Annotated in this window: 96 protein-coding genes, 2 tRNA genes, 2 pseudogenes, 1 riboswitch and 1 other annotated feature (1 of these 102 running past the window's edge); of the genes and pseudogenes, 35 read left to right on the top strand and 65 right to left on the bottom strand. The window is 39.4% G+C overall.

From position 1 onward, the window contains the following. From IEV91_RS08505 to IEV91_RS08495, 3 genes and pseudogenes are all read right to left on the bottom strand, one after another. A protein-coding gene (locus IEV91_RS08505; protein WP_188496996.1) for an ABC transporter permease crosses the window boundary here: on the bottom strand, window positions 1-483 show its 5' portion. 333 nt of this gene lie to the left of the window's left edge; 483 of the gene's 816 nt are visible here — the first part of the coding sequence; its start codon is at window positions 481-483; its stop codon lies beyond the left edge, outside the window. Next, window positions 483-1,505, bottom strand: a complete 1,023-nt coding sequence (locus IEV91_RS08500) for an ATP-binding cassette domain-containing protein (protein WP_188496995.1) — start codon at window positions 1,503-1,505, stop codon at window positions 483-485. The genes IEV91_RS08505 and IEV91_RS08500 overlap by 1 nt, the downstream gene beginning before the upstream one ends. A 316-nt stretch (window positions 1,506-1,821) precedes the next feature. Further along, window positions 1,822-2,023, bottom strand: a pseudogene (locus IEV91_RS08495) (hypothetical protein); the annotation flags it as partial. A 398-nt stretch (window positions 2,024-2,421) separates the two neighbouring features. Here IEV91_RS08495 and IEV91_RS08490 point away from each other — a divergent pair. The 4 genes from IEV91_RS08490 to nspC all read left to right on the top strand — a co-directional run bounded on the left by IEV91_RS08490 (window position 2,422) and on the right by nspC (window position 6,398). Next, window positions 2,422-2,892 carry a hypothetical protein gene (locus IEV91_RS08490; protein ID WP_188496994.1) on the top strand — a complete coding sequence of 157 codons (471 nt, stop codon included), beginning with the start codon at window positions 2,422-2,424 and terminating at the stop codon, window positions 2,890-2,892. An 88-nt stretch (window positions 2,893-2,980) separates the two neighbouring features. Continuing rightward, window positions 2,981-3,394 carry a hypothetical protein gene (locus tag IEV91_RS08485; RefSeq protein ID WP_188496993.1) on the top strand — a complete coding sequence of 138 codons (414 nt, stop codon included), beginning with the start codon at window positions 2,981-2,983 and terminating at the stop codon, window positions 3,392-3,394. Between the two features lie 637 nt (window positions 3,395-4,031). Beyond that, window positions 4,032-5,270: a saccharopine dehydrogenase family protein gene (locus IEV91_RS08480; RefSeq protein WP_188496992.1), complete on the top strand. Its 1,239-nt coding sequence runs from the start codon at window positions 4,032-4,034 to the stop codon at window positions 5,268-5,270. Beyond that, window positions 5,271-6,398, top strand: coding sequence for a carboxynorspermidine decarboxylase (gene nspC / locus IEV91_RS08475; protein WP_188496991.1), 1,128 nt, complete (start codon window positions 5,271-5,273; stop codon window positions 6,396-6,398). 274 nt (window positions 6,399-6,672) lie between these two features. On the opposite strand, the gene IEV91_RS08470 is transcribed toward nspC, so the two are convergent. Then, the gene (locus IEV91_RS08470) at window positions 6,673-8,337 is read right to left on the bottom strand and encodes an aryl-sulfate sulfotransferase (RefSeq protein WP_229745476.1); all 1,665 of its coding nucleotides are present in this window, start codon (window positions 8,335-8,337) and stop codon (window positions 6,673-6,675) included. A gap of 272 nt (window positions 8,338-8,609) precedes the next feature. Continuing rightward, window positions 8,610-9,863, bottom strand: coding sequence for a S1C family serine protease (locus IEV91_RS08465; RefSeq protein WP_188496989.1), 1,254 nt, complete (start codon window positions 9,861-9,863; stop codon window positions 8,610-8,612). Window positions 9,864-10,359: 496 nt separating this feature from the next. On the opposite strand from IEV91_RS08465, the gene IEV91_RS08460 reads away from it, so the two are divergent. The 3 genes from IEV91_RS08460 (at window position 10,360) to IEV91_RS08450 (ending at window position 13,824) form a co-directional block, all read left to right on the top strand. Continuing rightward, window positions 10,360-11,025, top strand: coding sequence for a VTT domain-containing protein (locus IEV91_RS08460; RefSeq protein ID WP_188496988.1), 666 nt, complete (start codon window positions 10,360-10,362; stop codon window positions 11,023-11,025). A gap of 372 nt (window positions 11,026-11,397) precedes the next feature. After that, the gene (locus IEV91_RS08455; RefSeq protein WP_229745475.1) at window positions 11,398-12,762 is read left to right on the top strand and encodes a sugar porter family MFS transporter; all 1,365 of its coding nucleotides are present in this window, start codon (window positions 11,398-11,400) and stop codon (window positions 12,760-12,762) included. Window positions 12,763-12,945: 183 nt separating this feature from the next. Continuing rightward, a complete protein-coding gene (locus tag IEV91_RS08450) occupies window positions 12,946-13,824 on the top strand; it encodes an AraC family transcriptional regulator (protein ID WP_188496986.1) in 879 nt (292 codons plus the stop codon). A gap of 196 nt (window positions 13,825-14,020) precedes the next feature. Here the strand turns inward: IEV91_RS08450 and IEV91_RS08445 are convergent, their stop codons facing one another. From IEV91_RS08445 to IEV91_RS08395, 11 genes are all read right to left on the bottom strand, one after another. Next, a complete protein-coding gene (locus IEV91_RS08445) occupies window positions 14,021-14,602 on the bottom strand; it encodes a hypothetical protein (protein WP_188496985.1) in 582 nt (193 codons plus the stop codon). A 15-nt stretch (window positions 14,603-14,617) separates the two neighbouring features. After that, window positions 14,618-15,787: a ParM/StbA family protein gene (locus tag IEV91_RS08440; RefSeq protein WP_188496984.1), complete on the bottom strand. Its 1,170-nt coding sequence runs from the start codon at window positions 15,785-15,787 to the stop codon at window positions 14,618-14,620. 496 nt (window positions 15,788-16,283) lie between these two features. Next, window positions 16,284-18,230, bottom strand: a complete 1,947-nt coding sequence (locus IEV91_RS08435; RefSeq protein WP_188496983.1) for an FUSC family protein — start codon at window positions 18,228-18,230, stop codon at window positions 16,284-16,286. A 201-nt stretch (window positions 18,231-18,431) separates the two neighbouring features. Next, entirely contained in the window at window positions 18,432-18,686 is a 255-nt protein-coding gene (locus IEV91_RS08430) for an N-6 DNA methylase (protein ID WP_188496982.1), read from the bottom strand. A 141-nt stretch (window positions 18,687-18,827) separates the two neighbouring features. Continuing rightward, complete coding sequence (locus IEV91_RS08425; protein WP_188496981.1) at window positions 18,828-20,642, bottom strand: FAD-dependent oxidoreductase; 1,815 nt, start codon at window positions 20,640-20,642, stop codon at window positions 18,828-18,830. An 88-nt stretch (window positions 20,643-20,730) separates the two neighbouring features. After that, the gene (locus IEV91_RS08420) at window positions 20,731-22,101 is read right to left on the bottom strand and encodes a hypothetical protein (protein WP_188496980.1); all 1,371 of its coding nucleotides are present in this window, start codon (window positions 22,099-22,101) and stop codon (window positions 20,731-20,733) included. Window positions 22,102-22,180: 79 nt separating this feature from the next. Next, the gene (locus IEV91_RS08415; RefSeq protein ID WP_188496979.1) at window positions 22,181-23,683 is read right to left on the bottom strand and encodes an extracellular solute-binding protein; all 1,503 of its coding nucleotides are present in this window, start codon (window positions 23,681-23,683) and stop codon (window positions 22,181-22,183) included. A 68-nt stretch (window positions 23,684-23,751) separates the two neighbouring features. After that, window positions 23,752-24,612, bottom strand: coding sequence for a carbohydrate ABC transporter permease (locus tag IEV91_RS08410; protein ID WP_373284411.1), 861 nt, complete (start codon window positions 24,610-24,612; stop codon window positions 23,752-23,754). Then, window positions 24,606-25,568 (bottom strand): ABC transporter permease, encoded by a 963-nt coding sequence (locus IEV91_RS08405; protein ID WP_188497006.1) that lies wholly within the window; start codon window positions 25,566-25,568, stop codon window positions 24,606-24,608. The genes IEV91_RS08410 and IEV91_RS08405 overlap by 7 nt, the downstream gene beginning before the upstream one ends. A gap of 333 nt (window positions 25,569-25,901) precedes the next feature. Further along, entirely contained in the window at window positions 25,902-27,665 is a 1,764-nt protein-coding gene (locus IEV91_RS08400) for a cache domain-containing sensor histidine kinase (RefSeq protein WP_188496977.1), read from the bottom strand. Beyond that, entirely contained in the window at window positions 27,662-29,209 is a 1,548-nt protein-coding gene (locus tag IEV91_RS08395) for a response regulator transcription factor (protein ID WP_229745481.1), read from the bottom strand. The genes IEV91_RS08400 and IEV91_RS08395 overlap by 4 nt, the downstream gene beginning before the upstream one ends. Before the next feature lie 757 nt (window positions 29,210-29,966). On the opposite strand from IEV91_RS08395, the gene IEV91_RS08390 reads away from it, so the two are divergent. Next, window positions 29,967-30,509: a GNAT family N-acetyltransferase gene (locus tag IEV91_RS08390; RefSeq protein ID WP_188496975.1), complete on the top strand. Its 543-nt coding sequence runs from the start codon at window positions 29,967-29,969 to the stop codon at window positions 30,507-30,509. Window positions 30,510-30,669: 160 nt separating this feature from the next. Here the strand turns inward: IEV91_RS08390 and IEV91_RS08385 are convergent. The 11 genes and pseudogenes from IEV91_RS08385 to IEV91_RS08335 all read right to left on the bottom strand — a co-directional run. After that, window positions 30,670-31,377: pseudogene (locus IEV91_RS08385) on the bottom strand (AraC family transcriptional regulator); the annotation flags it as partial. Between the two features lie 60 nt (window positions 31,378-31,437). Beyond that, window positions 31,438-31,890 carry a helix-turn-helix domain-containing protein gene (locus IEV91_RS08380; RefSeq protein ID WP_188496973.1) on the bottom strand — a complete coding sequence of 151 codons (453 nt, stop codon included), beginning with the start codon at window positions 31,888-31,890 and terminating at the stop codon, window positions 31,438-31,440. Window positions 31,891-32,113: 223 nt separating this feature from the next. Beyond that, window positions 32,114-33,994 (bottom strand): ABC transporter ATP-binding protein, encoded by a 1,881-nt coding sequence (locus IEV91_RS08375; protein ID WP_188496972.1) that lies wholly within the window; start codon window positions 33,992-33,994, stop codon window positions 32,114-32,116. Further along, window positions 33,995-35,722 (bottom strand): ABC transporter ATP-binding protein, encoded by a 1,728-nt coding sequence (locus IEV91_RS08370; protein WP_188496971.1) that lies wholly within the window; start codon window positions 35,720-35,722, stop codon window positions 33,995-33,997. Between the two features lie 354 nt (window positions 35,723-36,076). Next, window positions 36,077-36,514 carry a MarR family winged helix-turn-helix transcriptional regulator gene (locus tag IEV91_RS08365; protein WP_229745474.1) on the bottom strand — a complete coding sequence of 146 codons (438 nt, stop codon included), beginning with the start codon at window positions 36,512-36,514 and terminating at the stop codon, window positions 36,077-36,079. Between the two features lie 484 nt (window positions 36,515-36,998). After that, window positions 36,999-39,218, bottom strand: coding sequence for a catalase/peroxidase HPI (gene katG / locus IEV91_RS08360; RefSeq protein ID WP_188496970.1), 2,220 nt, complete (start codon window positions 39,216-39,218; stop codon window positions 36,999-37,001). Between the two features lie 451 nt (window positions 39,219-39,669). After that, on the bottom strand, window positions 39,670-40,809 hold the full coding sequence (locus IEV91_RS08355; RefSeq protein WP_229745473.1) for a winged helix DNA-binding domain-containing protein: 1,140 nt from the start codon (window positions 40,807-40,809) through the stop codon (window positions 39,670-39,672). A gap of 65 nt (window positions 40,810-40,874) precedes the next feature. Continuing rightward, entirely contained in the window at window positions 40,875-41,357 is a 483-nt protein-coding gene (locus tag IEV91_RS08350; RefSeq protein ID WP_188497003.1) for a DinB family protein, read from the bottom strand. Window positions 41,358-41,518: 161 nt separating this feature from the next. Then, entirely contained in the window at window positions 41,519-42,400 is an 882-nt protein-coding gene (locus tag IEV91_RS08345; RefSeq protein ID WP_188496969.1) for a nucleoside hydrolase, read from the bottom strand. Window positions 42,401-42,549: 149 nt separating this feature from the next. Beyond that, window positions 42,550-43,800: an ABC transporter permease gene (locus tag IEV91_RS08340; RefSeq protein ID WP_188496968.1), complete on the bottom strand. Its 1,251-nt coding sequence runs from the start codon at window positions 43,798-43,800 to the stop codon at window positions 42,550-42,552. After that, complete coding sequence (locus tag IEV91_RS08335; RefSeq protein ID WP_188496967.1) at window positions 43,793-44,695, bottom strand: ABC transporter ATP-binding protein; 903 nt, start codon at window positions 44,693-44,695, stop codon at window positions 43,793-43,795. Before IEV91_RS08335 ends, IEV91_RS08340 begins: the two co-directional genes overlap by 8 nt. A gap of 215 nt (window positions 44,696-44,910) precedes the next feature. Between IEV91_RS08335 and IEV91_RS08330 the strand changes: the two genes are divergently transcribed. The 3 genes from IEV91_RS08330 to IEV91_RS08320 all read left to right on the top strand — a co-directional run bounded on the left by IEV91_RS08330 (window position 44,911) and on the right by IEV91_RS08320 (window position 48,535). Next, window positions 44,911-45,351: a hypothetical protein gene (locus IEV91_RS08330; RefSeq protein WP_188496966.1), complete on the top strand. Its 441-nt coding sequence runs from the start codon at window positions 44,911-44,913 to the stop codon at window positions 45,349-45,351. Between the two features lie 156 nt (window positions 45,352-45,507). Then, a riboswitch (purine riboswitch) is annotated at window positions 45,508-45,606 on the top strand. Between the two features lie 64 nt (window positions 45,607-45,670). Beyond that, complete coding sequence (locus tag IEV91_RS08325) at window positions 45,671-46,882, top strand: MFS transporter (protein ID WP_188496965.1); 1,212 nt, start codon at window positions 45,671-45,673, stop codon at window positions 46,880-46,882. Between the two features lie 420 nt (window positions 46,883-47,302). Then, window positions 47,303-48,535, top strand: coding sequence for a DUF4153 domain-containing protein (locus IEV91_RS08320; RefSeq protein ID WP_373284413.1), 1,233 nt, complete (start codon window positions 47,303-47,305; stop codon window positions 48,533-48,535). A 478-nt stretch (window positions 48,536-49,013) separates the two neighbouring features. Here the strand turns inward: IEV91_RS08320 and IEV91_RS08315 are convergent, their stop codons facing one another. Both IEV91_RS08315 and IEV91_RS21655 read right to left on the bottom strand, forming a co-directional pair. Next, window positions 49,014-50,060 (bottom strand): 5-methylcytosine restriction system specificity protein McrC, encoded by a 1,047-nt coding sequence (locus IEV91_RS08315; protein ID WP_188496963.1) that lies wholly within the window; start codon window positions 50,058-50,060, stop codon window positions 49,014-49,016. After that, window positions 50,047-52,152 (bottom strand): DUF8426 domain-containing protein, encoded by a 2,106-nt coding sequence (locus IEV91_RS21655; protein WP_204871296.1) that lies wholly within the window; start codon window positions 52,150-52,152, stop codon window positions 50,047-50,049. The genes IEV91_RS08315 and IEV91_RS21655 overlap by 14 nt, the downstream gene beginning before the upstream one ends. A 424-nt stretch (window positions 52,153-52,576) precedes the next feature. Between IEV91_RS21655 and IEV91_RS08305 the strand changes: the two genes are divergently transcribed. From IEV91_RS08305 to IEV91_RS08295, 3 genes are all read left to right on the top strand, one after another. Beyond that, window positions 52,577-53,320 (top strand): dihydropteridine reductase, encoded by a 744-nt coding sequence (locus tag IEV91_RS08305; RefSeq protein WP_188496962.1) that lies wholly within the window; start codon window positions 52,577-52,579, stop codon window positions 53,318-53,320. Window positions 53,321-53,614: 294 nt separating this feature from the next. Next, a complete protein-coding gene (locus tag IEV91_RS08300) occupies window positions 53,615-54,181 on the top strand; it encodes a bifunctional transcriptional activator/DNA repair enzyme AdaA (protein WP_188496961.1) in 567 nt (188 codons plus the stop codon). A 90-nt stretch (window positions 54,182-54,271) separates the two neighbouring features. Next, window positions 54,272-54,898 carry a flavin reductase family protein gene (locus IEV91_RS08295; protein WP_188496960.1) on the top strand — a complete coding sequence of 209 codons (627 nt, stop codon included), beginning with the start codon at window positions 54,272-54,274 and terminating at the stop codon, window positions 54,896-54,898. 146 nt (window positions 54,899-55,044) lie between these two features. Here IEV91_RS08295 and IEV91_RS08290 read toward each other — a convergent pair whose 3' ends face one another. From IEV91_RS08290 to IEV91_RS08220, 15 genes are all read right to left on the bottom strand, one after another. Beyond that, window positions 55,045-56,283: an RNA polymerase sigma factor gene (locus IEV91_RS08290; protein ID WP_188496959.1), complete on the bottom strand. Its 1,239-nt coding sequence runs from the start codon at window positions 56,281-56,283 to the stop codon at window positions 55,045-55,047. Further along, window positions 56,273-56,638: a YciI family protein gene (locus IEV91_RS08285; protein WP_188496958.1), complete on the bottom strand. Its 366-nt coding sequence runs from the start codon at window positions 56,636-56,638 to the stop codon at window positions 56,273-56,275. The genes IEV91_RS08290 and IEV91_RS08285 overlap by 11 nt, the downstream gene beginning before the upstream one ends. Before the next feature lie 108 nt (window positions 56,639-56,746). Continuing rightward, the gene (gene rlmH, locus IEV91_RS08280; protein WP_188496957.1) at window positions 56,747-57,226 is read right to left on the bottom strand and encodes a 23S rRNA (pseudouridine(1915)-N(3))-methyltransferase RlmH; all 480 of its coding nucleotides are present in this window, start codon (window positions 57,224-57,226) and stop codon (window positions 56,747-56,749) included. Window positions 57,227-57,293: 67 nt separating this feature from the next. After that, the gene (locus IEV91_RS08275; RefSeq protein ID WP_188496956.1) at window positions 57,294-57,467 is read right to left on the bottom strand and encodes a CxxH/CxxC protein; all 174 of its coding nucleotides are present in this window, start codon (window positions 57,465-57,467) and stop codon (window positions 57,294-57,296) included. A gap of 144 nt (window positions 57,468-57,611) precedes the next feature. Next, on the bottom strand, window positions 57,612-58,853 hold the full coding sequence (locus tag IEV91_RS08270) for a S1C family serine protease (RefSeq protein WP_188496955.1): 1,242 nt from the start codon (window positions 58,851-58,853) through the stop codon (window positions 57,612-57,614). Window positions 58,854-59,572: 719 nt separating this feature from the next. Continuing rightward, window positions 59,573-60,367: an MBL fold metallo-hydrolase gene (locus IEV91_RS08265; protein ID WP_188496954.1), complete on the bottom strand. Its 795-nt coding sequence runs from the start codon at window positions 60,365-60,367 to the stop codon at window positions 59,573-59,575. Between the two features lie 3 nt (window positions 60,368-60,370). Then, window positions 60,371-61,240, bottom strand: a complete 870-nt coding sequence (gene yycI, locus IEV91_RS08260) for a two-component system regulatory protein YycI (RefSeq protein WP_188496953.1) — start codon at window positions 61,238-61,240, stop codon at window positions 60,371-60,373. Further along, window positions 61,237-62,604, bottom strand: a complete 1,368-nt coding sequence (locus IEV91_RS08255) for a YycH family regulatory protein (RefSeq protein ID WP_188496952.1) — start codon at window positions 62,602-62,604, stop codon at window positions 61,237-61,239. The genes yycI and IEV91_RS08255 overlap by 4 nt, the downstream gene beginning before the upstream one ends. Continuing rightward, on the bottom strand, window positions 62,597-64,420 hold the full coding sequence (gene walK, locus IEV91_RS08250) for a cell wall metabolism sensor histidine kinase WalK (protein WP_188496951.1): 1,824 nt from the start codon (window positions 64,418-64,420) through the stop codon (window positions 62,597-62,599). The genes IEV91_RS08255 and walK overlap by 8 nt, the downstream gene beginning before the upstream one ends. 6 nt (window positions 64,421-64,426) lie before the next feature. Next, the gene (gene yycF / locus IEV91_RS08245; protein ID WP_188496950.1) at window positions 64,427-65,128 is read right to left on the bottom strand and encodes a response regulator YycF; all 702 of its coding nucleotides are present in this window, start codon (window positions 65,126-65,128) and stop codon (window positions 64,427-64,429) included. Between the two features lie 566 nt (window positions 65,129-65,694). After that, window positions 65,695-66,981 (bottom strand): adenylosuccinate synthase, encoded by a 1,287-nt coding sequence (locus tag IEV91_RS08240; protein ID WP_188496949.1) that lies wholly within the window; start codon window positions 66,979-66,981, stop codon window positions 65,695-65,697. Window positions 66,982-67,446: 465 nt separating this feature from the next. After that, on the bottom strand, window positions 67,447-67,632 hold the full coding sequence (locus IEV91_RS08235) for a hypothetical protein (protein ID WP_188496948.1): 186 nt from the start codon (window positions 67,630-67,632) through the stop codon (window positions 67,447-67,449). An 85-nt stretch (window positions 67,633-67,717) separates the two neighbouring features. Next, window positions 67,718-69,088, bottom strand: a complete 1,371-nt coding sequence (gene dnaB, locus IEV91_RS08230; protein ID WP_188496947.1) for a replicative DNA helicase — start codon at window positions 69,086-69,088, stop codon at window positions 67,718-67,720. A gap of 93 nt (window positions 69,089-69,181) precedes the next feature. Then, window positions 69,182-69,625 (bottom strand): 50S ribosomal protein L9, encoded by a 444-nt coding sequence (rplI, locus tag IEV91_RS08225; protein WP_188496946.1) that lies wholly within the window; start codon window positions 69,623-69,625, stop codon window positions 69,182-69,184. After that, on the bottom strand, window positions 69,622-71,592 hold the full coding sequence (locus IEV91_RS08220) for a DHH family phosphoesterase (RefSeq protein WP_188496945.1): 1,971 nt from the start codon (window positions 71,590-71,592) through the stop codon (window positions 69,622-69,624). The genes rplI and IEV91_RS08220 overlap by 4 nt, the downstream gene beginning before the upstream one ends. Before the next feature lie 983 nt (window positions 71,593-72,575). On the opposite strand from IEV91_RS08220, the gene IEV91_RS08215 reads away from it, so the two are divergent. Beyond that, complete coding sequence (locus IEV91_RS08215; protein ID WP_188496944.1) at window positions 72,576-73,484, top strand: cation diffusion facilitator family transporter; 909 nt, start codon at window positions 72,576-72,578, stop codon at window positions 73,482-73,484. Between the two features lie 53 nt (window positions 73,485-73,537). Then, window positions 73,538-74,014 (top strand): chemotaxis protein CheW, encoded by a 477-nt coding sequence (locus tag IEV91_RS08210; RefSeq protein WP_188496943.1) that lies wholly within the window; start codon window positions 73,538-73,540, stop codon window positions 74,012-74,014. 278 nt (window positions 74,015-74,292) lie between these two features. Here IEV91_RS08210 and rpsR read toward each other — a convergent pair whose 3' ends face one another. From rpsR to IEV91_RS08175, 7 genes are all read right to left on the bottom strand, one after another. After that, window positions 74,293-74,520: a 30S ribosomal protein S18 gene (gene rpsR, locus IEV91_RS08205; protein ID WP_188496942.1), complete on the bottom strand. Its 228-nt coding sequence runs from the start codon at window positions 74,518-74,520 to the stop codon at window positions 74,293-74,295. Window positions 74,521-74,548: 28 nt separating this feature from the next. Continuing rightward, a complete protein-coding gene (ssb, locus tag IEV91_RS08200; RefSeq protein WP_188496941.1) occupies window positions 74,549-75,061 on the bottom strand; it encodes a single-stranded DNA-binding protein in 513 nt (170 codons plus the stop codon). Window positions 75,062-75,091: 30 nt separating this feature from the next. Further along, window positions 75,092-75,382, bottom strand: coding sequence for a 30S ribosomal protein S6 (gene rpsF, locus IEV91_RS08195; RefSeq protein ID WP_188496940.1), 291 nt, complete (start codon window positions 75,380-75,382; stop codon window positions 75,092-75,094). A gap of 326 nt (window positions 75,383-75,708) precedes the next feature. Next, window positions 75,709-76,809, bottom strand: coding sequence for a redox-regulated ATPase YchF (gene ychF / locus IEV91_RS08190; protein ID WP_188496939.1), 1,101 nt, complete (start codon window positions 76,807-76,809; stop codon window positions 75,709-75,711). A gap of 127 nt (window positions 76,810-76,936) precedes the next feature. Beyond that, window positions 76,937-77,140, bottom strand: a complete 204-nt coding sequence (locus IEV91_RS08185) for a DUF951 domain-containing protein (RefSeq protein WP_188496938.1) — start codon at window positions 77,138-77,140, stop codon at window positions 76,937-76,939. A 17-nt stretch (window positions 77,141-77,157) separates the two neighbouring features. Continuing rightward, window positions 77,158-78,540: a glycine--tRNA ligase gene (locus tag IEV91_RS08180; protein WP_188496937.1), complete on the bottom strand. Its 1,383-nt coding sequence runs from the start codon at window positions 78,538-78,540 to the stop codon at window positions 77,158-77,160. 428 nt (window positions 78,541-78,968) lie between these two features. Then, window positions 78,969-79,997: a YkvI family membrane protein gene (locus IEV91_RS08175; RefSeq protein ID WP_308420020.1), complete on the bottom strand. Its 1,029-nt coding sequence runs from the start codon at window positions 79,995-79,997 to the stop codon at window positions 78,969-78,971. 269 nt (window positions 79,998-80,266) lie between these two features. Here IEV91_RS08175 and yyaC point away from each other — a divergent pair, with 269 nt between their 5' ends. Then, entirely contained in the window at window positions 80,267-80,929 is a 663-nt protein-coding gene (gene yyaC, locus IEV91_RS08170; RefSeq protein ID WP_188496936.1) for a spore protease YyaC, read from the top strand. A gap of 1,306 nt (window positions 80,930-82,235) precedes the next feature. On the opposite strand, the gene IEV91_RS08165 is transcribed toward yyaC, so the two are convergent. From IEV91_RS08165 to rpmH, 11 genes are all read right to left on the bottom strand, one after another. Next, the gene (locus tag IEV91_RS08165) at window positions 82,236-83,087 is read right to left on the bottom strand and encodes a ParB/RepB/Spo0J family partition protein (protein ID WP_188496935.1); all 852 of its coding nucleotides are present in this window, start codon (window positions 83,085-83,087) and stop codon (window positions 82,236-82,238) included. Then, a complete protein-coding gene (locus IEV91_RS08160) occupies window positions 83,084-83,842 on the bottom strand; it encodes a ParA family protein (protein ID WP_188496934.1) in 759 nt (252 codons plus the stop codon). The genes IEV91_RS08165 and IEV91_RS08160 overlap by 4 nt, the downstream gene beginning before the upstream one ends. Before the next feature lie 368 nt (window positions 83,843-84,210). Continuing rightward, window positions 84,211-85,053 (bottom strand): nucleoid occlusion protein, encoded by an 843-nt coding sequence (noc, locus tag IEV91_RS08155; RefSeq protein ID WP_188496933.1) that lies wholly within the window; start codon window positions 85,051-85,053, stop codon window positions 84,211-84,213. Window positions 85,054-85,228: 175 nt separating this feature from the next. After that, complete coding sequence (gene rsmG, locus IEV91_RS08150) at window positions 85,229-85,936, bottom strand: 16S rRNA (guanine(527)-N(7))-methyltransferase RsmG (protein ID WP_188496932.1); 708 nt, start codon at window positions 85,934-85,936, stop codon at window positions 85,229-85,231. A 99-nt stretch (window positions 85,937-86,035) separates the two neighbouring features. Continuing rightward, window positions 86,036-87,922 carry a tRNA uridine-5-carboxymethylaminomethyl(34) synthesis enzyme MnmG gene (gene mnmG, locus IEV91_RS08145; RefSeq protein ID WP_188496931.1) on the bottom strand — a complete coding sequence of 629 codons (1,887 nt, stop codon included), beginning with the start codon at window positions 87,920-87,922 and terminating at the stop codon, window positions 86,036-86,038. Window positions 87,923-87,964: 42 nt separating this feature from the next. Further along, the gene (mnmE, locus tag IEV91_RS08140) at window positions 87,965-89,341 is read right to left on the bottom strand and encodes a tRNA uridine-5-carboxymethylaminomethyl(34) synthesis GTPase MnmE (RefSeq protein ID WP_188496930.1); all 1,377 of its coding nucleotides are present in this window, start codon (window positions 89,339-89,341) and stop codon (window positions 87,965-87,967) included. 738 nt (window positions 89,342-90,079) lie between these two features. Then, window positions 90,080-90,790 carry an RNA-binding cell elongation regulator Jag/EloR gene (gene jag / locus IEV91_RS08135; RefSeq protein ID WP_188496929.1) on the bottom strand — a complete coding sequence of 237 codons (711 nt, stop codon included), beginning with the start codon at window positions 90,788-90,790 and terminating at the stop codon, window positions 90,080-90,082. Next, window positions 90,787-91,566 carry a YidC family membrane integrase SpoIIIJ gene (spoIIIJ, locus tag IEV91_RS08130; RefSeq protein ID WP_188496928.1) on the bottom strand — a complete coding sequence of 260 codons (780 nt, stop codon included), beginning with the start codon at window positions 91,564-91,566 and terminating at the stop codon, window positions 90,787-90,789. Before spoIIIJ ends, jag begins: the two co-directional genes overlap by 4 nt. A 44-nt stretch (window positions 91,567-91,610) precedes the next feature. Next, window positions 91,611-91,850 carry a membrane protein insertion efficiency factor YidD gene (gene yidD, locus IEV91_RS08125; RefSeq protein ID WP_188496927.1) on the bottom strand — a complete coding sequence of 80 codons (240 nt, stop codon included), beginning with the start codon at window positions 91,848-91,850 and terminating at the stop codon, window positions 91,611-91,613. Continuing rightward, a complete protein-coding gene (gene rnpA, locus IEV91_RS08120) occupies window positions 91,847-92,206 on the bottom strand; it encodes a ribonuclease P protein component (RefSeq protein ID WP_188496926.1) in 360 nt (119 codons plus the stop codon). The genes yidD and rnpA overlap by 4 nt, the downstream gene beginning before the upstream one ends. Window positions 92,207-92,343: 137 nt before the next feature. Further along, window positions 92,344-92,478: a 50S ribosomal protein L34 gene (gene rpmH / locus IEV91_RS08115; protein ID WP_188496925.1), complete on the bottom strand. Its 135-nt coding sequence runs from the start codon at window positions 92,476-92,478 to the stop codon at window positions 92,344-92,346. Between the two features lie 717 nt (window positions 92,479-93,195). On the opposite strand from rpmH, the gene dnaA reads away from it, so the two are divergent. From dnaA to IEV91_RS08075, 8 genes are all read left to right on the top strand, one after another. Next, a complete protein-coding gene (gene dnaA, locus IEV91_RS08110; RefSeq protein WP_188496924.1) occupies window positions 93,196-94,560 on the top strand; it encodes a chromosomal replication initiator protein DnaA in 1,365 nt (454 codons plus the stop codon). A 175-nt stretch (window positions 94,561-94,735) separates the two neighbouring features. After that, on the top strand, window positions 94,736-95,923 hold the full coding sequence (gene dnaN, locus IEV91_RS08105; RefSeq protein ID WP_229745472.1) for a DNA polymerase III subunit beta: 1,188 nt from the start codon (window positions 94,736-94,738) through the stop codon (window positions 95,921-95,923). Window positions 95,924-96,116: 193 nt separating this feature from the next. Then, window positions 96,117-96,335 (top strand): S4 domain-containing protein YaaA, encoded by a 219-nt coding sequence (gene yaaA / locus IEV91_RS08100; RefSeq protein ID WP_373284410.1) that lies wholly within the window; start codon window positions 96,117-96,119, stop codon window positions 96,333-96,335. A gap of 21 nt (window positions 96,336-96,356) precedes the next feature. Beyond that, the gene (recF, locus tag IEV91_RS08095; protein WP_188496923.1) at window positions 96,357-97,478 is read left to right on the top strand and encodes a DNA replication/repair protein RecF; all 1,122 of its coding nucleotides are present in this window, start codon (window positions 96,357-96,359) and stop codon (window positions 97,476-97,478) included. 14 nt (window positions 97,479-97,492) lie between these two features. After that, window positions 97,493-97,744 carry an extracellular matrix regulator RemB gene (gene remB, locus IEV91_RS08090; protein WP_188496922.1) on the top strand — a complete coding sequence of 84 codons (252 nt, stop codon included), beginning with the start codon at window positions 97,493-97,495 and terminating at the stop codon, window positions 97,742-97,744. A gap of 50 nt (window positions 97,745-97,794) precedes the next feature. Then, window positions 97,795-99,714 carry a DNA topoisomerase (ATP-hydrolyzing) subunit B gene (gene gyrB / locus IEV91_RS08085; RefSeq protein ID WP_188496921.1) on the top strand — a complete coding sequence of 640 codons (1,920 nt, stop codon included), beginning with the start codon at window positions 97,795-97,797 and terminating at the stop codon, window positions 99,712-99,714. A gap of 76 nt (window positions 99,715-99,790) precedes the next feature. After that, the gene (gyrA, locus tag IEV91_RS08080) at window positions 99,791-102,292 is read left to right on the top strand and encodes a DNA gyrase subunit A (protein WP_188496920.1); all 2,502 of its coding nucleotides are present in this window, start codon (window positions 99,791-99,793) and stop codon (window positions 102,290-102,292) included. Window positions 102,293-102,474: 182 nt separating this feature from the next. Beyond that, window positions 102,475-103,572, top strand: a complete 1,098-nt coding sequence (locus tag IEV91_RS08075) for an HD-GYP domain-containing protein (protein ID WP_188496919.1) — start codon at window positions 102,475-102,477, stop codon at window positions 103,570-103,572. On the opposite strand, the gene IEV91_RS08070 is transcribed toward IEV91_RS08075, so the two are convergent. Further along, window positions 103,543-104,508: a YaaC family protein gene (locus tag IEV91_RS08070; RefSeq protein WP_188496918.1), complete on the bottom strand. Its 966-nt coding sequence runs from the start codon at window positions 104,506-104,508 to the stop codon at window positions 103,543-103,545. The genes IEV91_RS08075 and IEV91_RS08070 overlap by 30 nt on opposite strands. Window positions 104,509-104,683: 175 nt before the next feature. On the opposite strand from IEV91_RS08070, the gene guaB reads away from it, so the two are divergent. The 7 genes from guaB (at window position 104,684) to IEV91_RS08035 (ending at window position 111,918) form a co-directional block, all read left to right on the top strand. Then, window positions 104,684-106,141: an IMP dehydrogenase gene (gene guaB, locus IEV91_RS08065; protein WP_188496917.1), complete on the top strand. Its 1,458-nt coding sequence runs from the start codon at window positions 104,684-104,686 to the stop codon at window positions 106,139-106,141. A 175-nt stretch (window positions 106,142-106,316) separates the two neighbouring features. Next, the gene (locus IEV91_RS08060; RefSeq protein ID WP_229745471.1) at window positions 106,317-107,666 is read left to right on the top strand and encodes a serine hydrolase; all 1,350 of its coding nucleotides are present in this window, start codon (window positions 106,317-106,319) and stop codon (window positions 107,664-107,666) included. 83 nt (window positions 107,667-107,749) lie between these two features. Beyond that, a complete protein-coding gene (gene pdxS / locus IEV91_RS08055; protein ID WP_188496916.1) occupies window positions 107,750-108,634 on the top strand; it encodes a pyridoxal 5'-phosphate synthase lyase subunit PdxS in 885 nt (294 codons plus the stop codon). A 20-nt stretch (window positions 108,635-108,654) separates the two neighbouring features. Then, complete coding sequence (pdxT, locus tag IEV91_RS08050; RefSeq protein ID WP_308420022.1) at window positions 108,655-109,227, top strand: pyridoxal 5'-phosphate synthase glutaminase subunit PdxT; 573 nt, start codon at window positions 108,655-108,657, stop codon at window positions 109,225-109,227. A gap of 137 nt (window positions 109,228-109,364) precedes the next feature. Then, window positions 109,365-109,595 (top strand) — a binding site (T-box leader). A gap of 49 nt (window positions 109,596-109,644) precedes the next feature. After that, window positions 109,645-110,937 carry a serine--tRNA ligase gene (gene serS / locus IEV91_RS08045; RefSeq protein ID WP_188496914.1) on the top strand — a complete coding sequence of 431 codons (1,293 nt, stop codon included), beginning with the start codon at window positions 109,645-109,647 and terminating at the stop codon, window positions 110,935-110,937. 80 nt (window positions 110,938-111,017) lie between these two features. Then, the gene (locus IEV91_RS08040) at window positions 111,018-111,731 is read left to right on the top strand and encodes a nucleotidyltransferase domain-containing protein (protein ID WP_188496913.1); all 714 of its coding nucleotides are present in this window, start codon (window positions 111,018-111,020) and stop codon (window positions 111,729-111,731) included. A 94-nt stretch (window positions 111,732-111,825) separates the two neighbouring features. Continuing rightward, a tRNA-Ser gene (locus IEV91_RS08035) sits at window positions 111,826-111,918 on the top strand. 373 nt (window positions 111,919-112,291) lie between these two features. Here the strand turns inward: IEV91_RS08035 and IEV91_RS08030 are convergent. Next, a complete protein-coding gene (locus IEV91_RS08030; RefSeq protein WP_188496912.1) occupies window positions 112,292-112,945 on the bottom strand; it encodes a deoxynucleoside kinase in 654 nt (217 codons plus the stop codon). Further along, window positions 112,942-113,577 carry a deoxynucleoside kinase gene (locus IEV91_RS08025; RefSeq protein ID WP_239541256.1) on the bottom strand — a complete coding sequence of 212 codons (636 nt, stop codon included), beginning with the start codon at window positions 113,575-113,577 and terminating at the stop codon, window positions 112,942-112,944. The genes IEV91_RS08030 and IEV91_RS08025 overlap by 4 nt, the downstream gene beginning before the upstream one ends. Window positions 113,578-113,680: 103 nt before the next feature. Here IEV91_RS08025 and IEV91_RS08020 point away from each other — a divergent pair, with 103 nt between their 5' ends. The 3 genes from IEV91_RS08020 (at window position 113,681) to IEV91_RS08010 (ending at window position 114,841) form a co-directional block, all read left to right on the top strand. Continuing rightward, window positions 113,681-114,226, top strand: a complete 546-nt coding sequence (locus IEV91_RS08020) for an HD domain-containing protein (RefSeq protein WP_188496910.1) — start codon at window positions 113,681-113,683, stop codon at window positions 114,224-114,226. Window positions 114,227-114,440: 214 nt separating this feature from the next. Then, window positions 114,441-114,641 (top strand): cold-shock protein, encoded by a 201-nt coding sequence (locus IEV91_RS08015; protein WP_188496909.1) that lies wholly within the window; start codon window positions 114,441-114,443, stop codon window positions 114,639-114,641. A 124-nt stretch (window positions 114,642-114,765) separates the two neighbouring features. Then, window positions 114,766-114,841: transfer RNA gene (locus IEV91_RS08010), tRNA-Arg, on the top strand. The last annotated feature ends 502 nt before the right edge of the window (window positions 114,842-115,343 follow it).

The raw sequence follows: 115,343 nt of genomic DNA, 5'->3' as shown, positions 1-115,343 counted from the left end.
TCCTGCAATAACAACGTGACTGAGTCCGCCGTCGGGACGATAACCCATGATATACCCCATTGTAAAAGTCAGCAAGGTGGCAATGGTGTAGCGGATTGTATCTGCCAATAACGCACCTGCTAACGGTGCAATTCTGGCAATGGGTAGCGATTTAAAGCGATCGAACACACCCTTATCCATATCTTCACGAAGCTGGACCCCAGTGACAACCGAGGTGGTAATCACAGTTTGTACCAGGATACCTGGGATGACAACAGGCAAATAGCTTTTAACATCCCCAGAAATTGCCCCACCAAAGATGTAAGTAAACATCAGAGTGAAAATAATCGGCTGAAAGGTAACATCAAATAATTGTTCGGGTGTCCGACGAATCTTTAACAAACCACGATAGGCCATCGTTAATGAATGACGAACAGATTGGATAAAGCTTGTTTTGTTGCGCAATTGTCGTTCATGAGCGGGTTTAATTGATCCAGAATTCATTATCTTGCCTCCCCTTCCTTATGGGTTTGTTCAGGTGTCGCAGAAACATCCTCTTCTACCCCATGGCCCGTAATGGTCAAGAAGACCTCATCAAGAGTAGGCTTTTGCACACTCAATTCAGCAAGTTCAATGCCCGCCTCCCGTAGAGCAATAAGCAAATCAGTCACACGGTCAGCCTCAGCCATTGGAGCCGTCATTTTCCCTCCCTCTGCCGTGACACTTGATTGAACATTAAGTACTCGATCTACAATTTGACGAGCATTCACAATATCTTGTGAGTTTTTGATTCTTAAATGTAAGGATGAGCTCCCTACTGACATTTTCAACTCGTCAACAGTCCCCTCCGCTACCACTCGTCCTTGATCAATCACCGCGACGCGATCAGCCAGTTCATCTGCCTCTTGCAGATATTGAGTCGTAAGCAATACAGTGGACCCTGTCTTTACCAAACGTCGGATGGTCTCCCACATTTGGTTCCGTGTCCGTGGGTCTAATCCTGTCGTTGGTTCATCTAAAAAGATCAATGGTGGTTGGGCAATGAGACTAGCTGCCAAATCCAATCGTCGCCGCATGCCCCCCGAAAAGTTTTTCAAAGGTCTTTTCGCTGCTTCTGTTAATCCAAACTCCTCTAATAATTCCGCGGCCTTACGCCGAGCTTCTGACCGGCTCAAGCCTAGTAGTCTTGAGAAGATAACAAGATTCTCAGTAGCACTAAGCGCCTCGTCTACTGAAGCATATTGACCTGTCACTCCAATCAATTGTCGAACAACCTGAGATTCTTTTACGACATCATGTCCAAAAATCCGGGCAGAACCAGCATCTGGACGCAGTAACGTCGCTAACATTCTAATTGTGGTGGTCTTACCTGCGCCATTGGGACCCAGTACACCATATATAGTTCCAGCCTTCACATTAAGATCGACACCATCAACGGCATGATTATGACCAAAAGTCTTGACAAGCCCACGCGCTTCTACAGCCCACTCTCTAGATCCAGAGTGACCCTTTTGTTCAATACTCATTAAAAATCCCCCCTCTTTGTCATACTCTAAACGGTCTTGTTTATTTTTAAAATGAACCTACGTTGGAGAACCTCTCCGACTCAAAACGGATCCTTCTCATCTCATTCACAGTAAATCATCACTTTTACTCTCCTTTTAAGAGAGTAAACCCTATTTATGAACTGAATATGAACAAAGTGTCCTTCCTTTTTTGCATATGAAGAAGCAGGTATTCTAAACAGAGGCCACTAAAAGATCTTACGATTTTCTGGAAAACTCACTAGCTTTATAAAAAAGACGACTCTAAAATTCAAAAAATGAATTTCGAGTCGTTTTTTTAGAGAATTATTTGCCTATTGTTCTTCATTTTTATTTCATTAGTTTTTAGATTTCTTTTCAAATTCACTGCGAATATAGCCATGGCTCCTTGCATTTCCATACCTAATAGACCCGAGGACTTTGAAACAGTGTAGCCGTCTGTTTTTTAATTCGCTACTTTCAGCTTCTATTTTATACCGTTCTCTGGACTTTTCCTTCACCTTTGGGCACTGTAGAAGGACTTCTTCCTTTTCGATAACATCAATAAGATTTTGCAGGTAAGTCATTTCATCCTTCAATACGTCAGTCCTTGTCTTAGTGACTTTCATTATAAATTAAAGAACGCAGGAACAGGAGATTTGTAAGCCTAAAGACTTGAAAAAATAGACCATTCCCAAGTGAGCTGAGGCCGTGCGCGCGGAAAGCGAGCAACCTGTAGTGGAAATCAACCTCTCGACACCATCTTGTTTTAAAGGAGACTTTTTCAGTGGCCTCTCTAAACGTCTCCTGCTTTTATAAAAAACACTATGCAAACCGATCCAAAAGTCCTATAAAAATCTGCGGTTATGGAAAGACTAAACATCAACTATTCTACAAATTTAGGGAAGTTAGGTAAAAAATGATTACATTTTCTTTTGCTGTTTTGTTTTTCCTTTTACTCATCGGCTTTCTAAAAATGAACATCTTACACATAACTAAAATTATTCCTTTATGGTTGTTCATTATCTTTTTTTCAGGTATCATCATGAACGCTATTTTTACTAACCTGCAATATATCACAAACCCAAAAGCTCTAGATCCCTATTTCTCTTACTTGATTTTACAAGACTTATTGTTACCTCTTACTCTCCTTTACATAATAAATATATTTATTCGGCTCCACACAGCGTTGAAATGGAGTGCCCTCGTCTTGGGAAGCATCCTCTTAGTTATGGGTCAAAGAGTAGGTGATTCTCTTGGTGTTATTGACTTTCAACATTGGAATCTAGGATACGCCTTGCTTTTGGCGGTGGTCATTGTCTTTATTTCAATCATGTTTTACCTTTTTCTTGCTTCCGATGTCTTAAAGGGGGGCAGAGATCATCTTTAAGTTACCTGAACATTTTGATGCCAATGAATGGTTTGTTATTCTGACCTTAGTATTCTTAATCATTATTTTTATTAGTGTTCCCAAGATAATGCCTAGAAATATGATGCTATCCAGCCTATTATTATTCACGGATATTGGAATAACGACTGACTTTCTTATCGGGACTGATTATCCCGTTGACTTTTATACCGTCATGGATTCACCGAAGCTAGAACTCTTTGATGTCATTGTCTATTTGATTCACTATCCTCTTTATGGTTACTTTTTTACTTATATGATTTACCTGTGGGGCTTAAGGGGGGGTTACCTCTGCCTTTACGTTCTCTTATGGAGCGGGCTTACAACAGGTATCGATTGGATCTCTATCACATTTAATGTCTTCACCTATTTAAATGGATGGCGCATTGAATTTTCAGCCCTGGCTTATTTATTTGTGTTTTCACTTAGTGCTCTAATTGTAAAATTATTTATTCACTATTGGGGAAAAAACGATCCCGTCTAATGGCATAAGCCTTAATAGTCAAAACAAAAGTTGCCCTTATAAGGCGTCCTCAAAGTTATAAATTCTGTCGTTACAAAATAACTTTTTGTTTACCCCTTGCTATTTTGATTTCATGCTGATACTATATAGGGAGCTTGAAATTGGAAGGCTGATATTAAAGTATATCCCGAGTCTTTCCAAGCAGATAATTTTGACCACTTCCTTAAGGAGTTTAAGGCCATACGGACAGCCGGGTCAAATGCCGATTGGCAACTTTAGTTGCCTTATTGATTGAGTTAAAAGCTCAAATTTTATAAGTTGGTTACTTTACAACCAGTGCCTATGCACATCAACTTGTGAAACGGTCAATAAGAGTGGTAAAAGTAATTATTTGCTATATGACTCTGATCCCTATTTGAGATATATTTTAATATTAAAAGCTTCCTTACCATTGTCCTCTGGGCTATATCGGAAACCTATTCCTATGACATTGGTCATGGCTACATTATGCTTTTTTAATATTGATGATTATATCTAAAGCAAGTGTTGTGCGCTTAACAGGCGTCATGCACTTGCTTTTTGTGTTGTTAAACAAAGCTTAGAGGTTAGCATATGCCTCCATGCATGACATAATCTATAAAGTTAGGAGATAAGGAAAATGGGAAAAGCGCTTATTATCGGTTGTGGTGGCGTAGCATCTGTTGCCATCCATAAATGTTGTCAAAACAGTGATGTCTTTGAGGAAATTTGCATCGCCAGTCGCACGAAATCAAAATGCGATGACTTGAAAGCGAAATTAGACGGTGGAAAGACGAAAATAACAACGGCTCAAGTTGACGCCAATAACGTTGATGAACTGATTGCTTTAATTGAGGAAGTACAACCAGACATCGTGATGAACTTAGCATTACCTTATCAAGATTTAACGATTATGGATGCTTGTCTGGCAACAAAAACAAATTATTTAGATACCGCTAATTACGAGCCTGAAGATACAGCAAAATTCGAATATAAATGGCAATGGGAGTACCGTGAACGTTTTGAACAAGCTGGCATTACTGCTCTCCTTGGTAGTGGCTTCGATCCAGGTGTGACCAGTGTCTTCGCCGCTCATGCTCTCAAACATCATTTTGATGAGATTGAAACCATCGACATTTTGGATTGTAATGCTGGGGATCATGGCTATCCTTTTGCTACGAACTTCAATCCCGAAATTAATATCCGCGAGGTTTCTGCTAAAGGAAGCTATTGGGAAAATGGGGAATGGATTGAGACTGAGCCTATGGAAATCAAGCGTGTCTACAACTTCCCTGAAATTGGTGAGAAGGATATGTACTTACTCCACCATGAAGAAATTGAATCACTCGCTTTAAATATTCCTGGAGTCAAACGCATTCGCTTCTTTATGACTTTTGGTGAAAGCTATCTTACTCACTTAAAATGTCTTGAAAATGTTGGCATGACGTCGATTGAGCCTATCGAATTTGAAGGAAAACAAATTATTCCTCTTCAATTCTTGAAGGCTGTATTACCTGATCCCGCTTCCCTTGGTCCAAGAACCAAAGGGAAAACAAACATCGGTTGCATCTTTCAAGGAAAAAAGGACGGCAAAGACAAAACCTATTACGTTTACAATGTATGTGATCACGAAGAATGCTACAAAGAGGTCGGTTCCCAGGCGGTCTCTTACACAACAGGCGTCCCGGCAATGATCGGTGCAATGATGCTTATGACAGGGACATGGAATAAGCCAGGGGTATACAATATTGAAGAGTTTGATCCAGATCCGTTCATGGAAGCCTTGAACAAGTGGGGCCTCCCTTGGAAAGAAAGCTTTAATCCAGATCTTGTAGATGCAGAGTCTGAAAAAAGCTTAGAGCCGGAGCACATTGGTTAAATGAAGTTTGAAGAACTTCCTACACCTTGTTATGTTGTCGATGAAAGTCTTCTTGAAAGCAATCTAAGTATCCTAAAAGGCGTCATGACTCGAACAGGATGCAAAATTGTTCTGGCACAAAAAGCCTTTTCCATGTATACCCTGTATCCACTCATCGGAGAGTATTTAAGTGGTACCACGGCAAGCGGGTTATATGAAGCCCGTCTCGGTCACGAGGAAATGGGGAAAGAGAATCACATCTTTTCCCCAGCCTATCGTGACGATGAAATCGATGAAATTATTTCAATTTGTGATCACATCATTTTCAACTCCTTTTCACAGCTCGAAAGATTTAAAGATAAAGTCCTGCAGGCAGGGAAAAAAGTCGGCTTACGTATTAACCCTGAGTGTTCCACACAAGTGGGACATGCTATCTATGATCCTTGTTCACCAGGTTCCCGTTTCGGTGTGACCCAAGAACATTTTCGTCCCGATTTGTTAGAGGGTGTTTCCGGACTCCACTTTCACACGCTTTGCCAACAAAACGCTGATGACTTGGAAACAACCTTAAATGCCGTCGAGGAGAAATTTGGTCAATGGTTACCACAAATGGAATGGATCAACTTTGGTGGGGGCCATCATATCACACGAGAGGATTATGACATTCCTAGACTCGAGGCTTGTATTAAACGCATGCAAGATAATTATGGCTTAGAGGTTTATTTAGAACCAGGAGAAGCGGTGGCGCTTAACGCCGGGTATTTAGTCACAACAGTGCTTGATACCCTTCAAAACAGCATGGATATTGCTATTCTTGATACTTCCGCTTCCTGTCACATGCCTGATGTGCTAGAAATGCCTTACCGCCCGCCACTGCTTGGATCCGGTGAAGTCGGAGAAAAACCGTTTATGTATCGCTTGGGGGGACAAACCTGCCTTGCTGGTGATACGATTGGTGACTATTCCTTTGACCAACCATTAAAGAGCGGCGACCGTTTAGTCTTTGGGGATATGGCGATCTATACGATGGTTAAGAATACCACGTTTAATGGCATGCCACTGCCAGCCATCGCGGTTCAAGACAAACAGGGTGACTGTCATATTGTCCATCAATTTGGCTACCAGGATTTTAAGATGAGACTGGCATAAATAAAAAGACAGTCTAGTTTTCCAAGAACACTCTTGCCATTAATCCTATATAACTTAAAAGTCGCTAAGCTCACCCATTGGTGATTCTAGCGACTTTTTTTGTGTTTATAACACTGGTGAATCCTTTTCCACCACTCATGGCCCTCACCTGCTACAACAATAAGAATAACCAAGCATTCGACTCATAGTCTGCATAAATAGAGGCTCCAGCATCAAACTGAACCTCTATCTCATGCTATTTAATCACAAAGGCGTGACTCCCGCTCAACAGCAATTAATCATCTGAAACGGAAAATTGCCAAGCCTTCGGATAAAGAGACAGCCTTTCAGCCCGGTACACCCATTCTCCTTCACCAAAGTCAGAGATTGCAGCTTCAAATACGACATTAGCGTCTTTAGAATCATCCACTTCGACGATTCGACTATCTTTACCCGAATTTAACCACCCGAAATCAATTAAGCGATTCCCTGTATTTTGCATAAAGCGATCACTACCAATAATATTTGAAAACAATGACTTGCCTCGCTCTTTTCCATATGTCCAAACGAGTTCTGCCGTTTTTGTCTTTTCATTGATACGATATTGAGAGCCTGCGCTGTATTGTTTAGAGAGATCTGCATTCCCTCTTGTTACAACGACATTATTATCAAAAAGTAAAAGATCAACGGTATCATCATTATGATCAGTAGCGGACTCAGGCAAAATAATTGGTGCATGCTGCCCCGCTGTATATTTAAAGTTATCTCCTACTCCCTTTACGAGATATTTTTGGTATTCTTTGGGCCAACCTTTTGGATCAGATAGAATCCATTTAATTTTATTAGTTTTATAATCTAATTTCATGACCGTATCTTGATTTCGACTAGAAATGATAATGCTGTTATCACTGGAATCATAGACGATAGCATTTTGATGGAACCAGTCGACTTTTCCATCCTCTCTCTTCGGCCCATCAAAATCTTTATAAAAAGATTCAGGGAGTATATCCTTCATATTGATAGACTTGACAATCTCCCCTGTCTGTCGATCAATTTCAATCATGGTGTCCTCGATATATTTACTTGCGCCATCATTCACAGTAAGTAAGAGGTTTCCTGATGGCAGTTCAATAGCGTCATGATGAACAACCGTTTTTTCACCATCATCGCCTGTTTGACTTGCTGCAGTATTATCACTAATTTCATAGGCATTATAAATTTTTCCTGTAAAGTCCATTTCTAATAAGCGATTATAAGCACTTCCACTATTCTTGTCTTTACTAAGGAAAAGGAGATGTCCATTTTTTAGCACTTTAAAAACATGGCTATTATATCTAGAACTATACCAACGAATATCACCGTTTTCATCAAATCCTACTGCATATTTTGTACTAGGAACAGCAAATGTTAGACCATTATCCAAAGTCTCCATTTTACTCTTGTCTATCTTTTTTATAGAGATCGTCGGTGTGTAGTCAGGTAATTTCCCTGTTTTTATCTTGAGTGTTTTCGTTGTCTTCTTCCCATCCTTCGTCGTTGCAGTGACTTCTACTGTATTATCAGCATTTGCATATAAGCCAAGGATCGGTAATTCATGATGAGTACTATAATCCTCAATCGTCTTTTTAATATCCACACGACTTTCTTTTCCCTTAACGACAAAGCTGACTTGCGCAGGTTGCTTCGAATCAAAAATGACTAAGGCAGACAATGGTGCATTTCCAAACGGGTCCAACTTTACATAAGGAGTATGGATGGTACTACCTGAACTCGCCTTTTTTATCTCTGCTACCCTATCATTTTGGTTATTGATTAGTTCCGTATCAATAGCTGTTTTTATATTAATTTGATGATTTTTAGATTGTTCCCCATCATTCTTAGTGAATAAGGAATCTCTCCAATAATAACCTGCTCCAACAATTAACAATAAAATGATTATAATAAAAATCCTTTTTTTCATTACTCCTTCACTCATTCCTTCTCTATCAATATTTCCATTCCTAATGGCAAAGAAGTATTATTCCATAAACTTCTTAAGATCTCCTTAAAATTGAATTAAACTATCGTTTATAAACGACTACCTCAGACCCTCAAGACGGGTAAAATGAAAATGAATATAAAAAGGAGCACTCTCCTTATTTGGAAAATGCCCCTTTTTATACTATATCGTTCTTATTAAATTTTTTCCGTTATTCTTTTAAAATCCTCATCTTGCAAACCCCAAAAGGGATCTTATGAGAACGTCTTTCCAGCTAATGTGAGGTTGGTTGTCTTTTTATGTCCGTCTCTATAATACTCAACTTTAACCGTTTGACCGACTTGAAGCTTTGAATAGAGGTATGTCGTGAAGTCCGTATAGTCTTTGATGTTATAGCCATTAATCGCAGTAATAACATCGCCTTGTTGCAAGTCAGCTTTGCTACCAGGTGTGCCAGGACTTATTTGTGAAACAACTAGACCTGAGGTCACCTTATTAGGGATCTTAAGCTGTTGAACGGCACTCGCAGGTAATTCAGATAAGTCATAGAATCCGATTCCCATATAAGGACGCTCCACTTTCCCAGTGGTTTCAAGTTGTTTGATAATCGGCTCTGCTACATTGATCGGAATCGCAAATCCGATCCCTTCAACACCTGTATCAGCAATTTTTTCTGAGTTGATGCCAACAACCTGACCATCTGTATTGATCAAGGCACCCCCACTGTTCCCTGGGTTTATAGCTGCATCGGTTTGAATCACTTGAGCGTTGAATTGGACTTGGCCACCATCTGTATCAACAGATTGGGCAATGGTCCTTTCATTCGAACTGACAATGCCTTGGGTTACAGAACCCGAAAACCCTAATGGATTTCCGATAGCTACAACGGGTTCGCCACGCTTGAGCGAACTCGAATCACCAAGACTCGCCACTTTCGTTACTTTATCCCCAGGAATCCTAATCACTGCCAAGTCATACAAGGAGTCAGCCCCTAATAATTTTCCCGTCACTTTTGTATTATCATCCAACTGTACTTCCAATTTACTTGCCCCTGACACTACATGATTATTGGTGACAATGTAAGCATAATCTCCACTCTTTTTATAGATAATCCCTGAACCAATCCCTGTCTCTTGAAGTGCATTCTCCTGTAAGAAGCCACCGTTTGTGTTCTGCATATTAATAACAGCCACAACAGAAGAAGACACCTTATCAACCGCTGTTTCCACTGAATCAGTCACATTGAGACTGACATTCTTTGTATTCTGTGGTTGAGTCGTTGTTGATGTATTGGTGGTCTGGGTTCCACTTACAGACGTCGCATCATTGGAATGATTCGGCAACAACCCATGGTTCTGTAAATAAGGTGAGGCTATGAAGAAGATAAAAATACCAACAAAAGCGCCGAGTAAGCCGGAAAGAAACGTTTTCCCACGCCCATTTCGAGGGGGTTTGCTTCTTTGTTTCTCAGTTTCTTTATAATCGTTGTCATTATCATAATATCCCATTGCTTAACACCGCCTTATTTTCATTTTCTTTATCTTTTATTATAATGATAAATTCAGTAATACTCGGATTATGTGACAAATTCCAAATTGCATGGGTCAATCGTCCATCACTTTCGAAAATACCTCGATTCATTCGCATCTAAACCTATTTTTCTTCAATGAATTCCACCTCTTCATCGACCTCATACGAAGAAGTGTACACCACTTTTATTAAGATTTCTTTAACTTCAAGAAAAGAAACCAGCCACCCCTTCCCCATCACTATAGTTTCCATTGAGTTATTACGCCCATTTGTTATAATTTAGTTAAACCTGTTAGCCTTTTTTAAGTTGAAATTTCTGTGTTCACACCGTGATCGGTGCGGTTCTTTATAGATGGACTCTAAAGTAACCTCTTCACTTGATTCTAAAAATAATTTATTGACCCCTAAGTTCATAGGCTAATAGCGAATAATGGCCACCCGCCTAGGGGAATTTTTAATGGAGGTTACACTTCCTTGCATCATTTGTTTCACTTTATTAACTCAGTTAACGTTGAATTACCCCAATATATTACGCTTTTTGGGAAAAAAATCTATCTTATTTTATTCATCATTATTTTTGCAAAAACCGCCTACATCGTTCTCACCTTTTTACCTGGAGATGCCACATTATTTGCCAGTGGTACGATTGCCGCGAGTGGTCAGTTGCATTTTCAACTTCTATTGCTGCTTTTCTTTGTCGCTACGGTTGCTGGAGATGCGCAAAATTACTTGATCGGTAAAATTTTTTCTCTCTTTAATAAAAGCGATAGATTTTCAATATACAAATTGATTCCAAAGAAATCGATGGATAAAACCCACATATTTTTAAACAATTATGGTAAATGGGCCATCATGTTTTCACGTTTTATTCCTTTACTCAGTACGACCTTGCCCTTTATCGGCGGGCTAACCAGTTACTCTTTCAAACGATTCATTTCTTATAATGCTATCGGTGCAGCCATTTGGGCCATTATATGGGTAGGTGCAGGGGATTTAATTGGGAATATGTCATGGGTCGAACACCACATGTTTCTTTCCTTATTAGGCATTACACTTTTCAGCCTCCTCCCCCCAGTGATTGCCTTTATCATCGAATATACGAAAAAAATTGCGACTGCTTCCAAAGTAACAGATTCCTAACTTTGTAGCAGTCTTTTTTTTTTGCGAAAAAAAATTTTTTCATATGTCTCGTGGACATAAGGAAAGCGAGGACTCTGGAGTGAAAATCTACAACCATTCCGATGGCCAGAAATCCTATCCCTTCATCATTTTTTAAAAATTTTAATACTTAAGACTAATGTAACCGCTGTTGATTTCTTTTATTTGATCTGTTATGGTTGAGTTACAATAGATAGTTTATTTAGTAAACTAAGTCAAAATGATGGAAGAGACTCGAATTATTTTTTTACAGGTGTATGAATGCGTTTTAAAAATAAATGGAAACGCAATCAAGACATATCCCCTTAATCAGTACATTCTCTAACAACAATGGACAAACAGGGAGGATTTAAAATGAAAATGAATAATGCGGTCATCTACTTTTTTGGAGCATTAGGTGGTTTGTTATTCGGATATGATACCGGTGTCATTTCTGGAGCTATTCTCTATATTAAGAAAAGTTTGGGCCTAACGCCTATGACTGAAGGGATAGTCGTGAGCTCAATTTTAGTTGGTGCCATCATCGGCGCTGCAGGGAGTGGACGATTGTCCGATAAATATGGTCGACGCATCAATGTAATGATTGCTGCCGCTATTTTTTGTATTGGAGCCATTGGAACCGCTTTAGCCCCAAATACTGCGATCCTAATTCTCTTCAGAATTGTATTAGGGATTGCCGTTGGATGTGCTTCTGCTCTCGTCCCTTTATATCTCTCAGAAATGGCGCCTGCTAAAATTCGCGGTGCACTGTCAAGCCTTAATCAATTAATGATTGTCACTGGTATTTTAATCGCTTATATTGTGAACTATATTTTTGCTCCCATTGAGGGCTGGCGTTGGATGCTTGGTCTGGCTTTCATTCCAGGGGTCCTCTTGCTGATCGGCATGTTATTTTTACCCGAGAGTCCAAGATGGTTATTAAAGCAAAATCGCGAACAGGAAGCACGGAAGGTCTTACACCACTTACGTAAAGGCATTGGTGTTGAAAAAGAATTAGCGGATATTAAGAAGGCAGACGCAGAAGAGCATGGTGGTTGGAAGATGCTCAAAGAAAAATGGGTTCGCCCTGCTCTCATTGTTGGCATTGGGCTTGCTATTTTCCAACAAATTATTGGCTGTAACACAGTTATTTATTATGCCCCAACTACGATTACCAAGGTAGGCTTAGGAAACTCAGCGGCTCTGCTTGGAACGATTGGCATTGGTATTCTTAATGTTCTTGTCACTATTCTTGCCGTTTGGTTAATGGACAAGGTTGGCCGGAAGAAATTACTTTTGATCGGTAGCATTGGCATGGCCATTTGTCTCTTTGCCCTCGGATTATTAACGAAATTTGGAGGACAATCTGATGCTTCGGGATATATCACCCTTGTTTGTCTCGCCGCCTATATTGTATTCTTTGCTGCCACATGGGGGCCTGTCGTTTGGGTGATGTTAGGCGAAATTTTCCCTCTAAGAGTACGAGGCTTAGGCATAGGAATAAGTGGTGTTGCCAACTGGGCAGCGAACCTGCTCGTCTCTTTAACCTTTCCCTCTTTACTTGATCAATTTGGGAACATGCTTTTTATCGTTTATGGCGTTATGGGGATATTGGCTTTCATCTTCGTTTCTAAATATGTCACTGAAACAAAAGGGCGTAGCCTAGAAGAAATTGAGATGGATTTAAAAAGAAGATCAAACCTTTTACTTGATAAAGAGATAAACCAACATATTAGTTGAATATTCGCCTTTTATAATTGGAATGTTCGGATACCATTAGGTTAGCGTGGTATCCTTTTTTTAACGTCAATTTGTGATATCCCTAAAGTGATAAATAAACATCAACCCAACATAACGGTGCAGGGAATGTCGGATGATTATGATCCTTTTCTGTTATTCTGTTGTTGATAAGGAGGTCTACAGATGGATTCACTTAAAGAAATGAATGAGGCATTGAATTATATTGAGGGTCATTTGACTCAAAACATTGATTTCAAGAAGGTCGCCGAACTGGCTCACTGCTCAGAATATCATTTCAGTCGAATGTTTTCTTTCCTTGCAGGAATTACATTGTCTGAATATATTCGTCGCAGACGCTTGACGCTTGCAGCCTTCGAACTCAGAGACAGTCAAGTAAAAGTGATTGATGTTGCAATAAAACACGGCTACAACTCACCGGATTCGTTCACACGGGCTTTTCAGAATGTCCATGGCTTGACCCCCTCAGACGCCAGAAATACAGACCAAGTACTCAAAGCTTATCCACGTATGACCTTTCAATTATCCATTCAAGGAGGAGATGAAATGAATTACCGTATAGTAAAAAAAGAGGCTTTTAACATCGTTGGTATTATGGATCGAATCCCTATTGTATTCAACGGGGAAAATCCGGGGATCACTGCTATGGGAGAAAGACTAAATGCTCAGTTGATCAGTGAACTCAAAGAAATATCCAATGTTGAGCCTATCGGACTGCTTAGCGCCTCTACAAATTTCTCTGAGAGCCGGATGGAGGAAAAGGGAGAGCTTGATTACTATATTGGTGTAGCAACAACAAAAGAGGTCCCGAAACACTTGGCTAAACTTGAAGTCGCCCCTTCAACATGGGCCATATTCGAGGTTATTGGATCCTCATCTGACGCTCAAGAGATGTGGGGCCGTGTGTTTTCGGAATGGTTCCCCTCTTCTAACTATGAATTAGCAGAAGGACCCGAGTTATACTGGTATGAGGATAATAAAGGCACGCCATCACATTTTAAAAATCAAATTTGGATTCCTGTTGTGAATAAGGATAAATCATAATAAAGGATTCTCACCAAAACCATAAGGTGCCGATTAACCTCCTAAGATCTAAGAGCAACGGCCTTGATAAGACGTAAGCTTAGCAATATATCCAGCAGTCGTAAACCAACTCCGCGTTTGATTTTACAATCAAAAACATAGTCTCAAAACTAAAGTCTACCATTCTGATTAAAAAAGAAGGTAGACTTTAAAATTTTCACTTATTCATTTTAGAAAGAAAATCGCCTAAAAGGTTGTCCAAATCATCCTCTACCTCTTCATTTTCAGTGGCGTCGCTATGCTCTATGTCTTGCCAATCAAAATCATTAATATCATCCGAAGTGCCTTCATCGGCTATCGCTATCTCTTGAGTAGCCTCATGATGCTCTTCCTCTTCCATCAGATCCAGAGAGTTCGCTTCTTCCTGCTTGTCCTCTTGTAAATACAAAGCTTCATCAATATCTAAAGCGTTACTGTTGAGAGAAGCAAGTAAAGCCGTCGCTCGTACTGGATCCGTTAAAAGCTGATAAATAATACTGCCAAGGACAGCCTCAGAATGTTCATGCTTTAACCAATCGCGTTGGGACTTACTCAGCTTTTTAGGCAGGGGAATCGTAATCGTCTCCTGTTCCTTTTTAACAGATTGACTGACACCTCGCATAACATATTCAGCGATACAACTCGAAAAATTTCTTCTCTCTGTTTCTTTTAATTTTTGTAGCTGTTTTAATAGATGATCGGGTGTATCTGAGGGGACACGAAAGGAAATCGCTTGGCCCCTCTTTATTTCAGCTTTCATAGCCTCACCCTACCCTCACTTCTTAACCGTCTCTTTAGGCTTTGATTTCTCGGTCTTCTTCACAAAATCAGCAATCAACTTATAATAAGCATTTGCCATCATCCAAATACTTTCCTTTTCATCTTCAAAAAAATCAATATTGTATCCGTCTAAATTATTATTTAACGTCTTTATGTAATCCTTTAAAACATTGGCTCCGCCCCCGACAAAGTAGCAAATTTCGGTTTGTGAGTTTTTTTGCCAAACATTACGCAATAAACGGTATTCTTTCTTCGCGAGTTCAAGAAGAATCCGATCAGTAATATCATGGACACTGGTCCGACTGCCCTTAACCATAATATGATTGCGGTCTGTTTTTCTCGTAATGATATCGACCACATCTAAACGACTATCTAATTCCACTCCGTGCTTCGAGCGAATTTCTTCTCTTATCGCTTCTAGAGATTCCGAAACACCCAAATTAAATCCTTGAGCCTTGTCATCATCAACGGTTCGATTCTTAATAACGGCAATATCTGTTGACAACCCACCAATATCTTGAATGAGGATTCTTTTATTAATCAAATCTTTATTAATGATTTTCAAATCATTATCCATCACTAAATTAATGAATGCCGCAAAGCCTTCCGGATAAACCTTGATTTCATCAAATTTAATATTGACCTTTAAACCTTGGTACTTTGGTGTTACAAGGAACTCGACTTGATGGACAGAACCAATGAGCTTGGACCGATAGCCAGCATCTTTCCCTTCTTTTACTTCACGAAGTGGCAACCCCGTTCCCAAGGTATAATTGGCATCAATCACATTTTTTGTCCGTGGAAATTGCGATGTATTTTCCTCTCTAACCGCATCTAAAGCTAATGTGGCTAAAAGCATGATTAAAGTTTGATCTTCTTCTGATTTACTACTTCCGGGATCCAATTCTGTTGCATTATTCGCCTTCGTTGCCAGATGACCTACACGAAAAATCACATTGTTCTCCTTTAAAGCAGGGGAGTGGACCTTAATATGGATGCCATCAAGAGGATTCTTATGATCCAATTCCTCAATGCCGATCACCGGCCGATCTTCCGTGTCGATAGCCACAATATTAGGGATATTGACCTCATATTCCCTTTCCCCAAAAAGAGCCTTTATTGAATCATTTCCAACATCCACAGCAGCAATTCTAGATGTTGCCATATACCTCATTCCCTTCCAAATTGTTTGATAGATTTTTATGAGCTTAAACCTCAATTGTTTCTATTAACACTATTCGCCTCTTTTATAAGGCTTGTGGAAGGGAAACTAGAAACGTAAACACTTTGTAAACTAACTCTTTTTGTATACATTTATGAAAACTCTAGTAACAGATTTGTACACATCCCGTCACATCAATATGTAAACACTGTTGTTTTCTTGTAAACAAATCACCTCGAATGTAAAGGCGTCAGTGGAAGTGAGGCGGTTTTGTCAATAGGATCTGTCGTGTCCCAATGTCAACATGAATAGTTCATAGAAAAAAGGAACTGTAGTCAACGACCCACAGTTCCGGTGTGAAAATATTTTATATGTGATAACATGGCCCTAACAGCAGTCATTGTCATTAATTACAAGCCTAGCCTCATAGAATGGTGGCCTTTCGACTTTATTGATATCGACAGTCAAACGGATCTTTACAAGCTACGATTTCACCTATTTATGCCTCTGGTTTCTCCTTTTTCACAAGCTGAAAAGCCTTTTGCAATTCCAAAACCTCGGTACGCAGATGTGTGAATCCTTCTATATCCGGCACCTCTTTAACTGTGGGGATCTGATCATTGTCAACGGCCAGGGCCATCGTTTCAAAAACATATAACCACTGTGCAAGAGTCTCATCAGGGATTTTCCCGCTATTCCCGGTTTTTAAGCTTGTATCCAAATAGTGCTCTATTTGCTCAATGGAGAAAATCACTGGCCACAGTGAATCTATTCGCTCCTTATTACTAAATAACTCGCCTAGAGCCGTGTTATACAGCGTCATTAAATTTGTAAAATTAGTCTGCATTTTACTCCGTTCGCTAATCTTCGTATAGTGAGTCCTGTGACTATGTCTTGAGAACATCGCTAGAATTAATTGCCCCTGGCTCCGTATTGTTTTAGCAATTAAATGATTTAAAAGCTTAGAGGCCGACCGACTTCCTATTAAAAGAGCACCTGCAAGCCCAATAAGACTTCCAACAATAATATCCGTTGCCCTTACTGTAGCAAAGTAAGAGTAGTCAAAGACCTGTGTTGAATACTCTGCCATGATTAAAGCAGAGGGAGTAAAGAACAGTGCTGCCATCCCATAGTTCCTGACAATAAAAAGTTCTGTTACGAAGGTTAGACAGAGGATAACGAGAGCAATGATATACCCATTATGTACCGTGACAAGAATTAGACCGGCAATGAGTAGGCCAATAAGCGTTCCAAACATACGTTGCACCGCTCGATGAAAGGTAGCAATGATCGTATTTCCAGACATTACAGCCGCACAGGATAAAGGAACCCAATACGACCTTTCAAAAGGAAAGATATGAGCGATAAGTGCTGCAATTGTCAGAACAACTCCGTACTTAATTGAAGACAAGAAAATAATAGATTTTTTATCAAACGCACCTAAGAAAATGGTTTTTAAGGAAGGCCTATCGACTTGTACCTCCTGATCAATCTTGTCCACATTCTCATTTAGAATGGCATCTGCATCATAGATCTTTTCAAGGATTTCCCCGACTTCCTTATTCATGTGAACAGGCTGAAGGATCTTCCTATCATTTTTCTTTTTTGAGCCTATACTCTCTGATAAAGCTCGAACGGATGCCCCTAATTCCGGTGGAAAGGCGCTGTTTTTTCCGTTAGAATATGCGACGACATCTATATATATGGCATTTGCATATTCATTTAATAAGTAGAGTCTTTTCCAACCGTTCGCTTTGACCTTGGTAGAATATCCCGATAAAAGAACGGATTCCGTTTGATTCAAAGCTGAAATCATTCTGTTTTTAGCTGCATGAAGCTGACTTGTTCCTACCGCATCCATTAGACTCGCTAATTCCTTATATACTCTTTTTACAGCATTGATTTCAGGACCATGAGGATTCTTAAACCAACCTAACATAGAGATGACCCACGATAATGCCCCACCTAAGAGCACAAATCCCGCACGTAAAGGGGCAAGGGATGGATCACTAGGCATGCCGGTCGTCATCGCAAAACACAAGACAAAAAATATTGCGGAAGGACCAGTAATTTGTAATGCACCAAAAACAAAAATGGCAATCGCACCAATAACCCCCATCACAATATCCGCCCCTATAGGGTAAGGTGCAAGGAGAGTTCCCAAGAAGACCGAAAGAGTGATGCCTATCATGACAAAGAATATCTTTTTAGCTCTTTGTACATATGGGATGTCAAACACATATAAATAGGTGAAAGCGCCAATACAAGCGAGTAAGCCATAATCCAAGTGCCCCAATAACATCCCAATAAAAACAGGTAAAGAAGCTGCCAATCCTGCACGAAAGGCTTTTAACCAAGGAAAAGGGTTTTTGTTGACTTTAAAAGCCTGCTTAAAGACCGTTATTACCCTTCCCCAGAATAATTCCCTCGATTCAATATTTTCCATTCATAATTCCCCTTTTCAAGCACAAACCTGGGTAGTTTTTTCCATATTAGATTTACATCTATATGTCTACCCATCCTTTATTTTAACATGTCCACAATCGGAAAATAAAAAACCTTAATTACACCCCCTGGCCGGTTCACCACGATTTAAATAAAGAGAGGCTAAGTACCCCTCTCTGATTTCCTTTTTTTATTTTTTTGATTACTTCCAGAAAAGTTCCTCCCACTTTTCATGACTTACTTTGATCTGATTACAAAAAATTTGGAATCCATATTTTGACCACACATCATTATGAAATGCATCTGCGCGGTTTTTACCAATATTTCCCTCAAGTCCACGAATAGCAAGATTCATTTTACAAGGTTTCCAAGTGGTAGATATAAGCTCTCTTCCAAAAATCGACAAATGTTCTCCTTCGCCTTGATGACGTAATACAAACTTTTCACTTTGAACCATTGTTTTAACACACTTTACGATCGGTAGAATTCATCGCCTCTTTGCTTTCACACTTGCAAGTATGCCTAAATAGTATTCATAAAAAAGCGAGGTAAGACCTTTATTATCAAAAGGTTTTACCTCGCTTCGTATTATAAGTGTTTATTCACATCTCACTTCGATGACTCTTGCATGATCCAACCCATTTGTGCTGAATACCTCAAGTCGCAACTCGGACAGCTTTTTCAGATCCACTTTGAAATGAACTTGACCATGATAATTATTTTTAACATGTGCAATATCAGTTTCGCCTTCCGCATGCCTTGCAACTAATTTAAATTCTTTTAATGTTTCGGGTTGCGCCTGCCCCCATACCATTTTTTCTTGGAGACCATCAGAATGAGATAAACTAAGAAAACGATGTAGTCCTGTATCTAAAACAAGTGTTATCTTAGAAACCTCAACAGGCTCTTCCCATTTTAATTCTAACCACGGACTTGCGTCATACGGATCAGACATCCAGCGATGAGTTCCAGGACGAGTTAAATCAGGTCGAACCCCTTTTTCACCATGAACAGATCTAGTAAAACCATCCACAACATTTTCAGCCTTTCCTAATTCCTGCTCAGAAGATGCTCGAATATTTGCCAACCGTGCCAAATTCCCTTCAAAAAATTTACCAGGAAGAAATGCGCCTTGGCGGATCAACTGCTGTTGGGCTTCCTTAATAAGATTCTCATCTCGCCAAGCCTCTTTCAAAGGCTTTTTATAATGAACTGTAAGTGCTGCAAAGGTTCCTAATCCTTCTCCCATCACCGCACAAGTTGCCATCACACGTGTACTTGAAAACGCAATGTGAGTTGCAGATAGATTTCTGCCCGCAAACATAAGATTGCTAACATTCTTACTAATCATAGATCGCAAGGGAATCCCGTAAATATAAGGAGTGTAAGGTTGATCCGCTGGCTCCGTTTCCTTCGCATCGATTCCTGCTGGAGGATGCCGGTCCATCGACCATCCTCCATAAGCAATAACATCATCAAAATGAACTGCCTGCTCTAAATCATTTTGAGTTAAAACATGTTGACCAATAAATCGACGTGATTCTCTTTTCCCTGGTAGAAATCCAAACCAATCTAATGCCCAATTTGCAGATTCAGGATGATTTCCACTATTCTTGATGTGATCCCAAACACCAAGCATTATAGCTAGCAATTCATCACGGATGATTTCATTGTCTTTAATAGTATCCATGGTCCCGCCGTACTCGACCCACCAAAACCCATATTCCCATGATTCATGGTTCCTGAATTTCAGATCTTCCTCTGTAAATTTTCTAGCCCATTCAGGAGGTGTAAATACCACTGGTCTCCCCATATCTCTAGCAGTAAATAAAAGTGATGATCCTAACCGATGGGCATCGCGGTTTCTACTTGCGCCAGACTCGTTGAACTCATCGGTTGCCTCTCGTCCTGTTGTATAAAGGGCTTCAGCCTCATAACCTAATCTTCCATCCCCAGTACAATCTACAAAAATATCAGCAGCAATTTCAAAGTAATCTTCCGTACTCTCTCTTGATGCATAGGCAGCAATGATCTGATCACCATCCTTCTTTACACCATTAACTGTTGTATTTAACATCAGCGTTAGATTGGGCTCTGCCCGACACTTTTCATAAAAAACGAGGTCCAACATACTTGCACTTCTCTGTGGGTTGCGCACCGCACACTCAAGCATGATTTCTTCTATAATCCCCGTTTCTCTAGCTTCAGTTTCTAACTCCTTCCCTCTTGGAGAAGCACCCATGATATGCATACGAACTTCAGAAGAACTATTTCCACCTAAAACAGGGCGATCCTGACAAAGAATGACTTTTGCACCGTTACGGGCCGCTGCTAAGGCAGCAGGAACCCCCGTTGGGCCGCCTCCAACAATTAATATTTCTGTTGATAACTGTATTCGATTTTGTTTACTCACCCTTCAACCTCCTTACTCACAAAGTAATCTGCAATCTATATAAAGCGCTTACGAAAATAAAGTTACAAAAGAATTTTTTGATTGAGACCTAGCTATATATAAAATGTGCACTTGCTTTACAAGTCTTTCGAGGGATAATCCTTACCCAATGTGCACTAAATCCTGAAGGAAACTCATGATGAGAATACCCATGTGATTCAACCTTTATCTCCTTATATTTGTTCCAACTTCCGTTACCCAAAAAATCAATCTCAACATCAAATGTTACTTCTACATCAGAATCATGGGACAAATGTAAAACCTTATGGTCAAAACCCGTCATTAAATATGGATCAGAAGGAAATCCGGCCTGGACCTCTTGTTCCCACCAAGGCCCCCCCCACCCTTTTGGCTTCCCAAACTTCCAAAGATCATCTGTCTTACCAAACCATAAGTTAGATTGTGGCTCTCCAGCCAACTTATTAGAATCAGAAATTGGGGTAACTTGGTTCCCTGCCAGTACTAGAAGACCTCTCCACGAACAAAAGTCTGGAACCATGCGTAAATGAGTGCTAATTGGGCGAATCCCCCATATCTTCTCATCATACGCTGTATGTGACAGTTCATAAAACATTCCATGGAAATCCATAAGTAATCGTTCAGTCTCAACTTCACGAATTCTTGGCCACTCCGTAAACCACATATGATCCATTGCTTGTGTTGCTTTAGGTAGACGATACGTTGACCACTGACCATTAATTAATACTCGGAGAATTGCAGAAGCCTTATCAAATCCCGTTGCGAATAAAGGACTCATTCCTGATGAGGTAACTTCACAAAATGGACGTCTCTCCAAAATGGACCATTCTTTCCCATCCCATTCCGCCAATCTCCCATCACTTTTATCCCCTAAATATTCTCTTTCATCATAGGTATTATTGGCAACAATGATTCGCCCATCCTTCGTCCACCCTCCTTTAAAATGTGGGTAACAATCCTCAGAGACTCCAAGTTCTTCTAATAAATTAAATAGTCTTGTAACCTTTAGAGAATATACATTAACTTCGAATAAAAGTCCTTCCATTGTCAAAACATAAACCATATTCTGGGAATCTGTTAAATGCGGCATACAGGCAGTCAAACGATGATCAATCAATTCAGTAATTGTTCGCACATTTCCCTTTGTATTAATAAGATGGGGTCCAATCATCAATTGACTTGATTCTGAGTGTATCATCCGATTAGCATACGTTCCAACAACACTTTCAGGATGCTTCCTGATCTCAAAATGTTCGTTGACCTCAAACAAACCAGTTCCATTACCAGATGAAGATGTGTGGGCCACATAAGTAATAAACCAAAGCTTTTTTGCCCATGGCATCACTGCACCAATCCCTGTTTCTGTTCGCGGCCCTTCAATATCCGCCACAGCGGTCAAGTGTGGCACAACGCCACCAATATTATAAACTTCTTTGCTCATGTTAACCTCCTTAAAAATTAATGAATGCTCTGTTAAAAGAGTCCCACTTTAATAGACTCAGACAAGACTTATTAACTTTCTACTTGATTAAATCAAGATCTTTCAATTGTTTCTTTGCGCTATCTAAGTATGACTGGTATTTAAATGTTGTTTTCAACTTTTTAAGAAATTGATCATATTCATCAAGTGATCTTTTTCCGTATATAAACTTAGTAATTTCTTGTTGTGCAAACGCATCAGCATCCGCTGGGTTATACCCGTCTGGAATATTGACATAACTATTAAGTGCTTGGATCTGAGGCTGATTATCGGCAAAGGTTATATATTTCTGTTGTTTCGGGAATTTTGTCTTTAAATATTCTTTTTCTGGACGTCTCGTAAATTGATATAACCAAAAGTAACCACCCTCTTCATCCAATTTAGGCTTCGTCACAACTTTTCCATCCTTTAAATCGTAGTCTCTGCCTTCAACACCGAATTGAACCAATCTATTGCCTTCCTTCGAGGAAACATAATTTAATAGTTCAAAAACTTTATCTAGCTTCTTCGGATCATTCTTCAGACCTTTAGGAATCGCAAAGATCGCTGGTGTCGCACCTGTATCCCAACTTCCATTATACTGACCTCCAGGACCCTTTGGAGCTGCAATTTGAACCCATTTTGCTTTAGGATTAGCCTCTTTGATCTGTTTGACAAACTGATCCTTGGTAATATTCGGCCAATCGAGCCAAACGATGCCTACCTTCCCTTGAAAGGCTTTATCTTGATGCTGCAGACCAGTATTAGCCATTAAATCAGGATCAACCACGCCTTGACTCACTAAATCCTTGATAAAGGACAGTGCGGGTTTCATGTCAGGGTCAAAGTAGGCATTAACTAATTTTCCGTCTTTTACATAGAAATCCCCAGGCATACCAACACCAAAAGCACCAAATATAGGAGCAAAGGCATTAAGTTGACCTCCAGAAATACCATAAGTATCTTTCTTTCCATTACCATCAGGATCATCATTAGTAAATGCCTCTGCAACTTTCATCAAATCATTAATAGTTTTAGGTTCTTTAAGACCTAATTTATCAAGCCAATCTTTTCGAACCCAATAGGTGTTATAATTAATGGTTGGTCGAGCAGCAATCGCATAAAGTTTACCATCAATCGTTCCTTTTTTAAGACTTTCCTCACCTATGAAATCTATTGTGGTTTTTAATTTGTCTTTATAGGCTGATAAATCTAGAAGAAGTCCTTTCTCCGCATACTGTTGAAGGGTCTGGTGATCGATGACTGAAAATAAATCTGGGTAGTCTCCTCCAGCTAAGCGTGTATTTATATTATTCTTATAATCATCACCTGAAGCTGTAACAGAAAGATCAATATTAACCCCGAGCTTTTCACTAAGCTTTTTATTAATGATATCCTCATCCTTTGGAGGTAAATGGTCCCCAGTCTCTATTATTTGTAAGCTATTGACCTTTTTTGAAGCTCCAGAGTCCGTTTTTTCTGAGGAACAGCCAGCTAACACCATGCTCAGGATTAAAAATATAATCACAAATAAAAACACATGTTGTTTGAATCTACTTCTCATTTTTTAGCTCACCTCATGCAATTTTTAGTTATCATTAACTCTTCTACAAAATAAAAACTTTGGAGAAATCATCCTTTAATAGACCCTAATAACATTCCTTTCATAAAATATTTTTGAACGAAAGGATAAACCAAAATGATAGGTAAACTTGCAACAATGACTGAAGCCATTTGAATGGTAACTGTCGGAATAGATACATCTGGATTGTTTAACTGGTCCTGAGTTTGCATGATAATATCTCGAATGACAACTTGCAAAGGAAATAAACTACTATCGGTTATATATAAAAGGGGCTGCATGAATTCATTCCAGTGACCAGCAGCATAAAATAAACCGATAGTCATCATAACTGGTATAGAAAGTGGTAATACGATTTTATAGAGAATATAGAACTCATTTGCCCCATCCATTCGAGCAGCTTCAAAAAGTTCCTCTGGTAGGGTTTCAAAAAAACTCTTCATAATTAATAGATTAAAAGCTGCGATGGCATTAGGCACAATCATTGACCATATCGTATTAGTTAGTCCTGTTGCATGAACAACGATATAAGTTGGGATTATCCCACCATTAACCAATAAAGTTAGAACCACTAAAAATAAAATAAAGGTTCTCCCTGGAATGTTCTTCCTGCTTAGTGGGAAGGCCATTAACAATGACAGGATCAAATTTATAAAAGTTCCCACGATTGTTACAAATACAGTGACTCCAAATGCATGGATAACTTTGGATTGCCCTAGTATTTCGTTATAAGCTGCAAGTGTAAATTTCTTTGGTAATAAAATGAAGCCACCGTTCTTTAGGACTTCAGAGTATGGAGTTAACGATGCTGACAACACGTACAATAATGGGAAAACGGCAGTGGCGGCAATGAGTAAAAGCAACACTATAATGATAAAGTCAAAGGAATGCTTCTTAACCTTATTCACCAAATTCCACCCCCCCATCTTTTGGCTAATCGATTTACGCCTAAGACAAGAATTAGGCCGATAACTGATTTAAATAACCCTACTGCTGTCGCTAAACTAAAGTTAAGTTGCTGCAATCCTGTACGATATACCCATGTGTCAATAATATCCGCTACTGGATAGACCTGAATATTATAAAGAATGTAAACTTCTTCAAACCCAGCATCCAATATATGACCAATTCTGAGGATAAAGAGTAAAATAATGATATTTCTTATCCCAGGTAAAGTAATATGCCAAATCATCCGCATTCGATTGGCTCCATCAATCTTTGCAGCCTCATATAATGAAGGATTGATTCCTGTTATTGCAGCAAGGTAGATAATTGATCCCCATCCAATTTCCTTCCAAACATCTGAACTGACCAGTATGGATCGAAACCAATGTGTTGATGTTAAAAATGAAATCGTATTTCCTCCAGACTCAACAATCCAATGATTAATTAGTCCTGTACTTTGTGATAGAAACGCAACTAAAATTCCATAAACAATGACCCAGGAAAAAAAATGGGGAATATAACTTAGGGTCTGTACCCACCTCTTCATCCAAGAGATTCGACATTCATTTAGCAATAAAGCCAATATAATAGGGGGAGCAAACCCAAAGATTAGTCGGTAAAAACTGATAAGAAAGGTATTTGAGAGTAGTTCAGTAAAATAAGGTGAATTAAAAAAGGTTTGAAAGTACTTGTACCACGGGTGAGCCCAAGGACTAGCTATCATTCCATCAACTAAACTGTAATTCTTAAAAGCGACTATTACTCCATAAAGTGGCACGTATTTGTAAATGATAAACCAGATAAGCCCAGGTAAGAGCATTAAATACATCGCTTTATATTTCCAAATATCTCTCCATTTTCTCCTTATTTTAGAAGAATAACTTACAGGTGTCTTAATTTCCTTCTCTTTTTGTAAGTCCATCATAGTATCGACGACCTTTCTCCTAGATTCCTTCTTTATATCCCTCCAAATCTTAAATATCTGCATATTAAATTAGACTATTTGAACTTTAGACATTCACCTTTGGCTAAAATTAGAAAATGTCAATACGCTTTCATGAAAATCTCTTTAATTCAGTAAAGTAACCCCTTACAAAAAGTCGTTTTTTAATTACCGTCACAAATTTATATATTCCAACCTCTCTTCGTCCCACATCCCTTCTTGAAATTTCTCTCCAACAACCCATTCCGTACTTATAATTATAGACAAGAAGTACGTTTGCTTATATGCATAAAATTTGCAAAAACGTATAAATTATTGTTCTTCTGAATTATAAATAAATTCAGCTGGCATTTTTATTCGTACTAGAGTACCAACCTTCTGGCGGCTTACCACTCTTAAACCATATGTTTGGCCAAAACTCATTTGTATACGCTCATGAACGTTAACAAGGCCAATCCCATTAAATTTTTTTGAGTTACTTTCATTCTTATGATTAAATAATTGTGCTTGTTGCTGTTTGTCCATTCCTAAGCCATTATCACGGATATATAGCTTCAAATCATTTTCCGAAATAACACCATTGATTGAAATAATGCCATACCTTTTCCCTGGAATAATACCGTGGAAAATTGCGTTTTCAATAATTGGTTGTAAAGTGAATTTGGGGATAAGGCAATCTAATGCTTCCCCGTCAACATTAATCTCCAAATGAAACTTTTTACCATAACGAACCTGTTGAATTTGCTCGTACAATCGAATTTTCTCCAATTCTTCCTTTAAAGTAACTTTTCGTGAAACATTATCTAAAACATAGGAAATGAGCCCTACCAACGACCGGACCGTTTCACGTATTTCTTCCATCTTTTTTTGCTTGGCTAAGCTACCAATACAAGCAAGAGTATTGTATAAAAAATGAGGCCCTATTTGGCTTTGAAGCATTTTTAATTCATAATCCCTTTTCCGTTCCTCCATGACTTTGATTCCAACAACAAGTTCCTTAATTCTCATTAACATCGCGTTATAACTTTTCTCCAGGTTCCCAATTTCATCTTTGCGGTTTATAGGCAAACTAGATATATTTTCAATTTTTTCTACTGCATTCATGTGCGCAGCTAATTTTCGTACAGGGTGTGTGAAAGAGCGGCTGATGACTAAAGAAGCTAAAAGCATGATTACAATCCATATAAAAGCGACATTTTGATATATTTTGTACAAGTTTTTGATACCTTTATTAAATGAGCCTTGATCACTGAGCTTGACAAGATACCATCCAAAACGGTTTGTTTGATTTATCACAGCAACAAGAGACTGATCTTTCACCTTTAGGTATTGAACTCCCGTAGGTAATTGACTTAGCTTTTTAATAAACTTCGAATCAATCTTTGGAGGATACCCTCTTTCATAGGGTATAATTGGCTTTTGGCTTTGGGTATCTATCACATTTCCTTTTGCCGTCATCACTAAAAAGGTTTGATTTTTGTATTGATAAGATGAGGTTAGTTTTTTTGTCAGTTTATTAAGATCAAGTTCGGCTATAATGGCTGCAAGCGGCTTATTTTTATTGTTTTTAAGGAGAAAAACTGCAGCAGCAGTATTCCCAGAAAGATGGGAGTAATAAGGTTCACTAATACTCATTCCACCTTCGTGCTTTTTAGCAAATTGATATAACCGTTGCAGATGATCATTACCAATTATTTCAAAAAATAATTGCCGGTTTGAATATACTGTACCATTCTCCTTTACAATATATAGGGATTTTACTATTGTATCGTGTGAACTCGTATACTGATTTAAAGATTTACTGACAATTTGCTTGTTATTATTTAATAATCTTTCTTGATCGGAAGACAAATACAACATCATATCTTGCACATCCTCTAGATATTTGGACAATAATTGACTATCCCTCTCTCCTATTTTTTGTGAATAGTCTGTCAAATTATGACTTAATAACTTTTTTGTTTTCTCTAAATTATAGGAAACCATTGCTGAGAATAAAGTTAACGTGACAAGAGATAAACAAACAAATTGTTTTGTGGCAATACCTAGTCGTTGAAAGCGTTGAATTAACCTCATTTGTTATTCACCCCCTTCCTAAATGCACTTGGTGTTAGCCCCGTTTCCTTCCGGAAGAGACTAACAAAATAACGATAGTTAGGAATTCCAACTTTGTCTGCAATTTCATATACTTTTAAATCAGAATTCTGTAAGAACTCTATTGCTTTCTCAATACGTACATTTTTGACAAACTTATTAAATGACTCTCCTACTTCTTTATGAAAAAGACGGCTCAAATAATAGGGACTTAAATTGACCCAATCCGCAACCATTTGCAGACTAAGGGTTTCTCCAAACTTTTCACGAATAAATTTTTTGGCAAATCGTATTTCCTTACGACATTTCTCTCCACCCCCATTCTCTAAATCAGATTTAAGGAGTTCAACCATTTGAGAAAGTGTTGTTACATCTTTTAATCTCTTTATTTCTCCAGTATAGTCTTCATTAAAGTTCCAATTTTGTTGCCACTCTTTTCTCCACCTTGTGACCAATCGCTTGAGATCTTCAGGAAAAATACGATAATTATTTGCCCAGATAACAAAATCCTCACTTAAAAATGTGATGAGACCCTGTCGATCCCAACCCACCTTATACATTTTCTCGTCAATTTCCTTTTGCTTAGGCTGATCCAAATAAGTAAAAGATGGAGGCTGTCCAACAAATACGAGTGTTTTCTCGTCATAAAACCCCACATCTGCCCAAAGATCCGTTTGCCTCACAGTATCAGCAAAATCCTCTTCTTCAACTATGCTGTTGCTAACAACGCCATATATCCTGCAATCCCCATATATATAAGGTAATTGCCTCTCCAAGGTGCTATTAATTTCTGAAACCACGATATGTAATCGTTTGCAAATCAATTTAACATCATCAGGTTCATCAAAAAATAACAAACAGTAATCACAAATTTGATAAGGGAACCATAAGAAGGATATGGAAGTGTCTTTCTCTAACTTTATTAGACTTCGTTGTATTTCTTGGCTAATTAGCAACTTACCCCTCGATTGAGCTTGAACAAATATCCTTACAAGTCTAAATGGAAAAGTTAATTGATGGCCTTCAATAGATAGTTGTTTGTAGAAAGCTGACCATTGATTTGAATGTAACTTCACAGCCTGGTAAAAAAGCCTTGATCTTTGTAATCGTCGTTGTTCTGCCTCAGCAATTTGATAAGATTGTTCACATTCAATTTCATATTTTGCCTTTTCTAATGACTCAGATAACTCATCATCATCAAGAGTAACTTTCATCAGATAATCAAGTGCACCAAGTCGTAATGCTTCTTTTGCATAATTAAAGTCACTATAGCAGGTCAATATAATAAACTGAATTTGCGGATATACTTTTCGGATATTATCTATAAGTTCAATCCCTCCCATTACTGGCATGACAATATCGGTAATAATGACATTTGGAGTATACTCCTTACAAAATTGCAGTGCCTCTTCACCATTCTCAGCTTCTCCAATAAGTTTTGCTCCATTGTTTTCCCAGTCAAATAATCTTAATTCCTCTCTAATAGGTAGCTCATCATCAACAATCAAAACACTTATAACATCCATCTCCAATGTTAATCGCCTCTTTCTATTTAGAATGTCTTATTTTGTAATCACTAAAACAAACATAATGAAGGCATTACAATGAGTGAAGAATAATAGATTAGGTGGTTTATAGATCATTAAATGAATGTTTGCACGTATTGTAATTAATCCCTCTAGTGGGGTTATATGGGATAAATAAGATTGTTTAAATTTTGGCGTTTTTCTAATAATTATCGATAAATAGTTATTTTTTTATTAAAGGTAAAACAGTGAAGGAATGGAGGGTTGGGTAAATAATTTTTATTTTTTTGATTTACCTATTGTTTGTGAAGAATATTCACGGAAGGATTTCTAATTTGCCTTTATCAAAGTATTGTCCACCTGGGAAGTTAATAATTTTTCTTAAAGCAAAGAAAAATACATCTCAAAAAATAAATTAATGCAATAATGCCTTCTCTGAATAAGATGTGATTTAATATAAAGCTGAGAATTATATTTTTAGACAGGTTGCAATATTAATATTTGTAAGTGGATTGACAGCAAGAAATTTTAGTCAATGAATAATGAATGATCGCCTCCCTTTTAATCTAATATAATATCACCTTTACTGACCAGTAGCATCATTTCTCTTAACTAAATTGCTAATCTGATAAAACAATATAGAGATACACCATTATACTATCTTAGGATAGGATAAGTTTACATAGATAGACACGAGTTCATTCTTACGCAATAATAAATTTATAGAGATGATTTATACATAGGAGGGAAATTTTATATGGTCCTTAAAGGCAACAAAATTTACATTCGATTTTTTGAAGATAAAGATGCAGAGTCTTTACTTGATTTACACGTGAGGAACCGTGAATTGTTTCAAAGATATTCGCCCACATTCAATGACGACTATTACACACTTGATTCTAAACGCAAATTTATAAAAGGTTCTATCAATCAAAGAGAACAAGATAAAGGCTATTCTTTTGGTATCTTTTTAAGGGAAAACGATAAATTAATCGGTGACGTCTCTCTGTTTAATATCCTTCGAGGTGCGCTTCAGAAATGTTTAATTGGGTATTCGTTGGACGGGCAATACAATGGTAGAGGGTATACGACGGAAGCCGTTTCTTTAGCAGTCAATTTTGCGTTTAATGAATTAAAACTCCATCGTATAGAAGCAGGGGTTATGTTAAACAACATCGGTTCAATGCGCGTATTAGAAAAGGTCGGTTTTCATAAAGAGGGGATTGAACAAAAAGGAGTAAAAATTAATGGCCAATGGGAAGACCATCAAATATTGGCTATTATTTCAGATGAACACTAGACTTTATTGAATGAAGAATGCCCTCTCACTGTTCGTCATTTCATGCTTAAAAGAAAACCCTCTGCTAAAGGTGTTTTAAAGCGAAGGGTTTTTATTATTGTTCATTCTCTTATCCCGGTTATATCAAAAAACGAAAGATTGTTGATCTCAAAAATACCTTTCACTTTATTTTGTTAATCAACGCCATATATTGTGAGTCTCCATATCCAACCGTTGGGAAAACCTTGAATAATCGTTTAAGCAATTCAGAGGTGGATAAATGTTTATATTTTAAAATATAGTTTACGACGGGATTATTCATTGTCTGCATGTCTAAAAATATGTCTATAGCCTGGGACATGACTGGAAGGAGCTCATGTGTCGGTTTCCTATGATGGATTAATACGTCTTCATAGACAGAATAATAATGTCCTAAAGGAAGCTCCATTTGACTTACCTTAAATTCATCCTCTTTAAAGCAATTAAAAAAGACTTTCCCTTTATACTGAGAGTGTTCAAGATAAGCAAGGAGCGTTAAAAGATTCATCTGACAAAACATGTCTTCCCCAAACCATAAAACGATATAGTCATAGCTTTTCTTAAACAGTTTATTTAAAGGCTTTATGACCTTGTTTCTATAATTCTCTTCAGACTCATGATGTCCGGCAGCTCTCATTTGAATAAAAGCCTTACCAAAAATAGGGGTCGTTGTGGTATTGACGCACATCGCTTCATTAAATGGTGTATAATCGGCATCTCCCATAACCCGTTTGTCTTTAAATTCATCATACATGGCTTGACCGTTTAATATATGCAGTGCATTTTGATCAAATAATGCTCTCTTCCTTGCTTTTATTTGTTCAACCTCAATTTCTCTAGATAGGTTCATTTAACACTCTCCCTCCCTTATGAATAAGTAAGCTTTGATTATACAAAATGAACTAAGACGCTACTCCTCTTTATATTTGTCTTTAACCACACCAGAACCAATACCCGAACCAATCATGACAATCAAGGGGCCAAAGTTCCAAAAAAATGACCCTCCGTATAAGGTCATATCTAACGATGTGAACTTATTCAAAATAATAATGACTATTTTTACGATCAGAAGCACAAGACCTATTAAAAATAAAACATCAAATAATGCTTTTAGCTTTGGATGTGCTAATTGCTTACTATCTTTAATCACTTTCTCTGTCAATTCCTGATCACTCCTTAATAATTCATCAATGGTCACATTAAACAAGTCACTTAATTTAATCAGGATTTCAATACTAGGATAGTTTTGGCCATTTTCCCACTTGGACACTGATTGTCTACTCACAAAAAGTTTTTCCGCTAATTCATCTTGAGACCACCCTTTATCCTTTCTCTCCTTCTTAAGCTTTTCAGCAAAAATCATTTCATCCGTCACCTTTCAATAATCTATAATCCATTATTATTAAATTTGGGTCTTAAAGTAAAGATCGCTATCGTTGCAAAATAGCGCAACCTAAGGTTGACGTGAGCCAAACCCCCTGCAGTATCAGCATTTCAAGGCAAAAAAATAAAGTGACCTTTTTGTAAGGTCACCTTACTTAAAATATTATAATTAAACTGATTTAGATTCAGTTTATCTCGTTATATTAATCCAACGCTCTTTCGACATTTTTAAATTGGTTATAAAACATGTTATAGTATCGGCCTTGATGATTAATTAAGTCTTCATGGCTGCCTTTTTCAATAATTTCCCCCTGATCAATGACCATAATGGTGTCCGCATCACGAATGGTATTGAGCCGATGGGCAATGATAAAACTGGTGCGATCCTTCATAATCGAAAGCAAAGCATCCTGAATATGAAGTTCTGTCCGCGTATCAATACTGCTTGTAGCCTCATCCAATATAAGTAAGGCAGGTTTTGCTAGGAATACCCTCGCAATCGCGAGGAGCTGGCGCTGTCCCTGACTAAGATTTCCGCCATTTTCTGACAGTAGTGTATCATACCTGTCTGGCATCCGGTTAATAAAAACATCGGCATGGGCCATACGCGCCGCCTCTTCGACTTCTTCATCTGTTGCATCAGGATTTCCGTATTTTATATTTTCTTTGATGGTCCCGGAAAATAAATACGTATCCTGAAGAACAAAACCAAAGCTTCTTCTTAGGCTATCTCTCGTAAACTCTCGAATATCCACACCATCAATTAAAATTCGGCCTTCGGTGACATCGTAAAATCGTGTCAGCAGATTAACGATCGTCGTTTTCCCCGCTCCGGTTGGCCCCACCAAAGCTGTGCTTGTTCCTGGTTGCGATTCAAAGCTGACATTTTTTAAAATCGGTTGATCGGGCCGATATCCAAAGCTGACGTTTTCAAAAACAACATGGCCCCTTGGATTCGTAAGTGTCACCGCATTCTTCGCATCACGCGGCTCTTCTTTTTCATCAATGATTTCAAACACACGCTCTGCTCCAGCCACTCCCGATTGAAGGACATTAAAAATATTTGCCAAGTTATTAAGGGGTTGCACAAACTGGCGTGAATATGTTATAAAACTTGCGATTACGCCGACAGTGATCATACTCTTCACAGCGAGAATCCCCCCGACAACCGCGACCATGGTAAAGCCAAAATTGTTAATCACGTTCATTATCGGCATAAGAAATCCTGACCAGATTTGCGCCTTAAGACCCACTTTAAGTAAAGACTGATTCACTTCTTCAAACTCTGCAATCGCCTTTTCCTCATGGTTAAAGGCCTTTACAACCTGAATGCCGGAAATGGTTTCTTCAATATGCCCATTCAACCGACCAAGTTCCATCTGATTATTTTTAAATAACACCGATGTTCTGCGCGCAATGGTCCGGGTCAATAAAAACACCAACGGCACTGTGATCAAACTGGCTACTGTTAAAATAGGGCTTAATATGATCATCATGACAAGAGAGCCAGTAATGGCTATAAGTCCTGTCATTAATTGTGTCGTTGATTGCGAAATCGTATTGCTGACGTTGTCAATATCATTTGACAGGCGACTCATGAGTTCACCGTGCGTTCTAGAGTCAAAAAAGGCAACAGGGAGCTTTTGTAGCTTTTTAAACAGGTGACTTCGCAAGCTCTTTACAATGCGCTGAGAGACACCAGCCATCAGCCAGCCCTGCAAAAACGTTAAGCCAGCATCGGTGATATAAGCCCCCGCAAGAATGATAATCATGATTTCAAGAAGCGTAAAGTTGACCTGACTGCCTAATGACATAGCGTCAACGCCCCTCCCTATTAAATAGGGAACGGACAGCGTCACAATGGCATCTATTAAAATGAACAAAAGTATGATGGTCAATAGCTTTCTTTCTCGGCCAAAATAGCTCCATAGTCGTTTTAATGTGCCTTTAAAATTCTTTGGTTTAACGACAGGTCCTCTGAATCGTGATGCACCGCCTCCACCTGGGCGACCCATTGGAGAAAATTGTGGCGCGCGAGTCTGATTTCCGCTATTCCCACTCGTTTGTACAGATTGGTCTGCCATTTACAACACTTCCTTGCCCATTTGCGATTGGTAAATTTCTTGATAGACACGACAGGTCCTTAAAAGCTCAGCATGCGTTCCCAAGCCGACCACTTCGCCTTGATCCATCACGATAATTTTATCTGTGTCCATCACAGAGGTAATCCGTTGCGCAATAAGGAGGCACGTAAGCCCTTTAGCATATTTCTTCAAGGCTTCCTTTATCCGAATTTCGGTCGCAACATCGACCGCGCTAGTACTATCATCAAGAATTAGAATTTCCGGTTTTCTGACCAAAGCCCTAGCAATAGACAGACGCTGTTTCTGACCGCCGGAAAAGTTGACGCCCCCCTGGCCTATTCTTGTCTCATAGCCCTCAGGTGTTGCCTGAATGAAGTCATGGGCCTCCGCTAACTTTGCCGCTTGTTCTATCTCATCCATCTCGGCCAGATCATTTCCCCACCGGATATTCTCAATCACACTTCCAGTAAAGAGAATATTTTTCTGCGGGACAATCGCAATTTTTTCGCGCAAATCATGAGGATTAAACTGCTGAACATCCACACCGTCCACTTTGATGCTCCCACTCGTGGCATCATAAAATCGAGGAATGAGATTTACGAGCGTGCTTTTTCCTGATCCCGTTGATCCGATAATCCCAACAGTTTCTCCTGGGTAAATACTAAAATGGATATTTTTCAAAACCGCATCTTCTTCTTTCTCAGAATAGGAAAACATGACATCATCAAAGTCAATTCGTCCCTTTATATCTGTCTTTTCTGGACTACGGTCATTCCAGGTGATCTTATCTTGAGTAGCAAATACTTCACCAATACGAGAGGTCGAAGCCCTTGCCCGGACAAACATATTAAACACCATGGAGATCATCATAAGCGAGGTCGAAATCTGTGTCATATAATTAATAAAAGCAATAATATGCCCCACGTGCATGGTGCCATTATTTACGCCGAAGCCGCCCATCCACAAAATAACGACGATGCCAAAGTTGACCACAAGTAAAATGGCGGGACCAAAGATAGACATTATCCTAATGGAGGAAGTGGAGCGTTGCTGCAGATTGTCATTTGAAGCACTAAACTTTTCGACTTCAAATTTTGACCTGTTAAAAGCCTTCACCACACGAACTCCAGATAAGTATTCCCTCATGATACCGTTTACGCGATCGAGGGCTTTTTGAACCTTCATAAAAAGTGGAAATCCCAATCTCATGTTTAAAATAATTAAAATAATGACAATCGGTACGACTACGGCCAATACAACTGAAAGCTGGGGATCGAGCCTGACAGCCATAATCAATGCCCCAAGAGCCAGAAGTGGCGCCTTAACAAACATTCTCATTAAACCATTGATAAAATTTTGCACCTGAGTCACATCGTTGGTAAGTCTCGTAATAAGTGAAGCCCTGTCGAATTTATCAATACTTTTAAACGAAAGCTTCTGGATTTTTTGAAATAAATCTGAACGTAATTCTGCAGCGAAGTTCTGCGACACAATGCTGGCTAAAGTGCTTCTTAATGAAGCCGCAATGGCCCCGCATACCGTCATCAATAGCATGAAGCTCCCTAGTTTTAACACGTAATCCAGGTTCTTTGACGCCACACCAACATCAATGATCTTAGACATGATCGTTGGCTGCATTAAATCACTGAGAGCTTCGCACATTAAAAAGAACACAGCCGTAAAAAACAGCTTCCAATACTTTTTTGCATATTTTCTTAAAAAATGCATCCATCATTCCACCTTTAGACTTTCGGTAGATCGTCCTTTTTCGTTTTGTCATTTAAAAAACTTGGCTTTACTTCGCTGCTTCGCTAAGCACAGCCTGATGTTGGGGCATATGCCTTCATACCATTAAAGTTGCCGTCAAGCAAGCCCTTAACGGAAGATGCGAGAGGCCTTCAGGAAAAGCACTCGCTCAAGGAATGTGAGCAGCTGGAGTGGAGATCCGCACCTATGACCAAAATTTATATGGCCACATTCTATTAAAACAAACCCATCATTCGGGTCTTCATTACATTCTCGCTAAATAAAGAAAGGGGTTATTGTTGATTCTATTATTTTTTTCTACTCTTGTTGGTGATCTTAATCTGATCCTTCTCTTAAATTTTCAGACAATTGTTGAAGAAGGTGAATGAAGGTCTCCTGCTCGTCTTCCGAAAACTGACTTAATCCATTAGTTAACTGATGGAGATAAGAGGCCCTTCCTTCTTGGATCATTTTTACTCCCTTTTCTGTAAGAGACACAATTTTCACTCGGGCATCATGAACTGAAGCCCCACGCTCAACATATCCCCACTTCTCCAGCCGATCAATCATCTGTGAGACCGTACTCATGCTTACATTAAAATGTTCAGCAATACTTCCCATTGTGCAATTTTCTGACCTTCCTACATGCCGTAACAATGTCCATTGTAGGCGGGTAATGTTCTTATCGCCATGTGTCAACCGACCTTCGCGAAGATGCCGGTTAATAAACCGCCAATGGGTCAAAAACTGATCCACTTTTCTATCTTCAATCATAAAAGTCCTCCCGTAATTTATTTTATTTAGTTTACTAAACTATTTTGATGTTGTAAATAAAAAAGAGTTTAAAAGAAATAACCCCCTAACAGAAGTGCCCTAACCGAAAATTCCTGAGCATTTGCTAAGAAGCTTTAGAGGATATTAAAACATGTAACAAAAGAAAGCTACAACTCACAAGTCGCGTACGAAACAAGAGGATAACTCACAAAAGAGACATACGCGCACATAAATTTGTGACCACATTTTTGAGGAACCAGATGGTGCGTCGAATACCGAACCAACCTACAAAAAAAATCGTAAATATACACTTTCTCTGCGAGGATGATTCTCCTAGAAGCTTTCGTTAATCCTGCTGGATATGGGGAAAGCGAGCAACCTGGAGTGGACATCAACCAAAATTTAGATTTCCAGATGTTATAAAAAATACCCCTGCAGAGTGGCTACTTAAAGTAACGCCTCTACAAGGGTATTAGTTTAGTTATTATTTAAGATCGAAACGATCGGCATTCATGACTTTAACCCATGCCGCGATAAAGTCTTTGACGAATTTTTCTTTGTTATCGTCTTGAGCATAAACTTCAGCTAATGCACGGAGCTGTGAGTTTGAACCAAATACAAGGTCAACTCGAGTGGCAGTGTGCACGACTTCACCTGTACCACGATCACGTAATTCATAAACGCCACCTTCGACAGGCTTCCACTCTAAACTCATATCAAGCAAGTTTACAAAGAAGTCATTCGTTAGGGTGCCTACACGATCAGTGAAAACGCCGTGTTGTGTGCCTCCAAAGTTTGTACCTAGCACACGCATACCACCGATAAGTACAGTCATTTCTGGTGCAGTTAGGCCAAGAAGTTGTGCCTTGTCTAAAAGAAGCTCTTCTGGTCCTACGCTATATTCCTTCTTCTGATAGTTACGGAAGCCATCAGCATAAGGCTCAAGTACAGCAAAGCTTTCAACATCCGTTTGCTCTTCCGTCGCATCTCCACGACCAGGAGCAAATGGAACAGTCACATCGAAGCCTGCATCTTTAGCAGCTTTTTCAACGGCAACACTACCGCCTAAGACAATCAAGTCAGCAAGGCTAATTTTTTTATCAAGGTGATTTTGGATTTCTTCTAGTACATTCAAAACTTTTTCAAGCTGTTCTGGTTGGTTCACTTCCCAATCCTTTTGAGGCGCAAGACGGATGCGCGCACCGTTAGCACCACCGCGCTTATCTGAACCACGGAACGTACTTGCTGAAGCCCAAGCTGTTGTTACAAGCTCACTAATTGTAAGTCCGGAGTCTAAGATCAATACCTTAATCTTTTCGATTTCCTCGTCTGTCAATTCATAATCGACTGTTGGAACTGGATCCTGCCAAACAAGCTCTTCTTCTGGAACTTCTGGTCCGAGATATCTTGAACGAGGACCCATATCACGGTGTAAAAGTTTGAACCACGCACGGGCAAAAGCATCATGAAACTCCTCTGGATTTTCATGGAAACGACGAGCAATCTTTTCATAGATTGGGTCATGACGTAATGCTAAATCAGAGGTAAACATGATCGTTTGAACCTTTTTAGAAGCATCTGCAGCATCTGGTGCAAGATCTTTTTCATCAGGATCTACAGCCATCCATTGATAGGCCCCTGCAGGACTCTTAGTGAGCCACCAGTCATACCCAAATAACAAATCAAAGTAACCATTATCCCACTGTGTTGGATTAGCTGTCCAAGCGCCTTCAAGACCACTTATAATCGTGTCGCCGCCTTTTCCGCTGCCGTGGGTACTTAACCAACCTAGACCTTGCGCTTCAATAGGAGCAGCTTCTGGCTCTGGGCCAACATGAGCAGCATCCCCTGCGCCGTGTGCTTTACCGAAGGTGTGCCCACCTGCTATTAGGGCCACTGTTTCTTCATCGTTCATTCCCATACGCCCAAAGGTTTCGCGAATATCACGTGCACTCACCTTAGGATCTGGTTTACCATCTGGACCTTCCGGATTGACATAGATAAGTCCCATTTGGACGGCTGCAAGTGGGTTTTCAAGCTCACGATCGCCAGAGTAACGATTATTCCCTAGCATTTCAGTTTCCGTTCCCCAGTAGACATCTTCTTCAGGATGCCAAATGTCAGGACGACCTGCACCAAAACCAAACGTTTTAACTCCCATTGATTCAAGTGCAACATTACCGGTTAAAAGAATTAAGTCAGCCCAAGAGATCTTATTACCGTATTTTTGCTTAATTGGCCATAGTAATCGGCGTGCTTTATCAGTATTGGCATTGTCAGCCCAGCTGTTAAGTGGCGCAAAACGTTGTGAACCAGCTCCACCACCGCCTCGGCCATCCCCTATACGGTATGTACCTGCGGAGTGCCAAGCCATACGAATAAACATAGGACCATAGTGTCCATAGTCGGCAGGCCACCAATCCTGACTGTTTGTCATAAGATCACGAATATCTTGCTTAAGAGCCTCGTAATCTAGCTTTTTAAATTCCTCTGCATAATCAAAGTCTTCACCCATTGGGTTAGATTTTTTATCATGCTGATGGAGAATACTTAAGTTCAACTGATTTGGCCACCAGTCTTGATTGGTTGTGCCACCAGATTTGAGACTCGTCGTGCTTCCATGATGTACTGGGCACTTTTCAATGTTAGTGTCTCCGTGATGTACTGGGCACTTTTCAATGTTGTTCGTCTCTTTATTGTCCATTTCTTCCTCTCCCCTCTAAAAATCAAGAAATATATAGCTATGTCACCAACTACGATGACTAATAAACTATAATAATTATTATATAATTATAATACTAAATTTCTTCTTGAATTAAAAGTATTAAGCTTTGACAATTTAGCGAATGGATTTGCTGTTTCCTTTGAATGCTCTTGGACCTTTATTTTTAGAGTTGTAAGTGCGAATCTCCATGTATTTTTCCAATTATAAAATGAAGACTTGATTGAGAACGATATATCTATACTATTACCATTTGTATCATTCACATTCTCATTTTCTCATCTAACTCTCTATTGCTACTTACACCCCTTCCATCCTATTATTCGGATGAAATCTTTATCATTATTATAGCATGTTCATTTCAGATAAGGTTGAAAAGAGGGGACTTTCCTGAGGGCCTAGTGTAAGCTATGTCTGTCAGAAATAACCTATGTTATACAAAAAGTATTTCGCGGGTCCTTTTTAAACCCACTATTAAATTTAGCAGTCTATGGCCCTCTTCTATTAATGCTTCGCGGTCCTCACTGAGAAGTCCTTTAAAAAGGGCAATAATAAGCCTCACAGCCCTTTTGTCTTCTTCAATTTTCCATACCCCTGCAACGAAGCCATCAATGAGAAGGGTCGGTTTGATAATACCATTTCTAGTGAATACTTTGCCTCGGAATTCCTCTGGTATGATTCGCCTTCTATCTGCATAGGAGAGCAAGAGGTTATCAAAGCCTCCAAGGAATCGCGGTGGAGAGGCTATGTTCTGATCGGGTCTCGGTGCATCAGGGATATCAAATAGCTCATTGCCTTGATCATCGTGAAAAAGGATAAGTTGTGGTCGAAGGTGATCTACCTTTTCTCTAAGTTTAGTGAGGCCAGACCAGACTTGCATGTCTCGAATAGTAGCTGGGCCGAAAGCAGCGAGATAACGAAGGATTGGGTCTTCTATTTTCAAATTTGAGAAGGATGGCTTGCCTAGCCATTTTTCAGAAGAGGTATAAACCGCTTGCCCACTTTTTCCCCATAATCCACGTGGCGGTAATTGAATGAGAGGGACATACGTCCTAATAACAGCAGCTAAAGCCGCGGGATGAACAGCCGGCCATTGCTTGTTTAATTGCTTACCAAGTTCACCCAAAGTCATTGGATTGGTTTCGACTAAGGCACAGCCACTCTCAGCGACCGCTTGGAGGTCCAGATCCTTAAGATCCTTACTAAAAGCACTTTTTAATGCCTTTTCATGGACAGATTGAACTAAAGGTCGCAAACTCAAGCTATCCTGGGATGACACTAAGTGGAGAGTGGCGCGCATTAAGGAGAGGCGGACGACCTTTTTTTCTTGAATGAGATGGGATAGATCCTCTGGGCGAAATCCTTCAACCCGTGTCCAAAGACTAAAATAAGGGGCTTTAGGGTCCTGAGATTGTATGCCGACAAGACGTTCAATACTATCTAACACTGATAAATTTACACGTGTCAGCAGCATTTGCCGTGCCAGTAGAGCACGATTCAACGCCCGAGGACTAAGGACTGGCGGTATCCCCAACGCATGCTCTTTTCCTTTAATGATATTATTTTTCATCATTAACGAAGCCCCTCATTGACCAAATTTCCAACTGGAGGATCTCTAAAAATTAATGATATAAACGATCATCTTTTATAAAGATAGAGCCCATAATCCTGCATGACCGACGGATGCCCTTGCTGTCTGATCTTGGTTGCAATATTACCGCGGTGGTAACTGCCATGAGTCACAACGTGCAGGACTGACTCATAAATTGAAGTTTCTAATGGACCTGCATAAGGGTTATCAACAAGAACCCCTTGATCCCTATCCTCCTGATCAACTAAAAAGGCTCGATGTTTGAGGGATAAATCATCATAGAGGGCTTCTATTTCCTCTATCTCTTTTGCTTCAAATTGTTCTTTTAATTGATTTGCCGTTGTCATCGCAGCATTCATCGTTTGACCCTTCATAATGTCAAACCATGTTTGCTCAACAAGATAAATATGAGATAACACTTCTGAAACTGAAGAAAAACCAACATTGATGTCATGATGATACAGGTCCTTTGGAAGTGACTTTATCCGATTAATCATTTCCTTATTGGCCCAAACATTGTAATCATACATATCTAATGTGGGGTTCTTTTTCAAAAGTTTGTCCTCCTTGTTCCATTACAATGATTCATTAGATATATTATATCACCCTCTAATATACCCTCATTTGTTTAGGTTATGGTGATTCCCATGGTAGACTCCTTCTTGCCGTATCACATCTCCGAAGACCTTACTTACCCATTTAATGTCGTAGATAAAATACGATAAAAACGTGTCACGTTTACTTCTCTAGAGATTTCCACATTCCCAGCTTGATCGGCTTTAAACGAGGTGCCTCCCATTGACGTTTCTTCACTGATTTCAACATGGACAAACCCTTTTTCAAATTGACACACATCGGAATGAAAAACACAAACTGCCGCCAATGGATCATGCAGTGTTAACTTATTAGAGCTTTCCAGCCACGCATGTCCAAAATCAAATACTGCTTTCATCAAATACGAGTCCGCATGGAAAAGTTCTCCCGCCCTTGCTGCTTCTATGGTCAATCTATCTGTGACTTCAAGTGTAATTGCCCGATGGATCGCTGTCTTGGAGGAAAAAACGATTTTGGAAGCGAGCGGATCCGCCCATGAGTTCCAATTGTAGTGGGCCTCGGGTAACGGCTCCCGACCAAAATAGCCATTCATGACATAAAGTCCCTTTAACAAGGACGGCGCATCCGGATATGTGTTAAATAGGGTCGCAATATTGGTCATGTTGCCGATCCCGATCAATATAATGTCATGTGGATGCGCTGTAATTAACTCATACATGAATGCAGGTGCATCTGATTTTTCATAGTTATCATGATCCCAGCTTGCTAATGCCACTGCACCATCCGGCGTCGGATATACAGGTACTGGCTGCAATGTTGTGTCCAATCCCGCGACGATCGGAATATCCCGCTTGACCGTTTGACATATCGCATTTGCAACTGCCGCCCGTTTATCCGATTCTCCGCAAACTGTTGTAATGCCAACTAAATCACACTGTGGCTCTTTTAATAAATACGCTAGGCAAATGGCATCATCTATATCTCCTCCAATATCTGTATCAAGCAGTACTTTTTCCATTTTTTTGCTCCTTCTATCTTAAATTAAAGATTAGGTCTACAAGAGTCGATTACACATTTCCTTCAGCATAATATAAATAGAAAAAAGACAGGCATCCCCGCTCACCTATCCTTTTTCTTCACTGTCTCAGGTTCTTTTAACAGGATGATTCAATTTTCTTTTGTCAGTTTTAAAGCTCCCTTTAAGGAACGCCAAATCGAATTTGTGCCATACATAAGGACGCCACCCTTGTAAACACGCATCCCTATAAATATTAATAGAAAAATCACTGCTACATTAATCACAATGCCAGTCAACACTTGCCATAGAGGGATATCTAAAATCCCTACACGGAGGAACATGACAATCGGTGTAAAGAAAGGCACAAAGCTCATGACCGTGATCACTGGTGATTCTGGTGAATTTAATCCAAAGACAGATACCAAGAATGTTGCTACCGCGAGTAATGTGACTGGAGCTACGGCCTGGTTGATATCTTCCACACGACTGACGAGTGAACCTATCGTTGCAAATAAGGTTGAAAAGAGAAAATAGCCAATAAGGAAAAAGAGAATGGCATATAACATCAAACTAATCGGCACATGTTTGACATAACCCACGATTGAATCGGCACTTGATGATTGTCCAAAGATCGAGGCTACGTCATAGGTCACCCCAAAAAGGACGATATATTGCGTGATACCCAGAAGAGCAATACCAATAATTTTCCCGAGCATTTGCGTAACTGGTGAAACACTAGAAATAATTATTTCCATAACCCGTGAAGCTTTTTCTGTCGCAATTTCCATTGCAATCATCGAGCCAAAGCTTAAGATCGAAACATAAATAATAAAATTAACAACATATACAAGGCCTGATGCCTGATTGATTTCTTTTTGTGATTTTGCATGTTTATCTAAAGCTACTTTCTGGAAGGCAACCGGTGTGAAGACATCGGCTATTTGGTCATTGGTGAGTCCGAGACGTTGCGTCGCCTGCATCACTTTCACTTGTTGTAAGGATTGTTGAATCATCTTTATCGTATCGTTATCGGTAATCTTAGAAGCCTTATAAGTCCCAGCAAGAGAACCATCTGCCTGTGTTGAAACGATTAAATAACCATCATAGTCATCATTGGAAACAGCCTTTTTCGCGGCCCCTTCACTGCCATCAAAAGAAGATAAATTTACTTTATTACTCGCTTGATCAACCTGCTGCTCCAATGCAGCATAGATATTTTCATTGCTATTATCGATCACCGCGATCTTTTTTTGATCATTGCTAGAGAAGGCTTTCGTCATTTTATCAAAATTAACGATAACCCCAAGAACAATAACCATAATTAAAGTAGAGATGATAAAGGAACGTGCTTTAATTTTACTGGCATATGTATGTGAAACAACCGTCCAAAATTTATTCATGTGCCGCTTCACCCACCTTATCAATAAAAATCTCTTGAAGCGTAGGCTCTACAATCTGAAACTCTCGAACAAAGCCACGGTCCTTAATAGCATTAAAAAGATTGGCCGCTTTTTCTTCAGATTCTATTTGCAGTTTTGTAAAACGATGATCACGTTCAAAGTGTGTTACACCAGGTATCTCTTTAAGATCTTCTGTATCAAAGTCACCGCGAATGACAACATTTTTCTTTCCGTAATTGGACTTAACTTCATGTAATGACCCATAAACTATGGGTCTACCATGATGGAGGATACAGAGGTTTTCACATAACTCTTCGACATGGTCCATGCGGTGGCTGGAAAATAAAATTGACATACCCGCGTTTTGCAAGTCCTTTACCGCATTCTTCAGGACCTCAACATTTACTGGATCCAGCCCTGTGAACGGTTCATCTAGAATCAAGAGCTTCGGGCGATGGAGGACCGCCGCAATAAATTGGATTTTTTGTTGATTCCCTTTAGACAAATCCTCTACCTTTTTATCGTAGTAATCCGACACGCCAAAACGCTCGAGCCACGCTTTAAGCTCCTTCACAATCTCCGGCTTTTTCATGCCTTTTAATTTGCCAAGATAAATCATTTGTTCGAAGACCTTAAGCTTTGGATAAAGTCCTCTTTCCTCCGGTAGATATCCGATTTGATTTGTCATCTCATAGTTGATGGGTTTTCCTTTCCAAGTGATCCTTCCAGACGTCGGCTGAAGAAGGTCTAAAATCATGCGGAAGGTTGTCGTCTTTCCTGCGCCGTTGGCACCAAGCAACCCAAATATCTGTTTCTCAGGTATTTCAATCGATAAATGATCCACCGCAGTAAATTGATCAAACGTCTTTACAACTTTTTCAAGAATGAGTGTCAAAGCTCTCCCCCCTGTTTATACCATTAATATCTTTACGGTCTAACTACACATTCGTTTCGAAATTTTTTATTACTAATAATGAATTTTAAAATAGCACTACTCTTTATCGTTAAGAAGGATTCAACCCGACACAAACTTTGTTAAAATGTTCACAAATTGAACTTGATTTGGAAACGTTTCCATAATACAATAACTATATACAAGGAGGCGACCTCATGAAATTAAAAAATCTTCTTATCACCGGTGTCCTTGTTGCTTCAATGAGTACAGGTTCTGTTGCATTTGCGGCAACACCGTCAACCCAAACAAATTACGCTACTACTGCGCGTTCAAATAAACATGAACACTATAATTTGAGACTTCTTTATGAAGCGGCTAAGATATTAGATATTGATCAGACTATATTAATAGACCAAATTCAATCCGGCCAATCCATGAGTGCCATTGCAAAAAGTTATGGAGTGACTAAATCTTATTTAATCACACAACTAATTTCTAAAGGGAAAGCAAAGCTTGATAGAAAAGTGGCGAATGGCACACTTTCCCCAGAAAAAGAAACTGTTATTCTCTTTAAATTGACATCTGAACTTTCAGTATTAATGGACCAAACCCATTTAATCCAAGAATTTACTATCAATAAATCACGACCAAGTTAGTAAGAGAAAGGAAAGGAAATGAACAAAAAGGGCCATAGAAATGGATAGAAGTCCAATCTAGGGTTCTTTTTATTATCACAACACCTTTAGTATAGATGGAAAATTTAACACTTGAAAAATGCGTAGAAAGCGGGTAAACTGTTCAAAGTGTACACTTGATTACAAAATAATATCCTCTGTATAACCTCAGAATAGGGCTTGAGGGTCTCTACCAGGAACCGTAAAATCCTGATTACAGAAAATGAATCTTTCTTTCATTTTTTGTAATCAGGATTTTTTATTTTTAATTTTTATTAGAAAGGACGACGTGACGCAGACTATGAATTTCAGAGTTTTTATACTAGCTTTATCAACAGTTGCCGTTGGACTGGTCGAATTAATCATCGGTGGTATCCTTCCAACCATTGCGAAGGATATACACATTTCATTAAGCTCTGCTGGACAACTCATCACGGTTTTCGCCATTATTTATGCTATTTCTGGTCCTTTATTACTCGTTATGACGGGCAAAATGGAACGGAAAAAGCTCTATCTCATGTCCTTGTTTATTTTTTTCGTGAGTAATATCATGACATTTTTCAGTCAAAATTTTACCTTTATGATGATCGCGAGGATTTTGAGCGCAATGAGTACAGCACTCATCGTTGTTCTGTCCTTAAACATAGCCGCAAAAATTGTGACACCGGCACATCGAGCTAAAGCCGTGGGCCTCATTTACATGGGGATTAGTTCGTCACTCGTCTTGGGTGTCCCACTAGGCATTTTGGTTTCCAATAAATTTGGCTGGCGCGTTATCTTCATTGGTATCGCTTTGTTATCAATAGGTTCCTTTATACTGATTTCAATCTTTTTAGAGCGAGTCCCTGGGGAAAATGCGATCCCACTTTCTCAACAACTAAAAGCAGTGACTCACTTAAAAATAGGCAGTGCCCATCTTGCCACCCTATTTTTACTGGCAGGACACTATACGCTATATGCGTACTTCACCCCATTTTTAGAGACACAGCTTCATTTGAATGCCAATTGGATCAGTATCTGTTATTTATTATTTGGAATTGCCGCGGTAAGTGGTGGCGCATTCGGAGGCATTCTTTCCGATTCAATCGGGGCACAGAAAAGTATTATTGTTGTCATCAGCTTATTTGCTTTAGTGCTATTCTTGTTACCATTAACTACTTTTTCACTTATTTTATTCCTTCCCGTTATGATGATTTGGGCCGGTCTAAGTTGGAGTCTATCTCCACCACAACAAAGCTACCTCATTCAAACGGACCCTGCGACATCTGATATTCAGCAAAGCTTTAACAATTCAGCGCTACAAATAGGCATCTCTCTTGGTTCAGCATGTGGCGGCATTGTGTTAAGTCAAACTGGAACGGTTTCCAAAACACCTTTGTTTGGCGGTGCCATTGTCATCCTCTCCTTATTATGTGCACTCTTTTCTTTAACGCGAAAGGCAAAAACAGGAGAAAAAGCAACGATGGCTTCAGCGTACAACAATCAAATACATGATCGGGTTACATCTAAATAGCCCATCAATAATTGCACCATTCTGAGTTATGAAGAATGGTGCTATTTTTTATCTCTTTCCAGGTCTATCCTCCGATTTCACTTTAACAACAAAAACATCATAAAAATGAATAAAAATTTATTGTTATTCAATAAATAAACTGTTAAAATCATAGAGATAATACATAAGTGGGGTGCTTTTCATGAAACCAAAAACATTAGTCGTAAAGTCGCCTTTCTTTATGAAAAATGGAGAGACAAAAAGCGATGCGATTTTTAGAGGCGATCTGTAATGCTTTAGAAATCAATCTGGAAATATTTCGAATACGGAAGTGAAAAAGAGAGTCAAAGATACTAAAGTTTGGTTAATAAACATCGTAGAGGAAAATAGGCATTCATATGACAATGACGAGGAGAGATCAAAACCTTGGAAACTCACAATATGATTATTGAAAATATCGCAGATCCCAAAGCGCTTGAAAGATTGTTTAGGGAAGATCCAAAGGCTTTTAAAATGGCCTTTTCACAGGCTTTCGAACAAAACCCTGATTCACAGGTGCTTGCCGTTTGGTATGAAAGATTGCATTTCAAGGCGGCAGCAAATACAGAAAAAGATGTCTTACCTCAAAAGGGGTTCTTATTCATGGGCCTTTTAGCCATTCTGGCCGGGATAAGCACCAGGATTATTTTCCATTTTGTCGAAATTCAAGCCATTGCGCCGCTCAACCTTGCTTTTGGGGTACTTCCCTTTATAGCTGCCTTTTTTGTATATAAAAACACCCCGAAAAGAAATGTCCTTTTCTTCCTTATAGCCTTGTTCTTAATTTCTGGGGTTTATCTCAATATGCTACCATTAAATTATAAGGACAGTATTATCCTTGCTTATTTACACCTTCCTATATTCTTATGGGGATTGGTAGGTCTTGCATTTACAGGAAATGAATATGGCAAAGGCAGCATAAGATTAGCCTATCTTAAATTTAATTTGAATTTTTTCATACTCTACGCCAGTATGGCCATTAGCGGAATGCTGTTAGCCGCGATTACCATGCAGTTATTTAGCTTTGTCGGATTAGATATAGGAGAATTCTACTTTAAAAATATCGTTTTATTTGGTGCTGCTGCTCTCGCTATCGTGACTTCATATTTAGTATCAGGGAATCTTAAAATTGCTAAACATTTTACCCCATATATAGCTAAGATTTTTAGTCCACTCGTCCTAGCTACATTGTTAGTCTATCTTATAACGGTTATTTGGCTCGGAAAAAATCCATTCTTAGACCGCAACTTCCTAATAGCCTTCAATGGAATACTCCTTGGTGTATTGGTCGTCACCATATTTTCCATTACTGAAAGCGGCATAGATGAGAAAAAGACCATTTCTGATTATATCAATTTTGCCTTAATTGTTCTTGCGCTCATCATTGACAGCGTCGCTTTGTCAGCCATAGTGTTCAGACTGTCTTCTTACGGGATGACGCCCAACAGGTTTGCTGTTTTAGGCGTAAACATCCTTATCTGGGCCAATCTTATTTGGATTATGCTTTCCTACATACGCTTTCTACAAAACAAAACCGGACCTTCTACTATCCAAAATGCCGTTACTAAGTATTTGCCAGTCTACGGCCTTTGGGCCGCTTTCGTTACCTTTACTTTCCCTATCATTTTTAATTAGAAAAGCCCTGTTATGTCATGGGCTTTGTTCTCTTAAAAAGCAATCTACACAAGCCAAGAATATGCAAATTGTTATATATCACTTGATATTCTTGGCTTTTTATTTTTTCTAAAACCTATTACTTATGGTTCACAGTGACGGATCTAAATACATTTTTACAAGGTCAAAAATCCCTCGAGCCATGGTCCGAGGGAACATTAAAATACACTTCATATTTAAACCTATTGTCACAAAGCTATTTCAACTCTATTGATGTCACACACTTCATGAGTATTGTAACCAGTTCGCGAAAGCTATAGCTTAAATTGGTGTAGCAACTTTTACCGATAGGAAATGCAATGTTAGTTTACAGTAAGCATTAACAAATAGCATTGCATTTCAATACTTTTTATTTATTTATCTCACATTTACTTATTATGTTAAAGTAGAATACCCAACTAGAGCTGAAAGGCATATTATATATAGATCCTCTTATAAATTATTTGAAGAACTGAAGAGCGTATGCAAACAAATCTTTTTTAATACCATTAAAGTCTTGATTCAAATCGAGAGATAATACGAAAATTTGATTTCCTTTAATATTGTACGTATGGTTAGGCTGGTTTAATACTGTCGTTCTAGCATATAGTAACATGCCACCTACTATTTCATTAGATTTTTTGTTCCAATTATTAAGGTAAGTAAAAATTTGATAGAGATTACTTGATTTTTGTTTTAATGCCCCTCCCTCGAATCTTGAGACCATATTCTCTGAATAGAACTTAGTATCCACAATCAGTGTTTTATTACCTTTTTGAAGTACAAGATCAGTTTGCATAATTGGTAAAGCTTCGGTAAATTCATCATCAACTTTCCACTGAATTTGAGGGCGTGATACACAATAATTCGTTTCACGTTTAAAAAATGAAAAGATAAACTTTTCGTATAAAGCTGCAAGCCTTTGTTCATCCTGTACTTGTTTCATAAATTGAGATGTCGAACTTTCATCAAGTAATAGCTCTTCAAAAAGATATCTGCTTACATCAATGACAAATTGATAGCGAATATTTTGCCGATTATATTGGACATTTTTCCATCGTTGTAGGTTTAACTCTATATCTGACACACCAGAAAAATAAGGGAGGAAGCCATAAAATAATCGACGTTTTTTTTGTTTTATTTTTGCTGAATGAGATAAGAAAACAAGAGTAGCTTTAATAATTTGATTCAACAATATATCTTCAGAGAACTCATCGTATTTCACCACGAGCTTCTTATCTACTAGAGCATTTGTTTTTATTGAAGAATTAATATCAATTTTCCCCTTAATAACGGTTGAAGACTCCTCAACACTTACATACTCCCTAATTAATCCGCCTCGAATTAATACAGGAATTCCAATGGATAAAATTTCTGCATAAAGGTCTTTGGCACTTTCAAACTTTTCTACTCCGATATGTTTATATTCTGAAAGGTTTAAGGTTTGATATGCATATGAAAGCATGTAATAGATATTACGAATTGGAATATTGTTATTTCTCTCCATTGTAACAATCCCTTAATCTTACAGCCCAGTCCCTAGCTTTCTGTTCATCGTCGAACCAATACTCAAATAACTGAGGAATAATTTCATATTCAATAACTTCTTCTACTCGATTTAGAGAATCAACTTTATAGGTATTCCCTACAAAATAACTATGACCAATTTGGAATCCTGAACCAAGCTCCTCAACAATTTGATTATTTAACCTTTTGATTTCATCAATTACACGAATCAAAACGTTTGAATTTTTTAATTTATCAACATATGACTTAAATGTTTCATTTTCAAATGCCGGTTTTATTTCGACAAATGAAAATCTCCTCCTTAGTGCATAATCTAGCAGCGCTAAACTTCTATCGGCTGTATTCATCATACCTATAATATATAAGTTGGGTGGAACAGAAAACTTATCGTTGGAGTATAAAAGATTAATTTGTTCGCCTCGCTTATCTGTTTCAATAAGTATCATTAATTCTCCAAATATTTTACTCATATTTCCTCGATTAATTTCATCAATAATAAAGAAATAATCACGTTCAGGATCACGTGCTGCCTTTCTTGCAAACTTCACAAATGGACCTTGTTTAAGTTCAAAGCCATCACCTTCTGCTTTCGGACGGAAACCTTCGATAAAGTCTTCATAACTATAACTTTGATGAAACTGAACCATATGGATACGAGTCTCATCCTTTTCTTCCATCATTACATAGGCTAATCGTTTAGCAATAAACGTTTTTCCTACTCCAGGTGCACCCTTCATAATAAGATTCTTCTTATTTCCAAGTAAAGAAATTAGTTGAGTCAGCTTCTCTTTTTCGATAAAAACATCCGAAAGGAAATTATCAATAGTAAAAGGGTCATTTTCTTGAACAGTAGGTTTGGATTCAATAAAACGAATATAATAGTCAATCGAACTTCCAGATACCCCTTTATATTTCCGATAGGTTTCATCTGATAGAACAACATCTTTCAATTGCTTCAATTGTTCCGTATCCGTTTCCCCAAATATTGAAGTACTAAAATAGTTCTCAATATCCTTTAATGCGTTCACTTTTTGGGTAACCGTTTTATCATTCAAACTGACTCCAGTATCTGTAACTTGATTGGATAACCAATTTCGAAATTCATTTACTTCTGCAATCTTTGGATCAATGATATCGTCATTTATTACTTGCTCGATTTCCTGAATCAGATTTGGATAATCATTTAAGCATGTCATAGTTTTTTGCGCAAAAGTTTGACGCAGTTCCCAGTTACCAACTTGCAGCCACTCTACTTTTCTTCTATGTTTGTACTCCGGTATTTCACTATCGAAGTAATAATTTCCCGTAACGACTCCACGAGCAATGATTTTCTTAATTCCCTCTTTGACATAAACAACGTCGCCTAACTGAATTTCATTATAAAAATCCCATACAGCTTTTGTATCGTTGATGGGACGCTTTCCGTCAGCTCTATGCTCTGATATTTCTCGTTCAATCGCTTCCTTTGAATCGTAATTATTTAAATCACCTAGATAGTCCCAACCAAGCCCAATCACACTTTCAGAATGAAAATTATCCCATAATCTTGAATGTTCCCCCGGCGAGATAACCCAATAATTGATGCTATTATCAATTTCATCTTGTTGATTCGCAATTTTCTTTTCCTTTTTAGGATAAATTAAAGTAGGATTTTCATTGTAGTAGAGAAATATTAGATAGGATCTTAATAAAACACCCCAGTCGGGTATCCCTCCTAAATTATCAGGCTTACTTCTTTCGCCACGATTAAATTCATCTTTGGCATATTTCTGTCTAAACTGTATTCTCTTAGTTCCAAATTTTTCTGGGTATCGAGGTATTCCTTTGCCCGTCACTAATTTTTCTATATCTTCGTCACTTTGTTCCGTCATCTCTTGATAGACATCTTTAAATTCCGAATACGACTTGTAATTAAAGAAATTTTGCTTATATCCAGTACCAAGCTCAAACTTATTTAATAGATAACCGAGCCGTTCAAGATATGGGGAATACCAAACACCAGTTTTTTCACCTAGATTTTCAGTAACCCAAGCTTTATATTTTTCTTTTTGAGAATTAACAATATCATTCATAGTTTACCTCCAAAAAGTAAATTATTTACTTAAGCAATAATTCAAAAAAACCTCATTTACTTATGATACGGTTCACCGCAAATTTGGATAGGGTAAAATAAATATATGGACTTCAACATATATTTTATAACATAAAAAGATCGTTATTTAATACAATCGCACTTTTAAATCAAAGGCTCACATATCTGTTTAATCATGATAAATTCTATATGAATGGGCCATCTTTATACTACTCCTAAATGGCCGTTCCAGGGAAGACTTTACACCCTCTTGAAGGTAGCCAACTAAATTGTCTATATTATTCTGGAAAGAAAGGGAGTAAACTTAGAGGAATCAAAATATTTATTCAATTTAATTGAGAATAATTATCACTTGTTGTATAATGGATAGTATCGATCCATATCATGGAGTGAGGAGAAGATTCATGCAAATATATTGGGCAAAAGTAAATAAAATCATTGATGAAACGCCTGAGGTTAAAACGTTCCTGATTGACCGCCCGGAAGACTTTACATGGGTAGAAGGTTCGCACACCCACTTCGCACTTGAAGGTTTCAACGCCGGAGATAAACCCAACCGTAATCTGATTCGCCATATGTCCATCTCCACTTTACCGCATGAAAATACAATCGGTATTACTACACGCATTAGAGAACAATGCTCCGAGTTTAAGAGGATTTTAAAAAAACTTGAAGTAGGAAGTAAAGTCGCCCTCTTTAAAACGCATTCGAATGTACCACTTAGAAGAGAAGATAAAAATGTTTATTTGCTATCATCTGGCGTGGGACTTGCAACTTTCAGACCGCTGGTACTTGACTATTTTAACCGCGCTGACAATGTCAATCTAATTCATTCCCTGAATATTGATTCAACAAAGGATTTCTTATTCCCCACTGTTTTCAAATCAGCACCTGATAAGAACTTCACAGCACTGTTCGTTGACAACCGTAAAGACTACTATGAAGAAGTTAAAAATCTTGCTTCCGACAAGGCAGCACTCTTCTATATTGTTGGCAGTGACGAATTTCTAGTTGAGAACATGAAAGTATTGCGCGATCAGAGGATTAAGCCCGAACAGATTATGCTCGACAAGCGTGAAAACCAGAGACATGAGTTACTATCATCCGTTTATGTGGGAGAGGATAGTTTCCTTGTGGATCCTAAATAACGTGGCATTCCTGTAACTACCCCAGTTAACCGAGAAATAAAACCACCTTCGAAATAATATAAACAATAAAATACTATTCGAAGGTGGTTTTGTATGGCCAAAAATGTAGTTATTTTAGTTACTTCTGAACACTGAAAACATAAGCCCCAGTTCTTTTATAAAATGGATTGCATAGTTAATCATTGATAACAACTAAGTTACCACCAATGAAACAATACCGATAACCTCAAAATTATTCACTGTTGGATTGTATATAAGAGGGTTTTCCATTAGAAGATCAAAAGGAGAAATTAGATGTCCATTTTAGATCAAAATATCCCGAGCGAATATTGGAATGCCATTATTACAAATGATGCATCCTATGATGGAATTTTTTTCTACGGGGTTAAGACAACTAACATTTATTGCCGTCCTTCCTGTAAATCGAAAGAACCAAGAATGGAAAATGTTGTCATCTTTCATGACCAAGATGATGCTGTTCACAACCAATTCCGTCCATGTAAAAGATGTAGACCCGACTTATTTATACACCCGAATGAAGAAATCTTAAATGAACTAGTTGAATGGATTGACCATCATTACCATGAGTCCATAACATTAGAAAAACTAACATCCATAAGTAATATAAGTCCATTTCACCTACAGAGAATGTTTACGCTTTCTAAAAAGATGAGCCCGCTTCATTACATTAACAAGATCCGCCTAGAGAAAGCTACATCCTTCTTATTAAATACAGATAAAAGTATCACTGCAATTGGAATGGAAGTCGGATTTTCAAATTCCTCCTACTTTAGTACATTTTTTAAGAAAGAAACAGGATTTACTCCTGTAATGTTTAGAAACAATCATAAGAAAAAATAATAAAAATATAACAGCAAGATTTTGAAAGTAATCTTACTCCCTAAAATAATATACTTACTTTGCATCAAAATAGATGGAGGGAGTAAAGTCATGCATAAAACAATTGAACCTAAAATATTTTATTTCGGAACCCCAGTTGTCCTGATTAGTACTTTAAATGAAAACGGTACTCCTAATTTAGCTCCAATGTCATCGGCATGGTGGTTGAATCAGTCATGTATGCTGGGGATGAGCGAGAATTCCCAGACAGTCACAAATTTAATAAGGGAAAGAGAATGTGTTTTAAACTTACCTTCAGCAGCATTAGTATGTTCTGTCGACAAGTTAGCTTTAACAACAGGTAAGAGACATATATTAGAGGAGAAAAGAAATATGGGTTATGAATATGTGGAGGATAAATTTAATAGAGCGAACCTTACTGCAGGTTTTGCTCAATTGGTGAAAGCACCCGTTGTAAATGAATGTCTGGTTCAGTTAGAAGCTATTGTTAAGAACATTCATTCATTTGATGAACCTAGCGCGATCAAGGCGATAGAAATGAAGATAATAAAAACCCATATTGACGAATCTATTTTGGTAAAGGGAAAGAAAAATTATATTGATCCTGAAAAATGGAAGCCTCTTATCATGAACTTCTGTGACTTTTTCAGTTTAGGAGGTAAAATACACCCTTCCCGGCTGGCAAAACCTTTTATTTCTCAATATGATAATGATTAAAAAGTGAGAACTACATTTATTGAATGGCTTTGTCAGCCAAAAATATTATTTTTTTTAGAGATACTCAAGTCATTCAATACATTAATTAATACCCTTTAGGAACGGCAAGTTAAAAGGCACCCAAATGGGTGCCTCCGAATATCCCTTCATAGATGCTGCATCTCGATCTCGTTTACTTGGCGGCTTAGAAATTGTCGTACCGAGGTATCTATACTTAATCCAATAGCACGACTATAAGCTGAGAGTGCCTCTTCTTTGCGATTCATCCGCTTGTACAAATGACCGGCAAGCGCCCAATAGGACTGATAGTTCACCACTTCTGCAGATGGAATAGCTTCCAACAAGGTAATGCCGCGTTCCGTTCCATAAACCTCTGCGACCGCCGCAGCCTGACCGACTAATGCACCCAGTGTGGGATGCAAACGAACGAGGCCCTCGTATAACTGAGCAATGGCCATCCACTCGATGCGCCCTGTCCTTAAACGTTGTGCATGCACCGACTGAATGGCGGCCATAAGCTGAAAGCGTCCCATTCTACCCGCCTGCGAGGCCGTATGTAGATAACGCTCCGCCTCCATGATTAAACTCAGATCCCATCGCGTGCATTCTTGTTCAGAGAGCGGGATATAGTTTCCCTCTTCGTCACGTCGTGCCTCGCGGCGCGCCTCACAGAACAGCATGAACGCCAACAAGCCGTAAACCTCCGACTCACGGGGAGCGAACGGGAGAAGCAGCTTTCCCAAATAAATGGCCTCCTCCGCCAATCTCCTTCGAGGCGAATCGACAATAGCCGCCTCGTCCCACCCTCTCCCGTAAGCAGCATAGATAGCCTCCAGAACGGAATCGAGACGATCCGGGATCTCTTCCTTATCAGGCATTTCAAAAACGAGGCGCTCGGTGCGGATTTTTGCCTTTATCCGAGTAAGACGCTGGCTCATGGTGGAGGGCTTGATAATGAATGCAGACGCAATTCGAGCCGCATCAATTCCAAGCACCGTCTGCAACATAAGCGGCGTACGCATCACAGGATCAATTGCCTGGTCCGTACAAAGAAACATCATTCTCAGCCGTTCGTCAGGAAAGGCAACGCTTGAAGAAGCCAGACGCTGTGTATTCTCGGACATGGCAAAGAGCGTCAGCAGCGCACTTTCGGAAATACGGTCACGACGGGCACGATCGATAAGCCGTCTACGGGCGACCGTAAGCAGCCATGCTTCAGGCATGTCCGGAACGCCAACCTTCGGCCAGATCTCTAGCGCGGCTAGGAAGGCGTCTCCAATGGCGTCCTCAACAGCCTGGAGATCCCTCCAATTTACAACCAAATAGGAGAGCAGTCGACCATAAGCTTGGCGTGCCGTTTCTTCGATGACTTGATTAGTTTCCATCAATTGATTGCTTTAACGCCGGCATGTTCTGTCTGACCTCAACCGTATCGACAGGCCCTCGGGCGGCCCACTCCAATGCCGTATCTATATCCGGCACATCAATCACGAATATTCCACCAAGTTGCTCTTTCGTCTCGGGGAACGGTCCATCTTGAACTGCCATCTCACCGCCGCGACGCTTCATCGTGGCAGCTGTCTCGGGCGCATAGAGACCCGAACCAAATACCACAATTCCAGCTTGCCGCAGTGCATGAACATAGTGTGTCCAGCCTGCTAAGTATTCTTGTTGCCTAGATGGATCCGTTCTAGCCTCAAAGTCCTCCTGACTCTCGTAAAACATCAAGGTGTAACTCATAAAAAACTCCTCCTTTTAATCGTATTGAAATTGGGTTTCGTAATAATGTCGTATCAGCTTTTCTGATTTCTACATTACAACAAAAATTTTTATTTGAAAAACTTGCCCTTATTTATGATACGGTTCCCCACGATTAATCTTAAATGCTCTATAAACCTGCTCAACCAGTATAAGTCGCATGAGCTGGTGGGGAAAGGTCATCTTAGAGAAGGACAGCTTTAGGTCTGAGCGCTTTAGGACTTCGTCGCTGAGGCCGTTGGAGCCGCCGATGATAAAGGCGATTTTGCTGCGGCCGTAAGTGGCGAGGCGGTCGAGTTCTGAGGCGAGCTGTTCGGATGAGAGGTTTTTTCCCAGTATTGCCAGGGAAATAACGTAAGTGTCCTGGCTGACCTTTGAAAGTAATTTTTTTCCTTCTGCCTCTTTGACGGCTTCTATTTCTGCTGCGCTTAATGTATCGGGAGCGGGTTCATCTGAGATTTCTACAATGCTTACTTTCGCATAGGGCGCTAGGCGTTTGATATATTCCTCGATGCCTTGTTTTAAGTATTTTTCCTTCAATTTTCCTACGGCTAAAATGGTTATATTCACAAGTTATCCCTCATTATAAACAAGTTATCAACAAAAGTTATCCACATATCCACATTTATTATCCACATCATGTATCAGAATTCATGTTTGTCACTAGATATTGAGCCGGCTCCTGGCAGTATTCACAGCGTGTGGATAACTGCTCTTCCTCTGATAAGGCTTCAATGATCGGCGGTTCCTGGGTGTCATCAATGATCGCCTCTAATGCTAACTCAATATCTTCAAGACAGCTATAGATCATAGCTTACCCTCATTTCTGTTTACTTTCTTTGGTTATTATACCATCCTTCAATGGTGATTTCCTGTGCACACTAAAACCCCAGATGGACTTGTCATCTGGGGTTTTGCCTCTATTTCTTTTTCTTGTTTTATCTCTCTGTTTATTTTATGAGAAGACTTTTCCGCCAAGTTTTACATTTAACGTTTTTTCTTTACCATTGCGATAGACCTTCACTTTGACTGTTTGCCCGACATTCAGATTTTTGTACAAATAAGTCGAGAAGTCAGTGGTTGCTGAATCAGCATTTTCATCAATGCTGTGACCGCCGATCGATACGATGACATCTCCTGACTGAATACCGCCTTTATCTGCCGGTCCGCCTTGGACAACATCGGTGACGACAATACCGGTATGCACGTTATTCGGCACTTTCAATTGCTGTATGGACTGTGCAGGCAATTGATTAAGATCGGTCATGCTAACGCCTATATAAGGGCGTTCCACCTTACCATTGGTCTCGAGTTGATTAATAACAGGTTGTGCGACATCAATCGGGATCGCAAAACCAATCCCTTCAACAGAGGATTCGGAGATTTTAAGCGAGTTAATCCCGACAACTTGACCATCAATATTGACGAGGGCACCGCCACTATTTCCTGGGTTGATGGCTGCATCTGTCTGAAGCACCTCCGCATTCCAAGTGACCTGACCTCCACTTTTGAGATCAATAGTTCTTGAAATGGAACGTGTTTGTGCACTGATAATCCCTTCAGTGACAGATCCAGAGAAACCAAGTGGGTTCCCAATCGCAATGACAGGCTCACCACGCTTCAAAGATTTACTGCTGCCAAATTGAGCGACCTTTTTCACCTGTTTGGAGGGAATCTGCAATACAGCCAAATCATACAGCGAATCCGTTCCTAACACCTTAGCATCCACTTTCGTTTCATCGTCGAAGCGCACTTCAACCTTACCGGCGCCCTCCACAACGTGGTTGTTGGTGACAACATAAGCAAAGTTGCCGTCCTTTTTATAGATAATCCCTGAACCGATTCCGGTCTCGGTATACTGATTATCAAAGAAATCAGCACTTTGCAAATTAATCACCGCAACAACCGCCGGAGAAACAGTATCAACAGCCTTTGTCGCGGAAGAAGTAACATTAAGACTTACATTTTTCGTCGATGTAGGACCTCCTGAATTAGAGGAGATATTTGTGTTGGCATTTTGCTCAGAACTACTAGGTAACCAACCTTGATTTTCTAAAAAAGGTGAGATGAGAAAAAAGAACACAATCCCGACAATCGCTCCGAGAAGTCCTGAAATAAACCACCCGCCTCTTCGGCCATTAGGCTTTCGTGTGGGTGGCTCCGAACCAGAAAAGTTATCATCATCATAATAACCCATAACAATCACCTTACCTTTTCACCTGTGTCATTTCTACTTGTCATTATATCGGTATTCCCATTTTCCCGATGGATTATGTGACATTTTTGATATTTACATCTTTTCCAGTTATTATTCCCCTATCCACTATATTCTGAAACATTAGAAGACGTGTTTTTCGCCAAGTTTTAATGGCGAAAGCGTGCCCGGTCCCCATTCAGTTGACATTAAAATGTTTCTTTGCCAAAATGATTCGTCAGTATCAAGTGGATTGGAGCGGAAGATACGAGACTCGGAACACATATATTCCATTCCAAAATGAGCTGAGGCCACTAAGGACGATCGGTTAAAATCGTCACGTCATTAAGGATCCTCGACTAAAGCCGTCACATCCGTGTGACAACGTCGAAGCGAGCACCTCAACCACCCCAAAAAGTAAAGAACACTTTTCGGGGACCCCGATTGCCACCCCAAAAAGTAAAGAACACTTTTCGGGGACCCCGATTGCCACCCCAAAAAGTAAAGAACACTTTTCGGGGACCCCGATGGTGCGTCGAACACCGATCCTACCCACATCAAAAAATCGTAAAAACACGATTTTTCTGCGAGGATTATTCTCTTAGACGCTTTCCTTAGTCCTGTGGGAATGAGGAAAGCGAGTGATCTGAAGCGGAAATCCACATCGTCCTGCTGGCCAGAAGTTTTATAACTTCTGATCTTTTAAAAAAAAGCCGTGTTTTTCACACGACTTCTAATTTCGTAGGCATCTCTGGATCCGTATCATAAAGCCGGAGGGCTTCACCAATGCGCAAGCCTTCTTGCTCCAAGCGTTGCTGAACGGTCATACGGGCGAGTTCCTTCATGTTATTATCTTTACTTAAGTGAGCCAAATAAATCTTCTTCGTGCGGTCATCTAAAACGTCAACCAAGGCCGTACCGGCGTCTTCATTCGAAATATGGCCAGAATCTCCTAATATCCTGCGCTTCACGTTCCACGGATAGCGTCCAGCCATTAACATGGAGATATCATGATTCGCTTCGATTATGTACGCATCAGATTGCTGAATGGTGCCTTTTATTTTATCTGAGACATAACCTACATCAGTGAGGAGTGTGAGACTTTTTTGCGCCTGGCGAAAGACAAAGAACATCGGTTCCGCCGCATCATGAGATACACCAAACGACTCGACGTCAATATCACCAAACATTTTAGTACTACCACAATCAAAAACAAATTTTTGATCTGTTGGAATCTCACCAATGGAACCACTCATAGCGGCCCAAGTCTTTTCATTCGCATAAATGGGAAGGCGATGACGACGTGAAAAGACGCCAAGGCCTTTGACATGATCACTATGTTCATGAGTGACCAAAATGGCATCCAAGTCTTTGGGAGAACGATTAATTTTAGAAAAAAGTCCCTCCATCTTTTTACCACTTAAGCCGCAGTCCACAAGGAGTCTATACTGCTCACTTTCGACATAAATGGCGTTACCTGTGCTGCCACTCGCAAGGACACTAAATTGTAAAGCCATCGTTTAATCCCCCGTTTCTTCCCCGTCATCAATGGGCGTGACATTTAAATCCGAAACAAAGTAACCTTGAACACCGTCTGTTAATTTCACTTTTATATACCAAGCAGGAATGTAATTTACCGTAGATTGCACTTTCATATCTTGAACAATATTGATATAGCATAGATTAATCGCTAGAATTTCAGGCTTCTTCAAAATAGGAAGGTAATTGTTATTCCAAAGCTGCTGCAGCGCATCCTTTGGCGTGACATCCATCGCCATTTTTTCTCCTGAATCTTCAATATGAATATAGGTTTGATCATAGCCAATGACCTTATTATTCTTCACTTGAACATTGAGTGTACTGACTTCACCCTTTGGAATAGAGAACACCTGATAATCATTAAACGTTTGAATGAAATGATAGGTTGTCTCGCCATCCTCCGCTTTATCACTACTCCAATATTGGTACTGATCTCCTTTATAAACATAAGTTTTTAAGAAGGCATTAATATCATCTGAACTTGGGTTTTTCGGCAAGGTAATCGTCTGCTCAAACTCTACATCCAGTTTCATATTACTGTTATCTAGACTATATGAAAAAACTTTTTTATCTTTGCCCCCGCTTAATTTATTGAGTACTTTTTTTATCGCAGAGTTATTAAAATCAATAGGCGTCCCTTCTAAAAAGGTGACCTGCTGTTTTGCATTGGGCATATCGATCTGGGACGTATCGATTCTTTTGGATTGAATGAGCTGATCAAAGTCCGGGTCACTTTGGCTCTCATATTGTTCTTGATACTCATGGCGATTATGCCACATCGTATAGCCTAAAAAGATATTGAGGAGAAGAAAGCAAATAATAAAGATGGTCTTTGTTTGCCCCCAATTCATTGCCCACTTCCCCCCAATTGATTGTTCACATTTTTGTTTTTCAATTGTGCATTTCGTTCAGCATCACTTTGTGAAATTAATTCATTCCACTGGTCATCTTTTTTATATAACCAAGATGGGGTTAAGGTGACCGACTGCTGATCTTGGTTTTTATATAAAATATAACCGACACGAATATCTTGAATATCCTTTAGATTTTCGCCATTTTCTTTGAGGATAGCAAGGGCCTCTTGTCCAGAATAAAGATGAACATTATCACCTTCATAAAGACGAACAGAATTCAAGTCCAACAATGTTCGATTAAATTCAGTCAACTGCCCCTTATTCCACTTCATATAAACCATGGTTTGGTAGGCATTCGTCGGACTATAGACAGGTAAATTATCAATCATCATCCGGAAGCTCACATCGGATTCCCCGTTTGTCGGTTTAACAATATAATCATCATAAATATAATGATCAGTCCAACCGCCTAAACTATTAACCTTTGCCCAGCTTTCATAAATCGTGTCCATATCCTGTGAAGCACTTGAAGAGCCGTTATACGATTTGAAAGTGAGCACATCCTGATCTGAAGACAACATATTCTCCCCATCCGTATAAACGCCACTGCCATTAGGCGTAACTTGACTCAAGTCAGGAAATAAAATTTGTTCAAAACGCTCAATCTGCACCGGCTTATAGATAAACGTTTTCGGTGTCATATTTGTCATGGCCTTTTCCGGCAAATAGATCTTTTTCCCGTTTTTTACTTCTTGGGCCATATATTCAGACCAGATCTCCCCTAAATCCTTCTCATTCCCTAAAGATTCTATTTTACTGACATTAAAGTTTTTGCTTGTCGCATAAAAAACACCTTTGCCTGTCGCATCCTTAAACACAATTGTTGCTGTTTTCGATGCGTTGTTTGTCTCATCTGATTCTAAGATTAAAGCAATCTTATAGATCATGAGATTATTCGGTAGGCTGACATTATCATTAGAAAATTTAAAGAGACTCTGGATCAACTCTGCGGTAATAGGTGCAGAGAAAACTAATTCATATTCCTTATTAAGATGAGATTCATCAAAATTTGTATTGACTGGAAGTGTCCATCTGGCCGCTAAAATCGTGCTGAACATACGATCAATGACATCACTATCGACATTGCCATATAAACGATGATTGGTATGGATAATAAACTGATAAGGCTTCACGACATCGTTTAAATTATAAGATTTCGAGGTTTTGGCAATACTCGCACTCTGCACAGAAGTTTTCGGTTCTTCCTTAAAATCCCCTTGGAAGGTCCATATGTTCCACGTGAAAAACATACTTAATAAAACAAGAACGGTAAGAAGAATTGTTTTAAAAGTTTCACGCATCCATATTCCCTCCTTTTGACAGTGGGAGTGTAAAGAAAATGGCTGTTCCTTTATTCCATTCGCTGTCGGCCCAAATTTCGCCGCCATGAGCAGCAACGATCTCTTTTGCAATGGCAAGACCTAAGCCTGTCCCTCCTAGTTTACGAGAGCGCGCCTTGTCTACACGGAAAAAGCGATCAAAAACCTTTGTCAGATTTTCCTTTGGAATCCCGACCCCTTCGTCTTTAATACCCGTGACCAAATGGTTACCCTTTTGGATGACCTTAAATGTAATGCGTCCACCATCTGGTGAATACTTAATCGCATTTGAAATAATATTATCGATAACCTGTGTCATTTTATCGCGATCAAGGTATGTGTAGATCGGTCCTTTTGGCAGTTTCAGTACAAATTCGATGTTCTGTGTCTTCGCCATTTCAAAGCGGTCAATAATATCACTTAAGAAGGCAATATAGTTGGTTGTTTCTTTATTGAAATTTGAATCATCAGCATCTAATTTGGAAAGCTGAAGTAAGTCATTAACGAGGCGAATCATCCGTTCGGTCTCATTTTGGGTCACACCGAGAAACTTATCTCTTAATTCCTCATCTTCTACAGCGCCGTCAGACAAAGCTTCTAAATAACTTCTCATCGTCGTCAAGGGTGTCCGAAGTTCATGAGAAACGTTGGCAACGAACTCGCGGCGTTCCTCGTCAATTTGCTCTTGCTCAGTGACGTCATGAAGGACTGCAATCAGACCGTCTAATGCGCCATTTTCCTTTAAAATGACGGAAAAATTCACGCGAATGAGTAATTTTTGGTGCTCAGTACTAAAGTCGAGCATCATAGAGTCCTGCATCTCGTATAGATCATCAATGTGGTATTCATCTTCAATATTCAACAACGATATAATAGATTTCCCAAGAATAGCCTGACGATAGACATGTAGGAGTTCTTCAGAGCGATCATTTAGGAGAATAATATTCCCGTTACGATCGGTTGCAATAACGCCATCCGTCATATAGGTCAATACCGAATGCAGGCGTCGCCTCTCTGCCTCTGTTGTTGCGTTGGCTTCTTGAAGACGATCAGTCATATTATTAAATGAATCCGCTAATTGTCCAATTTCATCATCATCATTATGATCAACTCGGAGGGAAAAATCTCCTTCAGAAACTGCTCGAGCCTGTCGTCTCATTTGGGCAAGGGGCTTAGTAATCGTGCGCGCAAGGAAGAAGCCCAGCAAGGCTGTGACAATTAATGCAATCACAATAGCCGAAGCGAGATAATTATTGGTTGTCCGCAATTCTTTATAAATCTCATTGAGGGAGTTTTCCATATAAAGTAATGCAAACTTATCTTGCCCTTGATTGATATAAATTGGTGTTGTCACAATCATGACGCGGCTATTATTTTTAGTTAGGATTCTTGGTTTGGTCTTATTAGAGGTATATAAATCCTTGACGACATATGGATTATTACTCTGTTTTCCCACTTCATTCGTTTTATTATCATTCGAAGCGAGGATAATGCGGTCCTTAGAAAAGACTTTGACACTCGTGTCATCCCCTGCATCCGCTAACTGAGCTTGGATAGCATCAGAGATGGCCTTCGTATCCCCCTTATTGGTCTCCTGCGCCTTCTTGATCGCCTCGCTAATAAAATAGGACAGCGTGTTAGCTTCCTTTTCCATTGAATCCTGCTTATTTTCTATATAACTTTTCTCTAAGGAGGTGCTAAAATCTACGCCAATTAACTGCATCGCGAGTAAAATCAATAAGGTATAAATCAGGACAAATTTAAATTGGATCGATTTAAAAAAACCGAACATACGCATAAATGATTACTCCTGCTCAGGATTTCTTAAATAATAGCCCACACCACGACGTGTAATGATCCAAGCGGGTCGACTCGGATTATCTTCTACTTTTTCCCGCAATCGTCGGACGGTAACATCAACCGTACGGACATCACCAAAATAATCGTATCCCCATACCGTTTGCAATAAATGCTCCCGTGTCATCACTTGACCAAGGTGCTTGGCTAAGTAATAGAGAAGCTCGAATTCCCTATGTGTGAGTTCAATAGGTTCCCCGCGTTTGGTGGCAAGATAAGCATCTGGGCGAATCGCCAAGGCGCCAATGGTGATCTCTGTCACTTCATCTTCTTTTGAAGCAACTTGCTGGTGGCGACGAAGATTGGCCTTAACACGGGCAATGAGCTCGCGATTACTAAAGGGCTTGGTGACATAATCATCGGCGCCCATTTCTAATCCTAGCACTTTATCTATTTCTGAATCTTTAGCGGTGAGCATAATAATGGGCATGTTATATTTCTTTCTAATTTCGCGGCAAACTTCCATGCCATCTCTTTGCGGTAGCATCACATCAAGGAGAATCAAATCTGGCTCCTCTTGTTCAACCTTCTCGAGGGCCTGTTCCCCATCATAGGCTACCGTGACACTAAAGCCTTCTTTTTTCAAATTAAACTCTAATATATCTGCAATTGGTTGTTCATCATCAACAACTAGAATTTTCTCATCCATAAAAGTCACTCCTTCAAGGATTATACGACTTCATTCAATCTATTTTATCACACCACAAAGGGTTTGAAAATGAACTCGGCACCTTATGCCTATATATGGTAAATAACACATTCTCTTAAAGCGCTTTACTTTTTTCTCACAAAAAGTAAAGCACACTTTTTGGAGACCCCTTTATGGTAAGAAGGAAAACAAGCAACCTAGAGTGGAGATGAACACCTTTTGATGACACCCATTTATGCTTTCTTTTCCTTTTAGAAAAACCGGGCGAAAAGCATGCCCGGTCCTCATTCAGTTGGGTATTAAAAAGTTTTTTACCAAAATGCTTCATCAGTATCAAGTGGATTGAAGCGGAAGACGCGAGACTCCTTCGGGAACAGCACGTGTCCGAAGATCCATTTTGGAACACACAGATTAACCATTCCAAAATGAGCTGAGGCCGTGCCCGAGGAAAGCGAGCGTTCTGAAGCGTAAATCCACACCTTCCTTATGACCAGAATCAGAATTTTATACATTCTTATATTTATAAAAAGCCACCGCGGTAACGGTGACTTTTTAAATACCTTCTATTAAGCAAACACTGGACGGATAAGATGAGTTTGGTCACGATCAGGTCCTACTGAGAATATTGAGACAGGAGCACCTGTTAATTGTGAGACCCTTTCCAGATAGTGTCTCGCATTTTCTGGCAGCTCATCAAGCCCCTTGATTTGAGTAATATCTTCTTTCCAACCAGGCATTTCTTCATAAATCGGTTCACATTCAGCAAGGATCTTAAGACTTGCTGGATATTCCTCAATCGTTTTATCTTTATATCTATAAGCGACACAAATCTTAACAGTGTCGAGCCCTGTTAATACGTCTAAGCAGTTTAACGTCAGGTCTGTAATCCCGCTGACACGCTTGGCATGACGGACAACAACACTGTCAAACCAACCGACTCTTCTTGGTCTTCCTGTTGTCGTTCCATATTCACGACCAACCTCACGAATGGTATTTCCGATCTCATCATGAAGTTCAGTTGGAAAAGGACCATCGCCCACGCGTGTTGTATAGGCTTTTGTTACACCGACGACGTGATTGATTTTAGTCGGCCCAACGCCTGCCCCTATGGTAACCCCACCGGCAACAGGATTGGAGGACGTTACAAAGGGATAGGTGCCTTGATCAATATCAAGCATAACGCCTTGTGCGCCCTCAAAAAGGACCCGCTTGCCCTGATCCAATGCATCATTTAACACAACAGAAGTATCACATACATAAGGCGCTATTGCCTTTCCGTAAGCAATATATTCCTCATAGATGTCTTCTAATTTAAATCCTTCTGTTTCATAAACCTTTTCTAATAAACGATTTTTTTCGTCGAGGTTTTTCTCGAGTTTTTCTTTAAAAGTATCCGGCTCTAGCAAGTCTGCTACACGAATCCCCACCCGTGCGGCTTTATCCATATAAGCAGGACCGATCCCTTTTTTTGTCGTTCCAATCTTCCCGTCACCCTTACGCTCTTCTTCAACACAGTCCAATTTGATGTGATAAGGAAGCACGATATGAGCACGATTACTAATACGTAAATTATCTGTTTGTACGTCTCGCTCATGTAAATAATTAAGTTCAGCAACTAATGATTTCGGATTGACAACCATGCCATTACCAATTACACAGATTTTATCCTTGTAAAAGATGCCAGAAGGAATAAGGTGAAGCTTGTACGTTTTTCCGTCAAATGCAATCGTGTGGCCTGCATTATCCCCGCCTTGATATCGAGAAATGACTTCCGAGTTACCTGACAAGTAATCCGTAATTTTTCCTTTCCCTTCGTCACCCCATTGGGCACCTACTACAACAACTGATGGCATAAAAAGAGGACCTCCCAGTAAATTCTTTTTCCATATTTAAATTATTCGTATCAAAAAAGCAACACCTCAATTTTAGCAATACCATTCCTTATAGTCAATGGTATTTACGAACAATTAATAGATATTTAGATTTATATGTTCGTATAATTAGGGAGAATATCGAGACCGCGCCCCCTGAAAAGCGAGCAGCTTGAAGTGAAAATCAACACACTTTTCACTTTGATTTTAGACAGAATTTTCTGCCTGGTTGTGACGAGAACAACCGGGCAAGTGCACCCTGTCCCAAGTTATGTACTGGAAAAATTTCCTTATACAAAGGGATCGTCTGTAACAAGTGTGGATTGGAGCCGAAGACGCGAGACTCCTTCGGGAACAGCAACCAGCGTTACTTCACGAGTGAACTTCGAGTTGTTCCGAGAAAGCTGACGACGAAGTGATACGAGTAGACGCAGGAACAGGGGGTTTTTATTCATTAATACTTGGAACACAAATCTTCATTCCAAAATGAGCTGAGACCACTAAGGACGATCGGTTAAAATCGTCACGTCCTGTGACAACACCGATCCTACCCACATCCTGTGGGCATGAGGAAAGCGAGCGTTCTGAAGCGGAAATCCACACCGTCCTGATGACCAGAATATTCTGATTCACTTTTAAAAAAATCCATCTCTTCTTTATAAAATAAAACAAAAGGACAGCTCAAAAAAGGAGCTATCCTGAAATTAAACGAGTCTATTTACGCCATGCTGGCGGGAATTTCATTTTCATTGTGTCGTCTTTCTAAATTAACAAATTTGTTATATTCCTTTACAAAGGCCAGTTCAACCGTACCCACTGGGCCGTTACGCTGTTTGGCAATAATGATTTCAATAATATTTTGATTTTCGGATTCCTTATCATAATAATCATCACGATAGAGGAAGGAAACAATATCAGCATCTTGCTCAATACTTCCTGATTCACGAATATCAGACATCATTGGTCGCTTGTCCTGTCTTGATTCCACACCACGGGATAGCTGCGACAAGGCAATAACAGGGACTTCTAGCTCTCTGGCTAATGCTTTGAGAGATCTTGAAATTTCCGAAACCTCTTGCTGACGATTTTCATTTCGACCTGAAGAATTCCCTTGAATAAGCTGCAGATAATCAATAAGAATCATGCCGAGACCTCTTTCTTGGTGAAGCCGACGACATTTCGCTCGAATTTCATTAATGCGCACACCAGGGGAATCATCTATATAAATCCCAGCATTTGAAAGGCTCCCCATCGCCATCGTAAGTTTTTGCCAATCGTCTTCCTCCAGCTTCCCGGTACGAAGCTTTTGGGCGTCAATATTGCCCTCTGAACAGAGCATCCGCATGACAAGCTGGTCGGCTCCCATCTCTAAACTAAAAATCGCAACATTTTCATCGGTTTTAGTCGCCACGTTTTGAGCAATATTTAAGGCAAAAGCCGTTTTACCTACGGAAGGACGGGCAGCGACGATAATCAAATCGTTCTTTTGAAATCCCGCTGTCATGCGATCAAGCTCAGTAAATCCTGTGGGAATCCCTGTAATATCTCCCTTACGATTATGAAGGAGCTCAATATTGTCATAGGTTGTAACCAATACATCCTTAATCGATTTGAAGGCAGAGACTTTCTTTCTTTGTGCGACTTCAAAAATACCCTTTTCTGCCTCATCGATAATAACATCGACATCGTCTTCTCTTGTATAGCCATCAGAGACGATTTGTGTGGCTGAACGAATTAATCGCCTAAGAAGTGATTTCTCTTCGACAATCTGACTATAAAATTCAATATTGGCTGCCGTAGGGGCTGAATCTGCAAGCTCACTTAAATAGTCAAGTCCTCCTACTTCGTCTAATAGTTTCTTGTCTCGGAGTTCTGAAGTTAATGTGACAACATCTACCGGTTCTCCCCGCTCTGAAAGTTCAAGCATAACCGAATAGATGCGTTGATGACTAGCACGGTAAAAGTCTTCTGGGAGTAAAGATTCTGATGCTGTTACAATCGCTTGCGGTTCAAGGAAGATGGCACCTAAAACAGCTTGTTCCGCTTCAATATCCTGAGGCGGTGTACGATCCGCAAATAAATCACTCATACCGACTGACTCCTTTTAGAGGGATTAAAAAATGAAAGAAAGAAGTGCAGGTCCCTTGATGATTTTAAGTCCCTACACCCTTTTAATTTTAAACTATTGTTCTTTAACATGAACCTTCAATACAGCTGTTACATCATGATGGAGTTTGATGGGGACATCTGTATAGCCTAATGTGCGAATCGGATCAGAAAGCTCAATTTTTCGCTTATCGACCTTGAAGCCCTTTTGTTTTAATTCTTGAGCAATCTGTTTACTTGTTATCGAGCCGAATAACCGACCACCTTCTCCAGATTTAGCAGAAAGCGTGATCTCTGTTTTTTCTAGCTTTTCTTTGAGCACCTTGGCTTCAGCAAGCTCTTCCTGTGCGCGCTTTTCTTCACTGTGCTTTTTATTTTCGAGTTGCTTTAAATTTCCCTTATTAGCCTCAACAGCAAGGTTTTTGGGAAGAAGATAATTTCTTGCATAACCTTCCGAAACGTTTTTGACCTCGCCTGCTTTGCCTTTCCCCTTGACATCTTCTAGAAAAATGACCTTCATTCTGTTTCTCCTCCTTCAAGATAGTCATCTATTGCCGCTTTTAATTTTAGTTCCACTTCTTTAAGCGGCACCTTTAGCTGAGTCGCGGCATTCGTTAAATGACCGCCACCCTCTAATGCTTCCATAATCACCTGGACATTAATGTCGCCTAACGAACGTGCACTAATGCCGATATAGCCATCAAGTCTCGGAGCCGCAACGAAGGAAGCCTTGACATCATTCATTGAAAGCAGAGTGTCTGCTGCCTGTGCCATCACGACTTGATCAAAGACATCCTCCTCATCACCAATCACTATGGCAATATGATCCCGATACATTTCTGTCTTTCTTATAAGTGCAGTTCGGCGATTAAATTGATCTAGATCTTCTCTTAATAACCTTTGAACTAAAATGGTATCGGCCCCATGTGATCTTAAGTATGAGGCGGCATCAAACGTCCGTGAGCCCGTTCTAAGAGCAAAGCTTTTGGTATCTACTGTAATACCAGCAAGCATGGCAGTGGCCTCAAGGACCTTCAATGGACCAGAATTCGGCTGATATTCAAGAAGCTCTGTGACAAGCTCCGCTGTCGATGAAGCATAAGGTTCCATATACACAAGCACTGGATCATGAATGAAGTCCTCACCGCGTCTATGGTGATCAATGACAACAACCCGATCGGTTTTATTTAATAATCGTGGTTCCATCGTCATGGAGGGTTTGTGAGTGTCTACAACAACCACTAAAGAATTTGTTGTCACAAACTCAACCGCATCGTCATTAGAAATAAATTTTGCCCATAGTTCTTCATTTTCTTGAATGGCATCCATCAAGCGGATAACCCCTGGACCATAGTTATCAGGTTCGATGACAACCCGACTAAGCTTCCCGTTACCCTCAGCCATTTTCATGATGCCAATGGCCGCTCCAATCGCATCCATGTCCGGATTTTTATGGCCCATCACAAACACTTGATCACTTTCACGAATCAACTCGGATAACGCTTGAGAAATGACCCTCGCACGTACCCTCGTTCTTTTTTCTACTGGATTGGACTTTCCACCGTAAAACTCCACTTTCCCTGAAGGCTTCTTAATAGCCACCTGATCTCCGCCACGCCCGAGCGCGAGGTCTAAAGCGGACTGTGCCATCTGTCCAAGCTCAGGTAAATCCGTAGAGTCCTTCCCTACCCCAATACTAAGGGTAAGCGGAATGGTTGCATTGGTTTTGATTTCTCTTACTTTATCTAATACATCAAAACGATTTTTCTCTAATTCACTTAGAATCCTTTGGCTAAAGACGGCCATAAATTTTTCTGAGGAGAATCGCTTTAAATAAATCCCATGGTCCGTTCCCCATTGTTTAATCAAATTTGTTACTTCGTTATTAATACTACTTTTAATTTGATCATCCATGCCTTGAGTAATTTCCTCGTAATTGTCCAAATAAATAATGCCCAAAACAGTTTTCTCATTGACATAGCGATCTTTGACAATATTGATTTCAGTCACATCTGATAAATAAAGAAGACGTTCCTCAGGGCGCGTAATGACCTTATATCTTCTTTTTTTAATGGAGATAACCCTTTGGTCCGTTTCTCCTTTTAAAATCGGTATAAGGGTCTCTGAGATAGTATTCAGAGAGTGGGATATAATGGACTCTTCTTCCGTAAGTGACATTACATAGTGATTGACCCACTCAATGTCATAATTCTCACTGTATAAAATAATACCAATAGGCATCTCTAATAAAGCTTCTTCGCCTACTTTTTTAACCCGATGGGACAGCGTTGAAATATAATCTTCAACTTCTTTTTTTTGTTTAAGATCTTGTAACTTAAGTAAGGCTACAATAGCCCCCGCAATAATAAGACCCATCAACCCTAGTAGCCAATAATACAGGGTGAGTATAATGATAAAACATAGCGTAATAATAACAGCTATGATTGCTTTTATGTCCCATCTAGGGGGTTTTAGTTGATTTGACATAATGTCAGCTCCTCATTCACCTTCTTTATCCATTGACTCGAGACGTCACACAAAGGTCGAATCCTAAAATTTATTATACCTAATATACGAATGAGATAAAGAAGCGAAGGAACAATTAATCCCACTCTTTCACCATATTTTATTTATGACATCTATATTAAATATTTATTATAACAAAAAGATTCGACCCTGAGAGGCTTTAGGGGACTTTAATTATTTCCATTTAACAACCTTAAAATGGGAAGACGGCTTACCCGCAGCATTTAAAATATAAACAAAAGGACATAAGAACACCCTAACTTCCTTATGCCTAGTTCAAATGTTATTAAGATGATCGATAGAGGTGTCATGCATTAAGAGATAATTCTTAAAACTAATGCATAAACTAGACATTGCATTAATCCTACCGTAAAATTATACTTTAAAAGGACTTATAAAACAAATGAACAAGTTTTAAGAAAAACTGGACTTTCTGTTAAGTCCTAATCAATAGGAAACTTTTTCTACCCAAGCGTTTGCCTTGGAAGCTTTCTGTTAAAAAGCCAATTTTCATCGTTTGTGGCTATTCATATAGATTGCGACGTAAATTCGATCGGCGTTGGCATCTCATACCTTACTTTATTTGGTGCTAAATTACCGCTTCAGCAGAATACTTCGCTTTCCTCGGACACCCCACCGCTGCGGTCGTGCCCGAGGAAAGCGAGCGACCTGAAGCTCAAATCCACACCATAAGCAAGCAGTAATCACTTGTGAACTCTTAGCTTAATAGTTACGTCGCAATTTATTTCAACTCCTAAACTTCATGATCCTGAGAAACACAACGATCTTCTAGAAAAAGGCTTTTAAAAAATCGTCTAAGTCGGTGAACACTTATGCCATTTATTTTCTTATTAAGAATTGAACATACTAAACGATAGCGACCTGCTACCCTTGGGTCGTTTTTATTTTTCCTTAATGCAAATTTAATTGATGGGGTGAATTCTTTGGTAAAAAGAAACTATTCGGGTTGGTTTATTGCATGGATCAGTCTTATTTTTAATTTTGTTCTTACAGTTGTTAAAGTGCTTGTTGGTTACATTTTTCATAGTACAGCGCTACTTGCTGACGGCATACATAACGGTGGAGATGTCATTGCTTCTCTTGCAACCTTGAGCTCCATGAAAGTAGCAAACCAACCTGCTGACAAAGAACACCCATATGGACACGGAAAGGCTGAGGATATCTCTTCTAGTTTTATCTCCTTAATTCTATTAATTGCTGGTCTTTACCTTATATATGAATCCATTGTTGCTTTGTTTATGCCCGCAAAGGAAGCTAATATTTGGGCCCTGCTTGCGGCCATTGTTTCTTTGATTGTCAAAGGCATACTTTATTTTTACACGATGAGATATGGTAAGCGAACAAAAAGTAAAAGCCTTATCGCGACAGCCTATGACCATTTAGCCGATGTTTGGGCTTCATTAGCTGCCGCCATTGGTATTGGTATTGCCTGGGTTGGGAATCTCTATTCTATTCCGTATGCTGTATATGGAGATCCGATAGCCGGCATAGTGGTCTCTATTCTCATTATCAAAGTCGGTGTTGAAATGGGGATAAAATCCATCAATGTATTAATGGAGGGGAATGTTTCTGCTGAACAAATTGAGATTTATTCTAATATGATCAAAACGTTTCCTGAAGTAAAAAGAATTGATAAACTACGTGCCCGAGAGCATGGAAACTATATTCTTATTGATGTAAGAATAAGTGTCCCCGGAACATTGACAATCCAAGAGGGTCATGACATTACCCGGCAAATACGGGATTCGATCATGACAAAGGATCCTAATGTTGAAGAAGTCTTAATTCATCTTAATCCGTGGTATGCGACACCTCTTCCCCTAAAAAAATAAAGATTAACTGACGATATATTGTGTGAAGACTATTTAGAAAGAGGGATTTTATAATGGCCTCTCCAACAGTTACAAATAAGAACCAAGAGTATATTATTTTTTCTTTACATGGGCACGGTTTAGCTGTCGATCTCACCAAAGTAGAAGAAATCATTCTTCCCGTTGATGTCAAACCCTTTCCAATGAGTCCAAGACCTGTCAAAGGGGTTTTTAAATGCCGTGATGCCATTTACACTCTTATTGACCTCTCCTTTTTCTTGAACATAAAAGCTATTCATACGGGTAACGCTAATGAGCCTCGAATCATCGTCCTTAAATCCCATGAAACGACTGTAGGCATTACTGTCGATCAGATTAATGAAATCAAAACAGCACTTAAGGATGATAGCCCTCTCTCTGAGGAAGATTCTCTCAACCCACAGCTTTTCCCTGAACAAATAAAAACTGACTCCGCCTCCATCCCAGTATTAGATGTTGAGCAATTAGTCGCTTCACTTAAGGTAGAGGCGGAAAAACTCTCCGAATTCTAAAAAGACTTGGCACGCTAGCCAAGTCTTTTTACTCACATGTATGGTCAGTCAACAGAAGACGCTCAGACTTTCTTAAAAAACACATGACCGAAGAGCTACTTGTGAACCCTTCTATTTCATTCCAAGTTAAATGGGGCTACTAAGGACGATTGGCTAAAACCATCACGTCCATGTGACACCGCCTGAAGCTAGCATGTCCCTACCAAAAAAGTAAAGAACACTTTTTCCCTGCACACAAAGAAAGCGGAGTGAAAAAATCACTCCGCTTTTTTGTATGATTATTCAGTAGTATATGGTAAAAGCGCCATTTGACGAGAGCGTTTAATCGCTCTTGTTAATTGACGTTGATATTTTGCACTCGTCCCTGTTACTCGACGAGGTAAAATTTTACCACGATCAGAAATAAAGCGTCTTAGCAAATCAACATCTTTGTAGTCAATGTAAGTGATATTGTTTACAGTAAAGAAACAAACCTTACGACGTTTTCCTCTTCCACGACGTGCCATGCTAGTCCCTCCTTTTCAAAACAATTTATTAAAATGGTAAATCATCATCAGAAATATCGATCGGTTTACCATCATCTGCAAATGGATCATCCTGCCCACCAAATGGGTTATTATCGTTATACCCTCTATTCGGTGATGATGCAGGCTGTTGATAACCATTATTGGTATTTGAGCCGGGTTGTTGTGAAAAATTATTATTCGCTGGAGCATTGGCCCGCGCATTTCTGGATTCCAAAAATTGTACGCTATCGGCAACAACTTCAGTTACAAATACTCTTCGACCTTCGTTATTGTCATAACTTCTGGTTTGTATACGTCCTTCAACACCAACAAGGCTGCCCTTACCAACAAAATTCGCGGTATTTTCAGCTTGCCTTCTCCAAACAACCACTGGGATAAAATCAGCATCATGGTCGCCTTGCTGATTTGTAAATGGACGATTGACAGCAATGGTGAAGTTAGCAACTGCGGCTCCGTTTGGCGTATAACGAAGATCTGGATCCTTAGTTAAACGGCCAACCAATACTACTCGATTAATCATCAGAACCTCTCCCCGGAATTTATTTAAATCCTATTCTCTTTCGTCACGAATGGTCATGAAACGCAAGACGTTTTCATTAATTTTCGTTAAACGATCAAATTCACTAATCGCTTCATGTCCAGCAGTCACATAAAGGACTACATACACACCGCTGTTAAAGTCATCGATTTCGTATGCTAAACGACGTTTGCCTAATTCCTCAACTTCGTTAATTTCAGCACCGTTATCAGTCAAGATCTTAGCGAGGTTTTCTTTTGTTGCTTTTTCTGCTTCCTCATCCAAATCAGGACGTAAGATGTACATAATTTCGTATTTAGTCATTCCATTCACCCCTCTTTCTGTTAAAAGATCCAGCCATTCAAATAGTACAGGATGAGGTTTCTAGAAAAACCTAAAAACAAGGGCAAATCGGCCGTTACTCACAAACGCTCGGGGTTCGATGTGCACGGGTATCCGAAATGCAACGCCCTCCTTCAAGAGAGGTTTGTCCTCATTTTCAACCTAGATTATAAGAACGGTACAAAGTTCCACGATGGAAACTCCCTTTGGTCTAATGGCCCCCGAAGGAGCAGAGAGTGTTCAATTTCACTCACAGCAATTAATTATAAAGGATTTTCTTCTATTTTTCAACCTGTAACTTTAAAGGATTAAACATTAAAGCGAAAATGAACCACATCGCCATCTTGAACAATATAGTCTTTACCTTCAAGACGAAGCTTCCCATTTTCTTTTGATTTACCCAAAGACCCTGCAGCCATAAGGTCTTCAAAAGAAACAACCTCGGCTCTAATAAAGCCTCGTTCAAAATCAGAATGGATAATCCCTGCCGCTTGTGGTGCTTTAATTCCTTGTCTAAAGGTCCAAGCCCTGACTTCTTTTTCGCCCGCTGTGAAGTAGGTGGCTAAACCGAGGAGCTTATAACTTTTTTCTATAAGTTGATCAAGGCCTGATTTCGTAATGCCTAAGTCTTCTAAGAAAGTTTGTTTTTCTTCCCCTTCAAGTTCAGCAATCTCTGATTCAATTTTTGCAGAAATCACAACGACTTCAGATCCCTCTTTTTCAGCAAGAGCTTTGACCTGCTTCACAAACTCATTTTCTTCACCACTGACTAAATCATCCTCTGATACGTTTGCTACATAGAGCACCGGCTTGATCGTCAATAGATTTAAGGTTTTAACTGCACCCTTTTCTTCTTCCGTTAGGTCAACATTTCGAGCAGGTTGTTCTGATTCAAAGGCCGCTTTTAACTTTTCTAAGGCAGAGAATTCTAGAATAGCCTCTTTATCCTTTTGTTTCACTAATTTTTCTACTCGACTGAAGCGTTTATTGACTGAATCAAGGTCCGCTAAAATAAGCTCTAAATTAATCGTCTCGATATCATCAACCGGGTCGACTTTTCCTGAAACATGCGTGACATTCTTATCTTCAAAGCAACGAACAACATGGGAGATAGCATCCACTTGACGAATATTCGCTAGAAATTGGTTCCCTAGTCCCTCGCCTTGACTCGCACCCTTCACTAACCCTGCAATATCTGTAAATTCAAAGGTGGTTGGAATCGTTTCTTTCGGATGATACATCTCCGTTAATGCATCTAATCGCTCGTCTGGGACATTCACTATCCCTACATTGGGATCGATCGTACAGAAAGGATAATTTGCAGATTCTGCACCTGCTTGCGTAATTGCATTAAATAATGTTGATTTACCTACGTTAGGTAAACCGACGATACCCGTCGTTAAGGCCATGCCCTTCACTCCTTAAACACTTCATTATAGACTTTCCCTTGCCACTTAGGAAGGTTAACTTGTCCATACATCTAGGAAAGAAAATTATTGATGAATATAACTGGCCACCTGAGGCGGCCTTTAATCCCTATGCTTCTTTCTCATGGTGGACAATGACTTTTTTCATTTTTCTTTTAAACTCACTTCTTGGTAACAAAACGCTATGTTCACAGCCTAAGCATTTAATTCTTATATCCGCACCCATTCTAATGATTTCCCATCGATTTTCCCCACATGGGTGCGGCTTTTTCATTTCAACAACATCGTGAAGATCAAAAACTTTTTCCTCCATTAATGACCCCTCCGATATTAAAATTGTATTTTTTCTTTTAAAAAGTCAGCAACCTCAGCAATAGGAAGACGGACTTGCTCCATTGTATCACGGTGACGGACAGTCACTTGACCATCTTCTCTAGAATCAAAATCATAAGTAATGCAATACGGTGTGCCAATTTCATCCTGACGACGATACCGTTTCCCGATAGACCCTGTCTCATCGAAATCAACCATGAATGTTTTGGAAAGGGTTTGAAACACTTCATAAGCATCATCCGATAATTTTTTAGATAGCGGAAGAATAGCTGCTTTATATGGGGCAATAGCAGGATGAAATCTTAAGACTGAACGTGTCTCTTTTTCATTGATTTCCTCTTCTTCAAAAGCATCAATCAAGAAGGCTAATGTCACGCGATCAGCACCTAGTGAAGGTTCGATAACATAAGGGAGGTAACGCTCATTTGTTGCTTGATCAATATATTGCATATCCTCACCTGAAACCTCCATATGCCTCTTGAGGTCATAATCCGTTCTTGAAGAAATACTAGATAGCTCGCCCCAGCCAAAAGGAAATTTATATTCAATGTCTGTTGTGCCTTTACTATAATGTGGGAGTTCCTCTTCCTCATGATCACGCAAGGTCACATTCTCAGCCTTCATATTAAGCGACAACAACCACTCACGGCTAAAGGCTCTCCAATAATCGAACCACTTCTCTTCTTCTCCTGGCTTACAGAAGAATTCAAGTTCAAGTTGTTCAAATTCACGTGTTCTAAACGTAAAATTCCCTGGCGTAATTTCATTTCTAAAAGATTTACCGATTTGGGCAATCCCAAAAGGGACTTTCTTACGCATGGTTCTTTGCACATTTTTAAAATTGACGAAAATCCCTTGAGCCGTTTCCGGGCGCAAATAGATTTCATCTGTGCTTGTTTCAGTAACCCCTTGGTATGTTTTGAACATGAGATTAAACTGACGAATTGGCGTGAAGTTTTGTGACCCACAATTTGGACACTTCACGTGATGCGTTTTAATCAATTCTTCCATTTCATCAAAGGATAAGGCTTCAATGGAACCTTCTATATTATCCTCACCGATTTGGCTCTCCAAAAGTTTATCTGCTCTATGACGTGACTTACAGTCCTTACAATCCATCATAGGGTCATTAAAATTACTGAGATGGCCTGAAGCCTCCCATGTTTTCGGATTCATAAGAATTGAGGCATCTAATCCGACATTGTATTGGGATTCCTGTACATATTTCTTCCACCAGGCTTTTTTAATATTGTTCTTCAATTCTACACCAAGAGGACCGTAATCCCATGTGTTTGCCAATCCACCATAAATTTCTGACCCCGGAAAGACAAATCCTCTCTGCTTTGCTAGATTCACAATTTGCTCCATTGTTGTTGCCATTTTTCATCCTCCTATTTTCAACAACTGTTCCCTGTTTTTAGCTACTAAACCTTGGCTTACACTTCACCACTTCGCTAAGTCGCGGCCTCATCCTTATCCTAGCCCTGACTTATAAAGGGTATCGCCAATTCCTCTTTCAAGGAAGACAACGCCCCTGCTCAACAGTCTTTTTTACATAAAAAACAACTTCCATCCAAAGGCAATATACTGCCTAGGGACGAAAGTTGTTACACTCACGCGGTTCCACCCTATTTGACACAAACGTGTCCACTTCATTTCCACTGGTTCCAGACTGCCCTTCCTTGAAGCCCCATACCGAGCTCACACCCTTCTCGGTTCGCTAAAATGGAGGATTTCAAGTACTCCTTTCTGTCATCACCATCGTCGGATTTACTTTAATATATTGTATTATATACCATCTGGAACGTTCAATCAATTTTTCTTTGCTGCTTTTGCACAATAGGATATATGACGAGTGCTGCTAGGATATATAAATTGATGAGTCCATATAAAGGATAGAGAATGGTGACCAGCTTTGCAAAGCCCAAGGTGGTTAGAGGAATCATGGTGATGACCAGTAAAGCTGCCAACCCCCAGTATGGCAGTTTAATGATCTTCTTCAATCTCGTAATTAATCCAAAGAGCCCTGAAGCCGCTGTCGTATAAATCGCAAATAACAATAGCACCGTCATGATAATCGTCATCGCATAAGGATAGTTTTTTAGCAAAGCAAATAGAGGTATTTCATACACCATAATATCGCCCGCAACTTGAATTAATGACTGATTATAAAAGAAAGACACCACACCTAAAACCACACCACTCCCAATAGAGGCAAATAAAATTTCCCCTTTGGTTTTAATTTCGCTCCCTATCCCGCCGAGAATTGCGGCTAAGGAGAGGATATTGAGTGAGGTGAATATAATGGCGGAGGTCCAGTTTGATTGATGATAAATATCAATTTTCCATATTCCCTCAACGTGATGTCCAAATTTTAATAACACCGCTAATAACAAAATAATAAGGAGAGGAATAATCACTATATTAATGGAGACTAGTCCCTTATTTCCCCATATAAATAATAAGACAAGAACGGTACTCATGAGAAAAATGCCATGCCAATAAGGAATTTTCACTGCTTCAAGGGCTGCACCGCCCCCAGCGATCATAATAACAGTTGTAGAAAATAAATACACAAAAATCATCCCATCATAAATAGCGGCGATCTTCTCTCCTACTAACTGTTCCAGAATGGGCGTGTAGTGCGTTGTCTTCATTTTATAGCCAATCGACATCATGACATAGATCGATAGAATAAAGAGTATGGTAAATAATGCGATAGCAAACACACTCTCTTGTCCAAAAAACTGCCATAGTTCTCTCCCTGATGCATATCCTGCTCCAATGGTCGTGCCGATAATAAGAAACATCCATTTCAATCCTGCTTTAACCATCATAAGCCTCCCCTACTGCCTGTAGAAATCACATTTATAGCCAGTCCTCAACCTTTATCCCTCTAAGCAAAATATCATCGTGTAAGCAACGATAGTTTCTAAAGAACCGTTTTGTTTTCAAGCAAAATTTAGTGCTCCTTTATCCGTTCAGTTCTTTCTTTGTCTCCTTCTTACAAAAGTTACTCGCCTTTACAGCAAACAAATGAGAAGGCACGTATAGAAATGGGATTTTGTCCGTATACTATTACTAATATTACTAAGGAGACGAACCTATGAATCTAAAAAAAACTTTCCGTGCCCTGACAAAAAATAATGATTTCCGTGTTCAATACGATGAAGCTACCGCACACCTAAAGTTAACCAAGAATGTAGAAAGCCACCTTCAAAATATTGATTTAGATCGCCCAATCCTTATTGTTTGTATCGGGACTGATAGATCTACAGGGGATTCATTAGGTCCACTTATTGGAAAACAGCTGAGTAAATTTACTCATTCTCCTTATACTCTATTTGGAACTATCGACGAACCTGTTCACGCAGTGAATTTGGCGCAAACTTTAGAGTCTATACAATCAGAGTTCACTCATCCCTTCATCATCGCCATTGATGCCTGTCTTGGAAAGCGTGAGAGTGTTGGAAGTATTACAATCGCTGAGGGACCCATTAAACCTGGTGCTGGCGTTAAAAAGGAACTTCCTGAGGTGGGTGATATCCATATTAAGGGGATCGTAAATGTGAGTGGTTACATGGAGTATTTCGTATTGCAAAACACGAGACTTTCTCTTGTTATGAAAATGTCTGAAGTGATTGCTTCATCATTACATACTGCACTTATGAATCATTTTAGAAAATATCCAACGAAGAAAATTAAGATTAATAACGAAGAACATACACCTCACCCTCTTTGGCATGCGCCGCCTAAGGTTATTGAATAATGCGGTTCTAAATCAATAGTTGAAGTAATAAAGGATTGTAACCAATAATAAGATTTCAAAACTCAAAATGGTGAGGCTCTAAAAATCATTAAAATGTATAATCCATATAGATTGCAACGTAACGCTTAAGCTAAGAGCTAACATAATAGGTGATTACTGCAGGCTTATGGTGTGGATTTAAGCTTCAGGTCGCTCGCTTTCCATGGGCACGGCCTCAGCTAACTTGGGAATAGATTAATGGGTTTCCCAAGTATTTATGAATAGAAATTCCCTGTTCCTGCGTCTACTCGTACCGCTTCGTCGTCAGCTTTCTCGGAACAACTCGAAGTTTATTCGAGAAGTAACGCTGGCCCCGTTCCCATAGGACTCGAGTATCGGCATCCGTGAGTCAGCGGCACTGGGGAACACACAATGTATAAGTGTTCCGAACCTCGCGTCTTACGCTCCAATACACTTGATTGCTGTTGATTTTTTTTTACTTAACTGCATCTTATGTGCGTGCCCACACTGTCTTTTTAGTTTCAGCCTTGATTCGTGCGTCATTTGTGAGTAGTGGCTGGCTTTTGTGAGTGTGGCCTTTCTTTTGTTAGTACAGCACCTCTTCTTGTGCGCGTGCCTAGAGATCTTTTGTTAAGTTTTAATAAACAAATGATAAGCGGTTGGTTTATTGTTATGCACCTAACTAGCGAAGGAAATACACGTAGACTCAAAAAATCGTAAAAACCACGATTTTTCTGCGATGATTACTCTCCTAGTCGCCTTCCTTAGTCCTGCGGGAGCAGTGCCCCAGGTGAGACCCCTATCTCACCCCAAAAAACAATAAGCGTTTTTCGGGGACCCCGGTATTTTGCGTAGCATGAGGAGGCTCACTAGCCGCCCTCGGAAAGCGGAGTGTATTTCCGTAGCGATGATTTATGATTTACGTCGCAATTTGCTTCAATTCCGGTAAGTCCTATCTTGAGAAGCAATACATCCTCTAGAAAACCTGTGCATTTAATAATAGTTAGCCATTAAAGGGGGTATAAATAGACTTTTAAAATATCGTTAACCTCACATATAATAGCCAACAATACATTATTGAATTAGAAAACTCAGCTTGTCGCCAAGCCTTAATGGCGATAACACAAAGTTGCATTTATAAGGTTCTCCACTAAGTTATGCTTTCTGACCTTATAAAAAAGGTGACTCAATAAGGTCGTAAACCTTTGAGTCACCTCATACAGCGCCCTCCCCTATTTCTCAACCTTTAAAGGTCATCAAACAAGACATAAGCACCTGTCTGTATTTAGTTAAAGCTATTAAACTTCTATTGTTCCAAAATCTCTAAAACACGGTTTAAATCTTCGCTTGAATAATATTCAATCTCGATTTTACCTTTATTTTTATTTTTAGATTGTTTAATAGACACAGAAGTTCCAAAGCGCTGTTTGAGTTGGACTTCCTTTTGTTGCAGAATAGGATCTAATTTTTCTTTTCTCTTTTTAATTGTTCCACGTGAAACATTTTCGTTCAGTTTAGAAATGAGTTTTTCTAAATCACGGACATTAAGCTGTTCTTTAATCACCTTATCGACAACGCTAGGAATTTGCCGTTTATTTACTAGACCAAGGAGTGCTCGACCATGCCCCATTGTTAATTTCCCCTCGGCAATGAGGGACTGAACAGGCTTGTCTAATTGTAACAACCGCAAATGGTTCGCAATATGGGGACGACTTTTACCTAGTTTTTTGGCGAGTTCTTCTTGAGTAAGCTGTAATTCGCTCATGAGTTTCTTATAAGCGATGGCTTCCTCAATCGCATTTAAATCTTCACGTTGCAGGTTTTCAATCAAGGCAATCTCCATCATTTCCTTGTCTGAAAACGTCTTAACTAGTGCAGGAACAGTTTTAAGCTTAGCTTCAATAGCCGCTCGATAGCGCCGCTCACCTGCAACAATATCAAAGCCCTTTAGTCCTTTGCGCACAATGAGTGGCTGTATAATACCATGCTCTTCAATTGAGATTTTCAACTCTTGGATAGCTTCTTCATCAAAGTGTTTTCTCGGCTGATAGGGATTCGGACGTAATTCCTTAACTTTTATTTGCTGAATACTCTCATTCTCTTTCAATTCTGTTTCAGGAAAAAAAGCATTAATACCTTTGCCTAAACCTCTGTTCACCCGTTCATCACTTCCTTCGCTAATTCAAGATAAACTTCAGCACCACGAGACTTAGGATCATAAATAATAATAGGTTTTCCATAACTAGGGGCTTCACTTAATCTCACATTTCTTGGAATAATCGTTTGATACACTTTATCTTGAAAATACTTTTTGACTTCATCAATAACTTGTATTCCTAAATTAGTCCTCGCATCAAGCATTGTCAATAAAACACCTTCAATCATTAAATCATGATTCAAGTGTTTTTGAACGAGCCTGACCGTGTTCAGTAGCTGACTCAATCCTTCTAAAGCATAATATTCACATTGTACAGGTATAATTACAGAGTGAGAAGCTGTCAATGCATTAATTGTCAATAACCCTAAAGAAGGTGGACAATCGATAATAATATAATCATAAATATCTTGAACTTTTTCAAGGGCTCTACCGAGACGTACCTCTCGAGAGATCGTCGGTACTAATTCAATTTCAGCCCCAGCTAGTTGAATGGTGGACGGTATGATATCTAAACCTTCAACATTTGTCGTTTTGATCACTTCACTTGGCTCGACGTCTTCTACTAAAACATTATATATACATTCATCGACATCACCTTTATCAACACCAACACCACTCGTCGCGTTACCTTGTGGATCAATATCAATTAATAATACCTTTTTCCCCATATAAGCCAAACAAGCACTCAAATTGACAGAAGTTGTTGTTTTACCGACTCCACCCTTCTGGTTGGCAATGGTTAATATCTTGCCCACTTTTTCACCACCTTCAAAAATACAACATGAGGATCGTTATCATCACGTTCCTATTCGTTTCGTTAAACCTCATATCATTCGTCTTTTCAGAGAAATATTAAGACTGTCGCTGCATCACTTATTTCCATGCATGATTATTTATTGAGAGTATTAACTAAAACACTTTTTATTTTTAAATTTCTCTTTTTCAAAGAGCAAGCAATACTACTATTTTATCATGAAATGAAATTAAATTAATATAAAAGTAGAAAATAATAGGTGAGATTTTTTTAGCAAGCTATAAAAAGCAGTTAATCTTCGGATCAATTGTTTTAAAAGACACAAATAGAGGAAACCACTCAATGGTTTCCCAAGATTTTATTCATGATTTATTTTTTTGGAATACGGATCGTAAACTGATAATAATCGCCTAAATCCTCTTCATTTGTATCGACTTTAAGCCCTGTATCTGAAACCATTCCTACGGATTGACGAATGGTATTAACCGCAATTCTCATATCTTTACTTAAGGATAGCCTTCTCTTTGGCTTTTGCTTTTCAACTTTTTCTATTAAACTCTTAATCCTTAGCTCTGTTTGCTTTACGTTTAACTCTTTTTCTATGATTTCATTTAAAACCTTTTCTTGCTTTTCAGGATCATTCTTTAAAAGAATTAAGGCACGCGCATGTCTCTCAGATATTTTCTTCTCTAACAAAGCATTTTGGACAGATGTCGGTAATTTTAATAATCTTAGTTTATTTGCGATGGTCGACTGCCCTTTACCTAACTTTTGGGCTAAACTTTCCTGAGTTAAACCATGGATATCCATCAATTTAGCATAAGCCATTGCTTCTTCAATGGCTGTTAATTCTTCTCTTTGAAGGTTTTCAATGAGAGCCACCGCTGCGGTTTGCGCATCATCATATTCTTTAATAATGGCAGGAACGGTTTTCCAACCGAGATAATTGGCCGCTCGCCACCTGCGCTCCCCTGCAATGATCTCATATTTATTCTCTTCATACTGACGAATAACAATGGGCTGAATAAGTCCATGGGTTTCAATCGTATGAGCAAGCTCTTCAATTTTCTCCTCATTAAAGACCGTTCTTGGTTGATATCTATTGGGAATAATATTTTCGACCAAGATATCCTTCACCTGTTCCTGTTGCCAATCCTCGACCACTTCAGGCTTATCTCCTTGTCCAAAAAACTTGGAAAAAGGTTGTTTCATGATACGATCACCACCCTTATCATCTAACATAATATTTCGCTGTTAAAAATTAAATTCCTGCATGATTAAAAATGTTTCACGTGGAACATTCCATGAGAAAGTTCTAATTGTTTAATAAGGGATCTCTTTCTTCCCCTTACCTTAAATTTAGGTAATGTAAAGCATAATATCGACATTACAACGGTTGTTTAGAAGGTGTCCCTGGTTTTCTTGGGTATTTTTTTGGTGTTGTTCTCACCTTTTGAATCATAATCACATCTCTATGGCTTTGTTCTTCTGGTAAGAGGAAAGGCTCTACTCGCTGGAGTTCTCCTCCCAATTTTTGAATCGCGATCTGAGATTCATCAATTTCGTCTTTCCCACTTGCACCCTTCATGGCAATAAACGTTCCACCTACTTTAGTTAAGGGCATACAATATTCACTTAAAATATTTAAACGAGCCACAGCACGAGCCGTTACGATGTCAAATGACTCCCGGATGTTTTTTCGATGTCCAAACGTTTCAGCCCGATCATGGTAAAGATGAACACCCGATAACTCTAATCTATTCGTTAATTCCTCTAAAAATCCAATCCGTTTATTTAAAGCATCTACAATGGTGACCTCTAATTCAGGATAAATAATTTTTAGTGGAATAGAAGGAAATCCTGCACCTGCCCCTACATCACAAAGCGATAAAGGTTGACTAAAATCAAAAAAGAAGCTAGGTGTGAGTGAATCATAAAAATGTTTTAAGTACACATCACTTTTCTCTGTGATTGCGGTTAAATTAATCTTACTATTCCATTCAATCAGTGTCTCGTAATATGTATTAAATTGATTAACTTGGAAAGGAGAAAGGACAATCCCTTTCTCCTTTAATAAATTGTTGAACCCTTCCATCAATGGCCTCCAAGTCATCCTATTTTCACCCGGCCACTCTAGCAAGAAAGGAGCATAATCTCCTCCCTTGTGTGCCGGAGAAAATAGAATATGATTGATCTACTTTGCTATCTTTGCTAATCGTCCTTGTTCAAGATAAACCAGTAAAATGGACACATCACTCGGGTTTACCCCAGATACACGTGATGCTTGCCCAACAGACAAAGGTCTTACTTCTGCTAACTTTTGTTTGGCTTCAGTCGCTAGCCCATGGATCGCCTCATAATTGAGATCATCAGGAATGCGTTTTTCTTCCATTCGTTTCATTTTATCCACTTGTTGAAGTTGTTTACCAATATACCCTTCATATTTCGTTTGGATATCGACCTGTTCTGCCACATCCTCAGGAATGTCTCGTTCAGACGGTACAATTTGAGCAATATGATGATAATGAATTTCTGGTCTTTTTAAGAGCTGCTCTGCTGTCACAGGTTCTTTTAATTCATGACCACCAACAGAACGTAAAATTTCTTGCACTTCTTCAGTAGGTTTGATCATAATTTTTTCAAGACGTTGTTTTTCTTCTTCAATTAATCTTTTCTTTTCTATAAACTTATTATACCTTTTCTCGGGGATTAACCCAATATCAAACCCAATTTCCGTTAAACGTAAATCAGCATTATCATGTCTCAACAACAATCGATATTCAGCACGAGAGGTTAGCAAGCGATAGGGTTCATTAGTCCCTTTAGTGACAAGATCATCGATAAGGACGCCAATATAGGCTTGTGAACGATCTAAAATGACAGGATCCTTCCCTTGAACCGCTTGAGCGGCATTAATCCCTGCCATAATCCCTTGTGCTGCAGCCTCCTCATAACCCGATGTTCCATTAATTTGCCCCGCAGTATAGAGACCTTTAATTTTCTTAGTTTCCAACGTTGGCCATAATTGCGTTGGTACCATGGCATCATACTCAATGGCGTACCCCGCTCTCATCATTGAGGCATTTTCGAGCCCTGGAACTGTTCTCAGCATCTCCACTTGAACATCCTCAGGTAAACTTGTCGAAAGACCTTGCACATAGACTTCCTCGGTGTCCCTGCCTTCAGGTTCAAGAAAAATCTGATGACGTGGTTTATCACTAAAGCGGACAATTTTATCCTCAATAGAAGGACAATAACGCGGGCCGGTACCTTTAATCATCCCTGAATACATCGGTGACCGCCCTAAATTGCTATTAATAATTTCATGGGTTTTGGCACTTGTATACGTTAACCAACAGGGAATCTGATCGGTGATATATTGTGTTGTTTCATAAGAGAAGGCATGGGGTTCTTCATCACCCGGCTGCATCTCCGTTTTGCTATAATCTATTGTTTTACTATTAATCCGTGGCGGTGTCCCTGTTTTAAATCGAACAAGGTCAAAGCCAAGTTCTTGTAAATGATAGGAAAGGTTAATCGAAGGTTGCATATTATTAGGGCCACTCTCGTAGGAAAGTTCACCAATAATAATTTTCCCCCTTAAAAAGGTTCCTGTTGTAATGATCACGGCCTTTGCCGTATATTCAGCATTGGTTTTTGTAATAACACCCTTACAAACCCCATCTTCTACAATTAAGCGTTCAACCATTCCTTGTTGTAAGGTGAGATTCTCTGTTTCTTCAATGGTTTTTTTCATTTCTCTAATATACATAAATTTATCGGCTTGTGCCCTAAGTGCCCGAACAGCAGGCCCTTTACGTGTATTAAGCATTCTCATTTGAATATGTGTTTTATCTATATTCTTACCCATTTCTCCGCCCAAAGCGTCAATTTCACGAACGACGACACCTTTTGCTGGCCCCCCTACAGAGGGGTTACAGGGCATAAATGCAATGGTATCAAGGTTAAGGGTAAGCATTAGAGTTTTAGAGCCCATACGAGCAGAAGCTAAAGCGGCCTCAACACCGGCATGCCCTGCCCCTATGACAATTACATCAAAATCTCCAGCATGATATCCCATCAATTTTTCCTCCAAATAAAATGTAATTAAACCAATATTAAACTATTTTCCGAGACAAAACTGTGAAAATAACTGATCAATTAAACTATCTGAAACGGTATCACCGACAATTTCCCCAAGGAGCTCCCAAGTTCTTCTAATATCAATTTGTGCCATATCGACCGGCATATTGGCTTCTATAGCATTCATAGCATCCTCAATCGCTTTTTTTGCCTGAATTAATAAAGTAATGTGTCTTGTATTGGAGACATAGGTCAGATCATTTCCCTCAAGACCTTGATCATAGAACAGACCACTAATTGCTTGCTCAAGCTCATCGATCCCCTCTTCTTTAAGCAAAGAGGTCGTTAGGACCGGTCGATTTCCGGCCAGCTGCTTCACTTTCTCAAGGTCAATTCTTTGTTCTAAATCAGTCTTATTGATGACAATAATAGCATCCATATCTTTAATTGCATCAAACAAACGCAAATCTTCATCAGATAATACTTCATTATAATTGATTAAATATAAAATGAGGTCAGCTTTTTTTAACACTTGTCTTGAACGTTCAACACCCATTTTCTCAACGATATCTTCTGTTTCCCGAATGCCTGCAGTATCAATAAGTTGAAGAGGAACGCCTCTTACATTCACATATTCTTCGATGACATCGCGTGTGGTCCCAGGAATGTCGGTCACAATCGCCTTATTTTCATGAACAAGACTATTTAAAAGGGAAGATTTACCAACATTAGGCCGTCCAATAATAACCGTCGCCAGTCCTTCTCTTAATATTTTTCCTTGGCGGGATGTGACTAATAATTTCTCGATTTCCTTTTTTATTTCCTCTGACTTCTCTATTAATAATTGATGCGTCATTTCTTCAGCATCATATTCCGGATAATCAATATTGACCTCTACTTGAGCAATCATCTCAAGTAACTCCTGCCGCAAACCTTGTACGAGCTTTGAAAGTCGCCCTTGCATTTGCCCCATCGCAACATTCATGGCCTTATCTGTCTTCGCTCGGATCATATCCATGACAGCCTCAGCTTGTGACAAATCAATACGCCCATTTAAAAAAGCCCGCTTTGTAAATTCCCCGGGTTCAGCCAATCGTGCACCATGCGTTATGGCAAGCTCTAACACCCGATTGACAGACATTAACCCTCCATGACAATTAATTTCAACTATATTTTCTCGAGTAAATGTCCGCGGAGCCTTCATCACCGAGACCATGACTTCCTCTATAACCTCTTCACGCTCCGGATCATAGATTTTCCCATATTGAATTGTATGTGATTCAACATCAGTCAGCGCTTTTCTCCCTCTATAAAAACGATCAGCAATTATGATTGCTTCCTCTCCGCTTAAACGAACAATTGCAATAGCTCCCTCTCCAATCGGTGTCGATATCGCCGCAATCGTATCTTGTTCCACTCGCTTCACCTTCTTCCCTCTCTATATTCAAAGCTACCGCTTAAAACTGTCTATATGAACTTACCCTTATTTTATCCACAAAATAGTATTCCTAAAGTATTAGAATACCATATTTTTGTTTGTGGATAAAGTCATTGATAGGTTATCCACATGTTGATGAATAGGTAAAATTATTTTATCCACATCCTTCTGCGGAGCCTCCTTGTAATGAACATGGAAAACTCAAACTTCAAGACTCTTGATGCTGATTGTTTAAAGCAAAAAAAATGGGCAAGAGCGCCCGCTAAAGTCATGGAAAAAGTTTTTAATACCAAGATGAACTGCCAGTAGCAAGTGGACCGAGACTGGAGCGAAGGATGCGAGAATCGAAGGAGAGTGTTTCCTCAGCGCCGCTAACTCACAGATAACTAAACTAAAGTCCTGAGGGAACACCAGGACACGTAACTTCATCGTAGTTCTGAAGCGGCAATCCACACCGTTCTGATAACCAGAATCCGATTTGGCTGTGGCCATACCATAATGGTGAAAGTCAAAATGGCACGTAGGCTATCTGGGATCTATAAATCCTGATAAGAAAAACTCCCTCTGTTTAATTGCCTGGCTTACACCAAGTCTTTATCGATGAAGACAAGTTTTTCTACTGATCTCTTTAGGGCTTCGATGGCTTATCCTTTCTTATTCTTGTACAAAAAAAGCAGCCCATTCCATGAGCTGCTCTCCTTAATTCTATATGACTTTCTATTTTTCGTTTTTTGTAGATATTACAACATACCGATGAGGTTCGACCCCTTCTGATGTTGTCTGAATCAAAGGATTCCCTTGTAAAGCGGTGTGAATCACTTTTCTTTCATAGGAAGGCATAGGCTCTAAAACAACTTTCCTTCCTGTTCTTTTTACCTTTTCAGCATTTCTCTGAGCTAATCCCGTCAATGACTCTTTGCGTCTCTCACGGTAATTTTCAGCATCGAGAAGAATTCTAATATTGTTTTTGGAATGGTGATTAGCGACCATGTTAGCCAAGTATTGAAAGGAATTTAGTGTTTGTCCACGCTTTCCAATCAAAATGCCCATTTTATCACCGATAAGCTCAATCTCGTAATTCCGGCTATCGACTTTAGTCGCTTTAATCTCTATGGCAATTCCCATTTTTTCTATCACATTTTTTAAATAATCGGATGCTTTTTCTATTGGATCGATAGGATCAACACTGGCTATATCAACTGCCTCAGTTAATTCCTCTGGATGGCTTTCCTCTTGCTCAACAGTTGATGGAGGTTCAATCAGAGACACTTTTATGGTCGCCGGCTTCGAACCAATCAATCCAAGGAACCCCTTTTTAGGAGCTTCTAGCACTTCAACATGTACTTTATCTTCACTTGTATTTAAGGTACTTAAAGCAGAAGTTAAAGCTTCTTGAATCGATTTTCCACTTACTGTTACATCCATCACTTTTTCGTTCCTCCAGTTTGAGTTTGATTATTGTACTTCTTCCTCATAGGAGCAATAACAAAGTAGGTTTGGAAAATCATAAAGATATTACCAATAACCCAATATAAAGCAAGTGCCGCAGGGAAATTGATCGCTAACACTAGAATCATGATTGGCATAATATAGGTCATCATCGCCATTTGTGGATTAGAATTCCCCATCGAACCCATCATAATCTTTTGTGAAATAAATGTCGTGACGGCAGCAATCACAGGTAAAATGTAATAAGGGTCATGTGCCCCCATCTGGAACCAAAGGAAAGTATGCTCCTTAATTTCTGGTGTGCGATTAATCGCATGATAAAAAGCAATCAAAATCGGCATTTGAATGAGTAAGGGCAGGCATCCCGCTACAGGATTGACATTATGTTCCTGAAAAAGCTTCATTGTTTCTTGTTGTAATTTCTTTTGTGTTTCTTGGTCTTTTGAACTATACTTCTCTCTCAACTTCTTAATTTCAGGTTGAATGAGTTGCATATTCCCTGAGCTTTTAGTTTGCTTTATCATTAATGGAAGCAAAACAAGGCGAACGATGATTGTACAAATAATGATCGCCATACCATAACTCCCACCAAAAATATTGGCTATGTACGTAATGAATTGTGAGAGTGGCCAAACAAACCATTCATTCCATATCCCTGTGCTGTTGGAATTAATCGGTTCATTATACGAAGTACAGCCGGTTAACAAGCCTACTAAAAGAATTAAAGTAATTATTAGTGGCAGCTTTTTGCGCAATTTTATGTCTACCTCCTTAGTTACCATCACTGTCTCTTTTCATCTTAAGCGTGTTTATGCGAATGTTTATCTCTTTCAGGCACAGGATCAAATCCTCCCGGATGAAAGGGATGACATTTAAGGATCCTCTTTATTGTTAAAAAACTCCCCTTAAAAAAACCAAATCGTTTAAAGGCCTCCATCCCATACTCTGAGCAAGTAGGATAGAAACGGCACGTTGGAGGTTTAAGTGGCGAAATACATTTCCTATAGATAAAAATGACACCCATGGCGATCCATTTCATCTCGCATCACCCTTGTCCTTCTTTAAAAGATGCCCTTTACCCAAAATATGTTTAAGACTTTTTGCTATTTCCCAATAGTTTAGTTCAGAAGTAGGCTTCCTAGCAATAATAACACAATCTATCCCTATTAAGAAACGGTTTTCATAATGCCGAATCGCTTCACGTATACACCGTTTAATTCTATTTCTCATTACTGCATTCCCAAGCTTTTTACTCACAGAAAGACCTACTCTAGCATATGGCTGGTCCTCCTGCTTTAGAACATAGATAACAAACTGCCTGTTAGCTATAGACTTTCCTTTTTTGAAAACCTCTTGAAAATCATTGTCTTTCTTTAAAGGTTGGATTTTTTTCATCTTTTCACTCCAAATCACAAACCTTATGTAAAATATAAATGTAAAATACAATCTATACTCCTTAAGTTCAAAGTATAGATTGCATCAAGCTTATTCTCATTAGATAGTGAAAAAAGACCACTGCATCCTCAGTGGCCTTAAGCAGATAATACTTTTCTTCCTTTTTTACGGCGACGTGCAAGTACTTTACGTCCATTTTTCGTACTCATACGCGCACGAAACCCGTGTACCTTTTTACGTTTACGATTATTAGGTTGGTACGTACGTTTCATCTATTCCACCTCCCAGAGGTTATCAATACTGTATGAATAGTTTTTTGGCCTCTTAATTCTTGATCAGATCTGTGAGATCCCTCTCACAACCATATCATTCACACACATTCTGACTCATTATAATTTCATTTTACTTATATGTCAAGAACCTCTTAAAAATCAAGGGCCTCCTTTTATCCATCCATTCTAGGTCCATTCGCTCTCAATTGCTCGTGTTCTATATATTGATCACCACCGTAACAATGTTACGACACAGAAGATGCTAAGGACTCCATTTCCTTTCTTTTCTCTTGCTGTGGATAACCCTTCGACAAAAAATCTTTTTATCCAGAGCTTATCGACATTTTTTTCACACATTCACATCCTGTTGAAAAGTTGTGCTGTTAACAAAAACAGAACTGTGGATAAACTATAATTTACGTTGCGATTCCTACTAATTTTTGATATGATATTTGTGTTTTAAACCATTTTGCATAATAACCGCATTTTCACTTTCCACAGGCTGTGGATAAAATTGTGGATTTTTTCAACAGCTTGTTATAAACACTATCCACAAAATATTCATGACTGTAGACAAGTGATCGGATGAATGATAAACTGTCGAAATCTATTGTGGATATTTCGACATTATTCATTTTATTTAGGTGGTGTTCAAATATAGGACGGATGTGTTCTCTACTTTTTGAACAATCGCTATAAGGGGGGATAAAACGTAACATGGAGAATATCCAACAATTATGGAGTAACGCGCTGAGCGCCATCGAAACAAAGCTCAGTAAACCCAGCTTTGAGACTTGGCTAAAATCGACTTCTGCAGATGCCTTTTCTGATAATACTCTCATTATCTCCGCGCCGAATGAATTTGCTCGTGATTGGCTTGAAACCCATTATTCTCATTTGATTATGGAAACCTTGAAAGACTTAACCGGCTCTGATATTGACGTTAAATTCATTATTCCCAATAAACAAGGCGATATCGATGATGCCTTTAACAGGCGCCAACAAAAAAAAAAGAAAACAGCCTTAAAGCAAGAGAAAGCAAAGGAACCTAATAAGCATATGCTTAATCCCAAATATACTTTTGATACATTTGTTATTGGTGCTGGAAACCGCTTTGCACATGCAGCCTCACTTGCAGTCGCTGAAGCTCCAGCTAAAGCTTATAATCCACTCTTCATTTATGGAGGAGTTGGTCTTGGAAAAACTCACCTTATGCATGCCATTGGTCACTATGTCATTGAACATAATCCTGATGCAAAGGTGGTTTATTTGTCATCTGAAAAATTTACAAATGAATTTATTAATTCGGTTAGGGATAATCGCCAGGTTGACTTTCGTAATAAATATCGCAATGTTGATGTTCTATTAATTGATGATATTCAATTCTTAGCGGGAAAAGAAGGGACCCAAGAAGAATTTTTTCATACTTTTAATACTTTACATGAGGAATTAAAGCAAATTGTCATTTCTAGTGATCGACCACCTAAAGAAATTCCAACATTAGAAGATCGCTTAAGATCACGGTTTGAATGGGGACTTATTACCGATATAACCCCACCAGACTTAGAGACAAGGATTGCGATTTTGCGCAAAAAAGCCCGAGCGGAAGGCTTAGATATGCCTAACGACGTCATGATGTATATTGCTAATCAAATTGACACAAATATTCGTGAATTGGAAGGCGCCTTAATACGTGTTGTCGCCTATTCATCCCTAATTAATCAAGATATCAATGTTGATCTTGCATCTGAGGCATTGAAAGATATTATTCCTTCCTCTAAACCAAGGACAATAACGATAAAAGATATTCAAACGGTCATTGGAGAGCATTTTCACGTTAAATTAGAGGATTTTTCTGCTAAAAAAAGGACAAAATCTATTGCCTTTCCTAGACAGATTGCCATGTATCTTTCCCGTGAGCTAACGGATTATTCCTTGCCAAAGATTGGTGAAGAATTTGGCGGAAGGGATCACACCACCGTTATCCATGCCCATGAAAAAATTTCTAAGCTCTTAGATACTGATAAAGAATTACAACAAAAGGTCCGTGAAGTCACTGAACAGTTAAAATCACCTGTCTGATCTTCCACAGTCCTGTTTATAACTCCCCTAGTTTAGTTTGTGTTTATGCACAAGTTACCCACATGTGGATAAATGCAATTTCATGCAATAAAGTGACTTATCCACATATTCAGGGGCCCTACTACTATTACTACTATATTTTTTAAATAAAATATATGATAAGGAGGCACCTGCATTGGAAGATTTTATTCATTCCGAATCAGTAGATTCAGATCTTCAGTTAAAGGTGACAATCTCTAGAGAAAAACTTGTTGAAAATGTAAATCATGTAATAAAAGCCGTTTCTTCAAGAACAACAATTCCTATCCTTACAGGGATTAAATTTGTTGCGTCAAAAGAGGGCATTGAGCTAACAGGTAGTGATTCCGATGTCTCTATCCAATCCTTTATCCCTCTTGAAGAAAACGGAATAGAAAATGCAACGGTCGACATTCCAGGACAAATTGTTCTGCAAGCCCGCTTTTTCTCAGATATCGTAAAAAAATTACCTGGAGATCAAGTGGATCTCGAAGTGGACTCGAGATTAATGACTCGAATAACCTCGGGTTCAAGTGAATTTAATCTTAATGGACAAGATGCTGAAGAATATCCGCATCTTCCTTCAATTCGAGAGGAAAATTCATTTAACATTCGAACTGATGTTTTAAAACATGTCATTAAACAAACAGTCTTTGCGGTGTCCACCTCAGAAACACGTCCGGTATTGACAGGTGTAAACTGGAATATCCAGAATGGTAAATTATCCTGTGTTAGTACAGATAGTCACCGTTTGGCAATGCGCACCATTAGCATTGAAACCGAGGATAATCTTGAAAAGAGCAATGTCATCATTCCTGGAAAAAGTTTAAGTGACTTAGCAAAAATTTTAGATGACTCGGGTTCAGATTGGGTCCAAATTATTATTACGGATAACCAAATTTTATTTAAATCAAATCATCTGCAATTTTATTCTCGGTTGTTAGAAGGCAATTACCCTAACACTCAAGGACTCATTCCTCAGGAATCGAAAACAGAGGTTATATTATCTACAAAGTCTTTCTTACAAGCGATCGACCGGGCTTCCTTATTAGCAAGAGAAGAAAGAAATAACGTTGTAAAACTAAAAACATTGAATGACAATACGATTGAGATTCTGTCACAATCAACGGAAATTGGTAGGGTTTTTGAAAATGTGAGTACTAAAAGTATTGAGGGCGAAGAAATCCGAATTTCTTTTAGTGCGAAATATATGATGGACGCATTAAGTAAAATTGACGCGACTGAAATAAAGATTAATTTCACTGGTGCTATGCGCCCCTTCTTAATTCGACCTGTAGATGAACAGGATATTTTAATGCTCATTCTTCCGGTAAGAACCAATTAACAAAGTGGACTGACTGTCATCATTTTTATTTAAGCTCTTTAAAAGGCCTCCCATTCTCAAGAGGCCTTTTCTTTACTATTCGGGGTCACTAAAAAGTAAGATTATGACTCATCAAATGGTGTAGAAAGAGTTAGAATAGAAAGAGGAACTCAATATTTTTAAACTAAAAATACTGACAAAGGATGTTACATTCGTGCAATTGATACAATTGAGGGAAAATCAAGAATTTATGACACTAGGGCAAGTGTTGAAGTCAGAAGGTATTATTGGGACGGGGGGCCAAATAAAATGGTTTCTTTCAGAGTATGTCGTTAAGGTTAATGGCGAACAGGAAACAAGAAGAGGGAGAAAACTCCGCGCTGGTGACGAAATTTTTATTGAGGGGCACGGAGACTTTAAAATTATAGAGTAAAATTTAAAGGGGGAGCCCCTTTTGTACTTAGAGACAATTCAAGTCGAGCATTTTCGTAACTACGAACGGTCATCTATTGATTTATCGCAGTCTATTAATGTTTTTATTGGGGAAAATGCCCAAGGTAAAACTAATCTTTTAGAAGCTATCTATGTTTTAGCGATGGCAAAATCTCATCGCACACCTCATGTAAAAGAATTAATCCAATGGGGACAAGAATATGCTAAAATAGATGGTAGAGTAAAAAAGAATAGTGGAACGATTCCTTTAGAGTTAACTATTTATAACAAAGGTAGAAAAGCTAAGGCGAATCATATTGAACGGAAAAAGTTAAGTCAATACGTGGGTTTATGTAATGTGGTCTTATTTGCCCCAGAAGACCTAAGACTCGTGAAAGATAGTCCGAGTCATCGGCGACGCTTTGTGGACATGGAGATTGGACAAATTCAGCCCTTATATCTCCATCGACTGTCAGAATTTCAGAAGGTGCTCCAACAAAGAAATGCCTTGTTAAAGGACCTTTCCAGGCAAACCAACCCTTCAACAACGATGTTGGAAGTTTTAACAGAGCAGATGATAGAGTTGGTCGCTGATATTACGCATCGACGCTTTTATTTTATTAAGCTTTTAAGGGAATGGGCACAGCCTATTCATAAAAGTATCAGTCATGGCTGTGAAAACCTTGATATTCACTATTTATCAAGCACTGTTGACGTATCAGAAGAGATGGATTTGTCTAGGCTAAAGAAGGTGTATGAAAAGGCTTTCGATCAAAATCAAAAAAGAGAAATTGATCGTGGCAATACCTTAATTGGTCCTCATCGTGATGACCTCAAATTCATAGTGAATGACAAAAACATACAAACTTTTGGGTCACAGGGGCAACAACGCACAACAGCACTCTCACTAAAACTTGCAGAAATCGAACTCATTTATAACGAAGTAGGTGAATATCCTATTTTACTTCTCGATGATGTATTAAGTGAATTAGATGATAGACGGCAAACACATTTATTATCAACTTTTAAAGAACGCGTCCAAACCATTGTAACAACCACAAATACGGACGCTATTGATCATGAAATGATGCAACAGGCAAGGTCTTTTGAAGTCAGCCAAGGGGATATTATCCGAGAAAAGTGATAGGAGTGTAGCTGATGTTCATTAACTTAGGCGAGGATACAATCATTCGAACCGATGAAGTTATCGCTATTTTTGATTATGACCTTTTTCGAAACGATGCCAATAATCAGCAGTTTATTAAAACATCCCTTGAAAATAAAGAGTTTACAGAGGTTGGTCAACAACTAACAAAAGCCGTTGTTCTTACGAATGATTCCATTTATTATTCACCATTTTCTCCGGCCACGTTAAAGAAACGTTCCCAAAACTCAATAAATTCTCCGTAGAACAAAGCGATGTACCATTGTGATTACCTGGAAAGAAGAAGGTGGATTAATTGTCTGAAGAACTAAATCAACATGCTTATGATGAAACACAAATACAAGTCCTAGAAGGTCTTGAAGCTGTTCGTAAACGTCCTGGTATGTATATTGGATCAACCAGTGGGAAAGGCCTGCATCATCTTGTTTGGGAAATTGTTGATAACAGTATTGATGAAGCATTGGCAGGTTATTGTGATGAAATTAAGGTGTCCATTAACACGGATGGCGGAATCACCGTTGTCGATAATGGACGCGGAATCCCGGTAGGTATACAAGAAAAAATGGGGCGTCCTGCTGTTGAAGTCATTATGACTGTCCTCCATGCTGGAGGGAAATTCGGTGGCGGTGGCTATAAGGTTTCTGGGGGGTTACATGGTGTTGGTGCCTCTGTTGTGAATGCTTTATCTGAAACGATGTGGGTCAAAGTCCATCTGAATGGAAAAATTCATTATCAAGAATATCACCGTGGTGTACCCGCTGCTGACTTAAAAGTCATTGGTGATACGGATAAGCATGGCACAGAGATTCATTTTATCCCTGATAAAGAGATCTTTAAAGAAACGACAGAGTTTGATTTTGATACCCTCGCTGTTCGTTTAAAGGAGCTTGCCTTTCTCAATAAAGGCATCCGCATTAGTATAAATGATGAGCGTGAAAATGGAAGAAAAGCAGAATACCACTATGAAGGTGGTATAAAGTCCTTTGTTCAATATTTGAATCGAACAAAAACAACCTTACACGAAGAACCTATTTATATTGAGGGCGAAAAGGATGAAATCTCTGTAGAAATCGCGATGCAATATAACGATGGCTATACCAGTCAGATTTATTCGTTTGCGAATAATATTCACACGCATGAGGGTGGAACCCATGAGTATGGCTTTAGAGTGGCTTTGACTCGTGTCATTAATGACTATGCGAGGAAAAACCAAATTTTCAAAGAGAGTGATCCTAATTTAACGGGTGAAGATGTGAGAGAAGGCTTAACAGCCATCATTTCCATTAAGCATCCTGATCCTCAATTTGAGGGTCAAACGAAAACTAAATTAGGAAATACTGAGGCACGGACCATTACTGAATCCTTGTTTGCTGAAGCTTTCTCACGATTCTTATTTGAAAATCCAAATACCGCGCGTCTCATTGTTGACAAAGGAACAATGGCATCTAGAGCACGTGCCGCTGCTAAAAAGGCTAGGGAGTTAACGCGGCGAAAATCAGCGTTAGAAGTTTCCTCTTTACCTGGTAAATTAGCAGACTGTTCCTCGAAAGATGCGACGATATCTGAACTTTATATTGTTGAGGGTGATTCTGCTGGTGGATCAGCTAAACAAGGACGTGATCGTCACTTTCAGGCCATCTTACCTTTGAGAGGTAAAATTCTAAATGTAGAGAAGGCCCGTTTAGATAAAATTCTTTCTAATGCCGAAGTAAGAGCCATGATCACCGCTATTGGATCCGGTGTTGGCGGTGACTTTGATATTGAAAAGGCGCGTTACCATAAAGTGATTATTATGACGGATGCGGATGTTGATGGCGCTCATATTCGTACGCTATTACTCACCTTCTTTTATCGCCATATGCGGGAGTTGTTGGAAAAAGGGTATGTCTACATTGCCCAACCGCCTTTATATAAGGTGTCTCAAGGAAAAAGGATTGAGTATGCCTATAATGATCGAGAACTTGAGACAATTTTAAAGGAACTCCCCGCAACACCGAAGCCAGGTATCCAAAGGTATAAAGGTTTGGGAGAAATGAATCCTGATCAACTTTGGGAAACAACAATGGATCCTGAAAACCGTTTAGTTCTTCAAGTGAGTTTAGAGGATGCGATGGAGGCTGATGAAGTCTTTGAGGTTCTCATGGGTGAAAAAGTTGAACCAAGACGAGCATTCATCGAAGAAAATGCTAAATATGTAGAAAATCTTGATATTTAAGAGGATGTCCGTTGAGGGCATGTGTGTTAATCAATCATGAAGGATTGATTAACACATGAAGGTAGGAGGCTTTTTAATGTCTGATAACCAACCACGTGTTAAACCAATAAATATAAGCCAAGAAATGCGAACGTCCTTTTTAGACTATGCAATGAGTGTTATTGTTAGTCGTGCGATTCCGGATGTGAGAGATGGGTTAAAGCCTGTGCATCGCCGCATATTATATGCGATGAATGAGCTGGGCATGACGTCCGATAAAGCTTATAAGAAGTCAGCAAGAATTGTAGGGGAAGTTATCGGTAAATTTCACCCTCATGGTGATTCGGCTGTCTATGAAACAATGGTTCGTATGGCGCAGGATTTTAGTTATCGTTATGAACTGATAGACGGTCATGGTAACTTTGGTTCTGTTGACGGAGATTCGGCGGCTGCGATGCGTTATACAGAGGCCAGAATGTCAAAAATCTCGATGGAACTTGTTCGAGATATTAAGAAAGATACCATCGATTATAAAGATAACTATGATGGCTCAGAACAGGAACCGGTTGTTTTGCCCGCAAGGTTCCCTAATTTACTTGTAAATGGGGCTTCGGGGATTGCGGTCGGGATGGCTACAAATATCCCTCCTCATCAACTCGGAGAGATCATTAACGGTATACTCGCGCTTTCTAAAAATCCTGATATTGAAATTAATGAATTAATGGAATATATTCCAGGACCTGATTTCCCTACGGCAGGGAGTATTCTAGGGCGTGAAGGGATAAGGAAGGCCTATCATACGGGTAGGGGTTCCATTATCCTGCGAGCAAAGGTAAATATTGAGCAAGAAGCAAATGGGAAAGAGACGATTATTGTAACGGAGCTTCCTTATCAAGTGAACAAGGCGAAGCTCGTTGAAAAGATTGCAGAGCTAGTCAGAGATAAACGCATTGAGGGTATTAGTGATCTTCGAGATGAATCTGATCGGAACGGGATGAGGATCGTCATCGAGGTTCGCCGAGATATGAATGCGAATGTCCTTCTCAATAATTTGTATAAACACACAGCCTTACAAACAAGCTTCGGGATTAACTTGCTGGCGCTTGTTGATGGACAGCCTCGTGTCCTTAATCTCAAAGAATGTCTTGTTTATTACCTTGAACATCAAAAAGTGGTGATCAAAAGACGTACGCAATATGAGCTTAAAAAGGCTGAGGCTAGAGCTCATATTTTAGAAGGATTAAGGATTGCTCTTGATCACATTGATGAGATCATCAGTCTTATTAGAAGTTCTGCAACAACGGATATCGCGCGGGAAGGCTTGATGACAAATTATCAATTGTCTCATGATCAAGCACAAGCCATTTTAGATATGCGTTTGCAACGGTTAACAGGACTAGAAAGAGATAAAATTGAAAATGAGTATCAAGAGCTCGTTAAGCTTATTGCTGAATTAAAAGCCATCTTAGCGGATGAAGAAAAGGTTTTAGAAATCATCCGAGAAGAATTAATCGAAATCAAGGAAAAGTATGATGATACGCGCAGGACAGAAATTACTGTTGGCTTTGATATGATTGAAGATGAGGATTTAATTCCTAGAGAAGATATCGTGATCACACTCACGCATAATGGTTATATCAAGCGTATGCCTATCGACACATATAAGAATCAAAATCGCGGTGGTCGTGGGATCCAAGGGATGGGGACCAACGAAAATGACTTTGTTGAACAATTATTTACGACTAATACGCATCATTTTGTTCTCTTCTTTACGAATAAAGGGAAAGTATACCGATTAAAAGGCTATGAAATTCCTGAGCTTGGGAGAACAGCAAAAGGGATTCCGATTATTAACCTGATTCAAATTGAAAAAGGTGAATATATTACGGCTGTCTTTCCAATTGAGGATTTTGTTGATGATTGGTTCCTTTTCTTTGTGACGAAGAAAGGGATTGCTAAGCGTTCTTCACTTTCACAGTTCTCGAATATTCGTAAAGGTGGCTTGATTGCCCTTGGATTAAGAGACGAGGACGAATTGATTTCTGTGCGATTAACAAGTGGTGATAAAGAAGTCATTGTGGGGACACAAAAAGGTTTAGCGATTCGTTTCCATGAAACAGATGTTAGAGAAATGGGACGGACTGCAGCAGGGGTTAAAGCTATTACCCTTTCAGATGATGATAAGGTTGTCGGTATGAGCATTATTGAAGAGGACGAAGAGATTCTTATTGTGACTGAAAAAGGATATGGCAAGCGAACAGCAACGCCAGAGTACCGGATTCAAACGCGCGGTGGTAAAGGGATTAAAACATGTAATATTACCGATAAAACGGGTGATATGGTGGCCCTTCGAACGGTAAGGGATGACGAAGACCTTATGATTATAACAACGACAGGGATTATTATCCGAACCGCCGTCGCTGGAATTTCCCGTCTAGGACGGAATACGATGGGTGTTAAATTAATTAGAATTTCAGAAGGGGATAGTGTCGCTACAGTAGCTCGAATTGACAGTGACCCAGAGGTTGAGAACGAAGAGGAAGTAGAAGCTTCAGATCAAGTCAACGATCCTTCTAGCAACCCTTCTGAAGATGAATAACCATCCAAATGAAATAGAAAAGTAAAGGCCATAAAGTAGTAAGGATTTATACATTTTTGGCACAAAGAACCGCCTCTTTAAAGGCGAAGAAGAGGGAATCAAGAAAGACTTGGTTCCCTCTTTTACACTATCGTATCACCAGTTGAACAAGGTTTTTAAAATGACGAAGTAGGTGGCAAACAGTGAAGGTGAATCTTAGCGATGTACTTGAAGGGTGTATATTGCGTTCTGATGTGTTTTCTAAGTCAGAGAAACCGATTATGCCTAAAAAGACGGTTTTAACCCCATTACACCTTGAAGTTCTTAAGGCATTTAATATTCAGGCCATTGACGTTGAAGAGATTTTAAATCATGGAGCGCCCTTTCATCCTAGCCATCGCAAGCGAGACGCTGTAGAGAAGGAAACCAATGACCGATCAATAAGTACTACTCATTCGGAGGCTATAGAAGACTACTTAGAGGCTGTCACCTTGTTTAAAGAGCAATTTATGAACTGGCAAAAAGGGCAAGCGGTAGCCTATTTAGAAATGAAAACGATGCTCTCCCCATTAATCCATACTTTCATTAAGGATCCAAAACAGGCATTAACCCTTTATCATTATTGTCAACAGGAGGAATATCTCTATCATCATTCAGTCTCTGTCGCCCTTTTATCCGCTTTATTGGCAAAAAAATTAAAATATGATTCCAAAGCTGTTCTCGATATAGGCTTCGCAGGTCTGTTAGCGGATGCCGGGCTGGCTAAACTCCCACCGAGACTTCTGAAAAAAATGACAGATTTAAATGACTATGATATCAAACAATTTAAACAACATCCTGTTTTTGGGTATCAAATGTTAAAGAAAGACCCACGGGTTCACGAAGGGATATTACTGGGTGTCTTGCAGCATCATGAGAAAGAAGATGGCAGTGGTTATCCTCTCGGAATTAAAGGGACACAATTACATCCATATAGTAAGATCATCGCTGTTGTTGATTATTTTCACGCTATGATTTGTTCAAGGCCCCATCATCCGAAATACCCTTTATATAAGGCATTAGAGTCTTTGAAAAACGACCGATTTAGTAAATACGATTCTCGAATCGTTCGTTGTTTCTTTGAAGATGTGCTTCATGTTTCAATTGGGACAAAGGTCAGGCTCACAAATCAGGAGGTAGGGGAAATTATTTACGTAGATACTAATGATCCTACTCGCCCCATTCTCAGAATGGAGGGCGAGCAAACCCTTTCTTTAAAGGACCATAAAGATCTATTTATTGATGATATTCTCTCTATTTAGTGAGAGGTGTTCGGCAATCATTTGTGGAAATTTCAAAGGCGTAAGGTCAATAAAGCGATGAATAAAAGGGAGATCGATAGAAGTGTGATGGAGATGGAGATCACTCCACCATTCTGTTTCATATCGGCTGATCATACTCAAATTATAAAGTAGAATTAAGTGTACCAATAGCTCTGGAAGTTCAAAAAATCCTTTTCTGAAACTAGGAAGATAATAATGCCCATAAAGATCCTTTTGGATATAGAAAAGCGATGAAAACCCCCTTTTATTGGCAAACTTGAAGTAGAGTTCTGTTGTAGGGTTTCGTTCGACAGGGACCAGATCCCCATCCAAAAACTGAAAAAAGCGTTGAGATGTCATGTGGAGGTCATCAAGAATACCTTGAGAAGTTTTATAAGTTGAATCATTTTGCTTGGTAATAGGGCGACATGTTATCCTCTCCCGCATTTGTAAGAAAAGCTGCTGCATATCTGGGATTCTCATCATAAGGTCTTCCATTTTAAATTTGAGGCCCTCTAAATCGCCTAGGTGAAATAATGTTTGGGCGGTATAAGAAAACAACCCCCGTTTTTGGATATGTACCGTATCCTGAGAAAACTCGTAGTTTTGACTTTTGCGTTTTCTCGTGGACAACCCATGGGCAAGGACTTCCGTATTTCGAGGGTATTTTTCGTCGATACTTAATAATACAGCCTTAATAAGCTGAACAGCTCCATAAAATAATAACACCGGCTTAATTTCATAAGGCGCACTTTCAGCTTGTTGATAAAATTTCCTTCCATGGTCAATATAGTAACAAAAGGTATATCCGTTTTTATAGCTATAAGAAAGCGGTTCGTCCACTTTATTTTTTTCATAAAGGGCTCTTAAAAATTTTTGTGTGAAATTCACAGATTTAAACGGCAAAAAGGGAGCCCATACTGTTTGATAATCCATGGTTTTCTCCTTTCTATTGTTTAGAAAAATGGAACAATTACAGGTTATCTTGACAGTTAAATACCCGATTGATAAGCTATCAATAATATTTTTCGGATGAACCGTGTGTCTTTAAAAGAAGGCATGAGAGTATCCTTCTTTTAAACACTTATTAAAAATTCGGGGTGATATGAAAATGTGGGAAGACAAATTCAAAAAAGAGTCACTAACGTTCGATGATGTTCTATTACTACCTGCTAAATCTGAAGTATTGCCAAAAGATGTTTCAGTTAAAACCCAATTGACAAAGACATTGAAATTGAACATTCCGATCATCAGTGCAGGTATGGATACCGTAACCGAAGCTGAAATGGCGATTGCGATGGCGCGCCAAGGTGGTTTAGGTGTTATTCATAAAAATATGTCGATTGAAGAACAAGCAGAGCAGGTGGATCGAGTCAAGCGCTCCGAGAGTGGTGTGATCACCAATCCTTTCTTTCTAACCCCCAAAAACCAGGTTTTTGATGCCGAACATCTAATGGGTAAATATCGTATTTCAGGTGTTCCTATTGTCGATGATAACCAGCATCTTGTTGGCATTATCACCAACCGCGATCTCCGTTTCGTTCAAGATTATTCCATTGCGATAGAAGAAGTCATGACGAAGGAAAATTTAATCACAGCCCCTGTTGGAACCACACTTGAACAAGCAGAAAAGATATTGGAAAAAAATAAAATTGAGAAATTACCTTTAGTAGATGACCAAGGTGTTTTAAGAGGTCTGATCACCATTAAAGATATTGAAAAGGTCATTGAATTTCCGAATGCCGCAAAAGATGATCAAGGCAGGTTGCTCGTTGCAGCAGCCGTAGGTGTCACTAATGATTGTCTGACACGCGTTGAAAAGCTTGTTCATGCAGGTGTTGATGCCATTGTCATTGACACTGCCCATGGTCATTCCCAAGGGGTACTTGATAAGGTTAAAGAAATTCGTAACGCTTATCCTGCACTGAATATCATCGCGGGGAATGTGGCAACAGCTGAGGCTACTCGCGCATTAATTGAGGCAGGCGTCAACGTCGTTAAAGTTGGCATTGGTCCAGGCTCAATTTGTACCACTCGAGTCGTGGCTGGTGTTGGTGTTCCACAAATCACAGCTGTCTATGATTGCGCAACAGAGGCCAATAAACATGGCATTTCAATCATTGCAGATGGCGGCATCAAGTTTTCTGGTGATATGGTCAAGGCCCTTGCGGCAGGTGGACATGCTGTTATGCTTGGTAGTCTTCTCGCAGGTGTTGAAGAAAGTCCTGGGGAAAAAGAAATCTATCAAGGCAGACAATACAAAGTCTATCGCGGCATGGGATCTGTCGGTGCTATGGAAAGCGGAAGTAAAGACCGTTATTTTCAAGAAGATCAGAAGAAGCTTGTCCCTGAGGGGATTGAGGGAAGGGTCGCATATAAAGGCTTACTTGCCGATACGATTCATCAACTCATCGGTGGGCTTCGTTCGGGAATGGGCTATTGTGGCACACCTACCATTAATGACTTAAGAGAAAAAGCCATGTTTACGCGGATTACGAATGCTGGATTGGTGGAAAGCCATCCTCATGATGTTCAGATTACAAAAGAAGCACCTAATTATTCCCGTTAAAGATTTAATAAATTTAATAGGGATAACCTATAAGCGGTGAGCTCTTTTTTGCCGCTTTTTTTACTGTAAATCAGAAGGGAAGTATTGAAATGTTTAGCCAATATTATCCAAGTTTCCCCTCTCCCATTTCTATGATAAAATAGCGATTGTAATGATATTCGGAGGTGCAACGTTTGTGAACGTTAGAAAATATATTCAACATTCTTTTATTCTATCTTTGGTGCTCTTTTTATTAGTGGCCACTTTATTTCATCCAAAATCTGCCTCGGCAGCAACCAATGACCCATTAAAAATTAATGCTAAAGCCGCCATTCTAGTGGATGTTAATTCTGGTAAAATTCTTTATGCTAAAAACATTGATGAAATGCTGCCACCTGCCAGTATGACTAAAATGATGACAGAATACCTTGTACAAAAATCAGTGGCGGATGGGAAACTTAAATGGGATACCACCTTTAGAGTGAGCCAAAAGGCATCAGATCTCTCCCATAACACAGATTTTTCTGGGGTGTCTTTACGTACAGATTATGATTATACAGTGAAAAGTTTGTATGAAGCCCTTGCGATTTTTTCCTCAAATGCGGCAGCAGTTGCCCTCGCTGAAAAAATCAGTGGCAGTGAAACAGAATTTGTGAAGTTGATGAACAAAACGGCTAAAGATTTAGGCATGGATGACGCTAAATTTATTAATAGTTCAGGTTTAGACAATGTTGACCTAGGCGATGCCATCGCTGCAGGGGGACCTAATGACTCGAACATGGTTTCTGCTCGCTCTTTGGCTAAACTCGCTTATCATATTGTCACGGATTATCCTCAGGCCCTAGAAGTTTCTAGTATTCCTGAAAAAGATTTTATTGGTGGTCCTGGTGAAAAACAGCATATGACCAACTATAACTATATGTTGCCGGGATTTGGCGACAATATGAGAGAATATAAGTATCCTGGAGTTGACGGACTAAAAACAGGTTTTACAGATGCTGCCGGTGAGTGCTTCACAGGAACTGTAAAACAAGGCAACCGCCGCTTTATCTCAGTCGTAATGCACACTGAATCAGAATCTGCACGTTTTTTAGAGACGAAAAAGCTTTATGATTATGGCTTTAAACAAACCTCTGATCAAAGCATTCTTAAAAAAGGGGCAAGCATTAAAGACAAAAAGTCCCTTCCAGTTGTTAAAGGGAAGCAAGATCATGTCGATATTGAAGTAAAAGATGCCGTCACCTTACCAATAGATAATAGTGATAAAGGCAAATATAAAACAGTATTACATTTAGATAAATCCTTGCTTAATAAGGATGGCGAATTAACAGCTCCTGTTAAAAAGGGACAAAAGGTAGGTTATATTACTTTAGAAAATACAGGGGATCATAATTACGGTTACTTGTATAATGCACCAAAAATAGATGTTGTTGCTAAAGAAGATGTTCAAAAATCCAATTGGTTTGTATTGACCCTTCGTTCTATCGGGCACTTTATTTCAGGTATTTTTACCGGTGCTGTTGATTTAGTGAAAGGTTGGTTCTAAATAAAAGTGTGAAGCCTTCCTTCTAGGAAGGTTTTACTCAAATTGTAGTAAGAAGAGCTAAGAAAAGTAGGGAGGAATATTAGATGGCACAAGTTGGTACAGATCGAGTTAAAAGAGGTATGGCAGAGATGCAAAAAGGTGGCGTCATTATGGACGTCGTTAATGCAGAGCAAGCAAAGATAGCTGAGGATGCTGGTGCAGTAGCAGTCATGGCATTGGAAAGAGTACCTGCTGATATTCGCGCTGCCGGTGGTGTAGCGAGAATGGCTGATCCACGGATTGTGGAAGAAGTTATGAATGCTGTCTCTATTCCTGTTATGGCTAAAGCACGTATTGGTCATATTGTTGAAGCCCGTGTTCTTGAGGCTATGGGTGTCGATTACATTGATGAAAGTGAAGTACTTACACCTGCAGATGATCGCTTCCATATTGATAAGAAAGCTTTTACGGTGCCTTTTGTTTGTGGTTGTCGTGATATTGGTGAAGCCACGCGCAGAATTGGCGAAGGCGCGTCTATGCTTCGAACCAAAGGTGAACCTGGTACAGGAAATATTGTCGAAGCGGTGAATCACCTTCGTCTTGTGCAATCTCAAATTAGAAAGATCACTAGCCTTTCTGATGACGAGCTCATGACTGAGGCTAAAGAGCATGGGGCTCCCTATGAAATCTTATTACAAATCAAAAAAGAGGGGCGCTTGCCTGTTGTTAACTTTGCTGCCGGTGGCGTCGCTACCCCAGCAGATGCTGCACTTATGATGGCATTAGGTGCTGATGGTGTTTTTGTAGGCTCTGGTATTTTTAAATCGGATAATCCTTCTAAATTTGCTAAGGCTATAGTGGAAGCAACTACTCATTATGAAGATTACGCGTTAATTGGCGAGCTTTCTAAAGGCCTAGGCACAGCAATGAAGGGGTTAGAGATGTCGACACTCAGCGCGAGTGATCGTATGCAGGATCGTAGCAAATAAAAAGGTGAGATAACATGAGCATAAAGATAGGTGTCTTAGGACTTCAAGGAGCAATTCGAGAACATGTTTGGGCCTTAGAAAGTACGGGGGCAGAGGTTGCTATTGTCAAAAAGATAGAACATCTTGAGGGGTTAGACGGTTTAGTTATTCCTGGTGGGGAGAGTACAACCATGCGTCGTTTACTCGATCAATATGGATTATTTGAACCGATCAAAGCCTTTGCTCAACAGCACCCTGTTTTTGGGACTTGTGCGGGTCTCATTTTAATGGCCCAGCAAATTGAAGGGCAAAAGGGCCCTCACCTAGCGTTGATGGATATTAATGTGAGACGGAATGCCTTTGGTCGTCAAGTGGCCAGTTTTGAAGCTGAGCTTGTAATAGAAGGTGTAGCTGATGATTTCATGGGTGTCTTTATTCGGGCGCCTTATATTCTCAATGTTGGACAAGATGTCCAAGTTCTATCTGTATATGAGGATAAGATTGTGGCCGCAAGACAAGGGCATTTCTTAACATGTGCCTTCCATCCAGAATTAACGAACGATTATCGTTTTCATCACTATTTTTATGACATGGTTAGAGCATATAAAGAATAGGCTAGTCCCAAAAGGTGAAGGTACAGGTCTAGTTGCACTATTGTTGGACAACAAGAAACGATCAGTGTGAGGACGTTAAGATATAGGCTTGCTTTTTTCAAAGGAATAGAGTAAATTATTTTAACAACGATATCAAACCTTATTCGATGAAGGGAAAAAGTAATGGCATGGCTTTGTGAAGAGAGGCGGTGGTTGGTGCGAACCGCTCAAAGTGTGTGATGAATCCATCCCGGAGACAAAATGTTGAACGATTTGAATGAATGTTGTATTCAGTAGGCATTTTCGGTGAATCCGTTATCTTCCTAAGAGATTTATTCCTTTTGGTAATAAATAATCAGGGTGGCAACGCGGGTGCTCTCGTCCCTTTATTTTGGGGACGGGAGTTTTTTATTTATAACGAAAATTGGAGGGTCAATGGTGTTAGACATTAAAATGGTTAGAGACAATTATGAAGAAGTCAAAGCAAGATTGAGCACAAGGGGAGGGAATCTAGGTGCTTTTGACCGTTTTCCAGAGATTGATGGTCAGCGCCGGGATTTAATTCAAGAGACGGAGGCTCTAAAGGCTCGCCGTAATGAAGTCTCTCAAGAAATTGCCCAAAAAAAGAAGAACAAAGAAGATGCTGAGGATTTAATTAAAGAAATGCGTGAGGTTGGCGACAATATTAAAGCCCTTGATGAAAAATTGAAAGCAGTTGAGGAAGAGCTTCAGGACTTGATGCTCTCGATTCCAAATCTGCCTGATGAAAGTGTCCCTATTGGGAAGGATGAAAATGATAACGTTGAAGTCCGTAAAGATGGAGAGCTTCCAAGCTTTGATTTTGAACCTAAGCCTCATTGGGAAATTGGTACGGAACTCGGTATCCTTGATTTTGAGCGCGCATCAAAAGTGACAGGGAGTCGTTTTGTTTTCTACAAAGGGCTAGGAGCGCGTTTAGAACGTGCGCTCATTAATTTTATGATGGATGTACATGCTGAGGAGCATGGCTACGAAGAAGTCCTTCCTCCTTATCTTGTGAGCCGTACAAGTATGATTGGGACAGGACAACTGCCTAAGTTTGAAGAGGATGCCTTTAAAATTAGGGAAGAGGATTATTTCTTAAGTCCAACTGCGGAAGTGCCGGTGACAAATTATCATCGAGAGGAAATCCTAGACGGTGAAGCCCTACCGAAATCTTACTGTGCCTATAGCACTAACTTTAGATCTGAAGCAGGTTCGGCTGGACGTGATACTCGTGGTTTGATTCGTCAGCACCAATTTAATAAGGTAGAGCTTGTGCACTTTGTAAAACCTGAGGATTCCTATGCGACCTTGGAAAAGCTCACGGGGCACGCTGAAAATGTGCTCAAGAAATTAGGCCTGGCTTATCGAGTCATCACGCTTTGTACAGGAGATATGGGCTTTACATCGGCCAAAACCTATGACATTGAAGTTTGGTTACCAAGTTATAATACTTATCGTGAAATTTCTTCCTGTAGTAACTGTGAAGACTATCAAGCCCGTCGTGCCAGCATTCGCTTTCGTCGTGAGGAGGGCTCTAAGAAAAAACCAGAATTTGTTCATACTTTAAATGGTTCTGGCTTAGCAGTCGGGAGGACCATGGCGGCTATCCTAGAGAATTACCAACAGCCTGATGGCAGTGTGGTTATTCCGGAAGCCTTAAGGCCTTACATGAGAGGTTTAGAAAAGATAGAAGCAAAGAAAAAGTAATGGTTAAAGAGCGGTGGTTTCTCAAGAGGAATCACCGCTCCTTTAAAATAAAAGGGGAGTAGTTAGGAGGAAATGAAGTCATGGAGGCGATCCTTAAAAGTGTCAAAACGCTCATTGCTGAGAGATATCCTCGATGTGAAGTGGCCATACTTGCAGGAAGTTTTATAAGAGGTGAAGCCACCTCACATTCCGATTTAGATCTTTTTCTGATGATCCCACAGCTTACTTCAGCCTATCGTGAGTCCTTTACCTATCAAGGCTATCCCGTAGAGGCATTTGTCCATAATTGGCGCTCTTACCAAGAGTATTTTGAAAAGGATTGCTTGAGGGCTCGACCTTCTTTACCGCAAATGGTGAGTGAGGGACGCGTGATTAGAGGCAAGCAAGGGGCTGAAAAATTAAAAGAAGAGGCAACGGCTTTGTTAGAACAAGGGCCTCTGCCTTGGACTGATGATGAAATTAAGGTCAAGCAGTATGAGCTCAGTGATCTTCTTGATGACTTTGAGGGGTCGAGGAAAAGAAATGAGGCTATTTTTATCGCTGGAGAGCTTGCAGCACGAGCTCATGAGTTTTATTTACGAACAAATAGGCAATGGATTGGGAGCGGGAAGTGGATCTTCCGGGCATTATGGCGCTACAACCCAGCAGTTGCAGAAGACTTTTCGAAAGCCTTTGATTGCTTTTATAAAGAGGAGAATAAACAAAAGGTCATCCAGTGGATTGAAGCTTTGCTCGCTCCATATGGTGGGAGGCTCTTTAACGGTTTTAGTCTAGGTCAATCAGAGAATGAGTGATAGGGGCAACCTTGAATTATTGTATAATTACGACTATAACAGATGGACTTGCACCTTGTAGAAGGATGTGATAATATAGTTATCAGTCCGATACGGAGGAGTACCCAAGTCCGGCTGAAGGGATCGGTCTTGAAAACCGACAGGGGCTTCACGGCTCGCGGGGGTTCGAATCCCTCCTCCTCCGCCATATTATTATTAAAACACACGCATGAATTTGGAGATAAAGCCACTCTTTTATAGAGTGGTTTTTTTGATTGCCTTTAGAAAAGATGTACAAAACGAGGACGCCTGTGGCGACCCAAGATCTTACTCTTTCCTACTTTTAAAATAAAAAGGGCCTTTCATTTCCGAAGTCACTGAAAAAGTAAAATTCAAGAATAGAATTGCAGAAATATGCGAGACTCCTGCGGGAACAGCGAGCCAGGCGAGACCCCGCAAAGCACATAATATCGGGCCCCGAGGAGGCTCGCGGATCGCCCGCGGAAAGCGAGTATATTTTCTGCATTTAAATATCAAATTCATGTTTTTCAGTGGTCCCTCATTTCCGAAGGCCCTTTTTTCTATTTATTTATGGTTGACGCAATTTTTTCGATGATAGGATAAAGACTGTTAGGATCATGATGGAGATCATATTGATCAATGTTGACACGAATGACAGGGCATTGGTCAAAGGTATTGATCCAAGCATCATAGCGCTCAAACATTTCCTGCCAATAGGCGATAGGCGTCTGCTTTTCCATTTCTCGTCCACGAGCTTTTATGCGATTGAGAATTTGCTCAAATGATCCTTCAAGATAGACTAAGACATCGGGAGCATTAAAATAAGGTGTCATCACCATGGCCTCAAAAAGATTTTCATAGGTGTCAAAGTCCATTTTTGTCATATTGCCTTTTTCATAATGCATACGAGCAAAAATGCCTGTGTCCTCATAAATCGAGCGATCTTGGACAACACCGAAAGGCGCATTAAAGATCCGTTTATGCTCTTTGAAACGTTCAGCTAAAAAATAAATTTGTAAGTGAAAAGCCCAGCGTTTAAAGTCTTTATAAAATTTATCGAGATATGGATTGCCCTCCACCTTTTCCATAGACGTTTGGTAACCTAAACAATCAGCTAACCCTTTAGCAAAAGTTGATTTTCCGATACCTACCGTCCCTGCAACAGTAATCAATGCTTTCTTAGGGAAGGTTTCTTTAATGGCTGTCTTCTTCATTCAAGTACTCCTTGTTGAATCCGTTCTTTAATCATAGTCAGTGTGTGTTGTAAGTCTTCAGGATGATCCGCAAAATTTAAATGATCGGTATCGATTGTAATTAAAAGGACATCAGGATGTTTTGTGGCAAATGAAGGGATCCATTCTTCATAAGAGGCGACCAATTGCTTTAGATAATCTACTGATAAATGTTCCTCTTGCTCCCGATTTCTTCTCTTAATACGTTTAAGTAATTCTTCCAAAGAAGCCTCCAAGTAAATGAGGACATTAGGCTTGGGAAGGTCACTTGTCAAAATTTCATAAATGGCGGAGAACTTTTTGTAATGAGCAGGCTTAAGGGTCTGACTAGCAAAAAGTTTATTTTTGAAAATATGATAATCCGAAACAATCGGGAGACCTGCCTGGTGCTTTTGTTCAATTTCTTCAAGCTGACCAAATCTATGCGTAAGAAAAAACATCTCTGTTTGAAAGCTTGCCTTTTCTATATCTTCATAAAAAGCCTTTAAAAAAGGGTTTTCCTCAACAACTTCTTCATAGCATGTATAGTGGAAGCTTTGGGCGATTGCCCGTGTTAAGGTTGTTTTCCCCACCCCAATGGGACCCTCTACAGCTATATAAGGTGTACTAATCAATTCAATCCCTACTTTCAGGACACATCCGTTTGGATGGCCATAGTCTTTTACTATTTTAGCATGGTAGAATGAGTGCAGGAAGTACTGAAAAGAGGTGAAATAAATGGCAGGGTTAACGAATATAGACATAGCGATTGCTTTTGCTGCAAAAGCACATGAAGGCCAACAAAGAAAAGCTTCAGAGGTCCCCTATATTTCCCATCCGTTTGGAGTGGCAATGCTTTTGGTGCAAGCGGGTTGTTCTGAAGCTGTGGTCATCGCGGGTTTACTTCATGATACTCTTGAGGATACGGAGACCACTTACGATCAACTCTTAGAAACATTTGGCCAAACTGTTGCTGACTATGTGAAGACTTGCTCCGAACCTGATAAATCGAAAGTATGGGAGGAACGGAAGCAGCACACAATAGATACACTTCAACACGCTTCAGAGGAGGTCTGCTCCATTATTTGTGCCGATAAGATACATAACCTGAGATCCATGAATACTGAATTTGAACAGTATGGAGAAGCGCTGTGGGAGAAATTCAAACGAGGAAAACAAGAACAAAAATGGTACTATGAGGAAATATCTAAGATTTTAGCTGCAAAAATGGGGCATCATCCGTTATGTAAGGCTTTACAAGATGAAATGTATAAACTATTCTAAGTCTTGACATATCTCTAGCCCTATGGTAAATTAAGGTCAACCATTTTACTAATTTATATAAGTTCGGAGTAAGAATGAAAAACCTTCGTTGGAAGTGGAGTAGTTTTTACCTCCTGCACTTCTGATGGAGGTTTTGTACTTATTAAGGTTTTATGTAAGTGGTAAATGGTTAGATCTCAAGGCGCACAGGGCGCAAGGTTTTAGGAGGATTAAGATGCAAAACGGTAAAGTAAAATGGTTTAACGCAGAAAAGGGCTATGGTTTCATCGAGGTTGAAGGTGGAAATGATGTCTTTGTACACTATTCCGCTATCCAAGAAGAAGGCTTCAAAGCCTTAGAAGAAGGACAAGAAGTAGAATTTGAAATTGTTGAAGGTAGCCGTGGACCACAAGCTGCAAATGTGACTAAACTATAATTTTTGACTAAATAAAGCAGTCCTTAGGGACTGCTTTTCTCTGTTAGAGAGGTTTATTCATTATTGGGAAGATCCCTTTTCAAACGACTTTAAGTTTTGTATAATGTAAAGGTGTCTTTTAATTGGCCCCGTAGCTCAGGGGATAGAGCGTCGGTTTCCTAAACCGTGCGTCGGAGGTTCGAATCCTCTCGGGGCCGCCATAATATAACTCTAATAAAACCAATAACAGCAAGGGCTTGGGAGACTTCCCATCCCTTGTTTTTTGTTTGATGCCTATCTTAATTCAGACAATTGTAGGGGTCCATAAAGAGCCTTTAATTCTGGTTCAATTTGCATTGTTTGTTGCTATTGATACAGATTGAGATGTAACAGGGAGCTCATGAAACAAAATATCAAGAGGCGCACCAACCGTCCGAGGAAAGCGGAGTGTATTTCTGTAGCGGTGGTTACGTCAGAATTTCTTTCGAATTCTAAAGTCCATGACTTGAGAAAAGCAACACTCTTCAAGAAAAGAGCCTTGTTAAGACTTCTTCAAATAAAATGGGATGTAAAAAGCGATCCCTGTTTTTCTGAAGGGGGAAGGGACGTTGCATCATGAAATAGCACTAAAATAAAAATAAAAAGAGGTGGCTCTGCTAAAATGGTACCTGTAGGTAGGACACTTGAAAAAGAGTGTTTCACCTACAGGTATTTTTTTGTATA

The sequence above is a fragment of the Pullulanibacillus pueri genome (assembly GCF_014639255.1).
GTDB classification, from domain to species: domain Bacteria; phylum Bacillota; class Bacilli; order Bacillales; family Sporolactobacillaceae; genus Pullulanibacillus; species Pullulanibacillus pueri.
This window is presented reverse-complemented; position numbering and strand designations above follow the sequence as displayed.

What these genes read in the sequence shown, in the direction of transcription:
- IEV91_RS08305 (WP_188496962.1), top strand. Translation starts at nt 52,577, where the DNA reads ATGCAAATATATTGGGCAAAAGTAAATAAAATCATTGATGAAACGCCT.
- rpmH (WP_188496925.1), bottom strand. Translation starts at nt 92,478, where the DNA reads ATGAAACGTACGTACCAACCTAATAATCGTAAACGTAAAAAGGTACAC.
- noc (WP_188496933.1), bottom strand. Translation starts at nt 85,053, where the DNA reads ATGAAACAACCTTTTTCCAAGTTTTTTGGACAAGGAGATAAGCCTGAA.
- dnaA (WP_188496924.1), top strand. Translation starts at nt 93,196, where the DNA reads ATGGAGAATATCCAACAATTATGGAGTAACGCGCTGAGCGCCATCGAA.
- IEV91_RS08400 (WP_188496977.1), bottom strand. Translation starts at nt 27,665, where the DNA reads ATGAGGTTAATTCAACGCTTTCAACGACTAGGTATTGCCACAAAACAA.
- nspC (WP_188496991.1), top strand. Translation starts at nt 5,271, where the DNA reads ATGAAGTTTGAAGAACTTCCTACACCTTGTTATGTTGTCGATGAAAGT.
- rpsR (WP_188496942.1), bottom strand. Translation starts at nt 74,520, where the DNA reads ATGGCACGTCGTGGAAGAGGAAAACGTCGTAAGGTTTGTTTCTTTACT.
- IEV91_RS08355 (WP_229745473.1), bottom strand. Translation starts at nt 40,809, where the DNA reads ATGATGAAAAATAATATCATTAAAGGAAAAGAGCATGCGTTGGGGATA.
- katG (WP_188496970.1), bottom strand. Translation starts at nt 39,218, where the DNA reads ATGGACAATAAAGAGACGAACAACATTGAAAAGTGCCCAGTACATCAC.
- IEV91_RS08485 (WP_188496993.1), top strand. Translation starts at nt 2,981, where the DNA reads ATGCCTAGAAATATGATGCTATCCAGCCTATTATTATTCACGGATATT.
- IEV91_RS08415 (WP_188496979.1), bottom strand. Translation starts at nt 23,683, where the DNA reads ATGAGAAGTAGATTCAAACAACATGTGTTTTTATTTGTGATTATATTT.
- IEV91_RS21655 (WP_204871296.1), bottom strand. Translation starts at nt 52,152, where the DNA reads ATGAATGATATTGTTAATTCTCAAAAAGAAAAATATAAAGCTTGGGTT.
- IEV91_RS08255 (WP_188496952.1), bottom strand. Translation starts at nt 62,604, where the DNA reads ATGCGTGAAACTTTTAAAACAATTCTTCTTACCGTTCTTGTTTTATTA.
- IEV91_RS08020 (WP_188496910.1), top strand. Translation starts at nt 113,681, where the DNA reads ATGGCAGGGTTAACGAATATAGACATAGCGATTGCTTTTGCTGCAAAA.
- IEV91_RS08480 (WP_188496992.1), top strand. Translation starts at nt 4,032, where the DNA reads ATGGGAAAAGCGCTTATTATCGGTTGTGGTGGCGTAGCATCTGTTGCC.
- IEV91_RS08490 (WP_188496994.1), top strand. Translation starts at nt 2,422, where the DNA reads ATGATTACATTTTCTTTTGCTGTTTTGTTTTTCCTTTTACTCATCGGC.
- IEV91_RS08270 (WP_188496955.1), bottom strand. Translation starts at nt 58,853, where the DNA reads ATGGGTTATTATGATGATGATAACTTTTCTGGTTCGGAGCCACCCACA.
- IEV91_RS08070 (WP_188496918.1), bottom strand. Translation starts at nt 104,508, where the DNA reads ATGGATTATCAAACAGTATGGGCTCCCTTTTTGCCGTTTAAATCTGTG.
- IEV91_RS08465 (WP_188496989.1), bottom strand. Translation starts at nt 9,863, where the DNA reads ATGGGATATTATGATAATGACAACGATTATAAAGAAACTGAGAAACAA.
- IEV91_RS08395 (WP_229745481.1), bottom strand. Translation starts at nt 29,209, where the DNA reads ATGGATGTTATAAGTGTTTTGATTGTTGATGATGAGCTACCTATTAGA.
- IEV91_RS08240 (WP_188496949.1), bottom strand. Translation starts at nt 66,981, where the DNA reads ATGCCATCAGTTGTTGTAGTAGGTGCCCAATGGGGTGACGAAGGGAAA.
- pdxS (WP_188496916.1), top strand. Translation starts at nt 107,750, where the DNA reads ATGGCACAAGTTGGTACAGATCGAGTTAAAAGAGGTATGGCAGAGATG.
- IEV91_RS08175 (WP_308420020.1), bottom strand. Translation starts at nt 79,997, where the DNA reads ATGATGGTTAAAGCAGGATTGAAATGGATGTTTCTTATTATCGGCACG.
- IEV91_RS08275 (WP_188496956.1), bottom strand. Translation starts at nt 57,467, where the DNA reads ATGATCTATAGCTGTCTTGAAGATATTGAGTTAGCATTAGAGGCGATC.
- IEV91_RS08325 (WP_188496965.1), top strand. Translation starts at nt 45,671, where the DNA reads ATGAATTTCAGAGTTTTTATACTAGCTTTATCAACAGTTGCCGTTGGA.
- walK (WP_188496951.1), bottom strand. Translation starts at nt 64,420, where the DNA reads ATGCGTATGTTCGGTTTTTTTAAATCGATCCAATTTAAATTTGTCCTG.
- IEV91_RS08315 (WP_188496963.1), bottom strand. Translation starts at nt 50,060, where the DNA reads ATGGAGAGAAATAACAATATTCCAATTCGTAATATCTATTACATGCTT.
- IEV91_RS08445 (WP_188496985.1), bottom strand. Translation starts at nt 14,602, where the DNA reads ATGAAAGCTGAAATAAAGAGGGGCCAAGCGATTTCCTTTCGTGTCCCC.
- IEV91_RS08185 (WP_188496938.1), bottom strand. Translation starts at nt 77,140, where the DNA reads ATGGAGGAAAAAGTTTTTGATCTTCACGATGTTGTTGAAATGAAAAAG.
- remB (WP_188496922.1), top strand. Translation starts at nt 97,493, where the DNA reads ATGTTCATTAACTTAGGCGAGGATACAATCATTCGAACCGATGAAGTT.
- IEV91_RS08405 (WP_188497006.1), bottom strand. Translation starts at nt 25,568, where the DNA reads ATGGACTTACAAAAAGAGAAGGAAATTAAGACACCTGTAAGTTATTCT.
- IEV91_RS08380 (WP_188496973.1), bottom strand. Translation starts at nt 31,890, where the DNA reads ATGATTTTTGCTGAAAAGCTTAAGAAGGAGAGAAAGGATAAAGGGTGG.
- IEV91_RS08285 (WP_188496958.1), bottom strand. Translation starts at nt 56,638, where the DNA reads ATGAGTTACACCTTGATGTTTTACGAGAGTCAGGAGGACTTTGAGGCT.
- yidD (WP_188496927.1), bottom strand. Translation starts at nt 91,850, where the DNA reads ATGAAATGGATCGCCATGGGTGTCATTTTTATCTATAGGAAATGTATT.
- IEV91_RS08180 (WP_188496937.1), bottom strand. Translation starts at nt 78,540, where the DNA reads ATGGCAACAACAATGGAGCAAATTGTGAATCTAGCAAAGCAGAGAGGA.
- IEV91_RS08390 (WP_188496975.1), top strand. Translation starts at nt 29,967, where the DNA reads ATGGTCCTTAAAGGCAACAAAATTTACATTCGATTTTTTGAAGATAAA.
- IEV91_RS08450 (WP_188496986.1), top strand. Translation starts at nt 12,946, where the DNA reads ATGGATTCACTTAAAGAAATGAATGAGGCATTGAATTATATTGAGGGT.
- dnaB (WP_188496947.1), bottom strand. Translation starts at nt 69,088, where the DNA reads ATGAGTGATTTATTTGCGGATCGTACACCGCCTCAGGATATTGAAGCG.
- IEV91_RS08365 (WP_229745474.1), bottom strand. Translation starts at nt 36,514, where the DNA reads ATGATTGAAGATAGAAAAGTGGATCAGTTTTTGACCCATTGGCGGTTT.
- rpsF (WP_188496940.1), bottom strand. Translation starts at nt 75,382, where the DNA reads ATGACTAAATACGAAATTATGTACATCTTACGTCCTGATTTGGATGAG.
- IEV91_RS08375 (WP_188496972.1), bottom strand. Translation starts at nt 33,994, where the DNA reads ATGGCAGACCAATCTGTACAAACGAGTGGGAATAGCGGAAATCAGACT.
- IEV91_RS08320 (WP_373284413.1), top strand. Translation starts at nt 47,303, where the DNA reads ATGATTATTGAAAATATCGCAGATCCCAAAGCGCTTGAAAGATTGTTT.
- IEV91_RS08370 (WP_188496971.1), bottom strand. Translation starts at nt 35,722, where the DNA reads ATGCATTTTTTAAGAAAATATGCAAAAAAGTATTGGAAGCTGTTTTTT.
- IEV91_RS08500 (WP_188496995.1), bottom strand. Translation starts at nt 1,505, where the DNA reads ATGAGTATTGAACAAAAGGGTCACTCTGGATCTAGAGAGTGGGCTGTA.
- gyrA (WP_188496920.1), top strand. Translation starts at nt 99,791, where the DNA reads ATGTCTGATAACCAACCACGTGTTAAACCAATAAATATAAGCCAAGAA.
- mnmG (WP_188496931.1), bottom strand. Translation starts at nt 87,922, where the DNA reads ATGGGATATCATGCTGGAGATTTTGATGTAATTGTCATAGGGGCAGGG.
- yycI (WP_188496953.1), bottom strand. Translation starts at nt 61,240, where the DNA reads ATGAATTGGGGGCAAACAAAGACCATCTTTATTATTTGCTTTCTTCTC.
- IEV91_RS08330 (WP_188496966.1), top strand. Translation starts at nt 44,911, where the DNA reads ATGAAATTAAAAAATCTTCTTATCACCGGTGTCCTTGTTGCTTCAATG.
- rplI (WP_188496946.1), bottom strand. Translation starts at nt 69,625, where the DNA reads ATGAAGGTCATTTTTCTAGAAGATGTCAAGGGGAAAGGCAAAGCAGGC.
- IEV91_RS08350 (WP_188497003.1), bottom strand. Translation starts at nt 41,357, where the DNA reads ATGTATGATTACAATGTTTGGGCCAATAAGGAAATGATTAATCGGATA.
- IEV91_RS08290 (WP_188496959.1), bottom strand. Translation starts at nt 56,283, where the DNA reads ATGGAAACTAATCAAGTCATCGAAGAAACGGCACGCCAAGCTTATGGT.
- IEV91_RS08420 (WP_188496980.1), bottom strand. Translation starts at nt 22,101, where the DNA reads ATGAGCAAAGAAGTTTATAATATTGGTGGCGTTGTGCCACACTTGACC.
- IEV91_RS08430 (WP_188496982.1), bottom strand. Translation starts at nt 18,686, where the DNA reads ATGGTTCAAAGTGAAAAGTTTGTATTACGTCATCAAGGCGAAGGAGAA.
- IEV91_RS08440 (WP_188496984.1), bottom strand. Translation starts at nt 15,787, where the DNA reads ATGGCAACATCTAGAATTGCTGCTGTGGATGTTGGAAATGATTCAATA.
- ssb (WP_188496941.1), bottom strand. Translation starts at nt 75,061, where the DNA reads ATGATTAATCGAGTAGTATTGGTTGGCCGTTTAACTAAGGATCCAGAT.
- IEV91_RS08455 (WP_229745475.1), top strand. Translation starts at nt 11,398, where the DNA reads ATGAAAATGAATAATGCGGTCATCTACTTTTTTGGAGCATTAGGTGGT.
- IEV91_RS08300 (WP_188496961.1), top strand. Translation starts at nt 53,615, where the DNA reads ATGTCCATTTTAGATCAAAATATCCCGAGCGAATATTGGAATGCCATT.
- rsmG (WP_188496932.1), bottom strand. Translation starts at nt 85,936, where the DNA reads ATGGAAGGGTTCAACAATTTATTAAAGGAGAAAGGGATTGTCCTTTCT.
- IEV91_RS08220 (WP_188496945.1), bottom strand. Translation starts at nt 71,592, where the DNA reads ATGTCAAATCAACTAAAACCCCCTAGATGGGACATAAAAGCAATCATA.
- IEV91_RS08295 (WP_188496960.1), top strand. Translation starts at nt 54,272, where the DNA reads ATGCATAAAACAATTGAACCTAAAATATTTTATTTCGGAACCCCAGTT.
- yyaC (WP_188496936.1), top strand. Translation starts at nt 80,267, where the DNA reads ATGAATCTAAAAAAAACTTTCCGTGCCCTGACAAAAAATAATGATTTC.
- rnpA (WP_188496926.1), bottom strand. Translation starts at nt 92,206, where the DNA reads ATGAAAAAAATCCAACCTTTAAAGAAAGACAATGATTTTCAAGAGGTT.
- IEV91_RS08435 (WP_188496983.1), bottom strand. Translation starts at nt 18,230, where the DNA reads ATGGAAAATATTGAATCGAGGGAATTATTCTGGGGAAGGGTAATAACG.
- yycF (WP_188496950.1), bottom strand. Translation starts at nt 65,128, where the DNA reads ATGGATGAGAAAATTCTAGTTGTTGATGATGAACAACCAATTGCAGAT.
- IEV91_RS08040 (WP_188496913.1), top strand. Translation starts at nt 111,018, where the DNA reads ATGGAGGCGATCCTTAAAAGTGTCAAAACGCTCATTGCTGAGAGATAT.
- ychF (WP_188496939.1), bottom strand. Translation starts at nt 76,809, where the DNA reads ATGGCCTTAACGACGGGTATCGTCGGTTTACCTAACGTAGGTAAATCA.
- IEV91_RS08030 (WP_188496912.1), bottom strand. Translation starts at nt 112,945, where the DNA reads ATGAAGAAGACAGCCATTAAAGAAACCTTCCCTAAGAAAGCATTGATT.
- IEV91_RS08345 (WP_188496969.1), bottom strand. Translation starts at nt 42,400, where the DNA reads ATGGAAAAAGTACTGCTTGATACAGATATTGGAGGAGATATAGATGAT.
- IEV91_RS08015 (WP_188496909.1), top strand. Translation starts at nt 114,441, where the DNA reads ATGCAAAACGGTAAAGTAAAATGGTTTAACGCAGAAAAGGGCTATGGT.
- IEV91_RS08265 (WP_188496954.1), bottom strand. Translation starts at nt 60,367, where the DNA reads ATGGCTTTACAATTTAGTGTCCTTGCGAGTGGCAGCACAGGTAACGCC.
- IEV91_RS08210 (WP_188496943.1), top strand. Translation starts at nt 73,538, where the DNA reads ATGGCCTCTCCAACAGTTACAAATAAGAACCAAGAGTATATTATTTTT.
- IEV91_RS08340 (WP_188496968.1), bottom strand. Translation starts at nt 43,800, where the DNA reads ATGAATAAATTTTGGACGGTTGTTTCACATACATATGCCAGTAAAATT.
- guaB (WP_188496917.1), top strand. Translation starts at nt 104,684, where the DNA reads ATGTGGGAAGACAAATTCAAAAAAGAGTCACTAACGTTCGATGATGTT.
- IEV91_RS08470 (WP_229745476.1), bottom strand. Translation starts at nt 8,337, where the DNA reads ATGAAAAAAAGGATTTTTATTATAATCATTTTATTGTTAATTGTTGGA.